Below are 115,343 nucleotides of genomic sequence, written 5' to 3'. Positions count from 1 at the left end.
ACGTTGGCGAAAAAATCACTGTTACCGCAGATGCACCATTGCTTGTTGAAGATAAAGATGATTATGGCGAACCCGTTGTCTTGGTATATGACCAGATAATCATTGAACCGGGAGGTCAAATTATTTACCGCACTAATGGTAAGATCGAAGCTAATACTGTTGTAGGGAACGGCAATGATGATAAAAAGCAGAGCATTATCAGTAAAGGCTCTGATGGAGACGATGGTTTTGAGGGTGAACAGGGAAGTAATGGGGTTAATGGCAGCAATGGTAATATTGGTTCAGAGAATAAACATGGTTGCTCTGTTAAATCCACACCAGGTACTGATGCAACTGGCGGTTCTTCGGGAGCGCAAGGGATGGATGGCAAAAGAGCTGGCAGTGCAAATGACGTAATTATTAATGTTGACATTTTTACTGGAGTAGTCAATGCGGCATCGATAGGTGGTAAGGGTGGAAAGGGTGGATATGGCGGTAATGGAGGGAACGGTGGGAATGGTGGAAATGGAGGATCTGCAACAAACAAATGTAGTGCTGGATATGGAGGAAGGGGAGGAGATGGCGGTAATGGAGGGGATGGAGGTAATGGGGGTAACGGTGGGGACAGTGGTAACATATATATTAATTTCACTCAGGGTCAGCCAGTAATTAATGCTCTGTCATATAGAGGTGATGGCGGTAATGGAGGGGTAGGTGGTAAGGGAGGAATAGGCGGAGCAGGTGGGGTAGGTGGCGTTGGTAATAGAGGATTAAATAGTAATGGTCATCCCGGAGTATCTGGTGAAGCTGGTATTGATGGAAAATCCGGCAATGCAGGGACTTCTGGCAAGGTATATGTTAACGGTAATGTAGGGAATCATAGTGATAATCATACTTTAGACTGGCTTGAAGACTATAAATAAGGGGAATGGGTTCATATTTTCCGTATCGTTTGTGGCAAGGTTTACTTGCGACAACGAAGATGTGTTCATAAATAACTCTTTTTTTATCGTTATAGATCATACGGTAAATTTCGTGATGGAGTTGTACATCTAATAATTGTTTTCCACTGGTCAGTTATTTGTATTTCATAATGCATTTTCCTTTGGGTGGAAAGATGCTGAAGTATAGCAACTGACCGAAACAGAAAGATACCAGATTTCCAGTTTAAAAGAAGCCGGTTTTTCACAGTTTTTCATTGCTGAATCATTTAAGCGAAGCCCGTCGACCATCAGCAGAGAATTGAAGAGAAATCAAGAAGTCCAGATATACTGCCCTGAACAGGCTCATTTGAAGGTATTGGCTCGTCGTCATTTTGCAAAGAAAGCCGTGAAAATAACGCCGGAAGTAAATTGGTCAAAGATTATGAAGAAATGCTTAATGCTAAGCGTTTTCCGATGAAAGTTGCGTTATATAGTGGCGAAAACATCACTGTTACTGAAAGTAATCCATTGATTATTAAAGATAAATAACACTCTGGTGAACTGGTTGTCTTGGTGTACAACCAGATAACCATTGAACCGGAAGGCAAAATTATTTGCTACACCAACGGTAGGATTGAAGCGAATATCATTCAAGGGGTTGGAAACGGTCCACAGCACTTTATCAGTAAAGGGCTTGATGGAGAAATTGGTGCTCCTGGTGCAACTGGAAATAGCGGAACTGATGGCGTTGAGGGTTCACCTGGTCGTCAGAATAAACATACCTGTCTAATTTCCCCTACATCAGGTACTGATGGAATTAAAGGTTCTTCGGGAGCGCAGGGATCGGGTGGCGCACCAGGTGGAGAGGGGCCGAGACTAACTGTCGTATGTGATAATGTGGATGGGCAGGTAGAGTTGTGGTCGGCGGGTAGTGATGGTGGCATGGGGGGGATGGTAGTTTTTATGGTAATGTTGCTGATTATAATCATTATCTTACTGTTGGCACACTGTGCCAGCCTGCGATTGGAGGGTGCGGAGGAGATGGAGGGGATGGGGGTAATGGAGGTTGTAGTGGAGATGGGGGTGACATAGATTTTAGCTATTCTACTGGTAAACCACACATTATTAGTTGGTCAGTACCAGGCATGGGAGCACCTGGCGGTAAGGGAGGATATGCAGGGAAAGGCGGTGATGGTGGTATCGGTAATATCAGACAGAGTAAGGGTGGAGACGTAAGTCAAAATGTAGCTTGTTCCGGAAAGGCGGGTAAAAAGGGTAAGAATGGATTGTTAGGTGGGGAAGGAAAGGATGGGCGGATATATGTCAACGGCAAATTGAGAGAGATGAATCCAAATGCATTGCCGCTTTCTGAGAAAGAACTGTCTGGAAACAAGTAGATTAGGGATAGTGAGATCATCGAGGTGAAATATAAGGTTTTTCATCAAAACAACTGTAGTCTGTAATTAACTCAGTGCACCGTATGGTTAATATGTGCACTGAATTTGTAGTGTAAAATTTTCGAGAAAAGTTATTTCAACCAACCTTTCTTCTGTGCGATTTCCAGTTGTGGCAGCAGATATTGCCATAATTCAGGATAGGCATCGGCAATGAATTTATTGCGGCTAATCACTTGCTCAAAACGAATACCGTCTTCTACCCAACTTTGCCCTTTATTATACAGATTCATCAGCATCGGCATTAGTCTATCCAGCGTAAGAGCAAAACGGGCGTCTTGGCTTTCTGCTGCTTCATACTCTTGCCAAAGTGACATAAAATGATTTTTCTGTGGTTCGGGGAGTAAACCAAAAAGACGGTCGGCGGCTTTGATTTCCTGTTCATGAATAGCTTCACGGGCTGCTAAATCGTAAACCATGACATCACCCGCATCAATTTCTACAATATCGTGAATTAATGCCATTTGAATAACCCGCTGGATATCCACCTCTTTTACATAGGGTGCAAAACTCATTGCGGCGATAGCAAAATGCCAACTATGCTCGGCTGAATTTTCCCGACGATGGTTATCCAGTAACTTAGTCCGCCGTTGAACTTTTTTCAGCTTATCTAACTCCATCAAAAAACCGATGACATTCGTAAAAGGGCCAAAATCAACGGTAGGTACTGCTAACGACATATAAACCTCATTAATTATTTTTTTCATCAAGAGAATAAGGCAGAGGCTGAATGGTGAGTGAATGCCCTTCATCGTCACGGACACGGAATACACTATGACTTTCCATATCATTATTCATGACGATTTGTACCCAGACACTATTATCATTCAACTTAACGGCAGCCAAAACGGTACCCGTTCTCCGCCACTTATCCCCTAATTGCCATTCCAAATCATCTCCAGCCATAGGCGTTTTGGCGGCATTGCCAGCCAGCCAGTACATGGCACGTTTATTTGCTCCGCGGTATTTAGCACGGGCTACCATTTCCTGACCGGTATAACACCCTTTTTTAAAGCATATCCCTCCTGCCAATGCCTGAAGGTTAGTTGCTTGGGGAATAAACTGTGCACTATTTGCTGCATCAATGACCGGGAAGCCTGCTTCAATATCCAGAGCTAACCACTGTTCGCTGTTATTAAGTTGAGCTTGAAGTTTTTCTGTTAACTGCTCAGCGGTTGCGGTGTTTGTTACCAAGAGGAAACGTTCAGACGGCAAGGTAAAGTGGAGCAAAGTCGTAGTTTCATGTGCAACGACAGCGTTATCAGCATCCGGCAGAGTTGGGAAGAAGCTGCTTAATGCTTCCCGGCAGTTTTTACCTGCAACACCGAGCAGTACCGCGTTTTCATCCTGAACTAGTGTAATTTTAGAGAATACGGCATATTTTTTCAGTTCTGTAAGCTGATTTTCCAGCACACTGCGACGCTCAATATAAGCAAGGCTTTCACCACGATGGAAGAGGCGCAGATTACTCCACATTTTACCCTTTGCGTCACAATGCGCACTAAGCACATGCTGATTCGTTGCAAGTGCGGAAATATCTGCTGTAACCTGACCTTGTAGATATTTTTCTGCATCCGGTCCAGTTGCTGCTACCAGTCCCCAGTCATCTAGAGATATTAACGTCAGGGGAAGGATTGATGAAGACAATGGAGATTGTGAAGAAAATGGAGTTTTATAAGCCATGACACATCCTGCCAGTCAGATATTTGAGCTAATGATGCATAATGGTAAAAGAGTTGAAGCACAATGCAAGTAGTTATTATTGCTATTAGCTGGCATGATGCATCAGTTTGCCGGGCGACTTATATGGCTAATGGTGTTAAAACAAACAATGAGAATTAAAAGGGGATCTTTTGAACATGGATATTGATAATAAGGCACGTATTCATTGGGCATGCCGGCGTGGAATGCGTGAGCTGGATATTTCAATTATGCCGTTTTTTAAGTATGAATATGACTCGCTCAGCGATGATGATAAACGACTTTTTATTCACTTACTTGAATGTGCTGATCCTGATCTGTTCAACTGGCTAATGAATCATGGGCGTCCAGAAGATGAAGAGTTATTTCGCATGATTAAACTTATTCAGAATAGAAATAAAGATCGTGGTCCTGTGGAAATGTGATCTCAGGGTATCTTGGCATACCCAGCTAATTTCTACCTGTGTTCATGGTGCAATAGCGCTTATCGTACTACTTGCTCCGTGGCCTGCGGATGACGCTATTTTCTGGATTTTCTGGCTCCCTTTAGTACTGTTGATTATTGCCAGTTGGGGGCGTAGCCAGAAAAATATCCGTAAATCACAAGGGCTTTTAGTTCTGCTCAGTGATAATAAGTTGCAATGGAAGAAGCATGAGTGGCTAATTATCCGACGACCATGGCTGTGTCGTTATGGCGTATTAATTACGGCTCAATCTTTTTATAACCAGAAAAAAATCCGCTTATGGGTCGCATCCGATGGTATGTCACAGGATGAATGGAGGCATATTAATCAACTATTGTTGCAATATCCTGATATCTGATTGAGCTGAAATTTTCCTGACTTAAAGCAGAGGCTCCATTTCTTGCAGGATTTGCATACACCATTGCGATAAACGATCATCAGTTTGTTCATACTGGTTTACGTCATCTAATGCCAGCCCGACAAATTGTGAGCCATTATCCGTTAATGGTTTCGGGCTGGTAAATTCATAACCTTCGGTCGGCCAGAAGCCAATGAAATGTACACCTGAAGGGCGTAAATGGTGATATAGCATACCGAGAGCGTCAAGAAACCAATCGCTATAATCAATTTGATCCCCCATACCATACATGGCGACAATTTTCCCCTGTAAATCGAGGGAAGGAATTTGATCCCAAATAACCAGCCAATCTTCCTGTAATTCACCAAAATCCCATGTTGGGATACCGAGAATCAGCACAGAGTACTCTTCCATTAATTCAGGTGTTGTCTCTTTGATATTGTGGAGATCAACTAAATCTTCACCGAGGATATCGCGGATTTTCTCTGCTACCATCTCGGTGTAGCAGGTGCTGGAGCCGTAAAAAAGACCAATCTTCATCATTAATCATTATGGTTTTTGAATATCTGGATTGGCATTGTAACAGAATAATTGCTTTTTCAGGCATAATAGCCAGCAGAGATGTACAGATTTAAGGAAAGTATTTCGTGTCAAAACAACCAACTCAGTTGACTAATCCACTGATAGAACAATTTCTTGATGCTATCTGGTTAGAACATGATCTTGCGGAAAATACGCTTGCTTCTTACCGGTTGGATTTGCAGGCATTGGATAACTGGTTGATACATCATGGTCATAATTTATTATCTGTCCAAATGATAGATTTGCACTCTTTTCTGGCAGAACGCGTGGATGGAGGATATAAAGCCAGTAGTTCGGCGCGTTTACTCAGTGCCATGCGCCAATTGTTTCTCTATTTTTATCGGGAAAAAATGCGGGAGGATGATCCGACAGCACTGTTGTCTGCACCGAAATTACCAAAGCGATTGCCTAAAGATTTAAGTGAAAAGCAGGTAGAAGATCTACTTAATGCGCCCTGTACAGATCAGCCGGTAGAGTTAAGGGATAAAGCCATGCTTGAAGTGCTTTATGCCTGTGGTTTGCGGGTATCTGAGTTAGTGGGATTGACACTTTCCGATGTCAGTTTGCGTCAAGGCGTGGTGAGAGTGATTGGTAAAGGGAATAAAGAACGGTTAGTGCCTTTAGGGGAAGAAGCAATTTATTGGCTAGAGAATTATCTGGAATATGGGAGAGTTGGGCTGCTAAATGGTGCAACGTTGGATGTCCTTTTTCCTAGCAACCGAGGGCGCCAAATGACCCGACAGACATTCTGGTATCGTATTAAACATTATGCGCTGCTGGCTGGAATCGATACTGAACGGTTATCTCCCCATGTTTTACGTCATGCATTCGCCACGCATTTGCTTAATCATGGCGCTGATTTGCGAGTTGTGCAGATGTTATTGGGGCATAGTGATCTATCTACAACACAAATATATACTCATGTAGCAACAGAACGGCTCAAATTGCTACATCAACAACATCATCCGCGTGGGTGAGCACGGATTTAAAGGAACCGAAAATGAAAAAAAGCGTGTTATGTTTCCCTCTTTTGCTGGCCTGGTTTAATGGAAATGCGTTTGCTGATGATGGTGCTGTCCATAGAACAATGCAGAAACTAGGGATAAAAGCAGAAAACATCCAGCCATCACCTATTGTTGGTTTAAATACGGTAGTGACCGAGCAAGGGATCATTTATCTATCTGATGACGGGAAATATTTATTGCAAGGGCCAATTTATGATGTCAGTGGTAGCTCTCCTGTGAATGTCAGTAATCAATTGTTGATGAAAAAGCTGGAAGCAATGACAGATCAAATGATCATCTACAAAGCGCCAAAAGAGAAGCATGTCGTTACCGTTTTCACGGATATTACCTGTGGTTACTGCCATAAATTGCATGAAAACATGCAAGAGTATAATAAACTGGGTATTACTGTGCGCTATCTGGCGTTTCCCCGTCAGGGTATGCAGCACCAATCTGCTAAAGATATGCAATCTATCTGGTGTAGCGCAACACCGCAGAAATCATTAGATGCTGCGTTTAAAAATGAAGATGTTTCGCCAATTAAGAGCTGTAAAGTGGATATTGCTAACCATTACAAATTGGGTCTCCAGTTTGGCGTCCAAGGAACGCCGGCGATTGTCCTTAAGGATGGCAGTCTGTTAGGTGGATATATGCCGCCAGAGGCTTTGGCAGCGGCACTGGCGCAACGTGGTAAATAAGTTTAGTGAATATTGAAACACAACTTCGCCGCCGTCCGGCGGTGAATGACAGTCACCTTCCACAACAGATTCATCCATTACTGCGTCGCTTATATGCCATTCGTGGTATCCAGCAAGCTAATGAATTGGAGCGTGGTGTTCAAGGGTTATTGAATTATCAGCATCTGAGTGGTGTGGAACAGGCGGTGTCACTCTTGTTGACTGCACTTCATGAACACTGGCGTATCGTTATTGTCGGTGATTTTGATGCTGATGGGGCAACTAGCACGGCATTGGCAATCCGATCATTACGCTCGATGGGATATCGCCATCTGGATTATCTGGTACCAAATCGTTTTGACGATGGTTATGGTTTAAGCTCACAGGTGGTAGAAGAGGTCGTTAAAAAAGGCGCTGACCTGATTATTACCGTGGATAATGGTATCTCTTCCCATGAAGGGGTTGCGGCTGCCCATCAGCACCGTATGAAAGTGATTGTCACGGATCATCACTTGCCGGGTGACGTTTTGCCAGCGGCTGATGCCATTATTAATCCTAATCTTGCCGATTGTTCGTTCCCGTCTAAATCATTGGCCGGAGTGGGTGTCACATTTTATCTGATGTCTGCCTTAAGGGCGGCGCTGAGGAAAGATCAGTGGTTTGAAAAGCAAGGAATTGCGCTGCCGAATCTGGCCGAGATGTTGGATTTGGTTGCGCTAGGAACTGTTGCCGATGTTGTACCTTTAGATACCAATAACCGGATTCTGGTTTATCAGGGCTTGAACCGGATTCGTGCAGGACGTTGTTGTGTGGGGATACGTGCATTATTGGAAATTTCCAGCCGTGATGCTTATAAGCTGACAGCCAGCGATTTGGGTTTTTTTCTGGGGCCAAGACTGAATGCCGCTGGTCGCCTTGATGATATGTCCATTGGCGTCACTTTATTGCTAACTGACGACATAGCAAAGGCGCGTCAGATAGCTTGTGAACTGGACGGTCTTAACCAGACTCGGCGTGAAATAGAGCAGGGAATGCAGCAGGAAGCACTGCAAATCTGTGACAAACTTGAACGTACCAGCACTGAACTGCCTTATGGGCTAGCGCTCTATCATCCAGAATGGCATCAAGGGGTAGTTGGAATTTTGGCTTCCCGGATTAAAGAGCGTTTTCATCGGCCTGTTATCGCTTTTGCACCGGCCGGTGACGGTATTTTGAAAGGTTCTGGTCGTTCAGTGCAGGGATTGCATATGCGTGATGCGCTTGAGCGGCTTGATACTTTGCATCCGGGGTTGATACTTAAATTTGGTGGTCATGCAATGGCGGCCGGTTTGTCACTTGAACAGGATAAATTCGAACAATTTCAGTATCACTTTTCTACGCTAATGGCGGATTGGTTAGATATTTCGCAACTTGAAGGTGTTATCTGGAGTGATGGTGAATTAGCAATTAATGAACTGTCATTGGACATTGCAGAAATGTTGCGTGATGGCGGCCCTTGGGGGCAGGCATTCCCGGAGCCTATTTTTGACGGTAAATTCAAACTACTGCAACAGCGCATTGTTGGAGAGCGTCATTTAAAAGTGATAGTGGAGCCATTAAACGGTGGGCCGATGCTGGATGGTATTGCGTTCAATATCGATCCTACCCGCTGGCCAGATAACAGTGTTCGCGAAGTAGAACTTGCCTATAAACTAGATGTTAATGAATTTCGTGGCAACCGTAATGTACAGCTTTTGATCCAACATCTCTGGCCTTATTAACCGTTTGATTAGCAGGTAGTCAGTCATTGTCACGTACTCTCGTATGAATACGTGACAAATCTGTTGAAGTGCTATAAACCCTGTGCCGAATCCGCTACAATACGCGGTTCGAAAATTATCCATTTATCTCCGACTACACAACGTAAGACACTAAAATATGTTTGAAATTAATCCGGTAAAAAACCACATTCAGGACTTGTCTGAACGGACAACGGTTCTGAGGGGGTATCTTTGACTACGATGTCAAAAAAGAGCGTTTAGAAGAAGTTAATGCTGAATTGGAACAGCCTGATGTTTGGAATGAACCGGAGCGGGCACAGGCTTTGGGTAAAGAGCGTTCCTCATTGGAAGAGATTGTCGAAACTATCGATCAGCTTGAGCAGGGTCTGGAAGATGTACAAGGTTTACTGGAACTGGCAATAGAAGCAGACGATGAAGAGACTTTTAATGAAGCCGTGGTAGAGCTGGAACAGCTCGAAGAAAAGCTAGGTCAGTTAGAATTTCGCCGCATGTTTTCTGGTGAGTACGACAGTGCTGACTGTTATCTTGATTTGCAGGCAGGCTCTGGTGGTACTGAAGCTCAGGATTGGGCAAGTATGCTGATGCGTATGTATTTGCGTTGGGCTGAATCCAAAGGTTTTAAAACGGAAATCATTGAAGAATCAGACGGTGAAGTTGCTGGTCTGAAATCAGCGACGATTAAGATCATGGGCGATTATGCTTATGGTTGGTTGCGTACTGAAACGGGGGTTCACCGGTTGGTACGTAAAAGCCCATTTGATTCTGGTGGTCGTCGCCATACTTCATTCAGTTCTGCTTTCATCTATCCTGAAGTGGATGATGATATTGATATTGAAATTAATCCAGCAGACTTACGTATCGATGTTTACCGCGCATCCGGTGCGGGTGGTCAGCACGTTAACAAAACAGAATCTGCGGTGCGTATTACCCATATTCCAACCAACATTGTGACTCAGTGTCAAAATGATCGTTCTCAGCATAAAAATAAAGACCAGGCGATGAAACAGCTAAAAGCAAAGCTGTATGAACTGGAGATGCAGAAACAGAACGCTAATAAACAGGAAATGGAAGAGAATAAATCTGATATTGGTTGGGGTAGTCAAATTCGCTCTTATGTTCTGGATGATTCACGCATCAAAGACTTGCGCACCGGCGTTGAAACTCGCAATACACAAGCGGTGCTGGATGGTGATCTGGACAAATTCATTGAAGCAAGCCTTAAAGCTGGCTTATGAGGAACTAAAATGTCACAACAACAACAGGGCGCAGAACAGGCTCCCGATTTAAATAATGAACTGCAAACTCGCCGCGAAAAACTCGTAGCTTTACGGGAGAATGGAACTGCATTCCCGAATGATTTCCATCGTGAAAATATTTCAGAAGATCTACACGCGAAATACGACGACAAAACTCAGGAAGAGTTGGAAGCACTGAATATTGAAGTGACGGTTGGCGGTCGTATGATGACGCGCCGCATCATGGGTAAGGCTTCTTTCGTCACACTACAGGATATGGGCGGTCGTATTCAGTTATATGTTGCCCGTGACGATCTGCCGGAAGGTATTTATAACGAACAGTTTAAAAAATGGGATCTGGGAGACATTCTGGGCGCGCGTGGCAAACTGTTTAAAACCAAAACCGGTGAACTTTCCATTCACTGTACTGAATTGCGTCTGCTGACAAAAGCGCTGCGTCCATTGCCGGATAAATTCCACGGCTTGGCTGATCAGGAGACTCGCTATCGCCAGCGTTATCTGGATCTAATCGCGAATGAAGAATCGCGCAAAACTTTCCAAATTCGTTCTCAAGTCTTATTGGCCCTGCGTAGCTTTATGGTCAGTAAAGGCTTTATGGAAGTGGAAACACCAATGATGCAGGTTATTCCTGGTGGTGCCTCGGCACGTCCATTTATTACTCACCACAATGCGCTGGATATTGATATGTATCTGCGTATTGCGCCGGAACTTTACCTGAAACGTCTGGTTGTTGGTGGTTTTGAGCGTGTGTTTGAAATTAACCGCAACTTCCGTAACGAAGGTGTATCTCCGCGCCATAACCCTGAGTTCACCATGATGGAACTCTACATGGCGTATGCGGATTACAAAGATCTGATCGTTCTGATAGAAGAGCTGTTCCGTACCCTGACGCAGAATATTTTGGGGAATACCTTGGTTAAATATGGCGAACAGGAATTTGATTTCGGTAAACCATTTGCCCAAATGACCATGAAAGAGGCCATTTGTAAATATCGTCCTGAAACCAACATAGCTGATTTGGATGATATGGATAAAGCGGTGGCTATCGCTGAATCTCTTGGTATTGAAGTGGAAAAAGGTTGGGGCCTTGGCCGTGTTCAGTGTGAAATCTTTGAAGAAACGGCGGAAAGCCACCTGATTCAACCCACATTTATCACTGAATATCCGGCAGAAGTTTCTCCGCTAGCGCGTCGTAATGATGCAAATCCGTTTATCACTGACCGTTTTGAATTCTTTATTGGTGGACGTGAGATTGGTAATGGCTTCTCGGAATTGAATGATGCCGAAGATCAGGCTGAACGTTTTGCTGAACAGGTTCGCCAGAAAGACGAAGGTGATGACGAAGCCATGTTCTACGATGAAGATTATATAACGGCTTTGGAACATGGTATGCCACCAACCGCAGGTTTGGGTATTGGTATTGACCGTATGATTATGTTGCTGACAAATAGCCATACCATCCGTGATGTCATTTTGTTCCCGGCAATGCGCCCGCAGAAATAACAGTTTGAATTAAATTTCAAATTCCAACTCCCCTGTGACATAGCTGCCAGGGGAGTTTTTATTTTCAACTGCCTTAAATATAGACAACTTAAACAGATAATGGCTTGCTGATACCAACGAAGTCGCTATAATAATTTATGTTATTCCTAAGCGAGCGTAGTTCAATGGTAGAACGAGAGCTTCCCAAGCTCTATACGAGGGTTCGATTGAGCACACTTTCTGTTTGTACATATTATGTGTATGCATGCGTGGAATAATTAAGTTATTAATTTCATTAACACATTATTTTTAATGTAATATATTATTTTGAGATATTTTGCAAGATAACAGTGTAATCAAGAGAAAATAATTACAATTAGGTAGAAATTGTACCAGTAACCATACGGGCCATTTTAATATCCTTGTGTGAAATGTAAATGTAAAATCATTTCATATCGAGAATATTGCATATTTTAAAATATGTAATAATTCGATATAAAGCCAATTTTTAAATAATTCTATATATATAGAAAATGAAATTTATTTATATTTATTAAGGGTGTTTTATGTCAGAAGAAAAAAATTTAACATGGATTTTTTGAATGGATTAGGTAAAAACATCTGTCCAGTGTGTGGTGAAAAAGAATGCAAATATCCAAAAGATAAAAGGTGGGAAAAAGTACTTAATAGATTGATGGAGAACTACGCTAAAGGCAATATGACACGGGTAAAAATGGAATATTTAAATTTGCTTTCTCTTAGAAAATCGAATTTTAGTAAAACCAGTATTGGTGCAACTCAAGCATTTAATGATAATGCAAAAAAAGACAACAGTATGAGTTCATTTGGTTTGTTATCGCATTTTTTCGGGAAATCAGGCCGAGAAATTTCACTCTCTGAGATAGGTGTGCATGATCAAATTCGAGGATTGATGCAGAAACCGGGTGCATTTGGCAGATCAGAGGGTAGCATTCAATCTCGTTTTATTTCACAAATTCAAAACGGTGAACGAATTGATTTTAAAAATGGTTATGATTTTGGTACGGAAAAAAAAGTTCCAGTTTACGACCCACTTTGGGGTATTGGAGGCGCAACTGTCAGTGGAAAATTGACAGATGTTAGTGCTGAAAAAATGGGTGATGGATATAATGTATATGGTGTAATACATTATAAACTGTATGATAAATTCACTGACCCATACGATACATTTAACTGGGGGAAGGAGGATAATAATTGGTTTGGAGAGCCATTTGATATTACTGGGGAATGGAAAGAAAATGTAAATTTTCATGTCGAAAGACAAATTTTTGAAAATAAAGTTATGCAACTTCTTAAAAAATAAATAATCTCGTTAAGGCCGTGCATTTAATGCGCGACTTTATGTCAAATACCAAATTAAAAAATACTGATGAATAGTTGGCGGAATAATAATGCTTAGTATTAAAACAACAGTCATTAATAACGATGCTAATAGAGTTTTTTTTATCTTTCTCTCTAAGATAAAAAAATAGTTAACCAATATAGCTAGTAAGAAAAAAATCACAACCATCATAAAAAGCATAGCGGTGAGTAGCATAACATATCCTTTGTCGAAAGAATTTCTGTAATCATATAGCCAATTAATTGAAAATCATAGTGTTATTTCTTCCATTAATGTCGTCAGCAGTTGTTAATTCATAGGGATGGCCAATGGTTTTGTATCACTGGTTATCACGCATTTTCCGTTTTCATCCCAGACGGCAATTCCCCAGTCAGGGACGGGCTGAGGATAAACTAGCGTGAATATATAGATATTACATAAAACTAGAGCCTCGGGTGCGGACGTCCAAGCGGACCCTCCACAATGGTTTTGATCCCCAGTTCTGCAACCGTTCAGGTAAATGGGCGTACTAAATTTTTGATTTTTAGATGATGGCTAAAATTTGAGCTATCATCTAAAAATGTGGGATATCACACCTTGGTTTTATACAGACGGGTGAGGATATAGGGATTTTCACCATACCTTTTGCTTTTGTACATGCTGGATTTTCCCTTATGTAACGTAATGACTGACGATGAATTTCTTCGGCAGTCCATCATAGAAAACCCCTATAGTTGCTGTCCGGCCTCATCCGCTGGAGGTTCCCAAAACTATCAATGTATTGACCGGATTGTTCTAAGTTCCTCGCTCTCCAGTTTTACTTCTTCCTAAAAAATGCTGAGTAGTTCGCATTGAAAGTATATCTTTTGGTATGATGTAAATAAGATCAAAAGAATTTACGAATAATAACCGATATAAATTAATAACTAACTCATCGCCTAATATGAAAAGAATCCCGTTATTAAATCAACCACGAATCAGTTAGGAGTGATATATTATGAATGCGGATACATCACCGTAGAAAGCATTCTATGGTAAATGAATAATTAATAGAGACTATTTACTATGAAAGAAAAGCATTGGTCAAAAATCCAATTTTTACATGAAGCTGTAACTAATCAAAGTATTGTCATCAAAGGAACTCATAGCTATTATAGCGATTGCTGGAGCGGCGGTTTTGAAGAATCTGTCGTTCGCTATTTGTACGGTGATAAGATCAGTCTTCAATGGGAGTCTAAGTGGCCAATTGATAAATTGTATATTGGCGATTATGTTTGCATAGGTGCTGAAACTATCATTCTTATGGGTGGAAACAATACACACAGAGCAGATTGGTTCTGTTTATATCCATTCATGGAATATATCGAAGACGCCTATGTAGGCAAAGGTGACACGCATATTCATGATGGCGTGTGGCTTGGTATGCGTTCAATGATTATGCCAGGTGTCACTATTGGAGAAGGCGCTATCGTTGCTGCTAATAGCGTCGTCACTAAAGATGTTGAGCCATATAGTGTTGTAGCTGGAACACCTGCGAAATTAATTAAATATCGCTTTGAGCCGCACATTATCAATGAGCTACTTGCATTAAAAATATATGATTGGTCAGAAGAGAAATTTAATGCTTTAAAACCCTATCTCTGCTCTTCGGATATTAAGGCATTAAAATCTGCTGTAAGATTATATTAAGAAAAATAGTTAATTAATTCCGTAAAATAATTAATTAGGCTTGATTTGACTAATTAAATGTGATTTTTAAAATGTTCTATTATTGAATTATTTAACTGAAATGCATTAATTATTAGCTGAAATACCGTTTCGGCATTCAAGCTGCAAACGGTATTTTTCTGAAAGGAGTCTATCTTTAACTAGTTAAATAAAAAACATTGTATAATGGTATAAAAGAGAGATGAGACAGAGTTTATTGTTATTTATTTAATATTCCTTCAATATAAAAGAAAATATGCTACTATCCTCTTATGAAAAGAAAAAATACACCGACGCCACATGATGCTATTTTTAAAAAGTTTTTAAGTCATATTGATACCGCCAGAGATTTTCTAGAGATACACTTACCTGCCACATTACGGGCAGTTTGTGATCTTGATACACTGCGGTTGGAATCAGGGTCGTTTATTGAGGGCAATCTGCGGGCACATTATTCCGACATCTTGTATTCACTAAAAACTACGCAGGGAGAGAGTTATGTGTATTGTGTGATTGAACACCAGAGTTCCCCGGATAAGATGATGGCATTCCGGCTGATGCGTTACAGTATTTCAGCAATGCAATGGCATCTGGAGCAGGGACATGAAAAATTGCCGTTGGTTATTCCGGTGTTGTTTTATCACGGAAAAATACGGCCGTATCCGTGGAGTACCAACTGGTTCGACTGCTTCGATGCTTCGGCTCTGGCGGAAGAGATCTATTCCAGCGCGTTTCCGCTGGTGGATGTGACGGTAATCCCGGATGATGAAATCCTGACGCACAAACGGGTTGCACTACTGGAAATAGTACAAAAACATATCCGGCAACGTGATATGGCGGAGTTACGGCAAAAGCTGTCCATGTTGTTTGCGTATGATTACTATACAGGTGAGCAGCTAAGAAGCATGCTAAACTACATATTACTGGTGGGAGATACCGCCGATCCAGAAGGTTTTATCCGGCAACTGGCAGAACAGTTCCCGAAGTATGAGGAGTTACTGATGACAATAGCGCAGAAATTGAAACATAAAGGGCATCAAGAAGGGCTTCAAGAAGGATTGCTGAAGGGTAAAAAACAGGCAATTCTGGAAGTCGCTTGTAGAATGATGAACAATGGTATCGATCATGAAACAATAATGAAAAACACTGGGCTGAGCCAGAACGAACTTGAACAAATACATCACTGATTCGTGCTGAGAGCCGTAATCGGTATTTAAAGATTCGTGTTAGAAGAGGGCTTATCCGGCAAATAGCTGAACCGTCCCCTAGAAATATAAGGAGGTACTGATGACAATAGCGCAAAAACTGAAACAGAAAGCGTTCCAAGAAGGATTTCAGGAAACATACCAAGAAGCATACCAGGAAGGATTGCAGAAAGGTGAAAAACGGGCGAGTCTGAAAATCGCGCGCGCATTGATGGATAATGGTATCGATCATGAAACAATAATGAAAAACACTGGGCTGAGCCAGAACGAACTTGAACAAATACATCACTGATTCGTGCTGAGAGCTGTAATCGGTATTTAAAGATTCGTGTTAGAAGAGGGGCTGATCCGGCAAATAGCTGAACCGTCCCCTAGAAATATGAGGAGATACTGATGACATATGAAGAACTACTGATAACAATAGAACAAAAACTGGAACAGAAAGAGTTCCAACAAGAATTTCGAGATGGATTACATATAGGGAGGAAACTGGCGATTGTGACAATCGCGCATGCAATGATAGACATTGGTATTAACCTTGAAACAATAATTAAAATCGTCGTGCTGAGCCAGAATAAGCTTGAACAAATAGCCGATTGACTTATGCCGATACCTTAATCGGCATGAAAGTTCGTGTAAATAAGTGGGCAAGACTTTACATATAAGCGGTATATTATTTGGATAAGTTTGAAATCATACTTTTTCTGTCTGGTATTGAGCTTTTTAATTGAAATAGTATTTTAATAATTAAAGAATATTCCTCAAATAGAATATTCGAAACATCGTAATCCGATAAGTTTTCTTTTGGAAGCGGCAACCGGATTGGTTGCCTATACCTTTTAATCTAAAAAACAAATCTGGATTTATGCACCTATGAATTAGCCGTTCTCAGAATAGAAAATATTTCCGTTATTGGTAAATAATCGAATGCTGAAATAGGTTGAATTGAGCCATAATACGAAAATATATATCAGTAGATATCTGATATTCTCTTGGCGCTTTTAATTAAGATTTCTTTGTAATCAGGCGTCTGTTTTTCCACATTGGAAAATATAGCTTGAAGCGTGGCATGGGTTATTTCTTTGCCGGCGAATTCTGGCATGCCGCTATTGAACGGCGGTTTTGGGCTATATTGCATCGCCAGTTGGACTGCTTGTGCATATTCTTCACCTTTGATTTCAACAAGCAATGTCAAACCGAAATCAATACCTGCGGTGACTCCACCTCCAGTAACCCGATTTCTATCGATAACGACTCTTTTATTAACCGGTATTGCACCGAATTCGTTGAGATCGTCTATCATCGACCAATGAGTCGCTGCTTTATACCCTTTCAGCAAGCCTGCGGCCCCTAACAGGATCGATCCTGTACACACGCTGGTGACCCAAGATGCTTTACTTCCCACTTTATGTATCCAATCAAGCATGTCTAATTTGGCAAGCAAAGCATAAGGATTTCCTGTACCCGGAACACACAAAATATCCACTTTATCTAATTGCTCAAATGTAGTGCTCGGTGAAAATGATATATGTGCCAGCTCAGTACGCACCGGAAGTAAATCGCGCCAGACATATTCAATATTTAACCATCCTCCTACTTCAAGAACTGTCGCGGGACCAATCATATCAAGTGGCGTCATGCCTGGGAAAATGACAAAAGCGAGAGTGGGTTTTTCTCCAGACGATGCTTTCATTAACGAAGATAATGCCGCAGGATGTTCCTTAGATGTGTTTTTCATGGAGAAGTTTTCCTTATCGAGATTGAAAAGAGAACTGAAATTCATATGCCGCTATTTTTAGCGAGCGCTGAATATTTGTATTCCCGGTAGCAAATTGATGGAACAACTGTAACCGTAAACTAATTGGCGTATATGCCAATATTGCGACGATTTACGCCAAATGCCATAATTGCCTTATGGACATTAAGACTCTCTATTTTCTGATCTTCCCCAACGTAAATCTGCTGGACCTTTCAGGGCCATTGCAGGTCTTTACCACAGCTAATGAGCTAGCAGAGAAGTCTGGTCACAAACGGCCTTATGCCATAAAAGTCGTGGCTTGTGATCCCGGACAGGTAATGACGCAGGCTGGAATAACTGTGCAAGCAGAACCTTTACCTAAGTTAGATTCTCCCGCCGATACTCTGATTGTTGCAGGGGGCATTGGCGTTGAGTCAGCGGCGAATCATCCGCCATTGCGTAATTGGTTAAAGGGACATGCATCGCTGGCTAGGCGTATTGTGTCTGTATGTAGCGGGGCATTCATTCTGGCTGCTTGCGGATTGCTTGATGGCCGCAGAGTCGTTACGCACTGGAATAGCTGTGCTGAACTGGCCCGGCGTTACAGTAAGTTGCGGGTAGAATGTGATCCTATCTTTATTCAGGATGGCCCGGTGTGGACTTCTGCTGGTGTCACCGCAGGAATCGATTTGGCTCTATCATTGCTGGAGGAAGATTTCGGTCATAAACTGGCACTGGATGTTGCGCGGGATCTCGTTATGTTTCTCAAACGTCCTGGTGGACAGGAACAGTTTAGTGCTTCACTGGCATTACAAAGCAGTACGAGTAAATTTGCAGATCTGCACGCTTGGATGATTAACAATTTGGCGGGAGACCTTTCAGTGGCAGCTTTGGCTGCTCGTACCAATATGAGTGAGCGTAGCTTCGTGCGCCACTATGGCCAACATGCAGGGATTACGCCAGCCAAAGCGGTGGAGCGATTCCGCCTAGAAGCGGCGCGTCATCTTTTGGTTGAATCTACGCTATCGCTCAAGTGCATAGCCTCCCGTTGCGGTTTCGGCTGTGAAGATACTTTACGCCGCAGTTTCTTCCGGGCGTTCAGTAGCACTCCACAGGACTACCGTAAGCATTTCAAGGCAACATTTTAGCTATTTATTCCCTGCCATCTCTTTCTTCAATCGTCGCCACAACGTAGTACGGCTAATCCCCAGATATTCCGCGGTTGCATGGTGATTGCCAGAAAATCGTTTCAAGGTTTCATGAGCTGAAAGTGGTGCAACAAGTGAAGATTGTTGAGTTAAAGAGAGGAAAGACTTCATACTTTGTTCTGCCAGCTTGAGTGTAGATTGGCGCTCCGGTGAAAGCGCCAATATCAATTCTGGTGTTAAGGTATGCTCAGGATGGGCACTAAGGTATAACGTGAGTCGCTCCATAAGATTACGTAGTTCCCGGACATTACCGGGCCAATGATAGGCTTGCAATGCCTCCTGACAAGCAGCAAGCTCTTGCACTCTTGATTGTGATACCGGCAAATTTAATGCAGCAAATGCTCGTCGCAGATATTCCAGCGCCAATATACCAATATCATGACCTCTTTCCCTGAGGGCCGGAATGTTGATGCGCAATACACTTAGGCGATAGAACAGGTCTGTTCGAAAACGCCCTTCTTGAACCCAAGTATCCAAATCGCAATGTGTGGCGCAGATGATCCGAGCATCAACGGCAATAGGGTGGTGTCCTCCTACTCTGACAACGGATTTTTCTTCCAGTACCCGCAATAGCCGTGTTTGAAGAGGCAGTGGCATTTCACCAATTTCATCCAAAAATAGCGTGCCTCGATGCGCAACCTCAAAAAGACCTGCACGACCTCCCCGCCGAGATCCGGTGAAAGCGCCTTCCTCATAACCAAACAATTCAGCTTCCAGTAAGGATTTAGCAATGGCGCCACAGTTAACGGCGACAAACGGCCGTTGATGTTTACCTGTAATCTGACCATACCGCAGGGCATATTCATGGTGAATGGCTTGTGCCACCAGCTCCTTCCCTGTACCACTTTCCCCCTGTATTAGCACTGTGGCAGGCGAGCGGGCGTATAGCATAATAGTGTTGCGCACATGTTCCATTACCGCTGAATCTCCCCGGATATCATTGAGAGTATGGCGGGTACGTAAACTATTCTCGGTTGGATAGGCAGAAATTGAAGCTTGGCTGAGCTTGGTCATTCTGGCAATATCCAGTGCATCATGGAATGCCTGGCGAATAGAATCAGCAGAGTAGACAAAAACACCCACCAATTCAGCTTCATAGGCGAGGTCGGTAATTAGCCCGGCACCGACAATCACTTTAATGCCAATGGCTTTTAGTGCATTGACTTGGGCTCGTGCATCTTCTTCCGTTACGTAACTGCGTTGTTCAATACGCAAGTTGAACCGTTGCTGAAATTCTTCTAGCGCAGGTAATGTATTCTGATAGGTGATAACACCAATACGGGAGCTGATTTGTCGTGCACGGGCTAGTGCCTGCATAAAATCGAAACCACTGGCCTTAGCAATGATGACTGGTACTGGCAAACGGCTTTTAAGATAGGCGCCATTAGAGCCGGCACAGAGCACGGCATCACAACATTCAGTTGTTAACCGTTGACGAATATGTTGAACCGCATTTTCAAACCCAAGTTGGATAGGCGTGATATTGGCCTGATGATCGAATTCTGGTGTGATATCACGGAAGAGATCAAAAAGACGGGAAACAGATACTGTCCAAATGACCGGTTTATCACGGTTATCACGTTCTGTTGATGGTGTTTCTGCCATGCTATTCCTCTATCTGTACTCTGTTTTCATTTTTCTTAGCTGAATTTTATTCGCTTTTCCCACCACAATAATTCAATGTTTCGTAATTGTTTCGTTTATGTTTCATGAAACGTAATTGATTCATTATGAAACAGGTGGGTTTTTCTATCAATAGTGCTTTCCGACAAGCTAATAAATATTTTTAGTGCTATTTTTCAATTAAAAAACAATATAATAATTTTTTATTGTGTTTGTTTTTTAAAACCATCAGCTATTTCTAATTTTATTGGTACGAATATTGCTAGATAACAAATGTGTTTCATTATAATAACAATGAGGTCATGTATGACGTTTTCCTCGACCGGTTTGGCATTTCGTCAGGCGATAGAGGCTGAATCTCCACTACAGGTTATTGGCGCCATTAATGCGAATCATGCGTTACTGGCAAAACGGGCTGGCTATAAAGCTATCTATCTTTCTGGTGGCGGTGTATCGGCGGGTTCGTTGGGTATGCCTGATCTGGGAATTTCAACTCTGGATGATGTGTTAATAGATATTCGTCGTATTACGGACGTATGCGATTTGCCATTGTTGGTGGATGCTGATATCGGTTTTGGTTCTTCTGCCTTTAATGTGGCTCGCACAGTGCGTTCCATGATTAAAGCGGGGGCTGCGGGATTGCACATTGAGGATCAGGTCGGTGCGAAACGCTGCGGTCATCGTCCGAATAAAGAGATTGTATCCAAAGAGGAAATGGTTGATCGCATCAAGGCCGCTGTCGATGCCCGTACTGATAAAAATTTCGTCATTATGGCTCGCACTGATGCTTTGGCTGTTGAAGGATTAGCAGCGGCGCTTGATCGGGCAAAAGCCTATATCGAAGCCGGAGCAGACATGCTGTTTCCAGAGGCGATCACTGAATTACATATGTATCAAACATTTGCGTCAACAACCGGGGTTCCAATATTAGCCAATATCACTGAATTTGGTGCGACTCCACTTTTCACGACTGAAGAGTTGAAAAGTGTGGATGTCTCTATTGCGCTTTATCCACTTTCTGCTTTCCGTGCAATGAATAAGGCAGCCGAGCAGGTTTACACAACACTCCGTCGTGAAGGGACACAGAAGAGTGTGATCAGCATGATGCAGACTCGCAACGAGTTATATGAAAGCATCAACTACTACGATTTTGAACAAAAATTAGATCTGCTTTTCTCCAAGAAAAAATCTCAATGACGGACAGCTCCACCTGATATTCGTCGTTTTATATGGCATAAAAACAGTAGAGGTGATACCCATGAGCGAACAGAACACGATGACTGAGTTAACCACTTTCAAGCCTAAAAAATCGGTAGCCCTTTCTGGCATCAGTGCGGGTAACACGGCACTTTGTACAGTTGGGAAAACCGGTAATGATCTGCACTACCGTGGTTACGATATTCTTGATCTTGCAACCCAGTGTGAATTTGAAGAAGTTGCGTACCTACTGATCCATGAAAAATTGCCTTCCCGTGCTGAACTAGCTGCCTATAAAACGAAATTAACCGCACTGCGAGGTCTGCCGGGTAGCGTAAAGGCTGCACTGGAAACATTACCCGCAGCCGCCCATCCGATGGATGTTATGCGTACCGGCGTCTCCGTTCTGGGTTGTACATTGCCTGAGAAAGATGATCACAACCTCGCGGGGGCGCGTGATATTGCTGACAGATTACTGGCCTCTCTTAGCTCCATGTTGCTCTATTGGTATCACTATAGCCACAATGGACGCCGCATTGAGGTAGAAACTGATGATGAGTCGATAGGCGGACATTTTCTGCACCTCCTGCATGGTAAAAAGCCCTGTGAATCGTGGGAAAAAGCTATGCATACCTCCCTAATCCTGTATGCCGAACATGAATTTAATGCTTCGACATTTACCAGTCGTGTTATTGCAGGAACTGGCACAGATATCTACTCCGCCATCGTTGGAGCGATTGGTGCGTTGAGAGGACCAAAACATGGTGGAGCAAACGAAGTCTCTTTTGAAATTCAACAGCGCTATGAGAATCCTGATGAGGCTGAGAGTGATATTCTGGCGCGTTTGGCGAGAAAAGAGGTCATTATCGGCTTTGGTCATCCGGTTTACACTATTTCCGATCCCCGTAACAAAGTAATTAAAGATGTGGCTCTACAACTTTCTAAAGAGGCAGGAACCACCAAAATGTTTGATATCGCGGATCGATTAGAAGCGGTGATGTGGGCCACCAAAAACATGTTCCCGAATCTTGATTGGTTCTCAGCGGTTTCCTATCACATGATGGGAGTGCCAACGGCGATGTTTACACCACTGTTTGTGATTGCCCGTACAGCGGGATGGGCTGCTCATATCATTGAACAGCGTATTGATAACAAAATTATTCGTCCTTCAGCCAACTATACCGGGCCAGAAAATCGAGTATTTACGCCAATAGGTAAACGTGGGTAACGCTATTTTTGATGCAGAGATTCCTGCATGGGTGTTTTTTTAACAAGGAATTATTATGTCTACCTCTGTTGCAAGCAATCATCCTGAATATGATCAGGTCATTGTGGATATTGTGGATTATGTTATGGAATACGCCATCACATCATCCGTTGCCTATGAAACGGCTTATTACTGCTTTCTGGATACGCTGGGTTGTGGGTTAGAGGCACTGGAATACCTGGCCTGTAAGAAATTACTAGGGCCGATTGTGCCGGGGACAGTGGTGCCCAATGGCGTGCGGGTACCGGGAACCCAGTTTCAACTCGATCCCGTACAGGCGGCATTTAACATTGGTACGATGATCCGCTGGTTAGATTTCAATGACACATGGCTTGCTGCTGAATGGGGGCATCCATCCGATAACCTCGGTGGCATCTTGGCAGTGGCTGACTGGCTATCAAGAAATGCCGTGGCTGGTGGGAAAAAGCCGCTCACGATCAAAGATGTTTTGACGGGTATGGTTAAAGCACATGAAATACAGGGATGTCTTGCACTGGAGAATGCATTCAATAAAGTCGGTTTAGATCACGTCGTGCTGGTAAAAGTGGCTTCGACCGCTGTTGTTGCTGAAATGTTGGGGTTGAATCGAGAAGAGATCCTGAGTGCGGTATCATTGGCTTGGGTTGATGGTCAATCGCTGCGAACTTACCGCCATGCTCCCAATACCGGCTCACGTAAATCTTGGGCTGCCGGTGATGCAACATCCCGCGCGGTTCGCTTGGCCCTGATGGCGCAAAAGGGTGAAATGGGATATCCCTCGGTATTAACCGCAAAGACGTGGGGATTCTATGATGTCTTGTTCAATGGTCAGCCTTTCAAATTCCAGCGTGCCTATGGCTCTTATGTGATGGAAAACGTGCTGTTCAAAATCGCTTTCCCGGCAGAATTTCATGCGCAAACTGCGGTGGAAGCGGCAGTGAGCCTGCATCAACAACTGAAAGACGCCGGTAAGACTATCAATGACATTACAAAAATCACTATTCGTACCCATGAAGCTTGTATACGGATTATCGATAAGCAAGGCCCGTTAAACAATCCCGCGGACAGAGACCACTGTATTCAGTACATGATTGCGATTCCTTTGATCTTTGGTCGTCTTACTGCGGCGGATTATGAAGATAGCGTTGCGGCAGATCCTCGCATTGATGCACTGCGGGAAAAAGTAGTGTGTGTTGAAAATCTTGATTTTACCCATGATTATCATGATCCGGAAAAACGCTCTATTGCTAACGCATTAACTGTTACGTTTACAGATGGCAGCCAGCTCGATGAAGTTAAAGTTGAATTCCCCATCGGCCATGCTCGTCGCCGTAAGGAAGGCATTCCATTATTGCTGAAAAAATTTAGAACCAACCTGGCACGTCAGTTCCCTGAAACGCAACAGAGGAGAATCCTGTCTGTTTCCCTTGACCGTTCGTTGCTAGAAAACATGCCGGTAAACGAATACCTCGACTTATACGTTATCTGAATTTCCAATACTATCGGCGGCCGCTCTCCCAAAGTGCCGCTCTATCATCTACGGCAGCACATAGGAGAGATTATGTCATTCAACGCTTTTTATCAGCAGTCCATTGATGATCCCAACGCTTTCTGGGCTGAGCAGGCGCAACGTATTTTCTGGCAACATCCTTTTGAGCAAGTGCTGGACTATAGCAATCCTCCTTTTGCTGGTTGGTTTTGCGGGGGAAAAACCAACCTATGCTACAACGCGTTGGATCGCTGGCTGGAAAGCCAGCCTGATGCTAAGGCGCTCATCACTATCTCAACAGAAACTCATAGTGAGAAAGTATTTACTTTCAGGGAATTACATCAGGAAGTGAATCGAGCGGCTGCCATGATGCTCTCTCTGGGCGTTAAAAAAGGCGACAGAGTTTTGGTTTATATGCCGATGATTGCTGAAGCGTTGTTTGTTTTGCTCGCTTGTGCCCGTATTGGTGCCGTTCACTCTGTTGTCTTTGGTGGTTTTGCTTCTCAGAGCCTTGCCACACGGTTGGATAATGCTGAACCGGTGTTGGTGGTATCTGCTGATGGGGGATCGCGTGGTGGCAAAGTCATTCCTTACAAGCCATTGTTGGATGAAGCTATCGAACTGGCGAACCACAAACCCCGTCATGTGTTGATGGTTAACCGCGGGCTGGCGGAAATGGTTTGGGTACCGGGGAGAGATATCGATTTCGCGACATTGCGGCAGGAGTACTTTGATGCTGACATTCCCGTAACCTAGCTTGAATCAAATGAAACCTCCTGTGTGCTCTATACTTCCGGTACGACGGGCACGCCAAAGGGCGTGCAGCGTGATGTTGGCGGTTATGCTGTCGCACTGGCAACATCTATGGATATCATTTTTGGTGGTAAAGCGGGTGAGGTATTTTTTAGCACCTCAGATATTGGTTGGATCGTCGGGCATTCTTATATTGTTTATGCTCCTTTAATTGCAGGAATGGCGACGATTATGTATGAGGGGCTGCCGATACGGCCAGATGCGGGCATTTGGTGGAAAATAGTGGAGAAATATCAAGTAACACGGATGTTTTCTGCACCTACAGCTATACGTGTACTGAAAAAATATCCAATTGAATGTATTGGTAAATACGATATTTCATCACTTAAGACATTGTATTTGGCGGGAGAACCGCTAGATGAGCATACTGCCCGCTGGATTTCTGAGGCTATCAACGTCCCTGTTATTGATAATTACTGGCAGACTGAAACAGGTTGGCCGATTATGGCTATCGCTCGTGCCTTGGATGACAGGCCGAGTCGATTTGGCAGTCCAGGCTTTCCGATGTATGGCTTTCATGTCAAGCTCATTAATGAACTGACTGGCAAAGCGTGTGGTGATAATGAAAAAGGTATGCTCGTTATTGAAGGACCTTTACCTCCGGGTTGTATTCAAACTATCTATGGTGATGATACACGTTTTATCAATACCTATTGGCGATACTTTGAGCATGCTGTTTATTCCACATTCGATTGGGGTATCCGTGATAGCGACGGCTATTATTTTATTTTGGGGCGTTCGGATGATGTGATTAATGTTGCTGGGCACCGTCTGGGAACGCGGGAGATAGAAGAGTGTATTGCCAGCCATGAAGATGTTGCCGAAGTAGCTGTGATTGGCATTAAGGATGCTATCAAAGGGCAAGTCGCGGTAGCCTTTGCTGTTCTCAAAGATGGAAAGGAGATCCAGAATGCCGAGCATTTTGCTATTTTGGAAAAGGTTTTGATGGATTTGGTAAATAAACAAATTGGTAGCGTAGGCCGCCCGGCACGAGTCTATTTTGTCTCTCAGCTTCCCAAAACACGTTCAGGAAAAATGTTGCGTCGAACCATGCAGGCAATCTGTGAAGGGCGTGAACCCGGTGATCTTGCCCTAATTGAAAATCCTACTGCACTGGATGTCATTCGAGAAGCTGTTTCAGTAAATAGCTTGTCATGATATTGCGGCACTTTTATTTTTCCTTGTTGATTTTCTAAAGAGGAAAGTGGCATTTGAATATCTGATGATTTCGTTTGTTGAGCACAACTATAACTCTTGTAATTAACTCCGAGGGTTTCTTTCTAATATATTCGTTTTTTTTTGATTAGTGTTTGGCTTTTATTAGTGTTTTGTTTGTGTTAATGTTCAGCCTATGTTAATGTTCCCTTTGTACTTTAAATATAAAAAATTATTTCAAGATGTGTTTTACTTTTGCCTTCGCATAAGTTGGCTGGCTATTATTTTCCAACATATATCGAAGTAGAGAATTAAGTAGCACGAAGCTAATTGGCTATAATTTGAATGGGGTTATAACCGCGGTAGATTTAAAAATGGCATTATGGAATAAAAAAGATATTAGAAATATGCGGAGTTCTATGTTTGCAAAACCATTATGTGAATACAAGTCTATCCATACCTATTATAAAAGGCAACAATTATAGATAGCAGAGATGGCTATTTTTTAGAAAAATAGATTAGGGAATAAAATAGTGATATGATGAAATGCGCTTCAAACCTGTATTTATCGGTAGAGGATTTAGGGCTGTATGTATGGTCGAAAAATAGGAAAATACCCGATTACTTTGATAGGTTTTAAGCTAAAGATTATAATGAGAAAGTTACAACAGAAATAACTTTTTTAGTTATTATTTTATGATTGTCTCAATATAAACAGATTACTCCGACTTAAATCAATTTGGCTTTTATCTGAATTACTGTGGAGTTATTATGGAAATAGAAGAAATATTTAATAATTATGAGTCTAAAGCTCGTTCATATTGCCGTAGATTTCCCGTAGTATTTAGAAGTGGTATAGGTTCTACCTTAATCGATATAGATGGTAACAGTTACATTGATTTTTTATGTGGCGCTGGCGCACTGAACTATGGACATAATAATACAATCATAAAACAACAAATTTTTAAGTATATTCAAGATGATGGTATTATTATGGGGCTTGATTTGTACTCAGAAGCAAAAATGGAGTTTATATCGACATTTGTTGATAAAATTTTGCAACCAAGACAGCTTGAATATCGTTTACAATTTACCAGCCCTACGGGTACGAGCGTCATTGAATCTGCGGTAAAATTAGCAAGAAAGTATACAAAAAGAGAAAATATTGTTTGTTTTACCAACGCCTTTCACGGTATGACAGGGGTGTCGCTCAGTTTAACAGGTAGTCAACATCATCGCCAACCTGGGTTATATTCTCAGATTACGCGCTTACCATTTGATGGTTATATCGATGGAGAATTTAATTATATAGGATATTTTAGAAAGCTACTTACCGATTCTAGTTCAGGGGTTGATCTTCCCGCAGCGGTAATTCTTGAGACTGTACAAGGAGAAGGCGGATTAAATGTTGCTTCTGTTGAATGGTTGAGAGCGTTGAGAGAATTGACCGAAGAGTTCAACATTCTACTAATCGTTGATGACATTCAATCTGGCTGTGGTCGTACCGGAACATTCTTTAGTTTTGAGCGCGCAAATATTAAACCTGATCTCGTTTGTCTTTCTAAATCTATTGGCGGTATTGGGCTGCCTATGTCTTTACTGCTTATTTCTCCCGATATCGATGTGTGGAAACCGGCAGAAGACAACGGCACATTTCGAGGTAATAACTTAGCATTTGTTGCTTCAAAAGCGATGTTAAATGAATATTGGGGCGACAGTTCTTTTCAGAAAATAATTCAGTATAAGGCTGAATTAATTCGAACGCACTTGAACGCTTTAGCTAAAGAGTATCATGAACTTGTACTGCGAGTTAAAGGGATTGGATTCATGCAAGGTATAGAAATGATTGATTCCTCATTAACACAGTATTTGGTGAAGCATTGTTTTGAAAATGGTTTGATTGTGGAGTTGTGCGGCCCCAATGATGAAGTGTTGAAATTGATGCCTGCTTTGACTATTGATGAAGAGACACTTGTAAAAGGATTGAAGATTATAGAACAGGCTCTCGCCAGTTTAAAAGCGAGGAACAGTGATAACGTCGAAAGTAAAGTTCAAAGGTTACCGGTTAGCAGCAATTATTAGCTAGGAGTGTAGAATTATGAGCCGTGTAGTAGAACTTACTAAGTTTAATCAGCTTGAATTTCATCAGACACTTGCTCGGGGATACGTAATTGTTTACCGAGGATTATTGCAAGACTGGCTTGCGATAAGACAATGGGATGCTAAATACTTTCAAGATAAATGTCCTCAAATTGACGTTGTGATCAAATTTTTTGATGCAAATGGCGTGCGTTCTGAGCAAACCAAAATGTATCGTTATTTAGAAATTCTGAATGCATATAAAAAAGGGGAGATGGGTAACGATATTCCCTATTGTCATGACATTCCTATCTTTTTACAAGCTCAGCAGTTACTTGATGATGTTGGTGATTTTCCTCTAACTATTTTGCCAGAGCTTTATCGCAATGAATGGTGGAAATTTGTTCAATTTTTTATGTCTCCAGCTGGCGCTATAACGCCACTGCATTTTGATACATTAAGAACGAACAATCTATTTTTTCAGATAAAGGGAAGTAAAAGATTCTCTTTTATTCCTTGGGAAAAAAGAGATGCCTGTTCTCGTCGAGGGTGGCGCTGGTTTGAGTATAATCCTGAAATTCAGCATGTGGGTGAGATAAACAAATCCACGATTGAGGTGCATCAAGGCGATATATTAATCATGCCAGCGGGTATGCTTCATCATGTAAGAACGTTGACTGATAGTATTTCTTTTAATATCGATTTTCATACTCGATCTTCGGCCCTTGTCAGTTTTAAGAGCATTAAAGAAAAAATGCCGAGTGAAAATTTGTATTACAATTGGCTAAGTTTATGTGGACTTTTGGGATTAATGAAGCGCGAAAATTTTTTCGAGAAGTACCGTCCGTATCTTAATTATATTTCTTAGAAAGCGAGTAGGTTAATTATGAAAGTATCTTTGATTGATGTCGATAAAGACAACTATGAGGATGTAATGTCTCTTGAAGTTGAACCTGGACAGGAAGTTTTCGTCGCACCAAATTCAGAGTCAATTGTCGAATCACATTTTAATGAATATTGCAGAGCAAGAGTGATCTGCTACGACGAGGAGGTGGTGGGTTTTGCAATGTATGAACGCTGCGTTAATGAAGGCAAACCCAACGAATATAATCTGTATCGAATGATGATTGATAAGTCTTACCAAAACCAAGGTATTGGCGGAGCGGCGATGCAGTTATTACTGGATGAAATGAAACAGCAGCCTGATTGTCACAGGATTACTGTCTGTTATGACGAAACTAGCGAACGCCATAAATCATTTTATCAACGTTTTGGTTTTGTGGAAGTGGGCTATTATGATGAATATGAGGAAATGCTGGCTGAAATTATTGTTAGGAGATGACTTTAATGAGCTTGTAAATAATAAAAACTAAAAATAACATCTTTCAAAGGGATTATAGTATGTTTCTAGATAAAGTTGAACAGCTTGTTATTCCACTAAATCAACAGCAAAAGGAAATTTATCTTGATCATATAAATAGAGAGGATACCTCAGCGTTCAATATAGGCGGTTATGTTGAGATTAAACAATCTATTAATATAAAGAATCTCGAATGCGCCATAAAACACACTATCCAAGAACACGCTGTACTTCGATGCTCAATAGTTGATAAGTACTCAATGCCGCATCATGTTGATTCGGATACGCTAAAAGGTACAGTTGAGTTTGCTCATATTGTTCAAGACCATCACTTTGAGTTGTCTCATTTAGATCTTTCGGGTGAAGAAGAGGCGGAATATAAAGCTTTGGCTATTGTTGAACGGATATTCTCTGAGCCATTTAGATTAGCACAGGATGTGCTTTATCGAGTCGGCTTAATTCAGTTGGCTGCAAATCGTTTCTGGCTATACTTTATTTCTCACCACATCATCATTGATGGTGTCGGTTATGCTAACTGGTTTCGAAGTATTTTCGACGCCTACCAGCAATTGGAACTGGGAAATACGCCTAAAGAAAACACGGGAGTACGGTTTCTCGATCTTGCGGCACAACCGTTACCTGAGAATTATAGTCAGCAACTCGCCAAAGCAGCTAAATACTGGAAAGAGTTGCTCCACCACTTGCCGGATGTGCCTTTCCAATGTAGGAAAGAAGGCTTTGGAACTGCTGATTCAAGAAAAAACAGCAGGCTTGTACACTTTATCAAACCTGATAGATATCAGTCATTTTTAACGAAGGCGAGTCAGTGCAATTTACCCATATCGCCACTTTTTATTACAGCTATTGCTTCTCTGGTAAACCGTATCAACCAAAGTGATGGGGTCCTTATCGGGACGCCTTTACATAATCGTACTACATCAGCTCAACGCAATATGGTTGGTTCGTTTATATCGATGCTACCGGTAATGTGCGTGCAAAATGAGCAGATGTCGGTGGCTGAATCAGTGGTAATGACAGCACGTACTATAAAAAGTGGCTATCGTTATCGCTCTTATCCTTCGAGTGCCTTATATAAGGATTTGTCTTTACGTGCTCAAGGTCGTGAACGTCTTTTTGATATTGTTTTTAACTATCAACAAATTGATTTTGATTTCAGTGCTAGTGGCTTGGATACGGAGACTCATTACCTTAGCCATGGACGTGAAGATATTCCTCTCACCGTTATATTATGTGATTACGGTGACAAGCAAAGCACTCAGCTTCAACTAGATTATCGTCATGATTATTTCTCGTCACATCAGGCTGAACATTTATTGCAAAGCATTATGACTTTGGTTGAACAAATGGTTGCACAGCCTGAAGCGTTATTAACTTCACTTGATCTGGTGAGTAAAGACGTTGAACAGGCGTTATGGCATCTTAGTCAATCGGCTGTGCCAGGAGAAAAACCTGTCTGTCCGACCATCACATTAGTGCATGAGCAAATTGAGCAATATGCAAAACGGCATCCTGATGCCATTGCTATCGTGGATGGCGAACGACAAATGTCTTACGCCGCATTGAACGATAAAGCCAATCAGTTAGCTAACTATTTAATTGAGCAGGGGGTTCGGCCTGATAGCCGTGTTGCTATTTGCTTGCCGCGTTCGAGCGAGATGGTCGTGGCGATGTTGGCGACGCTGAAAGCCGGAGCTGCTTATGTCCCTATGGACCCTGATTATCCCGATGGTCGTTTGCAGTTTATGCTGACCGATGCTGAACCTGTTGTTTGCATAACAGTGTCTTCCATTGCGTATCGATTCGCAGCATGCGAGATCACAACACTATTGCTGGATGATGCTCAGCTTAACGAACATTTGGCTTTGCGTTCTGTGGCAGACATATCTGCAAGCAATATTGGTTTACAGTTGGAACATCTGGCTTATGTGATTTATACCTCCGGCACAACGGGGCAGCCCAAAGGGGTGATGGTTGAACATAAACAGTTGAGTCATTTTGTTGCACACATTACAGAGTTTTATAGACTGACTGAACATGATAAGTTTTTGCAGTTTTCTTCGGTCAGCTTCGATATTTCCGTGGAAGAATGTTTCGGCTCCTTATGCAACGGCGGCACTCTGGTGTTACGAGCTGATGATATTCACTACGATTTTGATGCATTTTGGGCATTTTGCCGACACCATGAAATTTCGGTGACCAGTTTACCTACCGCTTTTTGGCATCAACTGGTGAATTACAGTCGTCAACCTATTGATTCTTCACTACGTTTAGTGATCTTAGGCGGCGAAATGGTTAAATCCGTTAGTGCTCGCGAATGGTTCGAGCGTGGTCCCGCTATCGAACTTATCAACACATACGGCCCGACCGAAACAACCGTAACCGCGTCTGCTTACTGCATGACATCCTTGGCTGATGTCACGGCGATGATCCCCATTGGTAAAGCTAATTATGGCACCCAGCTTTATATATTAGATACGAACTTAAAAAGTGTCCCCTTAGGGTTTCAGGGGGAATTATATATTGGTGGAACAGGTGTAACACGTGGCTATCTTAACCGTGAACAAGATAGCGTGAAGTATTTTGTGGTTAATCCTTTTGGTTCGGGGCGACTTTACCGCACGGGAGATATCGTACGTCAGTTACCCGATGGTAATTTAGAATTTATTGGGCGCAATGATAACCAAGTAAAAATAAACGGTTTTCGTATTGAGCCGGAAGAAATCAGCAATCAATTAATGGATTATCCCGGCATTCATGAAGCGGTTGTCTATCCTCGACAGCTTGGCTCTGATGATCGACTGCAATTAATTGCTTACGTTGTTGCTGAAGGAACCATCAATATTAATGCCATTCGTCTGGCGATGAAGAACAAATTGGCTGATTACATGTTGCCTGTTGCCGTTGTGCAGTTAGAAAAATTACCCCTGACACAAAACGGCAAATTAGACTTTAAGCAATTGCCGCTACCACAAAAACAAGATTATAGTCAGCAGGAATTTGTTGCCCCTGAAGGCGAAGCTGAGCGGGTATTAGCACAACTGTGGCAGTCGTTATTAGCTTTAAATAAAGTCAGTCGCCATGACAACTTTTTTGCCTTGGGCGGTCACTCTTTATTAATTATGTCAATGCGAGCAGAGTTGGTTCAACGTGGTTATGAATTGCCTATGCGCGCGATTTACCGAACTAACACGCTGGCGGAACTGGCATTACATTTATCTTGTGTCCGTAAGGATGAGGAAACGTTAACCCACCAAGAGGTGGCGGTTAACAAGCTTGCAGAGCATGTTGAACATATCACGTCTGATATGTTGGATATGGTGATTTTGAATGAAAAAGAGATCGCGGTTATTTGCCAACAAGTTGAGGGCGGCGCCAGTAACATACAAGATATTTACCCATTATCACCGTTGCAGGAAGGTATTTTCTTTCACCATCGAATGAATGAACAGCATGATACTTATATCATTCCCATTCTGATAAAGTTTACTCATGAGCAAAAGCTGACAGCATTTCTACATACGCTTGATAAGATAGTGGCACGTCATGATATTTTCCGCACCTCTATTCATTGGCATGATTTAACCACGCCAGTTCAGGTTGTTCATCGAACCGCTGCTGTTCCTTTACAATGGCAAGCTGTTGCTCCAAGTTTCTCAGCATTGGAAACGTTGGCGGAATTATCTGCTATTGAACACCACCATATGAAGCTGGATCGTGCGCCTATGATGCAAGCGATTGCGGCCAAAGATACGAAGACCGATGCGTGTTTTCTACTATTAAAGCAACATCATTTATTAAGTGATCATATTTCTGTCTTATTGCAAATTGCAGAAATGCACGCTTTGCTTGAAGATCCAAATGTATTATTGCCTACCCCGGTTCAATATCGTGAGTTTGTTGCTTATTCGTTAAGCGCTAATCAATCCAATAGCGGTGTTGATTACTTTAAAGCTAAACTGTCTGATGTTACTGAAACCACCGCGCCTTTCGGGTTATTAGATGTTTATAACGACGGATTGAAAATAGAGACTGCCAGAGAATGGGTCGGTCCGCGTTTAGCGCAACAGATTATTGGCCTGTCTATTCAACACTGCATCAGCGCTGCGAATATTTTTTATTTGGCTTGGGCGTTGGTGGTTGCCAAATGCAGCGGTAAATCCGATATTGTTTTTGGCTCCATGATGTCAGGACGACAGCAAGCTATTCATGGTAGTGATCGTATTCTGGGCATGTTGATCAATTTGTTGCCTATACGCATCAATTTGGCGGATTTGTCGGTAAGCGAAGCATTAAGGCAGATTCATGATGAGCTAATTGAATTAGCCGACTATGAGCATTTTCCGCTTTCCGAGGCATTACGTTACAGTGCTTTGCCTGGCGGTACGCCCTTGTTTACCAGTTTGTTGAATTTCAGTCATAAAAGTGAATTAGCTGTTGCCAACCAAAGCCATCATTTTGAAATGATAGGCACTAAAGAGTACACCAACTATCCGTTAGAAATGGGCGTTGAGCAACTCGATAATGATTTCATAATGCAAGTTCATGTTGAATCACAAGTCGGGGCGGATAATGTTCTGACTTATATGAGAACAGCATTGGAGGCTATTATTCATGCGTTTGGTCAAGCTCCGCAAACACCATTACTGACATTATCTATAACGCCTATCAGCGAACAACAGCGGATTATTAACGAATTCAATAGCCCTGTAGTTGCTTATGATAAAACAGTGGCGATTCATCAACGCTTTGAACATCAGGTAGCAAAAACACCTGCGGCCATTGCTGCTGTATGTGATACACATCGCATCACTTATGCTGAACTTAATCAGCGCGCTAATCAACTGGCTCACTACTTGATAGAACAAGGAGTGGTACGCAATCATATTGTTGCTATCTATGCCGAACGTTCCATTGAGTTTGTCATTGCCATACTTGGCATTATGAAAGCTGGCGCTGCTTACGTTCCTTTGGACCCGACTAATCCACCTGAGCGTTTGTCGTATATGTTGGCTGACTCTGGGGTTAATGTGGTTTTAACTCAAAGCCATTTAAATGGGTTAACTTTCAATAATCAGAAACGTTTTCGGTTGGATGTGGACTGGCCTTCATTGGGTCATTACCCAAATACTAACCCGGAGGTTGAGTGTTATCCTGATGATCTGGCTTATATGATTTATACTTCCGGTTCTACTGGTAAACCTAAAGGTGCGTTGGTGCACCATGCCGGGGCTTTGAATCATATTGATGCCGAATTTGATGTTCTTGGTTTTATGGGGCGTCATAACCAACTATTATCACGTAACTTTCTACAAAGTGCAGCTTCTTCTTCCGATGTATCTGTGTGGCAATTTCTGGCGCCTTTGTTAAGTGGCGGCAAAACAATCATCCTGCCTGATGCGATGGATTTGCCTGAATATGTTCGTGTGTTGCAAGACGAACAAATTCATCTGATTCAAACCGCGCCGTCCGTGTTGAAAATATTATTAGAACACTTGCTTAGTCAGGGTGAGGCAGCAACGCCATTGCCGGATCTGAAATGGTTAATGATTATTGCTGAACCTTGTCCTGTGCCTTTGGTTAATCGCTGGTTGCAATATTACCCTGAGATTCCGGTGATGAATGGTTACGGGCCTAGCGAAGCATCGGACGATATTACCTATTTTATTATTGACAAACCACTAGAAGAGCGGGTTAAAAATATTCCTATAGGCAAGCCGTTGCCAAACCTGACCATGTATGTTCTGGATCAACATATGCAAATTCTGCCGACTAATGTTATTGGCGAATTATGTGTGTCCGGTGTTGGTGTGGGCAAAGGTTATTGGAATAAACCTGAAAAAACGGCAGAAAGTTTTAAAGATAATCCCTTCCACACCATGAACGGGCATGGGACCCGGCTTTATCGCACCGGCGATTTAGGTTATTGGGACGCTAAAGGCAATCTGGAACTCGTTGGGCGGATTGATAATCAGGTAAAAGTTCGTGGTTTTCGTGTTGAACTGGGGGAAATTGAGTCGGCTTTGGTGAAGTTACCCCAAGTGGCGGAAGCAGTGGTACTCGTTCATAAAGACAGAGCGGGTGAGAATTGCTTGGTCGCTTATCTAGTATTAACTGCAAATGTTGCTCAGATCGAGCAGATTATTAACAACATTAAGCAGGGATTAAGTCATCACTTACCGGATTATATGATCCCCGGCTACTACGAAATTCTGGATAAGATGCCATTGAATGCGGCGGATAAAATTAATCGTCATGCATTGCCGAAGCCTTGTTTAGTCAATCATCACGTTGAGTGGGTTGAACCTGCCAACAAGATCGAGCGAGCATTAGCCGGTATTTGGCAATCAGTACTCAATGTTAACCGGGTTGGTCGAAACGACAACTTTTTCTACCTCGGCGGCCACTCTTTATTGGTTATTCGGGTCATTTCAAAAATACGTGCAGAACTTGGACGGGAAATTGCCGTTAAAGCTATTTTTGATCATCCAACGCTTGCCGAGCTTGCGGTTATGCTTGAACAGCGGGCGGTGACGACAGTGGATTCGATTTCCAAACAGCCACGAACCGGTGAGTTACTGCCTCTGTCATTTGCGCAAGAACGCTTGTGGATTCTTAGCCAAATTGATCAAAGTAGTGCGGAATACAATATGCCGATTGCATTTGCTGTTGAGGGCGAATTTGATGTTGGCGTAGCTGAACTCGCACTTAATCAAATCATCGAGCGTCATGAAATATTACGTACGGTCTACATTAAGAAAGATGGCAAACCGTTCCAGAAAATTTTATTTGGGAGAAACCTGACGCTTAATTATATTGATTTAACCTGTATGCCTAAGGAGCAACAAAGTCAGCATGTAGCTGAATTAATGGAAAAAGACGCTAAACAAATTTTTGATCTAAGCCGCGATTTAATGATTCGAGCTACCTTTATTCAACGTCAAGTCAATAATGGCGTATTGCTATTTAATGCTCATCATATTGCGTCTGACGGCTGGTCTGAAGATATTCTTACCCATGAGTTTATTGCTTATTATGATGCTTTACGCAATGGGAATAATGTCGAAATAAAGGAACTTGATATTCAATATGCTGATTTTGCAGTTTGGCAACGTGACAGGTTGCAAAGTGAGTATTTAGCGTCGCAGATCAGCTATTGGAAGCGGCAGTTGGATGAGATATCACCAGTACACGGTTTACCGCTGGATAGACCGAGGCCTAAGGTAAGACAACATCAAGGTGCCGTGGTGACAGGCTCATTGCCGGAGGAGACGACGCAGGCACTTGTCAGTTTGGCCAAACAACATCAACTGACTCCGTTCATGCTGTTCCATGCTGCATTGGCATTATTACTATCTCGTCACAGCAACAGCCATGACATTGTGATAGGTACGCCGGTGGCGAACCGTTTGCAGGCAGAGCTGGAAACGCTTATTGGCTTCTTTGTCAACACCTTGATATTACGAGTGGATACTAGGCACGCGATGCTTAGTGATTACCTTTCTCATGTCAAACAGGTACATCTGGATGCTCAGGCCAATCAAGACGTGCCGTTTGAACAACTGGTTGAACAGTTACAAGTAACAAGGAGTACAGCATATACGCCATTGTTCCAAATCATGTTGACGACCGATACAGATTATGGACTGACTAGTGACGTTGGCGAGGTTACCTTCAGCCTGCCGGGAATGAAGCTGAATTCAATAGCTCCGAACCATATCCAAACCAAGTTTGATCTCAATATTGACTTGAGTATTAGTGAGCATAGATTGCATTTGCACTGGGTCTATGACACCAGCTTGTTCAGTCATGAACATATTGAGCAGCTCAATGATCACCTGTCACGTTTACTGGTAGGGCTGGCCGAAGCGACGAAGGCCGATGACGATACACGGGTTTCGCTTGCCAGTTTGCCGATGCTGTCAAATGTGGAGATCGAGTACCTGCGGCATACTCTCAATGATACTTATGTAGAATATCCAAAGAACCAATGTATCCATGAGCTGTTTGAACAACAGGCCGAAGAAAACCCCGATAACATTGCGCTGGAGTGCGGTGATCGCCAATTGACTTACAGGCAGCTCAATGAAAAATCCAACCAGTTGGCGCACTATCTGTTGGAACACCACGCTATTGAACCGGATACGCTAGTAGGTTTATGCGTGGCGCGTTCACTGGAGATGGTAATTGGCATTTTGGCGATCCTCAAGGCGGGGGGAGCTTATGTGCCGCTGGACCCAAGATATCCTCAAGAACGTCTGGGTTACATGTTGGAAGATGCACAGCTTGAGGTAGTGCTTATCCAGTCGCACTTGGAGCAGGTACTGCCAGACTTCAACGGTTATCGGGTGATATTAGATAATCTTGGCAGTGCGAGTAGTCAAATCAGCACAGCATACCGCCACTATCCTACTACTAATCTGGATAAGCATTCATTGGCGTTGACTGCCGGTCATCTGGCCTATGTAATTTACACCTCAGGATCAACGGGTAAACCTAAAGGGGTGATGATTGAGCATAGTAATACCATTGCCATGCTCAGTTGGGCTCGTTCGCAATATACCAAGGAGGACATTGCTTGTGTTCTCATGTCAACGTCTCTGAACTTTGATTTATCAATATTTGAACTATTTTTACCTTTAGTTTCAGGTACACGGGCGTGTATTGTTGAGGACATTCTGGTTCTACATCAAGGCATTGACTGCAAGGTGACTCTGATAAATACAGTACCTTCGGCAATGAACTCTCTGGTTGAACAAAATGCGATACCGAGGGGGACTAGGGTTATTAATTTAGCCGGCGAGGCGTTATCTGCAAATTTGGTCAATGCAATATATAAGAAAAATCAAGGTGTAACAGTTTATAACTTATATGGGCCGTCAGAGGATACGACATATTCTACTTGGGCGAAATTGGATTCTCCCGTGCACACCACACCGGCTATTGGCAGGATTATTAGCAATAGTCAGGCTTATATCTTGGATAAAGAGCAGCAACTTGTGCCTTACGGCTCTACGGGGGAGCTTTATGTCGGCGGAGCGGGCTTAGCCCGTGGTTATCTCAATCGTCCTGAACTCACGAAGGAACGCTTCGTTGCCAACCCATTGCATGATCTGACCAATATCAATAGTAGTGAGCGTTTGTATAGAACCGGCGATTTGGTGCGCTACCTGTCAGACGGTAATTTGGAGTTCGTTGGTCGTATTGATGATCAGGTGAAAATCCGTGGTTTCAGAATAGAGTTGGGTGAGATTGAATATCAACTCAATCAGCAGGCCGGAGTGAACTCGTCTCTGGTGCTGGTCAAGACAACTTTGACAGGCGACAAACAACTGGTTGCCTATATCAAACAGGTATCGGATAAGCTGACGAATGAGAGGGAGCGTGCAGAGGAATGGCAGCAGGCTCAAGCTCAGTTTATTCAGGGTATCAAACCTGCATTAGCCAAATCCTTGCCAGACTACATGATACCGTCAGTCATGGTGGTGGTTGAAGAATGGCCGTTGACGCCTAATGGCAAGATTGACCGTAAGAGGCTGCCTGAACCCAATACAGAGCATGATAAAAGCGATAATTTTATTGAACCGGTTGGTGAAACGGAAATCTCTTTGGCGGCAATTTGGCAAAGGGTACTGAATGTCAAACAAATATCGCGTAACGATAACTTTTTTGAACTAGGTGGTCACTCATTATTGGCAATCAAATTAGTCACGGAAATCAATGCTGCATTTGTCATTGAACTTGGTGCTATGCAGGTTTTCCAGACACCTCTCTTGCATGAGCTTGCAGAATTAATCTGCAACCAGCAATTACAAGGACAAATCCAAAATGAGCTTGAAACGGCAGGTGAAGAGGGGTGGTTATGATGGACATGTTTAAATTAGTTAAAGACGCTTATGAGCAGGGTGTATTGCTATTCAGTAAAGAGGGTAAGTTAGGGTTTAAGCTAAAGGGGGCTGATTTCCCCGATGAACTAAAAGCCAGGATTAAAGCACACAAAGTTGAGCTGATTGATTTTCTCGATAAAGGCAGAATGGATATCCCTGGCAATGAAATGGTGATTGAACCGGCTTTTCGAACCCAAGAGTTGCCTCTAAGTTCTTCACAGCAACGGATCTGGTTTATCGAGCAGTTTGGCGGTGGGAGTACCGCCTACAACATGGTGTCAGCCTATACGGTAAGCGGTGAATTTGAATTGGCGGCGGCGAATCTGGCCTTGCAAACCATCATAGATCGACACGAAGTGCTGCGTACTGTTTACCACAGCGATGAAAATGGAACCTGGCAGGTTATCAAGCCGGAGTGGTCATTCGAGATAGCCCAATCAGATATCCATGATATAGGCGAAGCCGGGCAAGAGGCGTGGGTTGAGCAGGCCATTCAGGATGAAATGACCTACCGATTTGATTTGGCTCAGGATGTGATGGTGCGTTGTCGCTATATCAGCACTTCGATGAAGCAGGGCGTGCTGTTATTTAACATGCATCATATTGCTTCCGATGGTTGGTCGATGGGGATATTGGTTAAAGAGTTTGTGAGCTTGTATCAGGCTTATCGCCAAGGTCGGGCTAACCCGTTACCGGCGCTGGAGATTCAGTATGCCGATTATGCGGTCTGGCAGCGCAGCCCGGAGAGAGAAGCTCAGTTAGCGGCAGGGTTAGCATATTGGCAGCAACAGTTGTCGGATTTACCCCCAGTACACGGGATGCCTCTGGATTACGCGCGACCAACCAATCAAACCAGTCATGGCGGCAGTTATGAATTTAGCCTGAACAACGCGGTTAGCCGAGGGTTGCAGCAACTGGCGCTGGCGCAGGGTTGCACGCTTTTTATGGTATTGCATGCGGCGTTTACGGTACTGCTCGGTCGTCACAGCGGGCAACGGGATATTGTGGTGGGAACCCCGGTAGCTAACCGTTTGCAGATATCATTAACGCCGTTGATAGGCTGCTTTATGAATACGCTGGTGTTGCGCAGCGAGTGTGATCTCGAACAATCATTCATCGATTACCTAGGCTCGGTCCGGGAGATAAACCTGACTGCCCAGCGGCATCAAAATGTCCCATTTGAATTATTAGTGGAGAGATTGCAGCCGGAACGCAGCACCAGTTATTCACCGTTATTCCAAATCATGTTTTCTATGAATACGAATGACCGTGTGGAATTGCAACTGGAAGGGGTAAGTTTGCAGCCGCGGCCGGAACAGACCCGCAATGTGATGTATGAATTGACGTTAGAGGCCCAGCAAACAGAGGAAGGTCTGACTTTTAGTTTCGAGTACAACATGAATTTGTTTGCAGAGGAGACAATAAAGCGGCTGGCGGCGCGTTTTACGACTTTGCTGATGGGCATAGTGGCCTCTCCGACCGAAAAGCTTGGCGATTTGGCGCTGTTGCCGTCGGAAGAGCAGGATTATCTGCTGCACAATTTGAACCAGACCGCAGTAGAGTATGACCGTAGCCAATGCATTCATGAGCGGATAGAAGCATTTGCTGAACGAACGCCGGATGCCATTGCGCTGATCTTTGGCGACCAACAGTTGACTTATGCTCAACTCAATGTCCGCGCTAATCAGTTAGCGCATCAATTAAGAGCTCAGGGCGTTTCAACGGGTGGACGAGTTGCTGTGTTGTTGCACAGAGGCATCGACATGGTTACCGCATTATTGGCAGTGATGAAAGCAGGCGCTGCGTATGTTCCGGTTGATCCCAGCTTTCCTGCCGACAGAGTGCGGTATATGCTCCGCGATGCGGCGCCACAATGTATTATAAGCAACCGCGAATGTGCATCACGATTAGTCGGTTTTGCGGAACTCACCTGCTTACTGGATCACCTTGATCTTAGCCAATCACCCACCACAAATATTCCTAAACAGTCGACCGGTTTAGCAGCATCTGCTCTGGCCTACGTGATTTACACCTCGGGTTCTACGGGCAAGCCCAAAGGTGTGATGGTCAGCCACTCTGCGGTTAATAACTTCTTGATCTCAATGCAAGATAACTTGCAGTGTGTGGCACAGGACAATATTTTAGCCATCACGACTATTTCTTTTGATATTGCCGTGTTAGAGCTCTATCTGCCTTGGTTGTCTGGTGCCGCTTGTGTAGTGGCGGCGCAGCAGGATGTGACTGATCCTGCCAGGCTGATTGCGCTACTCGAACAACATAACATTTCGCTGTTACAAGCCACGCCAACGACTTGGAATATGTTGCTTGAATCAGGCTGGCAGGGGCGCTCGTCGTTAAAAATGATCAGTGGTGGCGAGGCTTTGCCATTAGCGACAGTAACGGCATTGTTGAGCAAAGGCAACGCGCTCTGGAATATGTACGGGCCGACGGAAACCACGGTTTGGTCAACCATTGCGAAACTGGACGCACAACGGCTTGAACAGCAACTTGTTACTATCGGATTACCGTTAAACAACACCACAATTTATTTACTTGATGAACAGTTAAAACCGGTGCCTTTTGGGGCGGAGGGAGAGCTATACATTGGCGGTGATGGGCTTGCTGAAGGTTATTTCAAACGTGAAGATCTGACTGCTGAGAGATTCATTAACTTGACATTTTCTGACGGTTTAACCGCCAGGGTTTATAAAACGGGTGATCTTGCCCGTTACACGACAGAAGGTTCACTTGTGTATTTGGGCAGAAATGATTACCAAGTGAAATTACGGGGCCACCGAATTGAACTTGGCGAAATTGAACAGGTTATCAACCTGTTTCCACAAATAACTCGTTCTGTTGTGGTTGCGCTAAACGATCAGCAAACACAACAGTATCTCGCGGGTTATGTGGTCGCCGAGCAACAAATTGATATTGATGCGCTACGTCAACATCTTGAACAGAAATTGCCGGCCTATATGTTGCCTAGGGCAATTATTCAGCTCGAAACATTGCCGCTTACGTTAAATAACAAGATTGATCGCAAAGCGCTTCCTGCACCGCAAGACAGTGATATCGCTATTAAAGCCAGTACGCCACCTATCGGCGAGACAGAAGAAGCACTGGCAGCTATTTGGTGCGAAATGCTCGGTATTGAGCAAATAGGCCGGGATGACAACTTTTTTATGGCTGGAGGCCACTCATTAATTGCGACTAAGGTGATCACAAAGATTAATGAGCAGTGTCAATGCCATTTACAGGTAAGAGATATCTTTGAGGCTGCAACGGTGGCTTTACTGGCAGAAAGAGTGCCTTATGCAGCGTCGGATAAGCGTTATCAGACGATTCCTATTATTGAACGCAAGACAAATTTATTACCGCAATCTTATGCTCAACAACGGATCTGGTTTATTGAGCAGTTTGGCGGTGATAGCACCGCCTACAACATGGTGTCAACCTATACGGTAAGCGGTCAATTTGAACTGGCGGCCGCGAATCAGGCTCTGCAAACCATCATAGATCGGCACGAAGTGCTGCGTACTGTTTACCACAGCGATGAAAATGGAACCTGGCAGATTATCAAGCCGGAGTGGTCGTTTGGGATAGCTCAATCGGATATCAGTGATATAGGCAAAGCTGAGCAAGAAGCGCGGATTGAACAGGCCATTCAGCATGAAATGACCTACCGATTTGATTTGGCACAGGATGTGATGGTGCGTTGTCACTACATCAGCACCTCGATGGAGCAAGGTGTGCTGTTATTTAACATGCATCATATCGCTTCTGATGGCTGGTCAATGGGGGTATTGGTTAAGGAATTTACGAGTTTGTACCGGGATTATCGTCAAGGCCGAACTAACCCGTTACCGGCGCTGGAGATTCAGTATGCCGATTATGCGGTCTGGCAACACAGTGCAGAAGGAGCATCTCAGTTAGCGGCAGGGTTAGAATATTGGCAGCAACAGTTATCGGATTTACCCCCGGTACACGGGGTGCCTCTGGATTACGTGCGACCAGCCAACCAAACCAGTCATGGCCGCAGTTATGAATTTAGTCTGGACAATGAGGTTAGCAAAGGGTTGCAGCAACTGGCGCTGACACAAGGGTGCACTCTTTTTATGGTGTTGCATGCGGCGTTTACGGTACTGCTCGGTCGTCACAGCGGGCAACGAGATATTGTGGTGGGAACCCCGATAGCTAACCGTTTGCAGACATCATTAACGCCGTTGATAGGCTGTTTTATAAATACGCTGGTATTGCGCAGCGAGTGTGAGCTGGAGCGATCGTTTATCGATTACCTGAGATCGGTCCGGGAGGTAAACCTGTCTGCCCAGCGGCATCAAAATGTCCCGTTTGAGTTATTAGTGGAACGGTTGCAGCCGGAACGTAGCACCAGTTATTCACCGTTGTTCCAAATCATGTTTTCTATGAATACGAATGACAGTGTGGCGCTGCAATTGGAAGAGGTCAGTTTGTGTCCGAGGCCGGAGCAGACCCGCAATGCAATGTATGAATTGACACTGGATGCTAGCCAAACAGAGGAAGGTCTGACTTTTAATTTCGAGTACAACACGGATTTGTTTGCAGAGGAGACAATAAAGCGGCTGGTGGTACGTTTTACGACCTTGTTGATGAGCATAGTGGCTTCTCCATCCGAAAAGCTTGGCAATTTGGATCTGTTGCCACCGGAAGAACAGGATTACCTGCTGCATCGTTTGAACCAGACAGCAGTGGAGTATGACCGTAGCCAATGTATCCATGAGCGGATAGAAGTGTTTGCAGAGCAAACGCCGGATGCCATTGCGCTGGTCTTTGGTGACCAACAGTTGACTTATGCACAGCTTAATGCCAGAGCTAATCAGTTGGCACATTATTTGGTTGTTCAGGGTGCCAAACCGGATTCAATGATTGCGATATGTATTGAACGAAGTATTGACATGATTGTATCGGTACTGGCCATCTTGAAATCGGGTAGTGCCTATTTGCCTCTTGATCCTGCGTATCCGCAAGAAAGGCTTGCTTATATTATTGATGATGCACAGCCTTTGATGGTAATAACCAATAGCCATAACAGCAAGTTATTGCCTGAAAATAGTCCATTTAGCATTGATGTGACGACAACCTCGTTTGCCGGGCTCTCAACCGATAATATTCCCGCCACTGAATTAGGTTTGTGTTCTACCCACTTGGCCTATGTTCTCTATACCTCAGGTTCTACGGGCATGCCGAAAGGTGTGATGATTGAACATCAGGCATTGATGAATCTGGTGGTGGGGCTTGCGGATGCCTATCTTTATTCAAAGCAGGATCGGGTACTGCAATTTGCCGCCCTCAGTTTTGATATGTCTATCGAAGAGATATTTGGCGCCCTTGGTAATGGCAGTACTTTAGTCTTACGTGGCGAAGATTGGTTGATGGATGTCGCCACTTTCTGGCAAAGATGCCGGGAATACCAGATCAGCGCGGTGAATTTGCCAACCACGTTCTGGCACGAAGTAGTCAGTGAAGAGACGGTATTGGTCCCTGAGCATATTCGCCAAATCAGTGTCGGAGGCGAGCAGATTAAGCCGGATAAAGTGGTTGCATGGTATCAGCGGCCAGGGCATTTACCCCGTTTAGTCAATGCCTATGGGCCAACTGAATACACGGTCAATACTTGCATTGCCTACGATTTTCAGGGAGACACCCTCAGTATTGGGCGCCCAATTCAAAATACGGCGATCTTCTTGTTGGACAAAAACCAACAGCTTGTGCCTTTTGGTGCTGTTGGTGAAATTTGTGTCGCGGGTGATGGTGTTGCGCGGGGCTATATCAACAAAGAGCAATTAACCCGTGAACGATTTATTGATAATCCTTTTGTAAGCCGCTATCCAAAGCTCTATCGAACTGGCGACTTGGGACGTTACTCATTGGCAGGGGATATTCAATATTACGGGCGTGATGACCATCAGGTTAAGATCCGTGGATTCCGTATTGAGTTAGGGGAGATAGAAACAAGGTTGCGTAGCCTGCCTACCATTCGCGATGCGGTTGTCATTGCTCGAGAGGATGAATCGGCTCACAAGTATCTGGCAGCATATATTACCCTTGATGGACAGAAGAAAATTGCTGAGATCCGGCACCTATTAAGTCAGCAACTACCGAGCTATATGGTCCCCGCCGCTTTTGTGGTGCTAGAGGAGATACCGCTTACCGCCAACCGTAAAGTGGATCGTAAAGCACTGCCTAAACCAGATTTTGTTGCTCAGGGGGAAATTGAATATATCGCGCCGGCCACTGAACAGGAGACACTGCTAGCTGAAATTTGGCGAACACTGTTTGGATTGGCGCAAATCAGTGCTGTTGCCAACTTCTTTGAGTTGGGTGGACACTCGTTGTTGAGCATGAAGATGCTATCCCATCTTAAAAAGCAGGGTTATCGATTGGATATTCGGGCCTTATTTGAATACCCGAAATTGCGGGATATGGCAAAACAACTTTACGATCCACTACAGGCAACCGAGCAGCAATCACCGCTGTTGACAGCCCATGAAGCACTGGAAAGTAGAGTTTCCCTGTCGGAAACTGAGCGGGCCTTGATCGTATCTCAGTCGCCGGGAGGTGAGCAAAATATTGTTGGCATTTATCCTTTGGCGCCATTACAGGAAGGGATCTTGTTCCATCACATGATGTGTGAGCAATCTGACCTTTATGTGACGCCGATGCTGTATTCATTTCCGTCAAACACCGCGATGGAAAGCTTTATTGGAGCATTGGATAAAATAGTACAGCGACATGATGCGCTGCGAACCGGAATTTTTTGGAAAGGCATTGATGAACCGGTGCAGGTTATCTACAAAGAGGCACCATTGCCGGTGGTTGACATCGATTTGAGGGATGATGTTGATATCCAGCAGCTGTTAGCGCAGTTTATGGAACCATCACAACAATGGATGGATGTTACCCAGGCACCGTTGGTCAGAGTAACCCGGTTTATCGACCGCCAGCAAAAGCAGCGCTATGTTATGGTGCAGGAGCATCACCTGATAAGTGATCATGTGTCATTGGAGATTATTCAAGAAGAGTTGCTGGCTATCTTGGCAGGTGATGAAAAATCACTGCCGGCAGCGTTGAGTTATCGGGAGTTTGTTCTAAATGCTATCAGCCAAACCGACACGAAAGCGGCGCAGCAGTTTTTTACCGAGCAGTTGGCTGGGGTTGATGAAATCACGGCGCCCTTTGGGATCACAAGTGGAATGGTTGACAATAACTTATTCACTGAAATCCAAGTTGGCTTGCCTGCGGATTTATCCGCACAGATTCGTCGGTCTTCTTCTGCATGGCGGATAAGCCCTGCGCTTATTTTTCACATGGCATGGGCATTGGTTCTGGCAAAAACCAGCGGCACTAAAGATGTCATATTCGGTACTGTATTATCTGGTCGCTTGCAGGGGGTTGATCATGTTGAGCGAGTCGTTGGTTTATTCGTCAATACCTTGCCACTGCGTGTTGATTTGAGTCAGTTGAGCGTTGATCAGTTAATGCAGGAAATGCAACAGAAACTGGCTAGCTTGCTACAATTCGAGCAAGTACCGACTGCGATTGCTGAACAGTGTAGCAAATTGGCCGGTTCTAGCCGTTTATTCGACAGTATCTTGAATTACCGTCACTCCGAAGTGAGTGGCGAGACAAGTGAGCTTAACCAGCTTTGGCAAAAAACCGGCATTGAGTTAGTTAATGTAAAAGAACGTACCAATTACCCGATTACCCTATCCATTGACGATTTTGGTGATGATTTTTCTGTTGCAGCCCAAATTGACAGTCGATTTGATGCTGAACGCTTGGTGGCGTATCTCATCAATGCTAGCAGGCAACTTGTTGCTGCTTTACAAAGTCAGGAACAGGTTGCCGCACTGTCACTCGACATCCTTGATGCTGAGGAACGAGCGTTCCTGCTGCATTCGTTAAATCAAACGGTATTACCGTATGACAACTCACAAACTCTGATTGATAGATTCGAAACCCAAGTTGAGGCGACTCCCGATGAGATTGCGTTGAATTTTAATGGCGAGACCATGACGTACCGTGAGTTAAATCAGCGAACCAATCAACTCGCGCAGTCTCTCCTGAACCGTGGGGCGAAAGTGAATACTCCCGTCGTGATGTTCATTGAACGCTCCTTCGAGATGGTCATCACTGTTATCGCCATCTTAAAAACGGGCGCCGGTTATGTGCCACTGGATACCTCATTACCGACAGAACGCTTAAACATCATTCTTAGTGATCTGTCTGATGAGATCTTAGTAACGACGTGCGCCTTGAATGATAGGATTGCGGTAAAACGCCAGAAAATGGTGTTATTGGATGACCCTTGCACAGCAGAGATACTGGACAAACAGCCAATCAGTAATTTGGCTATCGAATCCTCTCTGGATGACCTCGGTTACGTGCTCTATACCTCAGGTTCAACGGGTAAGCCTAAGGCGATTGAAATGTCACAGCGGGCGCTGAGCAATTTATTACAAGGTATTAGCCAGCTTGAACCCGCGCTTGCGGGGCCGAACCGTTGGTTACAATTCTCATCAATCGGTTTTGATCTCAGTTTTGAAGACATATTCATGCCGCTGTTGTCCGGGGGTTCAGTACAGCTTATTGATAAATCGACTCAGTTGGATATCCGGCTGCTCGCGAAGCAAATCCAGCAAGCGCAACTTCAAGTTCTGAACTTACCTTATGTGGTATTGCAGAATTTGGCTGAATATAGCGGTGTCAATGGGCTACAGTTCCTCGAATTAAGGGTGATTGTTTCGAGCGCTGAAAGGCTCAAAATCACGGCGGCCATCAGACAATTTTTCACGACACATCGTCACTGTACGTTAGTGAACCACTATGGCCCGGCAGAGACTCATGTCGTAACGTCTAAGACATTACAGGGAGAACCTGCTTCATGGCCTGATTTGCCGACGATTGGCCGATCATTGCCTAACGTGGCCGGTTATATTTTGGATGAGTATTTGCAGCCTGTCCCGATGGGCGCCATCGGCGAACTGTATTTGGCTGGGGACTGTTTATCAAGAGGCTATTATCAGCAGCCCCAGCTTACCGCAGAGCGTTATCTTGATTGCGATTGGGTTCTTGGGAAACGAGTGTATCGAACCGGGGACTTAGCCAGCTTTCATCAAAACGGTGAAATCAACTACTTTGGCCGCAACGACCATCTGGTCAAGATCCGTGGGTTCAGAATTGAACTCGGTGATATCGAAGCCCAATTGAGTAAGTTCGATGGAATAACCGGAACCGTAGTCATTGCTATTGATACAGAAGCCGGTGATAAGCAGCTTATCGCTTATTTTATCGCGGCTAACCCATTGGATTTATCCGAAATTAAAACCTATTTATCGGCTAGCTTACCTGATTACATGTTGCCATCTGCGTATGTGCAGATGGCGGCTTTTCCGCTGAATACCAATGGCAAAGTGGATCGCAGCCGCCTTCCACAACCTGGAGCAGAAAACTTTGTAAAAGCCAGATACATCGCGCCAGTGACTGAACTGGAACAAAGCGTTGCGAAAATTTGGCAGGGGTTGTTGCAGCAAGACAGGGTAAGCATGGCCGACAGCTTTTTTGATTTAGGTGGTCATTCCTTATTAGCTATGAAGCTAATTTCTCGAATTGAACAGGCATTTTCCGTTGGCGTACCGATTGCGATCGTGTTTGAGAGATCAAGATTAGAACAGTTATGTGATTGGCTTGAAAAAGAAATGGTTATTCAACGCAACAAGTCAATTGGAGCTGTAGTGGAAGAATATGAGGTAACCGAGTGGTGATTATGAACCTAAAAGGCTTTATTGATAGATTGTCCGAGCAGGAAGTTCGTCTTTTTGTTGAAAATGGGACGCTAAAATCTCAGTCTGCTCCGGGTGCCATCACACCTGAACAGGGAAAATTTATTAAACAAAACAAACAAGCAATTATTGATTTTCTCTCTCATGCAGAAGTAGGGGGGCAACAGAAGTTTTCGTTATTACAACGTCGGCACCTTACCAAGGCACCGTTATCCTTTGCACAGCGCCGTTTTTGGCTGGTTGAACAGGTTTCTACTGTTGAACGTCAGTATAAGATTTCAACCGCGTTCAATTTATATGGTCAATTTTCCTTGGAAGCCGCAAGCCAGGCGATAGATGCCATTCTTAAGCGACATGAAATTTTACGAACTGTTTATCAGGAATCGCAGGGCATGCTCGAACAAGTCGTGTTGGGCGACTATGTTTTCCAGATAGACAAAGACACCCTTGCCGATGATGTTGACCAACAGCAACACATAGAGGATTGGCTGGAGGGGCAGAAACAGAGATTATTTGATTTAAGTAGGGATTTGCCGCTAAGAGTGGCTTATCTGGCATCTGATCTAAAATCAGATACATCTGATAAACCGTTGGCCGGCGTATTGTTTTTTGATTTGCACCATATTGCTGCTGATGGTTGGTCTTTGGCGATATTAGTTGATGAATTTACCCTTCTTTATCAGCAAGTTGTTCATGGTAAACCTGCTTTGTTGACTGAGCTTGAACTGCAATACTCGGACTATGCCTACTGGCAGAATCAAGCTGAAACTCAGCAAATGTTTGACGAGCAGTTGCAATATTGGCAACAACAGCTAGCCAACTTGCCATTGGTTCATGAATTGCCGTTGGATTATGCTCGCCCTCAAAAATTGGATATGCGTAGCGCAATGCACACGCAAAAGATACCCATGGAGACGGTGAGTAAACTTAAGCGATTAGCTGTGGATTCAAATGCCACGTTATTCATGCTGTTGCATACCGCTTTTGCGGTGATGCTGGCTCGCTACAGTGATAACCCGGATGTGGTTATTGGGACACCTATTACAAGTCGACCGGTACAGAAGCTGGAGTCGCTAATTGGCTGTTTCCTCAATACGCTCGTATTGCGTTTGGATTGTACATCGACGCTGACATTCAATGAGTTGTTGAAGAGTGCAAGGCAGGTGCACCTTGATGCACAGAGCAATCAAGCCATTCCATTCGAATTATTGGTTGAGAAGTTGTTAGCTGAACAAAGCACTGCGTTTACTCCCTTATTCCAAGTGCTTTTCTCAATGCAAAATTATGAATCTCAACAGCTAGAACTTGCTGATGTTGAATTTGAAGAGGTTATGGAGCAAAGGGGACAAACGCAGTTTGATTTGACCTTAACCGCAGCAGAAGATAAGGATGAACTGTCGCTGATTTTTGAGTTTAATCAAGGGCTCTTTAATCCAGACACAATCGCCCGTTTTGCCGAAAATATGCAGTTGTTGTTAGCGCACATTGCGCTCAATGGTGATAGGCCAATTAATCAATTGGCGATCGTCAGTGAGCAGGAACAAGCTGTGTTGGACAAATCTCATCAATCAGCTTGGCAACTGCCTGAGGAGCAACCTTTTGTGCATCGGCTTATTCAACAGCGGGCGGCTGAGTATCCTGAGCGAGTGGCAATTTGCTATCAGGATCAAAGCCTCAGTTTTGCTGAACTTGATGCAAGGGCTAATCAGATCGCCCAATTATTATTGACTAAAGGCGCCGACAACAACCCGTTGGTTGCGATTTTGATGGCACCTGGCATTGACTTTGTTGTCAGCATGCTAGCGATATTGAAAGCAGGGTGTGCTTATTTGCCATTGGACCCCACTTATTCTGTGGCGCGGTTAAATTTTATCTTGGCTGACAGCAATGTTGGTTTGGTTATCGTCGATAACAAGAGTATCGATAAGGTCGATTTACCAACGGGTCGCGTTTGCACTATCTTGCTTGATGATACTGAAATTGCCGCCCAGTCCCGTACTGAACCGTTGTTGACTTCAAGTGTGACAGCGGAGTCCCTCGCCTATGTCATTTATACCTCGGGTTCGACGGGTAATCCTAAAGGGGTGATGATCCAGCATGGGGCGTTGAGCGCATCCACTGTTGGGCGGTTTAATTCATACTCGATAGTGCCGGAGAAATTTTTACTGGTTTCATCATTTGCTTTCGATTCATCGGTTCCGGCTATATATTGGGGGCTTGGCAGCGGCGCAACGTTGCATTTAATGGCCCCTCAGGATGCGAAAGATGCATCGCATGTGGCGAAGATTATAGACAGTCAACAAATTAGCCACGCTCTTTTTATTCCCAGTTTCTACGATGCCATTCTTGATTACCTTGCAGGACATTCACTACGTAAGGTGATTTGCGCCGGTGAAAATTTGTCGGACAACGTAAAGACAAAACATTTCCAATATCAGCCTCAGGCAACGCTTGTCAACGAATATGGGCCAACGGAAACCACGGTATGGTCTTCGTTGAAACTCTTTGAAAAGGCGACTGAGCCAGTCACAATTGGTCGTCCCGCTCCCCATGTGTCACTTTATGTGTTGGCAAAAGATCGCTCCCAATGTCCGGTTGGTGTAGTTGGAGAACTGCATGTTGGTGGTGTCGGACTAGCAAAAGGGTATTTGAACCGTCCAGAACTGACGGCTGAACGTTTTATTGATCATGTGGACTCTAAAGGTAACCGCGAACGGCTATATCGCACCGGTGATTTAGTGAAAGTGTTGCCATCAGGCGAAATTGCTTACATTGGCCGAAATGATTTTCAAGTGAAATTGCGCGGTTTTCGTCTCGAATTGGGTGAAATTGAGAACTGTATCCGCGCTAATTTTGATGTAGCGGATGCTGTGGTTTGTGTGAGACAGGATGACAAGCTGCGGCAATCCTTGGTGGCTTATTTGGTGGCTCCGTCGATGCTCGACATACGCGCACAGCGCGATAAAGTCGAGCGCATCTTGCCGGAGTTTATGTGGCCTAGCTTCTATGTGTTATTGCCGGAAATGCCATTGACTGAGAATGGCAAAGTTGATCGTAAAGCCCTGCCTGCGCCAAGCATGGAAAATATCGCTAAGGAGCCTTTTACATCACCAGAAACGGCAACTGAAAAGCAGTTAGCTAGATTGTTCCATCGGGAGCTTGGGTTGACACCAATCAATATTGGGACCCGGTTTGTACAGCTCGGTATTCACTCACTGCAATTTGTCAAACTCGGCAGTGCCATCAGCGAAGAATTGAAGATCGAACTGTCCGTGAAGGATTTTTACGTCTATGACACGCTGTTTGCTTTAGCACAGTATGTTGAGCAGCAGCTTGCCGAACAGCAGAAACAGAGTGGGGAAGAAAGGGAGGTCGTTGAACTGTGAATATCGCCGCATTTTTAGCTGACTTAAAACAGCAAGACATTATGGTATACCTTGAATCTGATTCGCTTAAGTTAAACGCGCCTAAAGGCGCGGTATCGCAAGATATGCTGACTGAGTTGAGAGCGCATAAGGTAGAAATTATTGCGTATCTGCAAGGGCAACAATTAAATCCATTACCGATCAAGAGTGTCGACAGAGGGCTGACTCGATTACCTCTTTCTTTTGCACAACAACGCTTGTGGTTCATCGACCAGCTCTTTGGCAGCAGCGAACATTACAATATGGCGACGGTGTTGGAAGTGAGTGGCGCGTTCGATTTAACGATTGCTGAAAAAGTCATGCAACGAATTGTCGAACGCCATGAAGTGTTGCGCTCAGTTTACCGAGAAGAACAGGGCGAAGTATGGCAAGAGATTCAGTCAGATGTTAAGGCAAAAATCAATGTTCGGCATTTGACATGTGAACCTGCCGAGATGAAAGCGATACTTTATCAGTATGTTTCTGCTCAGTTTGACTTACAGAAAGATCTAATGGTCCGGATCGACTTTTTTACCACTGATATTCAACGGCAATTCCTTATCATCAATTTGCACCATATTGCGGGAGACGGATTATCTTTCTCTCTATTGATGGAAGAATTTGTCGCTCATTATCAAGCGATTAAGCAAAATCTGCCGGAATCCTTGTCGGTATTGCCCGTACAATATGCAGATTATGCTTATACTCAGCAGTCATGGATTGCTGATGGGGTGTTTGATGCGCAACTTGATTATTGGCAACAAAAATTAGCGGATATACCGCAAGTTCACCAATTTCCATTAGATTTTCAGCGGCCGGTAAAACAGACCAACTATGGTGTTAAGGTGCGATTCCGATTGGATCGGCAATCTTCGGCAATGTTGCGTAAGCATGCAGGCAATGCCGGTGCGACCCTGTTTATGTTATTGCACGCTGCATTCTCAGTATTTATTGCTCGCTATAGCCAGCAAACGGATATTGTCATTGGTACGCCGGCCACCAACCGTAAACAAAAAGAGTTGCAGCCACTGATTGGGTTGTTTGTCAATACGCTGGTGCTGAGAACCGAATATCAGGGCAAAGTTGATTTCATGCAGTTTATGCAGCATGTAAAGCAAGTCAACATTGAAGCACAAATGAATCAGGATTTGCCGTTTGATGTTCTCGTGGAGAAATTGGCGGTGAGTCGGAACATCGCTTATTCACCTATATTCCAGTTCATGTTCACAATGGATACGACTGAGGCCAGTGAATCGCGACTGGATGACGTAGTGTTTACGCCGGTATCTTCGGGTGAATCATTCTCTAAATTTGATTTGGAACTCGATGCGATTGATGACAGTGACACGATTCTGTTTGAAGTGGTATACAACAGTAGCCTATTCCATGAACACACGATTGCAAGGTTACTCAAATCATTTGAAGTCTTGTTGATTGATATCGCCGAAAATCCTTATAAAACATTAGACTCTTTAGCGTTGTTAGATGAAGACGAGAAGCGCCGTTTAGGTCAACAATTGGCGATACCGTCTTCTATCGCAACAACGACAGAATCTGTGCAATGCCGGTTTGAACGTCAGGCAGCACAAAAATCTGATGCTACTGCTTTGGTATGGCAGGTTGCAGGAGAAAAGCAAACCCTGACATATCGCGAGTTAAACCAGCGGGCTAACCGATTGGCGCATCACCTAATCGAAAAGGGGGTTGGGCCGGGCAATATTGTCGCGTTATGTTTACCGCGTTCTCCTGAGATGATTGTCAGTATATTGGCTGTACTGAAAGCAGGTGCCGCTTACACCCCCATTGACGTTGACAACCCTCAATCCCGAATTAATCACATTATTGCGGATTGCCGGCCGGCGGTCGTGTTGACCAACAACACATATGCAGACAAGTTTGCTGAACTGAATGTCATTGTTGAGCGGTTAACCGCGGAAATGGAACAGTTTTCAGGGGCTGCATCGGATAATCCAGATGTCAACCATAGTTTGAATCAACTTGCCTACGTCATGTATACCTCCGGATCGACGGGCAAACCTAAAGGGGTCATGGTAGAGCATACGCAGTTGAGCCATTTTGTTGCGGCAGCATTGGCAATGTATGCCGTTAAACCTGACGACAATATATTACAGTTCTCCTCATTTGCATTTGATATTTCCATTGAAGAGTGTTTTGTCACCCTAAGTGCAGGGGCCACTCTGGTATTGAGGAACGATGATTGGCTCGACAGCGCTGACCTATTTTGGCAACAGTGTAGTCAGCACAACATCACTGTAATGAGCTTACCCACCGCCTTTTGGCATCAGGTGAGTAGTGGCGACGCTTTGGTGACTGACACACTACGGTTGGTTATCGTTGGCGGTGAAGCAATTAATGCTGAAATTGTCAGACATTGGTTCGCATCAGCAAACCGTCCTCCGGTGATGAATACCTATGGGCCGACCGAAACAACAGTCTTGGCGAGTTACTACTTGATTGAATCTGCGTTGCAGATTGAGCAATCGGTTCCCATTGGCAAGGTATGTGGTCATGTTAAAGCCTATATTGTTGATGAGCGTTTGAATTTGGTGCCACAAGGCGTCATTGGTGAATTAGTTGTTGGCGGTAAAGGCGTTTCCCGCGGTTACTTAAACAGACCTGAGGAGCAGCAGAAAAGTTTTATTCAGGTTGCTTTTTTCGACGGTGAGGTTGAGCGGCTTTACCGAACCGGCGATCTAGTGAGGTTTAATGTTCATGGTGAGATTGAATATATTGGGCGCAAGGATAGTCAGATAAAAATTCGAGGTTTCCGTATTGAGCCAGGTGAGATTGAGAATCAACTTATTACGATTGATGGGGTAAGGCAGGCAGTTGTTACGGTTGATGAGCTTAACGGCAATAAACAACTGGTTGCATATTACGTTGCTGATGCGCCGTTGGAGCCAGTGGCGTTGAAGGAACAAATCAGCCAAACCTTGCCGGAATATATGGTCCCTAATGCCTTTATTTCGCTAACCAGCATTCCAATGACGGTAAACGGTAAAGTTGACTACAAAGCGTTACTGAGTGTAGAGACACAAGAGTCATTACCAGAAAACTACTGTTTCCCGCAGGGGGAACTGGAAGAACAACTGGCTGGTATGTGGCAGCAGTTGTTAGGCCATCCTAAAGTGAGTCGTACCGATAACTTTTTCAAGCTAGGGGGACATTCCCTGTTGGCGATTAAGTTGGTATCGGAAATCCAGAAAACCTTAGCCGTACAGATCTCTGTTCGTGCAGTCTTCGAAAGCCAAACCTTGGCTGAATTTGCACAATTGATCGCAGAACAACAGACAGTCACTAGCGGCAATGCAGCGCTAGCGCCAATTACGCCTGTAGTTGAAATGGCACGAGTTGAAATGGCACGAGTTGAAATGGCACGAGTTGAAATGGCGAGAGTTGAAATGGCGCGGCTTCCATTGTCGTTTGCTCAACAACGGCTTTGGTTTATTGATCAGTTAGATGGGCAAACGCCTCAATATAATATGCCGCTGGCATTAACCGTCAAAGGGGATTTCAATCTCGCTATCGCTGAACGTGCGATAAACATGATTGTCCAACGCCATCAGGTGCTGCGAACTGTCTATCGGCATGATACCGCCGGTGCATGGCAGGAAGTGTTGGATAAGGTAACCGTGAAGATCGACCGGATTGACTATCAAAGCCTTAGAGAAAAAAGTTGTCAGCAGCAGGTGCAAGAATTTATTCAGCAGCACGCGGAGCAGGCATTTGATTTAGCTAACGATGTCATGCTGCGAGCGGCCTATCTGAAGATAGCCGAAGATCAATGTGTTATGGTCTTCAACATGCACCATATTGCATCAGATGGTTGGTCAATCAAAGTGCTTGCTGATGAATTTGTCGACATATACAGCCAACTGCTTGAGGGCAGTCAGCAACCGGCTTTGCCATCGCTACCCATTCAATATAAAGATTATGCTGTCTGGCAACGGCAACAACTACAGGGTGAAACGTTACAAACGGAGCTTAACTACTGGCTAACTCAGCTTCATGAATTGCCTCCGGTACATGACTTACCGCTGGATTACCCGCGTCCATTACAACTTGGCAGCCGTGGTGGGCTATTTGAATTTAGTGCTGATAAGTCTCTTTTGATTGGGCTTAAATCGCTTGCCGGTCAACATAATACGAGCTTGTTTGTGGTATTGCATGCTGCATTTACCCTGTTACTTGCCCGTCATGGACAAAGCAAGGATATTGTCATCGGGACGCCGGTTGCGAATCGTTTGCAGGCGGAAGTTGAGCCGCTTATCGGCTTTTTCGTCAATATGCTAGTGCTGCGCACCCAATACCAAGCCGATCTCACTTTTGCTGAATATTTGTCACATATTCGCCAGGTTAATATTGATGCTCAAGCGTATCAGTTACTGCCGTTTGAATTGTTGGTTGAAAAAATGCAGCCGGAGCGGAGTACAAGTTATTCGCCGCTATTCCAAATTGTATTCTCGATGGATACCAATGAATCCAAGGTATTGCAATTGAGCGACGTCGAATTTGAGTACCTTGATAGCGAACATGTCACGGCTCAGTTCGATTTGACCTTAGATGCCAGTGAAAGTGAGGACACTCTTGATTTTAGTTTTGAATACAACTGTGAGCTATTCGAACGGTCGACAATAACCCGATTCAGCCAACGGTTCCTGACTTTATTGTCTGCATTAGTGAGTGAGCAATATCAAACGGCTCCTTTGACTAAACTGCCGGTGTTAACTGAGCAGGAAAGACAATATCTGTTGGTCGATATTAATGACAATTGGCAGCCTTATCCGGCTGATAAGTGCATTCATCAATTGTTTGAAGAACAAATGGAACGGAGTCCAGAACAAATAGCGGTTATTGACGGCGAGCTTCATCTCACTTACCGGCAAGTGAATGCTCAAGCGAATCAGGTCGCTCACTTTTTGTTGGGCAAAGGTTATACCTCGGATTCCTTTATTGCGGTTTGTATGGAGCGAACTGCGGCCTCGGTGATTACCGTACTTGGCATCTTGAAGGCGGGTTTAGCCTATGTGCCATTTGATGCTGATCAGCCATTGCAGCGGATTGAATACATTCTTCAAGATAGCGGTGCGCCATTAGTTGTGATTGATGATATTCAGCGTTTGCCTACTGAGGTGGCTTCGGCGTACAACGTCTGGAGATTGGATGAAATATTAAACCAGTCACGGATTGAGACCAATATTGCGGCGACGCAGAGTCATTCAACCGCGACCAATTTGGCTTACATGACTTACACCTCAGGAACAACGGGTCATCCCAAGGGCGTGATGGTTGAGCACACGGCGATGATTGCGCGTTTGTATGGTTGGGATGCGGTATTTGGTTTATTCCAGAAGCCGCCAACCGTATTACAAATGGCGGGTTTGGCTGTGGATATTTTTCTGGGAGACATCGTTAAAAGTCTGACCACCGGTGGTCGCTTGGTGATTTGCCGCAAGTCAGATTTAATTACCACAGAGGCTTTGTATCAGCTTATCGAACAACAACAAGTGACGTTTGGTGACTTTGTGCCGGTCATTCTGAGAAATTTACTCGATTATGCTGAACAAAACAGGGTCCGATTGAATTCACTGCGCCATATATTAGTGGGTTCCGAAGCTTGGTATGGTCGTGATTTGAACCGTTTGCAAAAACTGATGCATACCGATGCCCGTTGTTTCAATATTTATGGACAAACAGAATCAGTGATTGATGCCAGTTACGGTGATGTGACCCATCTCTCTTTGCCTGATGATGCCTATGTTCCCATTGGTACGCCGTTTGCCAACACCCACATTTATATCCTTGATGCTTATGGCGAACCTGTGCCTGTGGGAGTGGTGGGTGAAATTGCGGTAGGCGGCCCTGGTTTGGCAAGAGGTTACAACCGCAATAGCGAATTAACGCAACAAAAATTTGTTAAAGACAACCTTTCTGGTCGTTGTGGTTACATTTATCACACAGGTGATCAAGCTAGATTAAAATCTGATGGAACGTTGGCGTTTTTAGGGCGTAATGATGATCAAATAAAACTGCGTGGATTTCGTATTGAACTGGCTGAAATTGATGCCAAGCTTCGTGCATTGCCTGATGTGCAGAATGCTATTGCCGTGGTGCGGGAAATTGAGCAGGGTAATAAACAAATTATTGCTTATCTGCAAACGCCACAACCGTTATTGATTGAACAGATCAGAGAACAGCTACGGCATCAATTACCTCATTACATGATCCCCAGTGCATTTGTGTGTCTGGATGCTTTCCCGGTGAGTATTACCGGAAAAGTGGATAAAGAAAAACTACCTGCACCAGAAGCCAGTGCTTTTACCAGTACTGAATATGTTGCGCCACAAAATGACGTTGAAAGAACATTAGCGTCTATTTTTGCAGTTGTTTTGAAGCAGGAGAAAGTGAGCCGTTACGATAATTTCTTTGCTTTGGGTGGTGACTCAATATTAATTGTGCGTGTTGTTGCAATGGCTAAACAGGCGGGGTTGGCACTCAATGTAAAAGATATTTTGGCCTATCAAAGTATTCATGAAATAACGCAGCAGTTACCTGATTTAAACAACAAAAATGTCTCTTCTAAAGATGCTTATCACGCTTTTTCATTACTCACAGATGACGAACGGGCGGCATTAAAGGAGCCATCCGCATTGGATGATGCATATTCATTGTCGAGTTTGCAAATGGGGTCTATTTATCATCAGCTAAAAGATGAAAGTTACCACATTGTAGAACATTACTCGATTAATGCTGTATGGAGTGAACAAGCGTTTCGTCAGGCATTTAATGCCATAGTACAGCGCCATGAGTTATTGCGTGCGACATACAACTTCGAATTAGGAAGAGCATTGCAATATATTCATAAAACGATTGCTTTGCCGGTTACGCTTAATGATTGTCGCCACCTTTCCGTGCAGGAATTTGAGCATCAATTAGATCACTGTTTGAAACAGGAAAATAGCAACTTTTTCGTTGAAAATGAATTAATGTGGCGAGTTAATGTATTTATTGATGCTAATAATACATTTGCTCTGGTTTTGTCCCATCAACACGCCATTCTTGATGGTTGGAGTGTTGCCAACCTAAAAGTTGAGTTTATGGAGAACTATTTATCGGTGTTGTCTGGCGGTTCTATTCCACCAAGAGCTGACTTACCGCATTACGGTGAATACATTGCTGAAGAACTGGCTGCTATTGATGATCCTGAACACAAAGCCTATTGGCAGAACATAGCCAACGCTGCGGTATTGCCTGACTGGACAGGAAAAGGGTCAACACAACATTATTCTACTCGTCTTGAGCTATCTTATTTACATGACGATTTGCAACAACTTGCGACGCGTTTAAAAGTGCCGTTGCGCACATTGCTGTTGGCGGTACATGTTTATGTATTGGCGAAAGTCAATGGCACTGATTCCATAACCAGTTCGGTGGTAAGCCACGGGAGACTTGAAGTAGAAGGCGCTGAATCTTGTCTTGGATTATTCTTAAATACGCCGCCGGTTAATGCCGATATTCATCAACAAACCTGGGCGTCGTTGATTCAGCAATTAACCGAATATAGCGCTGCAAGCTGGCCTTATCGGCATTATCCGGTTGCTATGATGCAAGAGGAATTCAAGTGTGATTACTCTGGCGCTTTGTTTAACTATGTCGATTTTCATGTGTCTGATGAGTTACAGACAACGCAAGATGTTGAGCCTGAGCAGGCTTATGATCATGAATATGAACGAGTTGACTATGGTTATGATTTTGTTTGCCATCATAGTTCAGCTAATAGTTTTCTGGTTCTGCAATTAGCGTTGACACAATCGGTGTTTGGAGCACATCAGGCAGGTCAAATATTAGCCTATTATGAAACGGCAATAAAATCGATATTAGTTTCACAACATCATCGCTTGGGGCATGCGGATTATCTGGCATCAGGTCAAATCCAACACTTGCAACAATTAGCCCATAATCCGTCATCTATTGCTAATGATTGCCCATCTCTGACGCAATTATTTGCCCGAGTTGTGCATCAGATACCTGATGAAGTGGCCTTGTCAGGGCCTTGGGGAAGCATGAATTATGCTCAGTTGGCGTTAGCGGCTGACAAGCTGGCGGCATTCCTTGCTGCGCGGGGTATCGGGGTAAATGATACGGTGGGTATTTATTTATCAAGTAGTCCTGAGGTGGTGATTAGTGTCTTGGCTATTTTGAAGGCGAACGCAACGTTTGTGCCATTGGCAACCGATTATCCAACAGAACGCATTGCCCATATTATTAATGATGCTGATATTCAGCTTATTGTTTCACAACGTTCTGAAAGCCACACTTTGCCTGTTGATAAACAGCGTATTGTTATGGTTGATGAGATTGAATCGGTTGATACTGCGGTTGTGACACAAGACGTGGCATTATCAGCGCAAGAGCGTGTTGCTTACATCATGTATACCTCGGGTTCAACGGGTACGCCTAAGGGCATTAAGATCAGTCATCACAATTTACTGAGCTATTATGAGGCGGTTCAACGCTGTTATCCGACAAATTCTGCCTGTGTATTGCAAATTGCCAACATTGGTTTTGATATTTTTATCGAAGAATTAATGTTATCGGTATTTTCCGGTGGTCGTCTGGTTCTGGATAGCCATAAAACAGCGTATAGCGTTAAACAGTTATGTCAGATCATTGATGCACAAAAAGTCACACTGATTTCAGTACCCACAGCCTTATGGCATGAGTGGACGTATCAGTTAACTGTCGACGATGTTGAACAACTGGTTGAGCATTTGAAGATATGCATCGTGGGTGGTGAAGCAATGCGAATGGAGTTATTGGCGCTATGGCAACAAAAAACAGACGGAAGGATCCGTTTATTCAACACGTATGGGCCGACAGAAACAACCATTGTGGCAACCGCCATCGATGTTACACAACTCGATACCTCAACAAACTCAGTGGTGCCGATAGGACGTCCTTTGGCGCATTGTCAGACCTATGTTTTGGATTCTCAGGGTGGATTGGCGCCGCCAGATGTTATAGGTGAACTCTACATTGCGGGTGATGCTTTAAGCTTAGGTTATGTGAATAACCCAGAGCAAAATGCGGCACAGTTTATTGAAATGGCTATTTTGCCGGAACAAACAGTACGCTTATATAAAACCGGTGATCGTGTTTATTGGAATAACGAGGGTGAACTGGTTTATGTCGGTCGTCTTGATAATCAGGTCAAGATCAGAGGTTTTCGTATCGAAACCCGCGAAATAGAGTCAGCACTGTCAGCGATTGATGACGTGGCGACAAGTATTGTGCGAGTGACTGTCGATGCAACCGGCGAAAAACAGCTATGTGCTTGGCTAGTGATGCCAGAGGGTGCCGAAACGGATGTTGTCATCCCCTTGATAAGAGAACAACTGAAAACACGATTACCAGAATATATGGTGCCAACCCTATATGCCGTGATAGCCGCTATACCAACCACGGCTAATGGTAAAGTGAATTTTGCTGCCTTACCTGAGCCAAAACCTTGTATTAAGAGTGGGTTAGAGCGTGTTGCAGAAACTGAAATTGAAAAACAATTGGTACAACTGTGTGCCGATGCACTGAAATTACCGTTAAGCATGGTGAAGTTAACCGCGTCTTTTATCGAGTTGGGAGGGAATTCCTTAACCTTGTTGAGATTTTTGCATCAGATACAACAGACTTTCGCTGTAGCGGTAAGCGTTGCCGATATCATGACGGCCGGTGATCTAGCCATGCTGGCACTGATAATTGAGCGTAAGCAGTTGCAACAGGTTGAACAAGCCAATCAGGGACATAACGCTGTGGCAGAAGAAGGCTGGTTATGATGATAAAAATAGACGCGGATAAATCAGGTGGAATAATACGAATCGTTGATATTATTCGGCAAACTTCGGCTGCGGGAGTGCAGTTATTTGTTGAGCACGGCAAATTAGGTTTTAAAGTCATGTCAGGTTGTGTTTTTACCCCTGAACTAAAAAACTTAGTGATTGCCAATAAAGCTGAAATTATTGCTTTTTTAGTGCCCAATGACGCCATTAAATTGGTGTCATTGGGCGCTGACCGAACGCCATTATTTTTGGTTCCTGGCGCAGCTGCTCCAGTATCATCTTTTATTGATTTAGCCCGAGAAATAAAAAACGATTTCTGCCTCAAGGTATTTGACGCAACTTCCCTATTCTTGGAAGGGAAAACAGTGACAGTCAAAACATTGGCTGAACGTTATGTGGCATTACTTTTGCAAGCTTATCCACAACAGCATTATCGATTGGTGGGTGATTGTGTGGGGGCATGTATTGCTTTCGAGATCGCTTTATTGTTGGAAAGTAAAGGGAAAATGGTTGACTTGATAGCGATTGATAGTTTTCTGATCGCCTATGAGCAACAGCCTTATACCCGCGAGGAGATCGATGAAGTGACTGCCGAGTTAGCTCAAGGCATTGAAGGTGAAGTCCTGGAAAGCTTTATTGAAGTTTATAAAAGCTACTCAATGATGACTTGCAATTATGTGCCATCAGCCAAGTTAAAGGGCAAGATGACATTCATTTATTGCGAAAGCTCCATACAATTACGGGCAGAAAAAGAGAAAATTATTGCATCCTTACAAGATTATGTCACACAACCGATTATTTGTGGCATGGTAAGTGGTGATCATTATTCAGTATTAAAACCGGGTTCTGTTGAATCTCTGGCTGAGGCTATATTGCGACAACGTTACCGGCCAGAGCCTTCATTCAAAAAATCGAATTTAACCTATCAGGAGTTGCTCGACATTGTGCAATATCGGGCCGATATTTATCGGCCTGTAAATGACATCAATCATTATCACCGAGTGAGGATATCACAGGTCGGATGTTGGTTTATTGAAATAGCGGATGGCCGTGTACATATTGATTTCAACGCTGATGATGCAATGTATGAACAATATGATTTTTATAGTGAGATTGAAATCAGTGCGGATTTATTAATGGCGTGCGTAACCAGCGAGGAACCCGCAATCGCTATCGCTAAGGCGATATTAGATCATAAAATTCAGGTACAACAAGGAGAAGAGCTATATCACTTATTATGGATTATTTTTGGCATCACGAAACCTGATGAAATTTTTAACTGGATTGATCAACAAGATAGCCAAGACCAATATTTAGGTGTTCAAACTGATGGAATTGCTTTTGACGATAAATGTCATATCAATTCTTACGATGGCACTTACTTTATGCCTGCTCATTACAGTGTGATTCATAAGGCATTAATATCTCTGCCGATCGAGTATCATGACTTTCAATTTATCGATTTAGGGTGTGGGAAAGGGCGAACTATTGTATGTGCATCCAATTACAATTTTAGTAAGATTACCGGAGTAGAGATTATTGAATCGCTAGCATTAATTGCACAGCAAAATGTTAATGTTATAAAGAAAAAAAAGAATATTGAAGTAATACAGGGTGATGTAAATGACTATCAGTTCAATGAAAATCATGTGGTTATTTATAACTATGATAGTTTTTCTAATGATCAGCTTAAGAAAATTTTACAGCGATTGAAAACAGATATTTATGACAAAGGCTATAAGGTTTTTATTTTGCAAATTAATGGTGATAATGCGATTTATCAGCACTGTCTTTGGTTAACGCCAAAAAAAATTGCCCAGGGTTTTATGGGGGGGTGGAATATCACTTTATGGCAAAGTGAAGGTTGTTAAAGTCTGGCAATAGTAAAATCTTATTTAGGAGTTAATCTCGATGATCTCTGATTTGGTTAAAGCCAATCGGTTAAAAATTATTCTTAATAGTATTGTTGGTGCTTTTAGTGCTTTCTTTAGTATTTGGCTAATATCCTTAATTACCGATGATGCATTGGAACAGATTAGTGTTGACTTATTATCATGGACAATTAAGTTCTTCAGTGGGCTGGTTTGTTTATTTATTGTAAGTTCTTTTGCTAATTACTTAATGACAAAGTTAAGTGTGAAAATTATTTTTGAGGTTCGTAGTGCCTTAGTAAAACGAATCTTGAATACCCCTTATGCCATTTTGGATAGGATTGGAGGACATAAAGTTCAGGCCAGCTTAACATCTGATGTAAGTGATATTTCTAGGGCTATTTCTACTATGCCACAGTTTATTTATCATGTGATTACTGTGATTGCATGTTTGGGTTTTTTGGCATTCAAATCGATTGGTCTTTTTGTGGTCATCTTGGTTATTCTCCCATTAGGAATTTTGGTTTCGTGTTATTTCATCAGTAAAGCCGAAGCTTATGATGATATATATCGTGATGATTATGATAATCTTCATGAGCAGTTTAAAAGTCTGGTGGATGGGGTTAAAGAGCTGAATAACAATGAAAGACGAAAAAAATCGTTTTTTAATCGAGGTGTTTTACCATCATTAGAAAAGATTAATGATTCTGATCTTAGATCGGAAATTTTCTGGAAACTGAATGAAAATTGGGGTCAAGTACTATTATTCTTGGTTCTTGGGGCTATTTTATTTTCACATATTATGTGGGGAATAGGGGAAAGTAACGATATTCTTACCTTTATCTTTATAATGACATTCTTACTGGGGCCTGTTGATTTTATTTTATCATCCCAGGAAACTATAGTAAAAGCGCTTATATCTCTGCGTAAGATTGATCGCTTGAGGTTTTCTGAAAACTTATCAATGGAGCCAAGGTTAACCAACACAGAAGAATTTAAAGAGTGGTCTCGAATTTCCCTGCGTTCCATTAGCTTTAAGTATGCCGGTGAAGGGAACTGTTTTTCTGTTGGGCCGATTAATCTGGATATTCAGCGCGGCGAAATTATCCTTATTAAAGGCGGTAATGGCAGTGGTAAGTCAACTTTTGCCAAATTGTTGATTGGCTTATTGAATAAATCTGAAGGTGATATTTTCATAGATGATAAGGTGGTTAATAAAGATAACCGAGAGAATTATCTGAATATGTACAGTGTTATTCATTCGGATTTTTATCTATTTGATACGGTAATTAATCGAAAAGGTGAACTTGCCGATGATGAATTAACTCGTCAATATCTGAAAAAATTGGATTTAGCAGCAAAAGTCACGGTTAAAGATGGAAAATTATCCACAACTAAGCTTTCTCATGGTCAACGTAAGCGCTTAGCGCTGGTTATCTCTTATATGGAAGATGCACCTATTTATTTGTTTGACGAATGGGCAGCCGATCAGGACCCTAATTATAGAAGATTTTTCTATCATGAATTACTTCCTGAAATGAAGCGCGATGGAAAAACTATCATTGTTATTAGCCATGATGATAAATATTTTCATATCGCCGACAGAGTTATCACGATGGATAATGGTTTAGTTGATAATATTGAAATCAATGTACACCCCGATAAAGTAGAAAATGCGGCTTTATAGCCCGCTATTGCTAAGATGTAATCATAATATACCCTATGGATTTCAAGATGCATCGCGGCGGCAAGGGAGCGAATCCCCGGGAGCATAGAGAACTATGTGACCGGGGTGAGTGAGTGCAGCCAACAAAGAGGCAACTTGAAAGATGACGGGTATAAAACATAAATATCAGGAGGTTATCATGTTGGAACTATTTGAAGATCAATTGGCTGGAATTAGAGAAAAATATGGGAGTGACTGTTTAAAAAGAGTAGAGGATATGTTTTATCCTTTACTACAACAAAGAGCGCCATTACAAGCAGATGCCAAATATATCATGCCCGGTCTTTCTACCTCGCCGTGGTTGGATACGAATTCGTTTCCGCAATTGCAGCCGTTAGTCACCTCATTGATGAATAATGCGGGTAAAATAAAACAGGAAATTAACGCAGTCATCAGTGGTGAGTCTCAATATATCACCGATTATGAGCACTATTTGGGAACTCAAAAAGATTGGAAAGCATTATATTTATTTAAAAATGGTCAGCCTAATAACGCCGTTGCCAATATTTTGCCCGCTACATGGCATATTTTTAATAATGAATTACGGGATTGGCATTGTCCTCTATTGGAAATTCATTTTTCGGTGTTGCAACCGGGTACGGTGATTAAACCGCATTGTGATTTATGGAATTTCACCCTTAATTTACATTTTGCGGTCGATATTCCTGCTAGCAATTGTGAGATCATCGTTGCGAATGAAGCCAGATGTTGGAAAGAAGGTGAGTGTTTACTTTTTGATTACTCTTATCAGCATGAAGCTTATAACCGTTCAGATAAACATAGAATTTGTTTATTAATGGATATCTGGCATCCCAATTTATCATTTGCAGAACGAGAAGCACTGGTTTTGATCATTACCGGTATTCGTAAACTTTTTGGTTAGTTTATACCCTATGGATTTCAAGATGGATCGCGACGGCAAGGGAGCGAATCCCCGGGAGCATAGATAGTGCAGCCAACAAAGAGGCAACTTGAAAGATAACGGGTATATTTTTCTAGGTATGTGTTGCTGGCTATTGGCAACACAGTTTAAAAGGACAGCCTATTATGAATAGAAAAGGGCAGTGCATCGTGTCTGATATTCAGGAGTTTGATGACTTCATTTTTGAGCTTGACTCAGCAGAACAGACATATTTAAAGCAGGCATTTTTAAAGTCTTCTCTAAAATATGACATTGATAATTTCGAATATTTTTATTGGAAATGTTTTTATCAATCATTTAATTTGCCTGTGCGTTTACAGAAAAAACTATTTGATTTTCGAGCGTTAGAAAATGAAAATTATTTATTGATAAAGGGATTGCCTGTCCCTGATGATCTTGGCTTAACGCCTTTATCTTATGAACAAACAAATAGTTCTGAGGTAGCGGGTGTTCGTACTTTGATATCAACGATATTATCTCGAATTGGGTATATTTATTCGTTTGTCAATAAAAAGAACTTTAATTTTATCGATGATGTTTTTCCAATGGAACAATATAAGAATGTGCAATTAGGCACAAATAAAGAGTTTTTGGAATGGCATGTTGAAGATGGTTTCCATGATGCAAAAGCAGACTGGGTTGCTTTATATTGTTTGCGTGGCGACAAAAATGCCGAAACCTACTTATTTCAAACAAAGAATATTCATTTGGATGCTGAAACCATTGCTGAATTGCAAGAACCAAACTTTGAGATCGATGTCGATCCGACCTTTATGTCGAATATTGGTGGCCGCCGTCGTGTTGCCATATTAAGTCAACATAAAGAGCCAGAAATGATATTTGATCCAGCTTATATGCGTTGTTTAACACCAAAGGCAGAAGCCGCGTTGGAAAAGTTGAATCAGTGTATTAATGAAAATAGAGAGGCTTTTATATTATCTCCTGGAGAAATGTTGCTATTTGATAACCGTAAAGTCGCTCATGCGCGTAGCGAATATGAACCTCGATACGATGGTTATGATCGTTGGTTACTCAGAGCATTAATATTGGAATCAAAATTCAAAGCCAGAGATTGCTTTTATACAGGCACTTTAAGGGCAAAATAAAAATGACATCATTTAAAACAGTATTATTTAAAAAAATATCATTTAAAACAATCACATTACTGTCAACTATTTTGTTGACAATAAGTTGTGGCGGATTTAAAAGTTATTCAGAAAAGACGACGACAGCATTTGAAGCGAAAATTGTTCGTACTCATTATGGTGTCCCACATATTTATGCGCAAGACTTGGGAAGCCTGAGTTTTGGCAATGCCTATGCTCAGGCACAAGATAATATATGCATCATGGCGGATCATTATGTACGCATTCGGGGAGAACGTGCGCGTTTCTTTGGTGCTGATAGAGATAAGCAGGGGGATTCACTGAATTTAATTGAGGACTTCGGTTATAAAGCTTTAGCTTTGGTGGAACAGGCGCGTGAGAAATGGCCGCAATTAAGTACTGATTCACAGGTAATTATTGATGGGTTTGTTGCAGGTTATAATACCTACCTGTCCCATGTAAAGGAAGGGCGTTATACCTTACCAAAAGCTTGTCGAGATCAAGAGTGGGTAGTGCCTATTCAACGTGAGGATGTGCTGGCATATGTGTTTTCTATTGCGGTATTTCCTGGTTCTGCTCAATTTCTTGCTGATTATTATGCTGCTGATCCCAATAAAGATGATCAAAAACAGTTGGCTTCACAGACATCAAGGAATAATGGTTATTCCATTGGTTCGAATGGTTGGGCATTAGGCCGTGACAAAGTTGAAGAGGTCAATAGCATGTTATTGGCGAACCCCCATTTTCCTTATGAAGGCAACATGCGTTTTTGGCAAGTGCATCATGTCATGAATGGAAAGATTGATGTCATGGGAGCGTCTTTAATTGGTTTCCCGGGTATTGTTAATATTGGATTTAATCACAATATTGCCTGGACTCACACTTATTCATCGGCTGAACATGTCATTGTTTATAAAATGCAAACTGCTGCTAATAATCCGCTCAATTATGTGATTGATGGTGTTATTAAACCGGTAATGTCGAAACCAATTCATATTGACGTCAAAACCGATAGCGGTATTGAAACTGTCACGAAAGATCATTTTTATACTGATATTGGGCCTATTATTGAAAATGAAGACTTTGCCTGGTCCGAGTCTGAATTTTATGTCGTGAAAGATGTCAATCTTTACAATCTTGATATGATTGATCATTGGTTGGCGTTGAATCGAGCGGATAGTCTTGCCGATGCAAAACAATCTTATAAAGATTTTAATGGCTTGGCTTTTAATAACACGCTGTTAACTGGTAAAGAAGGTGTTGGTATTTTTATTGGTGATAAAGCTGTACCGGCATTACCTCTTGAAGCTATTCAATTATTGAATGACAACGAAACCCTAGCGGCGGCACGTGAGAAGTATGGCGTGACTATTTTACCGGGTAACTCATCATCAATGATTTTTACCGAAGCCTTGGGTTATGATCAGACCCCACAGCTTGTGGAAACATCCTATGTACAAAATTCCAATGGTTCTCACTGGGCAACGAACCTGGAACATTTGCTCGAAGGTTTTTCTCCACTTCTTGGTAACGAGCGGAAGCCACTATCATTCAGAACTCGTATGGGGTTGCAACTAATAGAGGATGCGGCGGGTGATAATAAGCGATTTTCTCTCATGGAGTTAGAACGGGCGTTATTCTCTGAGCGTTCATATTTAGCCGAACTGATATTAAAAGATGTGATTTACCTATGTGATAAAACACCTAGCCGATTAATTAAACTGGAGAATGGCATGAAGGTGGATATTACGCAGGCATGTCAATTGCTATCACAATGGAACGGTGAATTTAATGCGGATAGTCGGGGCGCGATTATATTCCGTGAATTAGCGTTTTTAATTGATCAGCAAGAACATTTTGCCGTACCGTTTGATATAGCCCACCCGGCAACAACGCCACGCCAATTAAAACAAAGTGAAGAGCTTGTTACCTTGTTAGCACGGGCGGTTGCTAATGTGAAGAATGTGGGGCTGGCTTTAGATATTCCGGTAAGTAAATTTCAATTTATTGAAAGTACCGCACCTGACGGTAAACCGGCAGGTAATCGCATGAGTTGGCCGGGGTTATTTCAAGAAGAAGGCGGCTTTAATATGATCGCGACATGGGATGGGGATGAAACCCTATTTCCTAAACATCATTATACTGTGGGTAATGATGTGGTGAGTGGTGAAGTATTGGAATCGGAGCTAACTGATCAGGGATATCATATTCGTTATGGGTCTAGTTGGATAATGTTGGTGGCATTTGATCAACAAGGGCCTAATGCGCGCGGGTTACTCACTTATTCGCAATCTTCTGATATTGATTCGCCTCATTTTGCAGATCAGAGCAGATATTATTCTCATTATAAACAGCTATTGCCGTTGCCTTATTGGTTAGAAGAAGTTCATCAATCAACTATTTCGGAATTGATTATCCAACATTAAGTTAAGATTGCTTGGCACCGGTTCACAAGAAATTTTTTGATGTTTTTAACATATACTCTATGGATTTCAAGATGCATTGCGACGGCAAGGGAGCGAATCCCCGGGAGCATAGATAACTATGTGACCGGGGTGAGTGAGTGCAGCCAACAAAGAGGCAACTTGAAAGATAACGGGTATAAGCATTATAGCTGGCTGGCTGCTTCAGCCAGTTATAGAAAATACTATTTATTCTTTGGAACGATATAAATATGATGGATTTTTCTAATTCTAGTTATCAGAAATGCGTAGAGTTCACCATGCCATCCATAGAGGATGTATCTGCTTGTATGATGAATAGAGTCCCTTTTATTATTCGAGGAGGCGCTGAACAGTGGGTAGCAAGAACAAAGTGGACATGGGACTATTTTCAGCAAAAATTTGGTCATCACCTGATAAAAGTATTTCGATCATCAAATAATAAAGATAATAAATATATGTCTCTTGGTGACTATATTGATTATATAAAAGATGTGGAAGAACCCGATCCTTATTATGCTTCTGCGTGGCCATTTTCGCTCTATTTTAAAGAATTGGTGAGTGATTATGAGGTCCCTGACTACTTTTCTTGCTTAATTCGTCAACGTGTTTCAGACGATATTTTGCATAATGAAGCAGCATTATTATTACTTCGCTGGATTTATATGGGGCCTAAAAACAGCGGCTCTCGTATGCATTTGGATATTGCTTCTACTCATGCCTGGAATGCGGTGATTAGTGGTCGAAAAGAGTGGGTATTTTATGGGCCGGAAGAGGCAATGAAAATAGGTTATGGCAAAGTTGATGCTTTTAACCCTGATCTGGTCTTATATCCCGATTTCATTCAGGCTCAAGGAATTCATTGTATACAGAATCCTGGTGATATTGTTTTCACGCCTTGTACACACTATCATCAAGTTAAAAATTTGGTGGCAGGAATTTCGATCACTGAAAACTTTATTAATGACACTAATCTAGAACTTGTTAAGAACGCCATAACTAACGACGATGATATATCACCTGAACAGGCGAATTTTATTCGAATGTTGATTCCTGAATTAGGTTAATTGTTGGAAATAAAGGGGCAGTTGATGGTAGTAATAAGATGAAAAATGCCTTTGGGCCAACATGAATGGCGTTTTTAATGCCGATTATTATAGTCAGGCGACTTGGCCTCGTCGGCTGACTATATTGGGTTGAAGCAGGCTATTCTACTTTGCAAAAGTGGGTAGCTTTATGTTGAATTAAAAAAACGATGGTCGAAACACTCTAAGTATGTAGCTACGACCATGATGTAATATGGAAAACTCTGCATATCAAGGAGTTGCTGTGCTTGACTCAGCTAGTGAAATGGCTATTTCACTAGGTAGAGTGGGTATTTTGTTGGATAGGAATCGTATTCAGATGACGGTACCATCTTAATGGATGATTTATTATCTCTGATTATCTTTATTCCATTTACTGGCCATTTAGCGGAATTAAGAAGAAACGCGGCTGGTTGTCCAGTTGTACCAATAACGGGTGCACCGACTTTTAATGACGCGCCATATGGAATGGCATGGAAAATCTCGGGTGTAACTTCAACGAAGTTCTTAGTTAAGAACTGAATTGACCGAATTGACTCAGCTTGAAAACGCGTTCCAGATACAACAAATGTTAAAGGTAAACCGGCTGCTTTAATTCCATAACCTTCGTAGATGTTCGCGATCTGACTGGGAAGCAGACTTTCACAGTTTATTTCAGCACTGACGTCGATACCAATATGTGCCAAGTTTGTAGGCGACATGCGAGGAAAATTACGCGCAGTCGCATTGATAACATCCATTGGTAGTATACGGCACTGTCCGGTACTTGAGACAACTGAGTGCTTATCAGGTCTTGATACAATACCGGGACCTTCTACAGTAGAGGTACTTAATTGGACGTCGTTGTAGATTTTCGTAGAGAAATCTGGAGGATAAAAGCTTAAAGATAGCCTGGAGCCATCATTGTGGGCCACGATCCATGCATTGAGTGCATCAGAAAACTGCATATCGACGCTTACCCAATAGTTTTGACGGTATCCGGTGTGATTCTCTTCCGTTTTTGTGACGAATCCATTCGGAGTAAGTTCTTCCACTTCACTTTGAAAGGTTGGATCGGGAGATCTTAAGACATATTGTCCACCGCCGCCGTAAATTTTATCTAGGGAATTTTCCCCGGTCGTATCGGTGTACATAAGGTAAAACATGCCATTGAGATAGGACACGGATGGTTGCCCTGCTCCATAAGGATTTCCATCTAGCTTCTTGTTGGCGGGTAAGATTATCGGATTACCGTTATTTGCACGTGTCCAGTTAATTCCGTCAGTACTTGTTGCGAGGCCAATTTTTGTTATACCTTCAGCATCAACGCGAACGCTGTCCCACCCACCATAATACATATAATATGTACCGTTAACCCGTATGACAGAGGGATCGCAAGTGTGGACTTTATCGAATGCGTTTGCTTCCTTGTTAGGGGAAAAAACAATCTGGTAGGGGTCCCTGCTTCCACGTGCGTGGAAAGGGCCGTCAAGAGATGCAGATTCGGCATAGAAAATATGGTCACCGGGATGAGTGCGATCGGAGCCACACCACCACATCCGATATACCCCGTCCAACATCACGGAAGGTGCATAGTTGTATACTCCCCCTTTAACCACAGGACCGATAGAAGTCCGAATATCTGATGTTGTTAAAGGTATCTCTGTTTGTGCTAATGATGGGGGGGCCAATAATAATCCGCAGAGAAGAGCTAAGTTTAGGGTTACTAATAAGACATGTCGATAAATCACACGCAAATGGCGAAACAGCAATCCACAGTAATGCAAAGTGTAAACTAAAGCATCATTTAATGTGGACCTGCGGTTACTTGTCAGAGCCGACATTTTAAATACATAGTTATTGATGTTTAATTGCTTGATGATATTCCAAATTTTTGGGGTTTTTTTGGTACACAAAGTCACAATTGTCTCCAGAGTTGTAAATTTAAGTAATGGAACGAGAAAAGTTCTTAGCAAAACCTCTCTCAAATATGCCCTTAAAAAAAGATATAATGGTTAGATAACCAGCATTCTTTGAGTTAAATTCAGTCGGCGATTGATAATTTAACCTGCTATGTGACCGTGTCTTGCGAGTATGTTGCATAAATTAGTGCTGGTTTGTTCAAACAGCTCTTGTGCTGGCCTTCTGGTGTGCCTTTATGGGTATCTCTTTACCAATGTCTCTATAACAAACCACTATTTATCAGCGCTGATGTAGTACAATAATCTACTATCATAAGTCATTATTAAAGATAAATTTTTTGTATTTTTACCCTGTCAGTGTCAAACTATCAGAGTTAAATAAATCAGTATAAAAAATCTAACAGTCATTATTTGTTTTGTGGTGAATATCTATTCATAACAGAAAATGTTACATAATTCACAAAAAAATAGCAATTAGTTTATTTTTAAGACTATTCTTAATGAATCAATCAAAAAATTCTGGTTAGGAGCAGGGCTCTCTTATTTCGCGTTATCGTGTGTTGTATTTCAGCTATAGAAAACGTGATGTTCACAACCGCAAAAAGTTGCATGACTCAAGGCTTTTCTAATGAGTGTTTTTTGTGGAGGGTAGAAAAATGCGGCTGTAATACGAAGGTCTATGGGTTATAGGGTAAGAGTCAGTGTGGAAACGGTATTGCTAAGAATACAGTTATTATGACAGGCTTGATTTTCGGTATTTTTGGTCTAATGAATGAAAATAATCCCGCAGATTTTAAAAAAACAACAAATTCTGTCGTCAAAGCGACATTCCTGCATAAAGTGTTTTAACATTTGGTCGTTAAATACGTACAATCTCGTTCCTGAATGTGTTCTCTACAAGAATAGGCTTAGTTTGTCACTGATCCAATTTTACACATCGCGGAGCCGCCTGCCAGCTTGGCTCGGTATATTCGCGATACTGATGTTGTTCATTGCGCCAGTGATCTCCCGGTCACTGGAACATGTGCGCATTGGTGAGGCTCATTCATCGAAAGTGGTCGATTGCCATAGGGTGATGTCATCTGACGGTGATATGCCTTGGAATATGTCTCATTCTGACGTTTCTTCCGTATCATATGTTACTAACCATCATGATGGCATGCAGATGGGTATGCATGGTGGTGGTATGTCGATGTTGGAGGATATTGCCTGTGGATACTGCGTTTTTCTGATCCATATACCTATGCTGGATTTGGCGAATACACCGCTATTTTGGTCAACTTCGCTGACTTCACGGCCACCACCGATTCAAACCGTAGCTTCCTTTCTGCCGCATTTCATCTTTTCTGATTCGTTGCCTCGTGCTCCGCCTGAACAGATCTTATCTCATTAATTTAAACATAATGAAATGTCTTGTCCTGCTCATTATTGAGTCAGGAAAAGTCTGTTCATACCAAAAACGATTTGGTTGGATTCTATAACGTATTCCGCTGTTGATAGAAATATCTCTTCGGAAGGTGGATTCACATTAAGGAAAGATGATGTTCGAAAAAAATTCTCCTCATAAAAAAAATAGGCTATCCCATTGTATCCGTTCGGCGATGCCACTTTTTCTGCTAGCGACTTTTAATGGTTATGCGGCTGAAATCGCATCAGATGCACACGACCATGTAAAGGGTTCAAAAACCAATGATGGGGATGTAATTACCGTAACCGCGCCTTTGTACTCTCCTTTGTCAATTGTCACCTCGCCAAAAACCCCCCGTCAGCCGGTTCCGGCAAGTGACGGCTCTGATTATTTAAAAACCATACCCGGATTTTCTCAAATCCGTAATGGCGGCACCAATGGTGATCCAGTATTTCGGGGCATGTTTGGTTCGAGGATTAAGCTCTTGACTGATGGCGCAGAAATGCTAGGAGCTTGTCCCGGCAGAATGGATGCCCCTTCATCCTATATTTCGCCAGAAAGTTATGATTTGCTGACAGTCATTAAAGGGCCTCAAACGGTGTTGTGGGGAGCTGGTGCTTCCGCAGGGACCGTAAGATTTGAACGTGAACATCCTCGATTTGATCAGCCGGGAGTCAAATTCAATGCCAGTGGATTGATGGGTTCAAATGACCGTTGGGATGGCAATGTAGATGCCAGTATTGGCAATGAATTGGGATATTTACGTTTAATGGCAAATAAATCCCGTTCAAATGACTACAAAGATGGTGGTGGGTATCGCGTTCCTTCACGTTGGGATAAATGGAATAGTGATCTGGCGTTAGGGTGGACTCCGGATAAAGATACATTGCTTGAGTTGACCGCGGGAAAAGGGGACGGAGAAGCTCGTTATGCTGGACGTAGCATGGATGGTTCGCAATTCAAACGCGAAAGTCTCGGTGTGCGTTTTGAGAAATCTAACCTCGGTGAAGTGCTTGATAAGGTTGAAGCCCAAGTTTATTACAACTATACCAACCATATTATGGACAATATAACTTTGCGTTCTCCGAATAGCGCCATGTCAATGGGTATGCCTTCTTCGAGTTGTAAACATATGTGTGGTATGCACATGAATATGAATCACGGTATGTCTATGCAACTGGATCGTCGCGTTGTGGGAGGGCGAGTCATGGGTACCTGGCTATGGCAAGACTTCAAATTGGAAAGTGGCGCAGATACGCAAACCAATATCCATCGTAATAAAGCAGGTAATGTATGGCAAAAGGATGCTCAATTCTATAACTATGGCCTATTTGGTGAGCTAACTTGGTATGCTACAGAACAGAGCGAATTGATAACCGGTGCCCGTCTTGATCGCAGCCGAGCAAAGAAATTTGCTGGTAATAGTGAAAAAGAGCGTAATGATACCTTGCCGAGTGGTTTTGTGCGCTTAGAGCATACTCTGGCTGATGTGCCAATGATGTTTTATGCCGGTATTGGTTACACCGAGCGTTTCCCCGACTATTGGGAACTGTTCTCGCCGACATATGGTCCGGTGGGGAGTGCCAGTGCTTTTGATGGGGTAAAAAGTGAGAAAACCACTCAACTTGATATTGGCGCTCAATATACTGGAGAACGTTTTAATGGTTGGGTATCCGCTTATATAGGGCGTGTAAATGATTTCATTTTATTTAGATATAGCCCGACAAACGCCCGCATTAGTCAGGCTGATAATATCAATGCCAATATCATGGGCGGAGAAATGGGCTTTGGTTATCAATTGACAGATCATTGGAAAACGGATGCCAGCCTTGCCTATGCCTGGGGAGAAAACCGGACGGATAACCAGCCAATGCCTCAGATCCCACCTTTGGAAGCACGCTTCGGATTGACCTATGAACGTGGTGATTGGAGTAGTACCGGTTTGTGGCGGTTGGTGAGCAGCCAGCATCGGATTGCTGTGGGGCAGGGGAATGTTGTCGGCAAAGATTTTCAAGATAGTTCAGGTTTCGGCGTACTTTCGGCCAACGTTGCCTATAAGGTTAACAAAAATGTCAAAGTGAGCGCTGGCATCGACAATATTTTGGATAAAGAATACAGCGAACACCTTAACCTTGCCGGTAATAGCACCTTTGGTTATTCAGCGAATACCTCAGTGAATGAACCCGGCCGGACAATGTGGGCGAAAGTAGATGTAAAATTCTAATGAGAAAATGGCGTCCAATTATTGGGCGCCAATATTTGTTTTCCCTTTTCCTGATCGATGACTATTTCTTATTACCGATATACGGATAAACTTTTACATAATCAACATCGAATGTTGCGGTTGTTTTATTTATCGGGCCATAACCTTGTGCTGGATAACTGCGAGGTACTTCGGAGCTTAAAATAATATATTGGTTGGCGATTGAAATTGGAACTTGATCTAATCCCGACAGATTTTGAGCAATATCATCGATATAAAATGTATAACCACTTGGTGTCCATGCCACAGCAAATTTGTGGAATTGGCCATCAACAAGTTTATTTGTAGACAATCTCTTTGACCACTCCTTATGAGCGCTACCATAACCATTCCAGTGAATAGCATGGTCATATTGATCCTGTTTCGCTTCGGCTAAATGTTCAAATACATCAATTTCGACACCTGATTTTTCTGGGTTTGTTAAATCGTGACCCATTGTCGGTGACTGGATCCAGAACGCCACTTGATTACCCTCTGCACGATTGAATCTGATAGCGGCTTCCCAATAGCCATATGCTTGTAGGAAACTTTTTTGTGTTGAAATCATGCCGCAATAATTCTGTAGCTTGCCAGAAGAACTATCGGAATAAGTTTTTATGGTTAAATGACCGTTCCGTACAATAACCGCTGATTGAGTATTAATACAATTTTTTCTGATACCCAGGCCACGGTAATCCCATTTTTGGGTATTAAGTGTTATGCCATCGAAATTATCTTCGAATGAGGGCGTGGAGCTAAATTCATTGGGGATTTTTGCCGAAGCATACCCGCAGATCAATGAACTTAATAACAACGTGTGGGTTAGCTTAATTTTCATCTATTTTCCTTGTATGTTTGACGTGAATAATAGCCATTTAGGCGTTATGACGCGTTTTCCTAGGATGAGTAACTTAATCGAATATTGGCAACAGGGTTACCGACTTAATTTATTACTCCTATGCTTTTTGTTTTTAGTTATTTTGGACGTAATTAATATTGATTGGTGAAAATGAAAATCGACAATATTGATTGGGGAGAAAGAATTGAAATAGATACAGTGAAGAAAGTTATTATGGTGAGTAAATAGAACCCCGCTCGCCAGAACGGGGTATATACCCGTTATCTTTCAAGTTGCCTCTTTGTTGGCTGCACTCACTCACCCCGGTCACATAGTTCGCTATGCTCCCGGGGATTCGCTCCCTTGCCGTCGCGATGCATCTTGAAATCCATAGGGTATATAGGGTAACTCTGAATTATTTAGATGCATCCAGCGCTTGGGCAAGATCGGCAATAATATCATCGATATGTTCAATGCCGATTGACAAGCGGATCATATCTTGTGATACGCCAGCTTTAATTAACTCTTCATCATTTAATTGGCTATGCGTTGTTGACGCTGGATGACAGGCGAGTGATTTAGCGTCGCCAATGTTAACCAGTCGTACAATCAATTTTAGTGCGTCAATAAATCGTGCGCCGGATTGCTGCCCGCCTTTAATACCGAAGGAGAGAATAGCTGATGGTTTCCCATTCATATAGTGCTGAGCCAGTTCATGTTCTTGGTGGTTTGACAGCCCGGCATATTTCACCCAACTAACTTGAGGATGATCTTGCAGATAATGAGCGACTTTCAGCGCATTTTCAGTATGACGCTCCATTCTTAATGCCAGAGTTTCTAATCCTTGCAGGATAAGGAAAGCATTAAAAGGCGACAGTGCAGCTCCCATATTACGTAGCGGTACGACACGGCAATGTCCGATAAAGGCAGCCTTGCCGAATTGCTCGGTATAAACGACGTTATGGTAGGAGGGGTCCGGGGTCGTCAATATGGCAAACCGTTGCTTATGTTTTTTCCAAGGGAAATTGCCGGAATCTACAATGATGCCGCCAATAGAATTACCATGTCCTCCCATATACTTGGTTAAAGAGTGAATAACAATGTCAGCGCCATGCTCAATGGGGCGGCAAAGCACAGGGGTGGCGACAGTATTGTCAACAATTAAAGGGACGCCATGACGATGAGCCACTTCGGCAAATTTTTTCAGATCAACAATATTACCTGCCGGGTTACCAATAGATTCACAGAATACTGCTTTGGTACGATCATCAATTAGTGACTCCAATGCTGCGATATCGTCGTGTTCAGCAAATCGTGTTTCAATACCGAATCGCGGCAACGTGTGAGCCAGCAGGTTATAAGTGCCGCCATATAATTTAGCAACAGATATAATGTTATCTCCAGCGCTGGCAATGGATTGAATCGCACAGGTGACAGCCGCCATGCCAGATGCAACCGCTAAAGCAGCGACTCCTCCTTCAAGTAGAGCAACCCGTTTTTCCAATACATCATTGGTAGGGTTCATAATGCGAGAATAGATGTTGCCCTCAACCTTTAAATCAAATAGGTCGGCGCCGTGTTGAGTATCGTCAAACGCATAGGATGTCGTTTGATAGATAGGAACGGCAACAGCTTTGGTTGTTGGATCTGGGGAATATCCGCCGTGGATAGCAAGAGTTTCTGGTTTCATTTTCGATCTCTTCTTTTACGGTAAGATGACATATGTCTTTGATGGATGGTGTAAGCAGTTTTTGTTAAAACCATATACCCGTCATCTTTCAAGTTGTCTCTTTTGTTGGCTGCACTCACTCACCCCGGTCACATAGTTATCTATGCTCCCGGGGATTCGCTCCCTTGCCATCGCGATGTATCTTGAAATCCATAGGATATATTTCCGCTAATTCTTTATTAATTAAAGAAATAATTTGAAAAAGTGACTAATTATTTGCTTTAGCTATGTTAGTATTTTTATTTTTTTAATAATGTGGATGTTATCACAAAATAGTTCAATAATTTCATCCAAGTAACATTAACTATTAATATAGAAAATGGGAACAAAATACTTAAATAAATATTCAATCTTTTAGAAAGATCACAAAAATTTCTATGAAATAGTTAGTTTTCGTTAGATTGCTTTAATTTATTTCTTCACTGTTGCCTGAACGAAAATAGAAGGTATACTCATCGTTCTGATTTTTTCAAACTTTTTTAAATGATTTTGGTCGTAATTTATTGTTAGTATGATCAATATTGGCACTAACCAATAAATTAATGGGATTCTTATGGCTAAGTTTTCAAACCGGCGGGAGTTAAAACAACTTTTATTTTTCTCTTTCCCTATCATCGTTAGTCAGATAGCACGTACGGCAATGAGTTTTGTCGATATTGTGATGTCTGGTCACTATGCTACGGCTGATTTAGCAGCAGTAACATTAGGCAGTAGTATTTGGTTTCCTATATTTGTATTAGGATATGGGATGATTATCATGCTCGCAGCAGATGTAGCTAAGCAGAAAGCGCAACATGATGACGAAGGGATTAAAGCAAGTCTTAAAAATTACTTGTTTCTAGCGGTGATACTTTCGATACCAATAATTATTTTATTAATATTAGTTAGCTGGCTACTTTCACTCATAGGCATAGATGAGCATATTTTAGAAATTACCCAGGGCTATGTTCTTGCGATGGCATGTGGTGTTCCTAGTGTTATGATATTTAATGTTTTTCGTTCATTTCTACAAGGATTGGAAGATACGAAAACCGCCATGTATTTATCTGCTGGTGCTTTATTATTGAATATACCATTAAATTACATATTTATTTATGGAAAACTGGGTTTACCAGCAATGGGGGGCATTGGCGCGGGTATTACAACTGCGGTTATTAATAACCTAAGTGCTGTATGTCTGATTGCCTATTTTTTGCTAAAGAATAAATATCGTCGCTATAGGCCAGATTTCAGTTTACCAAAATATAATGATTTAATTAGGACGTTTTATATTAGCATGCCAAGTGGATTGGCTCTTTTTGTTGAAATGGTATTTCTGGATGTAATTGCTATTACTGCCGCTCCTTTAGGTGCTCAAGTCATTGCTGCACATAATATTATGCTTAATATTACCTCTATCATCTATACCGTAACTGGGGGGATTGCAGCCGCCGTGACAGTGAGAGTCGGTTCCTATATTGGGAAGAGAGATAGAACATCATTAACAGGTACTATAAGGATCTCAATTGCTTTAATTTTATCTATTTCCGCAGTTATTGGCGTTTTAATCTACTATTTCGCAGGTTCATTTATTTCACTCTATACTAACGATAATGGAGTCATAATAATTGCGCTTAATATAATCTTTCTGTTATGCCTGTTCCAATTCTTTGACTCTTGCCAGGCGGCTTTATCCGGTATTTTACGGGGTTTTCATGATACCCGATCAGTATTTTACGCGCCGTTATTCGGGTATTGGCTAGTGGGTTTGCCATTGGGGTTTGTTTTAGCTTTGACAAACTGGGTAACCGAGAGTATGGGAATTATAGGATTTTGGTATGGGTTGGTTTTGGGGCTTTTTGTGAACGCTATTTTGCTGTTTATCATATTAAAGGTTAGACAGAAAGGAATGATTTCTCGGTTAATTTCTTAATTTAACCACATAGTTGATGCAGCAAGGATATAAAGAACCTGAATAATACCTATATTAGCCTAATAGCTATCATATCTACATTTAATTCTCTGTCTAAAGATAGGGAATTTTATTGATTTATTTAACGCTTTCATCTATCGCTAGAAGATCATCAATATTGCCATTTAACGGTTTATTTCATAAAATTTTTTATTGTGAATAAAAATTTACTTCCTAAAATCATGGTTATTCATCTGATATCAATATGAAATTATATTTAAGTTGTAATTTAAATCATGTTAGTAATATGTTTATTTTACTTGGTTTAGTAAAAAGTATATTAATAATGTTTTTCTGAATAAATATATTTATATTCGATGTAATGGTTTTTTCTATTTAAATCATTTAGGTGAAATATATCTTTTTGATTTTTAGTTATCATTGTTAAATATTTCTTGATTAATGTGAAATAGTTAATTTTATATTAAATGGTTTCTATAAAAATAATAATCATTGCATTAATTTCTTTTTGAAATAATTTCTCGTTCATATATCGGTATGTATTGATATTTTTACACTCATTATTGGGTGATTCATCTAAGATTATATCCATTTTTATATTAAGGTTATGGTGAATATTTATTTAATAATTAAATAGTTAGCTGAATTAATTGCCATTCTATACAAATAGATACGATTGTTTTATGATAATGATTATCATTTCATTTTTTATTAAAAGTACGTTAATATGTGCGCCAGTCTTCGGACGGTACTAAAACTATGTAATAAGCAATACTCTAACATTTAATTAGTTAACATAAGGAATATGCTATGAACAAAGTTAAAGTGTTAATTGCAGTATTAGGTACATGTGGATTAGTAACACAAGCTATGGCTGATCCAGGTTTTGGGCAAACACAACAGTTTGATAGTCAGAAACAAAGTATCCAGGTAGGTGTGACTGATGCACGTGGTGGAGGTCATCCGACTCCGGGTGGAGAACCGGGAATAGGAGTTCAGTCTATTTGGGGGGGGAAAATTACTAGCTTTTCAAATCTTGCAAGTTATGCCGCAGCGGATGCAAATGGAATTCACAAAATTTCTATGCCGGGATCAGGTAGCCATAGTGGGATGGGGGTGTTCAATTTCAGTAAAGTGGCTAATGCTGATGTTTATTTTGGTGAATGGTCACAAAAAGGCACGGTAGATGATACTACTCATACCGCCTATTATTCTGGTAAAGATGTGACAACTAATTTACCTACCGGTGGCGTAGCAACTTATACGGTTAAAGGAATTAACCAATATAGTGGTAGCAATGCCCTGCATGGGACATTTACTGCTGATTTCGGTCAGAAAAGGCTTACTGGTTCAATAGCAAATAGTGCATTGACCGTTGGTATTAATTCTAGGATTAGAACAGATGGTTCATTTGCGGGTAGGGCGACTGCTGGAAATGTTGTAGGGACAAACAGCGGTCACTTCTTTGGCGATAATGCAGCTAGTTTAGCTGGGGTGGCTAAATTTGATGCGGATCACAGTAAAGATACTGCCTTTGGTGGAACTAAAAATCCATAATATGAATTTGTATTAGCTGAATAAGGCAAAGTTCATATGGGCTTTGTCTTATTTTGTTTATTTATCGGCTCGACTATGAAGCAGTGATATTCCGATGTTAAATATACCCATTATCCGTTTTTCCATATTGATCAATTGCTTGTTTATTTATCCCTCTTTGGTTCTGGCAGATGAAGATACCGGTAGAAGATTGTGGCATAACGTACAACGGAATTTACAGGATCAAGAAAAAGCGCTGGTCACGGATGAAACTGTAAATAAAAAAACGGATCATTTATCGATAGTACTTAATGGTCAGACTTTTAGTATTGAGAATAATGTGAATGATATTGGTCAGGCGCTCTATTTAGCCATTAATCATCAACAAGTGAAGGATGTCGAGCGCTTTTTGTTGATATACCAGAAGTTACCTGGACATGATATCCAATTGGTCCGTTTTGCTCGGGCAAATCTGGCGCGCTCTCAGGGTGACTTGGCAGCAGCAGAACAGCATTATCAGGCCATCTTGCAGCAACAGCCTGATTTTACCCGTGCTAAATTAGAGTTAGCTAGAGTCTATTATGAGAATCAAAAAAATAGAGAAGCTAGTTTACTATTTAATGAAATTTCAGCGGCTAGTCGCGATAATGAAAATAAATTACCACCGGCAGTCATTAAGAATATAACTAATTATCAGGAGGCGATTAATTTTCGCAATGCTTGGCGTGGGTCTTTTTCCGTGGGATATATCTTTAACGATAACACGAATATGTCGCCGGATAAGCCTCCTGTTTGCACACTTTATCGTGAAAATGGTGAGTGCGCAGTTGAACGTAATTTGCCTATGGCAAAGAAAGCAAATGGTATAAGTTATGATGCTACGTTGCGTAAGATATATCCGCTGAGTGGTCACCACGGTGTCTTTTTACGCTCGATGACTTATGGAGAAAGTTACCGTTATCATAGTGAGGAGAATGAAAATACCACTTCTGCTTATTTGGGCTATAGCTATAAAGCGCAAAAGGATGATTTCCTAATAGGGCCAGTTGTTGAGTTTAATTATGTTGGTAACCATTCTCGTTATCGTACTACGGGAATAAAATCCGAATGGATGCATATTCTATCTAAAAATCTGGTATTGAATTTGGAAGGAGAATATAAGCAGTTTCGTTATCATAAACTTTATAATCATAATGACGGTAATATGACCTCTGTTTATGCCACCTTATCTTATTATTTAACTGATCAAACCATTACCTTTGCAGGGGGGGATTGGGTTAATAAAACCAGTGTTGAGAGAGTAGATGATTATCAGCAAAAAGGTGTGCGAGCAGGCATTTCCACTCAATTGTATCCGGGAATTAATGCAGTGGTATTTACTGCATTGCGCCAGCGGCAATTTGGTGATTACAGCGTACCTCTAAATGCACGTCGTAAAGATAATGAACAATTCTATGCGGCAATTGTGAGTATGCCTAAATTTGAAGTTTTCGGTTTAACCCCAGTAATTACTTATCGATTTAGAAAAAATAGTAGTAATGTTGATTGGCTCTATTCCTATAATAAGAATGAAGTGTTAGTCAAGTTTGAAAAGTATTTTTGATACTGGTTGAAGTAACAAGTTATTTCAATCCACACTATGGCAGATAATGATTATGTATAAATTAAATAATAAATATAGCAAAATAACATTCATGCTGGTGTTGGCCTACAGTATGATGCCTTATCGTGCTGATGCAGAAACACTAGTAACCCCGGCTCAATCATCTAAACAGTCCGCTGAAAATAAGGCTGACCTCGGTAAAATTAACGTTTCAGCGACCAGTGAAAAAGATGAGGCAGGTTATGATGCGGTTTATGATAAAGATATTACCAATATTTACTTGGGTAAGGATTTGGTAGAACGCTATAAGGGCGCTTCACCGGCGGATGTTTTAAAAAGTGCAGTTGGCGTATTTAGTGGTGATTCGAGAAACAGTGGCGCATTAGATCCTAATATTCGAGGTATTCAGGGGCAGGGGCGGGTTCCTGTTACTATTGACGGTACTGAACAGGCAATTACCACCTGGCGTGGTTATAACGGTGCGAATAATCGTAACTATATTGATCCTAATTTGATCAGCAGCATTGAAATAGAAAAAGGTCCATCATTGACACGTGGAGTAAAAGGTTCGATCGGTGGGGCGGTAATGATCAAAACTCTGGGTATTGATGATGTGGTACCGATAGATGAGCAATTCGGTATTAACTTGAAATTGGAAACCAGCAGCAATGCAGTTAAGGAACGTGTACCTCATCTACAATTGGGACAAGATTATCGAGATGTTCCCGATTTTAATCAAGGATTTAATTATGTTGATCCTGCGTTAGAAATTACGCCAAAAACTTCAAAAGATAATAAATTATTGGGCCTAAAAGATAATGCGATACGTCTGGCGATAGGTACCCGGCAGGAATATTTTGATTTAATGGCAGCTTATAGTTATCGCAGTAAAGGAAACTATTTTGCCGGCAAGGGTGGTGCTCATCGCTATGATGAGCCCATTAATAAAAAGGATATAGAGATCCTTGATGGTGGGACCCGGTCATATGATCCTTATCTGCCTTTTGTGGCACGTATATATCGCCCTGGAAATGAGGTGCCGAATACTTCCAGTGAAATGAAGTCTTGGTTGTTTAAAAATACCTGGTATCTGGCTAATCAACAGACGATTGGGTTTGGTATCCGCGATACTAAAACGATTTACGGGGAGATTATGCCTTCGCGGCTTGGTTGGGTTCGGGCTGAAAATAATGTTGTACCACAGTGGCCGCTGGCGAATGTACATCAGCAGGCATTTAATCTGGATTATAAATGGAAACCTGACGGGAACAAATGGGTTGATTTTGATATGAAATTTTGGATTACCCGTACTATCAGCGATACCAATACTGCCGGGGGATATCCACGTGAACCGCGAGAGCGGGATGAAGCTTGGGATGTGGGGGGGCGGCAGGAAAGAAATCCGAATAAAGATGGTCGTCTGGTAGATACTGCTTCTACTAATACCCATAATAACCGTTGGGGAATTGATCTCTCTAATGCTTTCGAATTGACCTCAAATTTAGATTTAACCTTGTCAGCTAGTCTGCAACAGGAACGTTTAGGTTCTCATGATGATTATGAAGGGAAGAATTTTTCTAGTTTTCGATCACCACCAAGAAAAGGACGCCGTCAGGAGAATAATGTTGCCTTTAATTTTGACTGGCGTCCTACCCCGTGGCTGGCATTAAGTGCCGGCGCTAGGCGAATCAGTTATTGGTCTAAGGATGATTTTTTAAATGAACGTTTGGCGGCTCGTGATATTGGTTATAGTAAGGATAAAAAGTTGGTTGGCCAAGGGTTGCGATATCTGAGAACACTTACCGACCGGGAAGCTGAACTATATAAAAAGTTTGATGAATGTTTTGAGTGTCTGACTGATGATGAATTTAACGAATACACTGATAAAAAATTTACAAGTTCAAAAACACGAGATTCAATTCTTCGCCCTATGGTACCGGTAGACGTGCTTTGGAAATATCATGACGATGGTAAGTTATATAAACAAAATAATCCCTATTTTAATGGGAAACTTGATATGAACGAACGCGTTATTGATCCTGTGACGAATAAAGAAGTGTATAAATATGAATACAGTACCGTTCAGCAGAATAGCCGTTATATTGATGACTCTGGAGAAATATTGAGTACTGGTGATAGTGGTGTTTATAAAGCAAAAAGTGAGCAGGAGCGTTGGTCTAAACAACCTAAACGTAAAGATCATGCTTGGGCGCCGGTATTTTCCGCAACGGCTTATATCTCTGATAATGCACGTATCTATACCCGTTATGCCGAAGCAGTACGTATGCCGAGTATCTTTGAAGATACCGTTGGCTTTTCCTCCGGTTTGACTGATAAACCAGCACGCGCTTTTAAACCTGAACGTAGTAAAACAGTGGAAGTGGGTTATGTGCATGATTTAAGTCAGTTATTGGGTGCGGAGCGTAATGCGGATATTAGATTCGCTTATTACAATACTGTCATTGAGCATGTTTTTGATCGTGACAGTAACTTTGTATTTACTCAACTAGATAAACAGAAATTATCCGGTTTAGAACTACAGGGACGTTATGATAACGGTAGTTTCTTTACCCATTTTGGCCTATCTTATAATCTTAAGAATAAAGTTTGTGATAAAACTGCATCGCTTATGTTAGATCCAAGAAACCAGTTTGGTGTTCCTGAATGTATTGATGGCGGTTTTCCCGGTGGTTTTTTAAGGACAACTATTCCACCTCGTTATTCTCTTAATCTGAATATTGGTGGCCGGTTATTGGATGAAAATTTAGAGATCGGTAGCCGAGTATTATACCATAGCAGTGTGGAGAATAAGGATGAAAAATGGTTAATGAAAAAAATGCCCGGTGTTTATAAAGGGATAAGTAATAATCCGATGCGCTGGAATTCGGTAATGACTGTAGATGCTTATATTAATTATCAGGTTACGCCAGATGTAGTCGTTGAATTATCTGGCACCAACTTAACCGATCGCTATTATCTGGACCCGTTAACGCGTTCCATGATGCCAGCGCCTGGTCGGACGTTTAAGCTTAGTGTCACCAGTCGGTTCTGACTCTTTAAAGGAGATTTGCCGGTTGCGGTTAAGCGCGCTGGCAATCTCCACAGATAATGAACGGAAAGATGGCTTGAAGTTATGATGAAAAATCGTATTTATATTGGCTTGTGTGCTTCCTTACTGTTACATGCGGGTATTGTTGGATTTATGGCGCGGCATTTACTGCGTGATGACAGTGCGAATAATCAATCAGTGAATTCGCCAATAATTAGTATGTCAATAGAAATGGTTGCTTCGGCAGCACCGGCCGGACAGGAACAACCTGTAGAACCGGAACCTATTCCTCCCCCGTTACCGCCAGAGATAGTGGTAGCGGAATCACCACATGAGGCAAAAATAGTACTTAATAAGCCAGCGGATAAGCCACGCAAACAGGAACGTCCGAGGCCACCGCCAGAAAAGCATGTGGATGCTAAACCGAAGGACAAATCTCAGCCACAGAAAAAACCGGTAGAAGAGCCTCAACAAAAACAGGCAGAGCAAACGGAAGGTAACTCTCAGTTAGCGGGGAGAGATGCTGTGGATTCACAAGCAGGCGCCCGTCAGGCGACGACCAGTCAACCGATGACGGGCGTGGGAGCTGATGAGTTACAAAGCTATCAGGCTGCCTTGCGTCGTGAAATTGAAAAACATAAACGCTATCCGCGTCGGGCTAAGAAAATGAAGCAACAGGGGATAGTTCAGGTCAGGTTTAGCTTGCTGGATAGTGGCGATTTGACGAATCACCAATTAGTACAGAGTTCAGGCGCTGATGAATTGGATCGGGCAGCCCTTGCGGCGATTCAACAAGCTCGATCGGTAGGATTGAAACCGGCTGGTTTGCCAAAAGAGCTTACCTTAGCAATAGAATTTAATTTGAAATAAATATATACCCTATAGATTTCAAGATGCAGCCAACAAAGAGGCAACTTGAAAGATAACGGGTATAGGTTTGGGCAGCGAAGAGACTGTCGCTGCCTTGATAATAGTGGCGTCATGTGGGGATAGTGTGAGTTAGATAGCTTTGGCGTTCGGCCGTTCAATTCGCATATGTAATAACGGAAACGGATTACCTTGACCGTCAATTTCTGAGCGGTTGAAAACGCTAAATCCTTGGTGCTGATAGAAACCTACTCCTTGAACATTTTGTTCATTAACATCAAGTTCATTGATACCTAATTCGCTAATAGCAAAATTCAGCAATGTTTTGCCGATGCCTTTGCCACGGGAATCTGGAGTGATAAACAACATTTCAACTCGATGCTGATCAACGCTAATAAAACCCTCAATTTCGTGTTTATCATTTATCGCTTTATAAACCGTCAGCATCGGTAAATAGATATGCAGAATCAATGGGCGTAGTTGATTAATATATTCGTCAGATAAAAAGTCATGTGTTGCTCGTACCGAGGCTTCCCAGATTTCGATCAGTTTATTGAAATCGGCCTTCATTGCTTGCTGAATTTTCATATTCATTCTTCTTAATCTTTTATTTTTCTGAACTGAGATGAATTGATGCTATCACGTTTGTAGTGATGGATCGCTTCAGATATTACTTAAAGCTATCCATTATTCCTATCAGAATCTTATTCTGTCTGTTTTGTGATCTATTTCATGAAGCAGAGGAGAGAATTGAATCAATTTGGTCTAATATTACTTTTTATAGATAGTTGAATTTTAACCAAATTGATTAATTGAACAATCAAGCAACACTAAACTTTAAAACCTAAAAAAACAGTGCGGGATTCTCTCTGTTGCTAACTATAATGAGGTATTGGTTAATCAAAAAGGGGACTGCGTCATATCTCATTAACGTAGTTTCTATTCGGATTGATCATTTTAGTTGAACGGCTAGTTCAATGATAAATATAAAATAACTTCTTGAGGATCATATTAATGAAAAGGGCATTTATATTTACACCAGGCGTGTTAGCACTTTCGATAAGTGCAATTTCTAATGCACACACTTATGACCAGCTATATGTTTTTGGTGATAGTTTGAGTGACAGCGGAAATGGAGGTCGATATACGATCAATGGTACAACCAGTAAGTTGTATAATGATCTTATTGCTCAACACTTAGGGACTAAATTGACCAATTCTAATAGTGGGGGGAATAATTACGCAGTAGGTGGAGCGACTGCTGTTTCTGATTTAAATAAAGATCACAACACTCAAAATCAGGTAGATAATTATCTGGCAAGCCACGGTGGTCGTGCTGATCCTAATGGCATGTATGTTCACTGGATTGGTGGTAATGATATTCAGGCGGCATTGGGAGATTTGGGTAAAGCGCAAGGAATAATTGATAAGAGTGCAAAAGCCGCTGCATTCCAGGTACATACGCTTCTCAATACGGGGGCTGGGTTGGTGATCGTACCTACGGTTCCTGATGTTGGTGTCACTCCGAAGCTTATGGAGACCATTATCTCTAGAGGGCTAGAATCTAAAGTTACCTCAGGCAAACTTAAGGAGGCGATGGATAAAGTTCATGCGGCAGTCAACAAGTATCCAACAATCGATGAAGGCACCCGTCTTCAAGTTATCCAAGGTGTTTTCAAAAATATCGGACTTGAAGCTTCAGGGGGGGATGCTAAAAAAGCGGAGGAGATAACTCAACAATTGTTTGGTACTTATGAAAAAGTAAGCCGTAGTGCGTCAGAGCTGGTTGATAGCTACAACCAATTAGAAGATATCGAACTTAGCCAGAAGGGCGGCAATATTGTTCGAGTTGATGTTAATGCACTTTTACATGAGGTCATTGATAATCCTTTACGTTATGGTTTTTCCAATACAGTAGGTTATGCTTGTGCTCGGACTGTTAATGCCAGTGCTTGTTATTCCGATGTTCCCGGTTTTGATGCCAATCAACTCTTTTTATTTGCTGACGATTTTCATCCAACTCCAAACGCACAGCGTATGATTGGTGAGTACACTATTTCAATCCTTAATGCTCCACATCAGGCTATGTCACTGACGAATACCAACAATGTGCCGGTGAAGGGGGCGCTTGCTTCTCTTGACGGCCGTTTGCAACAGTTACGTAGCGTGGGTAATGACCAAGGTAAAATAGGCGTATTCGGTGGTTATAGTGGTAATCACAACAGCACACTGACTCTGGGTAGTGACTATCAGCTCACGGATAATATTCTGTTGGGGGGAATGATCTCTCGTTATCAGGATAAGCGCTCAGTTAATCATTTTTACGCTGATGGTCGTGGTTATGTCTTCACCACTTATGGCTTATGGCGTTACTACGATAAAGGTTGGATTAGCGGCGATCTTCACTATTTGGACATGAAATATGAAGACATTACGCGTGGTATTGTGCTCAATGAGTGGCTGCGCAAGGAGCATGCTTCGACTACCGGTCATCAGTGGGGCGGACGCATTACTGCGGGTTGGGATATTCCGCTGACATCTACAGTCATGACCAGCCCGATTATCCAATACGCTTGGGATAAGAGTTATGTTAAAGGTTATCGTGAATCAGGTAAGAGCAGCACGGCTATGCATTTCGGCGATCAACGTTACGACTCTCAGGTCGGAACATTAGGCTGGCGTCTGGACACCAATTTTAGTCGTTTTAATCCCTATGCTGAAGTTCGGTTTAACCACCAGTTCGGTGATAGTCGTTATCAGATTAGTAGTGCCATTAACTCAACTGAGACATCTTTCGTTAGTGAAAGTCAAAAGCAGGACACCAACTGGCGTGAATACGTTATCGGCATGAATGCTGCTATTACAAAAGATTGGGGCGCTTTTGTGTCAATATCACGTAATGATGGTGATGTTCAGAATCACACTTATGCTTTCAGTTTAGGTGTTAATGCCAGTTTCTAATTTCTGGTTAAAAGATACAAGTTGATAAAACAATAGCTGCCTGCTTATCGCAATAGTGTGGTTGTTGTCGCAGTAATGCCCGATCACCTTGTCGGGCATTTTTCATGACTAATTGATATGACTACTTTATAGCTTAGGTTGTTTGTAAATATCAGGTCGGACAATTTGCCAAACAAAGTTTTCTTCGTTTACCGGGGAATAACCCATTTTTTCATACAGCCACGGCGCCATAGAAGTGACTAACATAATATGACGAAGCTGTGCTATTTGGGGATGTTCCAGGCAACATGTCATTAGCCAACGTCCTAATCCTAATCCTCGATAGTCGTCTAAAATAAAAACATCACTAAGATAACCAAAGGTTGTGAAGTCAGTCACGATACGAGCAAATCCTATCTGCTGAGTATCTTTATATAGACCAAAGTTCAAGCTATTTTCGATCGACAACTTAACTGTCTCCTTGTCGATCCCTTCTGCCCAAATGGAGTTCGTCAGAAACTGTTGTATGATCGTAATATCTAATTTATTTTTATCTGTAGTGACAACATATCCATCCTTTTCCCAACGATGCAATTTTTCCATTCTGGCTTCCTCTGAAATAAAATGATAATAATTGATTATGATATCTCTGCACTTGAATGCGTTGTTGAGACTTTTATCATAGAAAGAATATAGCGATTTGAATGAATAACACCATAGGGCCGTATGTCGTCTCTTCAAGTTTTCGACTATATAGACTGGCCCTACTGCACAGAGCAGACATCCTTTTCTTCAGATTTGTTTGACATTAGATAGATTTAATTTTGTCTTCCGGTATATACCATCGGAGAGAATTCTTAATGGGAGACGGAGTTACCATAACTAATCCTTTGTTAGCCAGTTTCAATAACAGATAACGTGCTTTGTAGATGGTGAAATCGCATTGTTCCGCTACATCACGCGTACTAGGCCATGATTCTGGTGGGGGAGCCGCTTGCATTTTACGAATAGTACATAATTCGGATATGACATTGAGTATTTGATCCGTCTGGGAAGGTTGAGTCGAATCTTTCCGGTTTTCCATATTAACTCCAGGCTTTATTGAACCCAGTTGGATATCTTGAGCAATTAGGATAATCCAACGGTTAATTTCAACACATGAGGGCAATCTGAATGTCCTATTCAGTCATAAAGAATTGCCGGGTATATCCTGTTTTGTCAAGGTTGGTTTTTATACGATGCAGAACGATTATATCGAAAAATTGAAATTTTAGATCTTTTAATTTGAAAAACAAATTGCATAAAGTATTTTATTCTTATATAGATATAATTTGCGACACTATAGATCGCAAATGATCGTATTGAAATGTTATCTAAGTATTTTGTTGTGAAATTATTTGGATTTGTATTTTTTGTTTTTATTAATTGAATTATTCTGTAATACTTTAAAGGTCGATAGGGTCATTGTTCATATATAAATATTTTTTATGGTTTATTCCTTACATCAAATTTTTTCTAATCTTGATAAGATTAAAATAGGATCACCAATAAAATTATTTATTTAAAATATGTTGTTTTTTTATGCTGATATTAATCGTTATTAGATTAATCGTAATAATTCGAAATGAAACTGAATAAAATTATAATAGCGGCCATGTTAATATTGGGTGTTGTGACTGTTGCAAATAAAGCTGATCGAAGCTATATCACAGTGACCTTTAATGGCGCTATTATTGCTATACCTTATTCTACCGATCAGGATCTTCTTGGTAAAACTATCAATCAGGGGAAAATTTCCAACGTAGTATTGAAAAAAGTGAGAGCTTCAATCCATAAAAGTCTTGAGAACCATTTGGTAAATTGCAGATTACAACCAGTAGTTCACCAGTTATTATCCAAGGCAACATTGAAAATATTGCTGGCTTTACCTTGGGTGACTAATAAGACTGATAAATCTTTGAAGTTGTGCCAGCGAAAGAAGCTTCATATATTCAGATTAATGATAAATTTTACTTTTTAATAACTATTTCTTGATTGTGAGACAAGTGAGGTCTGATTATTTTCAATAAAATTTTGGTGTTTAAGTTATCCCCACTATATAATTTTTCATTCATTATATCTCTCAATATTGAATTACTTTCATATCAATCTTATCTCTTTTCTATATTAATATAAAATTAGTAAATAATATAAATAAAAAATATTTTTAATATTAATCTTTTTGTATAATGATATAGTTTAAATGAGTAATTTATGATGGTTTATCCAATCTATAATTAATATTATAAGGTTGTAATTGAGTCATTTATTCATAAAAGTAATTGATTTATTGGATATTAATTGTGCTTTTCTTGTACAGTAATATTGGTATTTTTAATAAATTAATTTTTTTATATAAATAAGTAATATGTTTGTTAGGTAAATATCAGTAGATATTAATTGAAAAATATTCTTATAACACATCATCTGTAAATAAAATTAAACATTAATAACGTGACTTTATTGTTGATTTATGTTAACAATTATAAATATAAAGCATCTATTTTAATGTTAATTTTTCCTTGTTAATTATTATCGAAGAATGAATATATACCCAATGGATTTCAAGATGCACCGCGACGGCAAGGGAATGAATCCCCGGGAGCATAGGTAACTATGTGACCGGGGTGAGTGAGTGCAGCCAACAAAGAGGCAACTTGAAAGATAACGGGTATAGGTTTTTAACCGTTTAATAACGTTGTAAATACCTGCTTTCCTTTAGCATTGATTGTTATCTGCTCTGTTAAAATAGTGATTTTGGTTTTGTATTTTCTAATGAAAAAAGCATGAAAAATAACAAAAATGTGAACAAACATGGCAAAACATCGTTTTTCGGACAACATTTTTTTGAGCTGTATATGGATCATGTGGAGCATTGCTCTGGGATTCTATCTGGCTGGTAATTTTTTTGGCTGTACAGTGACAGCGATTCTCTCTTTTTTGGCTCTAATATTTTGCTTTATTCACATGAGGTCGAGATTAAAAACTATGTTTGGAAAAAAAGCAGAGGCAGCGGCTGTTGAGCCGGTATCTCAATTTGTTGATGATAAAAAGAACGCCGGTGCAGAAGCTCGTCGTTGTACTATTGTTGCCAAAAGTTCGGTATTTAAGGGTGATATTGATGTAGAAGGTGATATACAAATCTGGGGCAAAGTGATTGGCAATATCCGGGTGAAAGAGGGCGCGATCCGCATTATGCATGCTGGACGGGTTGAAGGTGAACTTAGCGCGCCAGAAATCATTATTGATGGTGACGTTGTGGGGACTTGCTGTGCAGCAACGTTGGATATTCTTGAACATGGTGAGCTGCGCGGAATCAGTCGTTGCGGCAGTATGTCTATCAAGCGCGGAGGCCTGTTTTTTGGGCAATCGGAACAGGTTGAAAACAAGACAGCATCTGAACGTGTTGTGCCAATAAAAGATACCAATAATGATAAATCTAAAGATAAGGCCACGGTAAAAACCAGTGCTTGATAAACCAGGCCCGTGTGATATCTGATTCAGATCCTTCCGGCACGGGCCACTTCCCTGTTAGTTTTTAACGAGTTGTTCTATTTTCTCTTTAGTTTTGTTTATTGTAGTAATCTTATACCCTATGGATTTCAAGATGCATCGCGACGGCGAGGGAGTGAATCCCCGGGAGCATAGCAAACTATGTGACCGGGGTGAGCGAGTGCAGCCAACAAAGAGGCAACTTGAAAGATAACGGGTATATCTATTTAATTGTTTTAATGACTCTGATTAAAGTATGTGGTATGCCGTATAGGTAGGTGTTCTGTTTGTTAACTAATATTGGGAGGAGGAGAATATGGCTGTAGTGTTGGAAACAGACAGATTAATCATGCGGGCATGGAGAGAGGAAGACAGATTACCATTTTGCTATTTGAATAGTAACGTAGAAGTCATGGAATATTTTCCTACCACCTTGACGGCGGAACAGAGTAATACCATGGTGGATAGAATTATCCAGAGATTTGAGCAACAGGGAGGTTGGGGATTATGGGCTGTGGAGCTGAAAGAAACCGGGGATTTTATTGGTTTTGTCGGTTTGAATATTCCTATAGCGGAATTACCGTTTTCACCTTGTGTTGAAATTGCATGGCGTCTTAATAAGCCATTTTGGGGTAGAGGTTATGCCAATGAAGCAGCACGTAAGGCATTGAATTTTGCTTTCACCCAATTGAAACTTGAGGAAATAGTTGCATTTACGACAATTTCCAATTTGCGATCTCAAAAAGTTATGGAGCGGCTTGGCATGGTAAAAGATGAAAATACTTTTTTGCATCCTTCATTACCGGATGGGCACCCGCTTCATGAACATGTGCTTTACCGGATTCGTCAATAATAGCGTTATTCTCTTTTCTGGTTTTCGTTACTTTGATGTTTTATACTATTGCTGCATAGATATGTATCTTGGAAATTCAAATGAAATATGAGTTAGCTGTTATGGCGGCCTTGACTAAATTAGATCATCCTAATACCCGTTCAATTGTAGAAGCGACAGGGATATCTGAACGTAAGGTGCAACAGGTTTTGCAAATATTGCAACAAGACTTAGAGGTAAAGATTAACCGTATTAGAAATGGGAAGGTTAGTTATTTTGAAGTTATTTCTTGGGGGATATTTGAAAGCGGCCAGGTGATTAACTGTAAATTGAGCGATTTGGATCTGGCTAAGTTTAAATATTCCCGTCAGCAAGAGAAAAATATTAGAAACCAAAAGAATAGAAGAGCAATAATGACAACTTATAATGAAAAAAAACATTATTTTGACCGTGTAAAATTAAAAAACTATAGAGATAGCATGCGCCTTGAAGGGATGAATATTGTTATGAATAGTTTGCCTGAAACACCGAAAGAGCAAAAAAATCTTAAAGATAAACTCATTAGGAAATATAGTTTACAATGAGGTGGTTATGATAGATAAATATGGAGCAGGGCAAGATCCCTACACATATCCGGGTATAGACACATTGATTAATAAATTAGGTATTCGTGATCCCATTGTGCTTGAACAGGCAGAAAGGGAACTCACTGAACTTGCTATATTGAATATTTCATTCCAGGAACCTCCTTACGATTTGGTCTTTTGGTGTCAACTTCATAAACAGATATTTTCTGACTTATATGATTGGGCTGGTCAGCTAAGGATAATTGATATATCTAAAGGGGATACCCGCTTCTGTCATGCTAAATGTATTGAGATGGAAGGGAATAGGATATTTGATATATTAGAGAATGAAGATTATCTTGTAGGATTAAACTATCATGAGCTTGTTAGGAAACTTGCTGAATATTATGCAGAATTAAATGTGATTCATCCTTTTAGAGAAGGAAATGGGCGAACACAGCGACTATTGTTTGAATATATTGTTATAAACTGTGGATATAAAATCTCTTTTGAATCTATAGATGCTAAACAGTGGATTGAGGCTAATATTTCTGCTTATCAATGTAACTATCAGCCATTAATAAGGATTTTTGAAAATTGTGTCTCTTAAATTATATAATTTTGAGATGATATAATGAATTATTTACTAGTATTTTTTATCTAAGATTTTTGGTGACTTCAACTATTACTTACAGACAGAAAAATAGTTTTAATTATGGGGTTATATTAATAATAAGACGATTAGGTATTTAATATATTTTCCTGCTGAGATAACCTTCCGTGGAGTATTTATTTTTCTATGATTAATAGAGTTTCATTTTATGAGCTTGCCGATTAAGCATTCCACTTAATTTGGATTGAATGTATTTAAAGTGATTGACGGTTTAAAAAATATAAAATAAATAAAACCGTACAATGAAAGCGACAAGAACAAAACTATCCTTGTCACTTTATTTATTAAATATATTATTATCAATTGATTTAAAGACAAATTGTCCCAAGGAAAAGGCTAATAATAATTACTGGCGCACATGTCTTAGCGCATTTACCCAGAGATCTCTCAGAGTAATAACATAAATTTGCCGACGCGAAGTTAGGCGAGAAAGCGGTAATGCTCAATACTAAAAAACAAATTGATAGCTTTTTCATGGTTGGTACCTCATCAGGGGATTATGTAGAGTAAAATAATTTATCCTAGCTACTAATTATTGTTCAATAATAGGTAATAAGTTCTCTTTTCGTATAATTTTTTGTTGTATTGTTGAAAATTTGTTGAAGTAACGCTGATGGATTTGTGATAAAGAGTAGAGAAATAATTTTTATCAATTAATAATAATGAATAATTCAGTGTTGATTGTTTTTATATTTTATCTTTTAATATATTTCCTTATATTATTTTTGAAAATGATAATATACTCTTTTTAGATTTATTTTATTAAAAATATAATAAAAATTTTTCATTTACACTATTGCATTCAATATTAACTATAATATAACTTGCAATAAATTACAGAATCTTGTGAGTGATATTATATTTCCAGGATTATATAATAGGTATATTAGAATATTCAATTATGTTTAGGTGGTGGAAGATTTAGCATAGAGCGTCACACAGAAGAAATAGCAGAAAATGGAGAGGTAGTTCTCCGATATTATTTATAAATGGTCTTGTATATTTTTGGTCTTAAGAATTATTTGTTAATATTAATTACCCAATAATTGTTAATCACTATTAGTGATAGAAATAATTCATCATACTTTATTTAAGAACTGCTATAGTTAAAGTGCATTATAAATGTGTAATTTATGTAATTAAATTTCTATTGTATTAAATTATTTTGTGAAGCTCGCAGTTAATTTTGTCGAAATAAGATATCTGCTAATTTATGTTTTACAATAAGTAAAAACTAAGTTCATTATGAATGAACTCAATAATTTCCCCATAAAATATATGGGCGCAAAACATCTAATGAGCTATTTTTATACCCTATGGATTTCAAGATGGATCGCGACGGCAAGGGAGTGAATCCCGGGGAGCATAGCAAACTATGTGACCGGGGTGAGCGAGTGCAGCCAACAAAGAGGCAATTTGAAAAATAACGGGTATATAACTGCTAGTTCTCAACCACATTCAGTATGTTCATAATGCCCTGACTCACAAAATTTTCATCAGAATTTGTTTCACCACCAAGAAGCATAATAACCTCTCTATAAAGAAAATCTATTTCCTCAATTCCTGTTTCTATATGATTAGGGTTCATTGCCAGTGAGAAATGCTCAGCAAAACTTTCATCAATATCTTTGAGCTGGCTAATCATTTTGAGAAAACCTTGTAGTCCCCAATGACGATGAAGTCGGATATAAGAATCTGCAATATTGAGCAAAAACTTAGAACATGCAAATTCGAAAAATCCGATGTCATCTTTCACTTGATGTACCTTCCGGTATAGGTTTTCAATTAGCAATGCACTTTTCCTCCTATTTTCTATAGAAAATGTTTCTACAATAGGCGACTCGACTATAGGTGTGGCTGCCATATCTGTAATCCATGTTGCACCTCCAGTACAACAGAGTATTGCAGCTAAAGCCGGTGGTTTTTGTTGATGCCGAAGCGATATGCGAAGCTGCATCACGTCCTTCAATGCGTTTTGTTCAGCCCAGAACTGAAGCTCAACAAGCAATGCGTGCTCCACTGGTTTTGCGAAGATTGATAATTGATGACATGACCGGCCTATCGGCCTGATGAGAAACCTAATGGTTAAGATGGCTTATGAAAGCCGAGTGGTTTTTTAGGAACATTAGGCGCGGAACTCATCGAGGCGCGGGCATCCTTGCCTATAGTGACGCAGGATAGATTTAAGCAAGCCAAAAATTGTGGTTAAGGAATTAGCTGAACTGACCGCCGCGCATACGCACCACAACACAGGTATGCCGGAGAACGCCAGCGCGATAAGGAACACGGCCTATAAATCGGATGGGCTGAAACAGAAATACTTGCCAGTGATTGGCTAGATTAATTGATCTCTCTTCGGTAGAGGTTATTTTTACCCTTTCTAGGTGGTAAACAAAAGCGTTGACGAAGTAAGCATAAATGTTTACTGTGTTGGTATGTTCAACAGAATGGAGGAGTGGTGAAGCAAAGCGAGTTTAGACGGTGGCTGGAAGCTCAAGGAGTCGAAGTTTCAAACGGGACAAACCATCTGAAACTGAGATATCGGGGGAAACGAAGCATTATGCCGAGACACCCTAGCCAAGAGATCAAAGAGCCACTGAGGAAAGCAATCATTAAGCAATTAGGATTGTGATAAAAACCAGCCTCGCAAGGGGCTGGTTCTCGCACAACAGGTTCACCATTAAAAATATGCGATATTTAGTCACACTAGAGCCAGTAGAAGAGGGCGGTTATTTCGTCTCGTTCCCGGATATCCCCGAAGCTTTAACCCAAGGCGATACACGGGAAGAGGCGCTAGAGATGGCACTTGATGCGCTAATAACCGCCTTTGAATTTTACTTCGAAGATAGTGAAAAAATCCCGCTTCCTAGCCCTGTAGGGCGGGATGATGATTATGTCGATGTGCCTTTAAGCGTGGCCTCTAAGGTGCTTATGCTCAATGCGTTTCTTGATTCCAAGTTAACGCAAATTGAGTTAGCTAGCCGTATGGGGGTGAAAAAGCAGGAAGTGACCCGTATCTTTGATTTACGGCACTCAACCAAAATTGATACGGTGGGTAAGGTCGCATTGGCTATCGGACATCAGTTAACGTTGTCCATTGAATGAAAATCACCATTAATTAACAGGCTGCGTTAATACGTGGCCTTCTTTCATATCCTCATAAAACGCAACCAGATGCACACAGCACGGTTATTAATCAAACTAATACGTACCTAGGTTAATAATGCGATATCAATTAGCGCTACGGGTTTGTGTTCTGATGGTCTGAAACACAATTATCTCGCCCGCAACATGCGGGCTTTTTTACACCTTCATAGAGCTATGAATACAATTCTGATATTAAAGAATGGGCAATGAGTGTAATAAAAAACTGATAATTCAGAGTGTTATATTAGTTTAGTGGTTTAAAAGTTGTCGTTACTTTTTCGGATATAGAAATAAATTATGTGATATCAGAATTGTTTGGTAAATCATTTCGAATGGTTCGTTTGATAGGCTGCTCATTTTCATCAAAATACCGACTGGGCCATATCTCAGCAGGGGTTACACCAATTTCCTGAGCGATCAACAATTCCCCTTTAGGCTAGGGCCGCGTTAAAGCATTTGCTAATGTTGAAGAATTTAAACCGTGCTCTCTGGACAATGATGCCAGCGTCTTATTCTTCTTGCGTATCGCGGCGATAATATCGGCGGTGTGCCAATCTTTTTTCATATTCCTGCTTACCTCTTTGGTGGTGGCGGTTCAAACAGGGTTCGCAGTACCGGAGAGTAACCATTCCGGCGAGGCATAGCCTCCCCTGCCTGAACCGCCATAGAAGCGATAGCAGGCACACTGGTAAGGAAATAATCTCTTACCAGTGGGTTACTCATTCAAGGCTGCGACCCCCTGACCATTGGATTTTGCCGATGGCGACACTACTCTAACCGATTGTATTATCTGACTCAAGAATCAAATAAATACCTTAGTGACGGTTTGTCTCACTTCGCTTATGACGAAATAAACGAACTTATGATGAAAACGGCACTACACCGCACCCGCCTGCACACTTTGGATCAAAAGAAGACAATGGAGAAAATTACAATGCAATGATATTAAAGGAAAAATTATGTTTTACGTGAAAAATAAGATCATGAAAGAGAGCCGTGCTTTATCATAGAAATCAGATAGGGCGCGGCTTTAGAGGATATACAGAACTGAAATTATTTTCTCCTTTTGCATTATGACAAGGAGAAAGTGAAAGCATTAAAGTGTGTTTAATTCATTAATAAGCGCAGGGTTACGTTCAAGCATCTTAAGTAATTTCAGTGATGAATCAGCAGGAATACAGTGGTGCAGGTAGTGTCCATTGATGCCCATAAAAATAAAATGGGTGGACGTAAAGTGGACATAGGCAAAGAAAAAGGGGCTACACTTTCGTGTAACCCCTTGATTTATTTGGTGGAGCTGGCGGGAGTTGAACCCGCGTTAATTGTTTTACATCTTATTGTTATAAATAACATTTTTATGAAATATCTTTGCCGCGTATTCTTTGCAGCTCCTTTCATGTCCTACTACTGGCCTGTTTAGGTTTGTATGTGCTGTTATCATATTCCTTCAGATATGAGCCGTAATGTCTGAAAAGCATCTCTGGACCTTTATGCCCCATTTGAGCGGCAAGCCAGAAAAGATTAACCCCTTGGCTGATGTGCTTTGTTGCAAATGTGTGCCTTGTTTGATAAGGGTTGCGATACCGAATTCCCGCCTTTTTTAGTGTGGGTACCCAGGCTTTTTTACGAATGGCATCTGCACCTGCCCAAGCTTCACCTTTTTTGGGGTCCTCAAAGACCACTCCACCTTTCATAAAAGTGAATGTCTTCTGATTTAATAGGGCTGATATAGCGTTAGTGTCTAGTTCAACTTTTCTGGTACCGGCTTTTGTCTTCGTTCCTTTTATTATTCCTACTACTCGTGCCGATTGGACATGTACGGTTTTGCCAATGAAGTCGATATCTTGCCATCGAAGCGCGCATAACTCGGAGCTTCTAAGCCCTGTATGTATCGCAAAAAGGAATAAATTTTCCCATTGTTTTTGTTTATTGCTTGCTGCTGACAGTAATGCAGTAACCTCGTTAGGAGATAGAGGGTCAACAATATATTCGTTATCGTTTTCTATTCGTTCAGTTTGATACCGTGATGCTGTTACTAAATTCACAGGATTCATACTAATCAGGCAATCAGTAACTGCTTCATCTATGGCGCTGCGTAAAAATGACAGATTATTCCTGATTGTTTTCAGAGCAGTTGATCGTTTTTGAATCCAAGTTTTTAATATTGCTGGTGTTAGGTTTTTTACTTGCCTTTCGAATGATTTTTTACGGTCAGTAAGTCGCTTAGACTCATCAGCAAGAGTCTTGGCTTGGCCTTCGATATTGCGAACATGGATCATGATAGCATCAAGTTTATCACCGATAGTACATTCGATACTTTCAAGTGTATCGGCGATATCTTCTGGCGAGAATTCGCCAGTTTCTACCAACTGTTGTAATTTTTCATAATCTGCTGCTAATGCAATTGCGGTTGTAGTCATTAGTTTGCTTTCTCTAATTGAGTTAAACATTCTTTCTCTATTTCATTCAAGCGACGCAGACGACCGGATAAGTACTTTTCGTAATCCTTGTCTCCTTTGGCCTTGGCGTTGCCTAAATGAATGCCTAATTCACGGATAAGGGTAGATGCTATGCCGCGAATTTCATTTTTGCTGACAGCGGTACGCATAGTTTCTGTATTACGGGTGAACTTATCGTCTAGTTCCTTGCGTAATCTGACTAGATCCTCGGCCTTATCACTGGCGGCCTTGATTTCAAATTCAATGTTGTTGTCGGCCAGATATTCAGGGTTATCATGCATACCCATAAATACATCAGCAGAAAATCCAAGCATCGATAACGCTTTCTTTATGGCATCGGTGAGTGATTTCTTGATGGCTTCTCCATCTGTTTTAATTCCATATTTGGTTCTGTACATGTATGGTGTTGCACCATAACTTTCAATTTCAGCGCAAATGTCACATTCGACCAGATACCAAAAGAGAATTTTGATAGAGTGATTTTGTTCACATATTAATGTGCCGTCAGAATCACGTAAGAATCGGCTCCCAATTTGTTTATTTTTATCGTCATAGATAGGTTCTGACATGGGGGCGCCATTGATCAGTTTTTCTTCTGTGACATTACAGCCCCATCCATAACCGAATGGTCCGAATAGTTCTGTTGCCCGCATAAACATATAGTTACTGTTTATGCTTGTACCGTTGAACCCCATTCCCTCTAATGGTTTTGTAAAGTGGGGATCGGTGCGTTGGACTGCTTTCCAGATACGGAGATTCGTTTGCTGCTCATCGCCTTGTGCCTTGATAGTTTCTTCCAGCAAATTGGCACGATGTTGGAAGTTATCATCATTGGTGTTCAGGGTAGCAGCAGGAGGCAATGAGGTGACTTCATCATCCGCCGTAGTGTCTTGTGCAGTCTTTTCTACCGCTTTGTCCTCTTTGGTTTGCTTGGTTTTTCTGGTCTTAAGAGACGTGATTTCGCTTTTTTTCTCTTTAACCTGTAGTGCCGCCTGTGGGGGTTCAACCTCATCTGGAGCGACATCTGTTATTGAGGCTTCTGATGTTGACATCGGATAATCGGAAACTTTGGGTTGCTCTTCTGGTAATTCAATGGATATGTCGGTATTACCTAAAGCACAGTTTAAAAATTCCTTCATAGCGATGACATCGGCCAGAAATTCAGGACGGCGTTTACCTTCACGCACGATGCTGAAAAGCGTTTCTCTTGGAATGGACAGAGCGTCGGTTCTGATGCGAAATGCGGTGGACCATTGCCTCCATGTTTCATTGTTGTCTGCTATCAGTTGCTTAGCTTCTTTTATACTATGTGACATAATCGCCCAGCAATGAAAGTCACCGTCTAGTAATGCCAGTGCAATTTCCAGATCTAACGTGGCGTAAGTGTGGTTAAAATCACGTGTAGTAATAGATGAGTTTTTCGTTGGTTCGAGTGTTCTAGCCTGCCATGTGGTGCCGTTGAACTCGTATTCAGTAGCAAATTTTTCGTCAAATTTACCAATTGGTGGGCGAGGGGAGCCTTGTATATCTTTACAAATAATCGGTTTTGATGTGTTGAAGTTGCTCATATCGTCCGCGTACTCTTCCCCAAGGTAAACAATGGCCATAGCTTTAGCCATTTTTTCGGAATTGGTTTTGAGTGCGATTGCAAGTGGTACGGCCCCATTTTTTTGAGCTTTTTTTGTCGGCTCAAAGACACAGATATATGTGAACATTGGTCTTACCTCTTTAATGAATTGCTTTTTTTTGCCAGTCTTATTGCTGCCTTAATCCCGGTTTTTGGCATTTTGACTTTTGGATATAATCCCTTGACAGCATTTGAATAAACCATTCCCGTCGTTGGGTAATATTCAACCCGCCTTTTGCCACCGATAATAGATATATGCATAGTTTCGTTTGTTGTATCGCTATTAACGCAGGATGCTTACGATGTTCTTGCAACGTTACCAGAAGAGGCGTTTAGTTCAGATTTTTTGCGTCGTGTCTACGTTGAAATCAAAAAACAAGCGTTCAGTAGCTCCCTGATTGATCCAATATTCATCGCTGAGGCTATGAGTGGAGATGGTAATACATTAGCTAATGTCCTGGAGTTGAGTAAGAGCCCTGTTTGGAATGCAAACCTGAAAGGCTATGCCAATAAAGTTAGTGAATATTGGTATGTTCGGCGGGTTACAGCAGTGATCAACGCCGGTCAACAGGCGTTACTGGAAACTAAAAATCATACTCAAGCACAACATGTCATAGCGGGCTTTATGTCCACTATGGGGGAGTTAATGCGAGATACTGGCAACCTAGTTCCCGTGCACATCAAGACATTGGTTGAAGGGTACATTGACACACTGGAGAGGCGTAACTTAGGTGAAGATAGTCGCGGCATGATTATGACAGGTATTGAGCCATTTGACTCGTTGACGGGAGGATTTAACCCAACTGATTTAATTCTCATCGGCGGTCGTCCCGGCATGGGCAAAACAGAACTGGCACTTTGCATGATTGAGGGTATGACGAGGCATGGAGGGGCAGTATTGCTGTTTTCAATGGAAATGGCAGCACAACAAATTACAGAGCGTATGGTTGCTGGTTCTGCCCAACTGTCAGTTTCCAAATTGAGAAGTGGTGAATTTTATGATGAAGATTGGGTTCGTATATCTAACGCAATAAGCGAGTTAATAGATCGTGATATTCATATTCTTGATGCTAGTGAATTAAGCGTTGAGCAAATATGTGCTATCAGTGAAACTCATAAACGCAGGTATCCGAATCTGAAAGGAATTTTTGTTGATTATCTGGGATTGATAGAAAAGCCCAAAGCCGAACGTAATGATCTTGCTATCGCTCAAATATCTAGGGTCCTCAAAGGACTGGCTAAACGACTGCATACACCAGTTACCGCATTGAGTCAGTTATCAAGAGAAGTTGATAAGCGGCCAATGCATCAACGTCGTCCTGTTGCGGCTGATTTAAGAGATTCAGGTAGCTTAGAGCAAGATGCAGACAGGATTATTTTTACTTACCGGGATGTTGTTTATAGCCCACGAAGTCCAGCCAGAAATTATGCTGAGATTATTTTGGATAAAAATCGTCACGGTGAAACCGGAACGATATTCCAGGAATTTAAAAACGGGCATTACTTACCAACTGATCAAATTGTTGCTGCTGAAATATGTCGTACACAGCAACAGACTAAACAAAAAGAGCGCCGATATGCGGACAAAGCATTTTAACTAAAGACCAAAAGAGGCAGACCAATATGACCATAAACAGTAAACTGATTTTATTAGATAATTGGGGTATTTATTAATTATCCCATTTTGGTGTAGTGCCGAAAACATCGCTATCTTACAAAGTTAGACTTGAAAGCTAGTCGATTCAATGTAAACGCCAGCAGGATGCTGGCTTTACCAAAATAGAATTGCTGGTGGATAACTAAGAGCTGGAGATGCTGAAGCTCAATTGTACTCTTCGAAGATCGGATAGGGAATCTTACAAAGTTAATGAATACCTCACTATGTTGATTAGGATGGATGATCATTCATGAAAAAAGTAGGTAGTTCAGTTGCATAAACAGCAAAGTGAAAAGTGTGTGGGAAAGCCTTTTTGTAGCTGAATATTGTTTTTCTAGTGAAGTGGCCTGCTGGAACACACTGGGATGGTATAAGAGTTGAAGTTGTATTTGTAACGTACAAATTACATATTAAGTATATTGCTTGCGTTCAAAACGAAAAAAAAATACCATAAAATCTGCTTAACGCAATCAGGGTATCTAAATGAGCATTAACGACACACAAAGTGATATTACCGATTTGATAATAAACGCTTTCAGGCGTGATTTTTGGCTTAACGTACAAGATGAATTATATGCTAAGTATGCCGCAGCACAGGAAGTAACTATAGGCGATATATTAAAACTTGGTGAGCAGGAGCAACGTAGATTTAGGCCTCAGGCTAGGCACTATGGCCTTAACTCAGCTTTGAGGGAAGCTGCAAGTCGTTCAGGTTATCTTTGTTACGATGCTGATACATCCCCGAAAGGGGAGCATTATATTATTATTGATTCAGAAGGTGTTAAAATTAGCCGTATTGGGTTAAATCACGATGAGCGCCACATAAGGGGCGCGAAACATCGTTCATTGATAGCCCAATTGAATGAAAAATTTGAAGGCTATACTCCAGATCTTTTTAGAGAAGAAGATAGTAAACATCATAATGACATTGATACGTTAGGTGTGTTGTTAATAAATATTAATCCACCATATCATGAATCTCAGGCCAGCATGATGGATTTAAGGATTGTGGTTCCTTTTACCAATATGAAAGGTTTTCACTATAATAAATCTGTAACGGAGCTTTTAGCGCTCTATACTGGAGAGAAAAAGATAGTCATTCCTGATATGGTTTTACCTAAGCTCAAGAAGCGCCTGAAGGATCAGGAAAAATAGAATAGGTGAGACATTATGAGAGTGGGAATTTCTGGTTTCCAATCTGAAAGGTTGACACAGATAAGAGAAGCGAGGGGATTATCGAAAATTAACCTTGGTAGATTAGTGGATCGTTCTCCATCAACTATTACCAAATGGGAAAACGGTAATCATTCCCCCGATGCAGAAGTATTGCATAGCTTAAGTCAGATTCTTAATTGCCCGGTAAGTTGGTTCACAAAGCCTATTGTTAAGTACGAAAAAAGACCAGTATTCTTCCGAACACTTTCAACTACGGCAAAAGACTTATGTATCGCCTCAGAGCGGTACATGGGATGGTTTCAAGAGTTATCATGTAAGATGCAAGAATATCTTGATTATCCAGAAGTTAACATTCCTCATCTTAACGTAAAGGATTACAGAGCGATAGATGATCAGTTGATTGAAAGAATGGCTTTTGAGTGTAGGAAAGCTTGGGGATTAGGTATTGCACCGATAGATGATCTATTACTTGTAATGGAGAATGCGGGGATAGTCTGTTCCAGATTTGAACAAGGTAGTTCTGTAATGGATGGCTATTCTCAATGGAATGATTTAGATAATAGACCGTATGTGGTTTTAGCTAGTGACAAAGATAACTATTATCGTAGTCGATTTGATGCTGCTCATGAATTAGGTCATATAGTCTTACATCGATATATAAATAAATTTGATACTATTAATTTTAATCCAATAGAAGAGCAAGCACATAAGTTTGCGTCGAGTTTCATGTTGCCGGAAGAGTCATTTTCTGTAGAGCTTCCTCCATATCCTACATTACAGAATTTCATATCTTTAAAAAATCGCTGGGGGATGTCGGCACAATCTATGATCCTTAGGGCGAGAAATTTAGAGTTAATATCTTCTCTGGAATATCAGAGATTATATAAAAATATTTCTGCTAGAGGTTGGCGAAAAGGAGAGCCGCTTGATGATCTTAGAAAACCAGAGTCGGTTCGTTTGTTACCTAGGTGCTTGAACCTATTATTGGATTCTGGAACTTTTAGTAAAAAAACGCTTCTTGAGGAATTTGGTTTCCCAAAAGGAGATTTAGAGGATTTATGTTCAGTTCCTAAGGGATTTTTTTCAGAATCACAGGTACTTGATTTTCAATCCAGAATACAATTGAAGAATAGTATTAAGATATCTACGACACAACAAGATACAAACGTCGTTAACTTATTTAATAAAAAGTAAAATTGGGAATTAATACTAACACCTGTTATTCTATTCGTATCGGCCTGAACATCCGATAACCTAAACAAAAGCTGCTGTGTCATAACTTTGAGGATAAGTGATGACGCAGCATAGTTTTATCAAAATCTCGAATGACACCCTGAGACCGGCGACTCCCGCAGCCAGGGAATACCTGCACTTCAAAGTGAAGTGTGGCGATGTGCTTTATGCGGATTTTAAGAAAGCACGTAACCCGCGTTTCCATCGTAAATATTTTGCCCTTCTGAATCTTGGCTATGAATACTGGCAACCTACTGGAGGCACTATTTCCCCGAAAGAGAAAGCGCTTGTGCGTGGCTACGTACAATTTCTTGCACACTTCGCGGGCAGTGAAGATGTCTTACAATCCGCTGCGGATGAATATCTTGCTGGCATATCCAAAAACCGAGCCCAGAACATTACTGCCACCAAATCCTTTGATACCTTTCGGCGCTGGGCAACAGTGGAGTCAGGGCACTATGACACTTACGAGATGCCTAACGGAAGTCTATATCGTGAACCTCGTTCAATCAGCTTTGCCAAAATGGAAGAGCTGGAATTTCAGGAACTTTATAAAGCCATATTAAACGTGCTTTGGAACTTTATATTGTATCGCAATTTCCCGACTAGAGAAGCTGCTGAGAATGTCGCCTCTCAGCTGTTCGATTTTATTTAATGCAGAGCGAGACTAATGACCAAAAGTGAAAAAGGAAGTTGAAGAGGTACGGCTATGTCGGGTGTGATGTTTCCAACGGATGGGCTACAGTTGAGCCAATCACAAGAAATCTGGTTGCAGGATTGGTTATCTAAGTTTGGCGCGTGGGTTTACTCTGGCAGGTTTGATAAACGTCAGAGCAGTATGATTGCTGAGTTTATGGCGACAGTAGAGCCGAGAGGTTATCCAGAACGTCCGATATGTAATGATGATGATGGTATGTTAATCGCTAGGGTAGTAGACCATATTTACCATATTGATCGGGTTGCATTTGGGATGTTGCTTAGTCGATATGTTTATTGTGTATCTGATAGAGCAATTGCTAGGCATTATCATGCAACGGTTCAGCCAAGAATTATGATCCGCAGAAATGGTATGTTGCGTAAGCGAAAGCCATCAATGTCAACTTGTCGGCGTGAGGTTGAGGAAATATTAAGAACAACGGAATATTTGATTTATCAACCATTGCAAGATGCCTTTATAAGACGGGAACAGGAAAGAAAATCAAAACTTTTGTCACGAACGTGTTGACATCTTTGAACTTATGAGCCACTATTCTAGTATACGTTGCGATAGTAGCATTCGTGACTGATAGCCTCGCCCAGTGCGGGGTTTTTTATTGCCTGAAATCCAGATAAAACTTGCTGTTGTCATCGGTCAGAGTTACATGTGTGTCTATGCACATTAACTGACCAAAGGTTTAAATTATCATGCTAAAACATGAAGATATGACAACAATAGCCTCATGTGTTTTAGAAACCGTACCGATGTATGACTGGGTTTCTATTCCTGATGTTTCAACTCTGACGGGGCTATCAACGCCGCGTTGCCAATTACTTTTAACTCAATTTTGTCTGGCTGGATTGATGGAAAGCCGGGACAACGACACCTTTTTCAAGCGTTGCCCCTGATGGGGTAACTTCTTAAGCGGTGAAATGGACGGCTGGTGAAGTTGACGACGCCAGCCATTCGCCTGTTCTGTGCTGACCTGAGAGTAAGCCAGTATCGATTTATGGAAAATATTGTGAATTTAAGTGGTATCACATTAATTAATGACGACTCTCTACGATTTATCAAAACGTTACCAGACAGCTGCATAGACTTAATTGCCACTGATCCGCCCTATTTTCGGGTGAAAGAGTGTGGTTGGGACAGACAATGGGAGGATGTAACGGCTTATCTTGCGTGGCTGGATGAAGTACTGACTGAATTCTGGCGTGTGCTGAAACCCAACGGCAGTTTGTATATGTTTTGTGGTTCGCGTCTGGCATCTGATACGGAAATCCTTGTTCGTGAACAGTTCAATGTGCTTAACCACATTATCTGGGCAAAACCTTCTGGTCCGTGGCGCAGACAGAATAAAGAAAGTTTAAGGGCTTATTTCCCTGCTACTGAACGGATCATATTTGCTGAACATTATCAGGGGCCTTATCAACCCAAAGGTGATGGGTATTTCCATCAGTGCCGCGAACTCAAGCAATATGTCTTTAAACCGCTTGTGGACTACTTTCGCAACGCACGGAAGGCGTTAGGTGTCACAGCAAAAGAAATTCATAAGGCAACGGGAAAGCAGATGGCCAGCCACTGGTTCAGCGATAGTCAATGGCAATTACCCAATGAAGTAGACTACCAAAAACTGCAGGTACTGTTTGCCCGAATAGCCAAAGAAAAACACCAGAACGGAGAATTAAACAGGCCGTATCATGAGCTAGTAGAATCTCATCTTACTTTATCACGCCAGTATGAAGAATTGAGTCGGGAATATGGGCTGCTGCGTCGCCCGTTTTCTGTAACTGTTGATGTTCCCTATACCGATGTATGGATGTTTCCCGCTGTTCAGTATTACCCTGGCAAACACCCTTGTGAAAAGCCAGCCGATTTGATGGCACATATTATCCAGTCTAGCAGCCGGGAAGGAGATCTAGTGGCAGATTTCTTTATGGGATCGGGCGCAACACTAAAAGCAGCACTAAAGCTGAATCGTCGTGTCTTGGGTGTAGAATTAGAAGAAGAATACTTTAATCAAACTAAGCAGGAAATTGGGGCGATGATATGAATAACTACCTCGCTGCGGTGAGGGGTTATTTGAGTTTCTCTCATTAGTTGTTATGGCGAAATAATGAATTGTTGGATAGTATTTGGCGGATTTCATCGTCAGAAAGTGGTAGTAATCTCGGTGAACAGAGATTAACGTTTTGACTTGAAGTAATGCTCTTAGCGAGATCTATATAAGCTCTGAATTCAACTTGACTGTGTCCACCTTCATTCATTTCCATCGGCTGAATAATCACATGATGGTTTGATAAAAAAAAGTTATACCAAGTATTTTTCCTCACTTTTTTTATTAGTTTTTTAAGCAAAAACATTGCAGGTATCATTTGCCCTAGCAATAAACGAGATGTAGTAAAGGGAGTGTCGGGGGTACCAGAGACTTCTTTACCAGTACTGACGTTGCGAACAACAATTTTATTAATATATAGTCGTATGTAAATTAAGCTCATAAAAATGTGTATGTCAGGTAATGCAAATTTGTTATAAGTAGACGTTCTTCTCTTAATACAGTGAAGTCTGATTCTCACTGAGTCTTTTAAATCAATACCGGGCAAATCAGCCCAAACAATTAAATTAACTAAATGATCACCCCATCAATAGGATGGAATTATGCGTATGGACAAATACACCAGCCCCATTGCATATACTTGGGGCGCTTTTACAGCAATGCTTGGCGCTCTGTCGCTGAACGACTGGGCCATCATTATTGGCATTATCTGCACTGTTGGTACCTTTGGGGTCAACTGGTACTACAAGCATCGGGAGTTTAGCCGCAATGACAAAGACCAGTAAGTTAAGTGCTGCGGTTATCGGTCTGGCTCTCTCTGGTGCAGGTGCTATGGCGATACTGTCTCAGTTTTTGGACGAGAAAGAGGGTAACCGGTTATCAACGTATCAGGATGCGGGTGGAGTCTGGACAATCTGCCGAGGTGTGACTCGGATTGATGGAGCTCCCGTTCGTCAAGGGATGAGGTTAATACCGAATCAGTGCCGTGACCTTAATGCACAAGAAGCAAAGCAGTCCATCGCATGGGTAAAACGCAATGTGTGGGTGCCATTAACTGAACCTCAGATAGCAGGTATTGCCAGCTTTTGCCCGTATAACATTGGCCCATCGAAATGCTTCTCTTCCACGTTCTATCGAAAGCTGAATGCCGGAGATAAGAAAGGCGCTTGTGCTGAGATAAAGCGTTGGGTATTTGACGATGGTCGAGATTGCCGACAAACCAAAGGGCAGGCAAACGGCTGTTATGGTCAGGTTGAGCGACGCGCCCAGGAATCGGAATTAACTTGCTGGGGGTTGGGTGAATAGACATTCGTTGGCCGGAAGATTGTTTCTGTTTGGTTTCGTTCTTGCTCTGATAGGTAAAGATGGATGGGGTTGGTTTCTGGGGCGTTGTTGCTATGAAATTTAGCTTTCATTACTACACGATACTAGCGTTGATCCTTATTTCATTGACAGCGTATTATTATCACTCTGAGTTACAGAGAGAGCAACGTGTTACAAAGCAGCAGCAAGAAGACATTCAGCAACTCACAGACATTATCGACTATCAGAACTCTCACATCACGATGTTGAACGAGTTGGATGTGAAACATACGAAGGAACTTGCTAATGCTAAATCTGAAAATGATGCTCTGCGTGATGATGTTGCTGCCGGTCGTCGTCGGTTGCGCATCGCGGCCACCTGTCCCGTGTGTGAGGCCACTACCTCCGGCGGCGTGGGCACTACAACCACAGTCGAACTCACTGGAGAAACTGGATCAACTGTTCTTGATATCCGAGAAGGCATCATCAATGACCGAGCAAAATTAAGATATTTGCAGGATTACATAAAAACTGAATGTTACAAGGTGACAAAATGAAAACAGAAGTTGATCTGATTTACTTCGAGAAAGACAGGGAAACGCAAACACGACTCAGTAAATACTATGTATAGCACAACAATTCAGAGACGATCCTTGATCAAACGCTTATCATCAGCAAAGACGAATTCGGTAAATACATTGCAAAAATGGCGTTTACTAATGTCCCTAAACTGAAATCAGAGAAAGAGACAGCAATTAAAACTGGCGGACTGGATGAAACGTATGAGTGAAGTGATAAAAGAACACTGGCAGGATAAGATACCGCATCCAGAGGCAGCTCCTTCTAATTGAGGAATAGAACACATTGCCACCTCAGAGCAAATGATACTGGGGTGGCTGGAGTATGTTAGGGGGCAGTGCATTAACTGAGTATTGGAATTTTTTCTTAAAATCGGCTTTACGTCAGAGGACGAAGAAAAAAATAGTGCTATATATTTAGTTAGCGTTTAAAGTTCCTGGCCTCAAAAACGGTTACATTAACACCTTGGAAAGAAAGACAAGATAATGAAAGACATAGACGTGCGGCGTGCTGTTCATTCTAAGATACTGAAGGAGCATCACAAAGATCCAGATACATTGATTATTGACGAGTTTACAATGAGTCTCGGAGCAAGCCGTGCTGATATTACGGTGATTAATGGACTTATGCATGGTTATGAAATCAAAAGTAAAAGTGATAACTTGCTCCGTTTACCATTACAGATTCAATATTATTCATCGGTTATGGATAAGGTAACTCTTGTTGTTTCTGAAACTCACTCTAAGCCAGCAATGGAGATTATTCCTGATTGGTGGGGAGTTAAGATAGTAACGCAAGGTACAAGAAATGGTATACATTTACATACTGAGCGCCACAATCGCCTTAATCCGTCTATAGATAAAGTATCCCTTTCTATGTTGCTATGGAAAGAGGAAATGCTGGAAATTTTCTCTGATTTAGGTAAAGACCGTGGTCTAAAAAGCAAACCACGGCGTGTGTTATGGAATAAATTAGCAGAAACTGTAGATACAGATGAGCTTCGTGATTTGGTCAGGAAAAAGCTTAAAGCCCGTACAAATTGGAGAGCTGAGAGACTACCTTAGTAATATGGTGGTTTTGTCCAATTCTCCTCCAAACTTCTGGACTGCCAAATTTGTGATTTCCCTCAGGATCTTGAAGGTATTGCGTGTATTCTCTCGCGTAATTATCAATATCTTTATCACCCGTAGAGAATGAATTTCCTGAGTATTCAGGGTGGGTCACAATTGCTTTACTATGAGCGCCATACTGTTCATAGCCATATCGATTCGCAACTTGCCCTCTAAATACTAAAAAATCACTATCGGCAGTATATCGAACACTGGCGGTAACACTGGGGAATCGAGTTGCAAGGCGAGAATAATCAGGGTGCTGTATACCATAGTCACTATAAATGACGTTTCTTAATAACTGTCCGCTAGAGTGAAGAGCTTGCCACAATGTCCATTCCAAGCGAGTTTGAGAGTAAGTTCCTAATGATATGCCGCTCAAATCAATAGGGAAAGATCCTGATGCTAATGATATAGAACGGAATCTCTGGAGGTTGCTAAAGTTATTAATCAAGCCCAACGCAAGTATTTTGCTATGCCCTGAGCTGACATCACTTTCTGATAGCATATCTCGTAGATCGATAATTACATCAATATGCTCAGGGGTAATTTGTAATTCATGGATATAATCAACCTGAGATTTGCTTAAGAAGGGAACTAAGTGCCTGAGGCACGATCAAAGTTTTTGTCAAAGAAAACAAAATCGTGGAGCTCCTCAGGCATGTCTAATTTAGAAGAACTTTACTGCTGCGTCGATG

General features: G+C 41.8%; 74 protein-coding genes, 2 tRNA genes and 6 pseudogenes (1 of these 82 running past the window's edge). 63 read left to right on the top strand and 19 right to left on the bottom strand.

Annotated elements, in window-relative coordinates; translation table 11 throughout:
- The 4 genes and pseudogenes from AACQ83_RS05240 to AACQ83_RS05225 form a co-directional block, all read left to right on the top strand.
- A protein-coding gene (locus AACQ83_RS05240; RefSeq protein WP_112876725.1) for a hypothetical protein crosses the window boundary here: on the top strand, positions 1–902 show its 3' portion. The gene continues 412 nt to the left of window position 1, outside the view; only the last 902 of its 1,314 coding nucleotides appear in the window; its start codon lies beyond the left edge, outside the window; the stop codon is at positions 900–902.
- A 211-nt stretch (positions 903–1,113) separates the two neighbouring features.
- Positions 1,114–1,341, top strand: a pseudogene (locus tag AACQ83_RS05235) (helix-turn-helix domain-containing protein); the annotation flags it as partial.
- Between the two features lie 134 nt (positions 1,342–1,475).
- Positions 1,476–1,994 (top strand): hypothetical protein, encoded by a 519-nt coding sequence (locus AACQ83_RS05230; protein WP_112876724.1) that lies wholly within the window; start codon positions 1,476–1,478, stop codon positions 1,992–1,994.
- A 53-nt stretch (positions 1,995–2,047) separates the two neighbouring features.
- Complete coding sequence (locus AACQ83_RS05225; RefSeq protein ID WP_112876723.1) at positions 2,048–2,299, top strand: hypothetical protein; 252 nt, start codon at positions 2,048–2,050, stop codon at positions 2,297–2,299.
- 131 nt (positions 2,300–2,430) lie between these two features.
- On the opposite strand, the gene AACQ83_RS05220 is transcribed toward AACQ83_RS05225, so the two are convergent.
- Together AACQ83_RS05220 and ygfZ are read right to left on the bottom strand one after the other, a co-directional pair.
- Entirely contained in the window at positions 2,431–3,036 is a 606-nt protein-coding gene (locus AACQ83_RS05220; RefSeq protein WP_112876722.1) for an HD domain-containing protein, read from the bottom strand.
- A 10-nt stretch (positions 3,037–3,046) separates the two neighbouring features.
- On the bottom strand, positions 3,047–4,039 hold the full coding sequence (ygfZ, locus tag AACQ83_RS05215; protein ID WP_112876721.1) for a tRNA-modifying protein YgfZ: 993 nt from the start codon (positions 4,037–4,039) through the stop codon (positions 3,047–3,049).
- A 176-nt stretch (positions 4,040–4,215) separates the two neighbouring features.
- Here ygfZ and sdhE point away from each other — a divergent pair, with 176 nt between their 5' ends.
- Together sdhE and AACQ83_RS05205 are read left to right on the top strand one after the other, a co-directional pair.
- Positions 4,216–4,482, top strand: a complete 267-nt coding sequence (gene sdhE / locus AACQ83_RS05210) for an FAD assembly factor SdhE (RefSeq protein WP_112876720.1) — start codon at positions 4,216–4,218, stop codon at positions 4,480–4,482.
- Positions 4,463–4,879 carry a protein YgfX gene (locus AACQ83_RS05205; protein ID WP_112876719.1) on the top strand — a complete coding sequence of 139 codons (417 nt, stop codon included), beginning with the start codon at positions 4,463–4,465 and terminating at the stop codon, positions 4,877–4,879. The genes sdhE and AACQ83_RS05205 overlap by 20 nt, the downstream gene beginning before the upstream one ends.
- 21 nt (positions 4,880–4,900) lie before the next feature.
- On the opposite strand, the gene fldB is transcribed toward AACQ83_RS05205, so the two are convergent.
- A complete protein-coding gene (fldB, locus tag AACQ83_RS05200; protein ID WP_112876718.1) occupies positions 4,901–5,419 on the bottom strand; it encodes a flavodoxin FldB in 519 nt (172 codons plus the stop codon).
- A gap of 107 nt (positions 5,420–5,526) precedes the next feature.
- Between fldB and xerD the strand changes: the two genes are divergently transcribed.
- The 12 genes and pseudogenes from xerD to AACQ83_RS24540 form a co-directional block, all read left to right on the top strand.
- The gene (xerD, locus tag AACQ83_RS05195) at positions 5,527–6,438 is read left to right on the top strand and encodes a site-specific tyrosine recombinase XerD (RefSeq protein ID WP_240000698.1); all 912 of its coding nucleotides are present in this window, start codon (positions 5,527–5,529) and stop codon (positions 6,436–6,438) included.
- Positions 6,439–6,461: 23 nt separating this feature from the next.
- Positions 6,462–7,163, top strand: coding sequence for a bifunctional protein-disulfide isomerase/oxidoreductase DsbC (gene dsbC, locus AACQ83_RS05190; RefSeq protein WP_112876717.1), 702 nt, complete (start codon positions 6,462–6,464; stop codon positions 7,161–7,163).
- Positions 7,164–7,168: 5 nt separating this feature from the next.
- Positions 7,169–8,902, top strand: a complete 1,734-nt coding sequence (recJ, locus tag AACQ83_RS05185; protein WP_112876716.1) for a single-stranded-DNA-specific exonuclease RecJ — start codon at positions 7,169–7,171, stop codon at positions 8,900–8,902.
- 157 nt (positions 8,903–9,059) lie between these two features.
- A protein-coding gene (gene prfB, locus AACQ83_RS05180; RefSeq protein WP_112876715.1) for a peptide chain release factor 2 occupies positions 9,060–10,158 on the top strand; the annotation gives its coding sequence in 2 pieces (ribosomal slippage) (positions 9,060–9,134 and positions 9,136–10,158; 1,098 coding nt in all).
- Between the two features lie 9 nt (positions 10,159–10,167).
- Positions 10,168–11,682, top strand: coding sequence for a lysine--tRNA ligase (gene lysS / locus AACQ83_RS05175; RefSeq protein ID WP_112876714.1), 1,515 nt, complete (start codon positions 10,168–10,170; stop codon positions 11,680–11,682).
- Between the two features lie 150 nt (positions 11,683–11,832).
- A tRNA-Gly gene (locus tag AACQ83_RS05170) sits at positions 11,833–11,910 on the top strand.
- A gap of 340 nt (positions 11,911–12,250) precedes the next feature.
- Entirely contained in the window at positions 12,251–13,003 is a 753-nt protein-coding gene (locus tag AACQ83_RS05165; protein ID WP_112876713.1) for a hypothetical protein, read from the top strand.
- Positions 13,004–14,086: 1,083 nt separating this feature from the next.
- Entirely contained in the window at positions 14,087–14,710 is a 624-nt protein-coding gene (locus AACQ83_RS05160; protein WP_112876711.1) for a CatB-related O-acetyltransferase, read from the top strand.
- Positions 14,711–15,000: 290 nt separating this feature from the next.
- Positions 15,001–15,915 (top strand): Rpn family recombination-promoting nuclease/putative transposase, encoded by a 915-nt coding sequence (locus AACQ83_RS05155; RefSeq protein ID WP_112876710.1) that lies wholly within the window; start codon positions 15,001–15,003, stop codon positions 15,913–15,915.
- A 47-nt stretch (positions 15,916–15,962) separates the two neighbouring features.
- Positions 15,963–16,225 (top strand): annotated as a pseudogene (locus tag AACQ83_RS05150) (ISNCY family transposase); the annotation flags it as partial.
- A gap of 101 nt (positions 16,226–16,326) precedes the next feature.
- Positions 16,327–16,533, top strand: a complete 207-nt coding sequence (locus tag AACQ83_RS05145) for a hypothetical protein (RefSeq protein WP_049582303.1) — start codon at positions 16,327–16,329, stop codon at positions 16,531–16,533.
- Positions 16,534–16,680: 147 nt separating this feature from the next.
- Positions 16,681–16,776: pseudogene (locus AACQ83_RS24540) on the top strand (IS982 family transposase); the annotation flags it as partial.
- A gap of 127 nt (positions 16,777–16,903) precedes the next feature.
- On the opposite strand, the gene AACQ83_RS05140 reads toward AACQ83_RS24540, so the two are convergent.
- Complete coding sequence (locus tag AACQ83_RS05140; protein ID WP_112876709.1) at positions 16,904–17,671, bottom strand: DJ-1/PfpI family protein; 768 nt, start codon at positions 17,669–17,671, stop codon at positions 16,904–16,906.
- A 176-nt stretch (positions 17,672–17,847) separates the two neighbouring features.
- Here AACQ83_RS05140 and AACQ83_RS05135 point away from each other — a divergent pair, with 176 nt between their 5' ends.
- Positions 17,848–18,819 carry a GlxA family transcriptional regulator gene (locus tag AACQ83_RS05135; RefSeq protein WP_112876708.1) on the top strand — a complete coding sequence of 324 codons (972 nt, stop codon included), beginning with the start codon at positions 17,848–17,850 and terminating at the stop codon, positions 18,817–18,819.
- Here AACQ83_RS05135 and prpR read toward each other — a convergent pair whose 3' ends face one another.
- On the bottom strand, positions 18,820–20,484 hold the full coding sequence (prpR, locus tag AACQ83_RS05130) for a propionate catabolism operon regulatory protein PrpR (RefSeq protein WP_112876707.1): 1,665 nt from the start codon (positions 20,482–20,484) through the stop codon (positions 18,820–18,822).
- A gap of 324 nt (positions 20,485–20,808) precedes the next feature.
- On the opposite strand from prpR, the gene prpB reads away from it, so the two are divergent.
- The 17 genes and pseudogenes from prpB to AACQ83_RS05045 all read left to right on the top strand — a co-directional run bounded on the left by prpB (position 20,809) and on the right by AACQ83_RS05045 (position 71,958).
- Positions 20,809–21,699, top strand: coding sequence for a methylisocitrate lyase (gene prpB, locus AACQ83_RS05125; RefSeq protein WP_112876706.1), 891 nt, complete (start codon positions 20,809–20,811; stop codon positions 21,697–21,699).
- Between the two features lie 61 nt (positions 21,700–21,760).
- Positions 21,761–22,927 (top strand): bifunctional 2-methylcitrate synthase/citrate synthase, encoded by a 1,167-nt coding sequence (prpC, locus tag AACQ83_RS05120; protein ID WP_112876705.1) that lies wholly within the window; start codon positions 21,761–21,763, stop codon positions 22,925–22,927.
- Positions 22,928–22,982: 55 nt separating this feature from the next.
- Complete coding sequence (locus AACQ83_RS05115) at positions 22,983–24,434, top strand: bifunctional 2-methylcitrate dehydratase/aconitate hydratase (protein WP_112876704.1); 1,452 nt, start codon at positions 22,983–22,985, stop codon at positions 24,432–24,434.
- Between the two features lie 72 nt (positions 24,435–24,506).
- A pseudogene (locus tag AACQ83_RS05110) lies at positions 24,507–26,405 on the top strand (propionate--CoA ligase).
- 768 nt (positions 26,406–27,173) lie between these two features.
- The gene (gene ectB, locus AACQ83_RS05105) at positions 27,174–28,484 is read left to right on the top strand and encodes a diaminobutyrate--2-oxoglutarate transaminase (protein WP_192880989.1); all 1,311 of its coding nucleotides are present in this window, start codon (positions 27,174–27,176) and stop codon (positions 28,482–28,484) included.
- A gap of 16 nt (positions 28,485–28,500) precedes the next feature.
- Positions 28,501–29,349, top strand: coding sequence for a cupin-like domain-containing protein (locus AACQ83_RS05100; RefSeq protein ID WP_112876703.1), 849 nt, complete (start codon positions 28,501–28,503; stop codon positions 29,347–29,349).
- 18 nt (positions 29,350–29,367) lie between these two features.
- The gene (locus AACQ83_RS05095; RefSeq protein WP_112876702.1) at positions 29,368–29,823 is read left to right on the top strand and encodes a GNAT family N-acetyltransferase; all 456 of its coding nucleotides are present in this window, start codon (positions 29,368–29,370) and stop codon (positions 29,821–29,823) included.
- A gap of 59 nt (positions 29,824–29,882) precedes the next feature.
- Positions 29,883–39,725, top strand: coding sequence for a non-ribosomal peptide synthetase (locus AACQ83_RS05090; RefSeq protein WP_112876701.1), 9,843 nt, complete (start codon positions 29,883–29,885; stop codon positions 39,723–39,725).
- Positions 39,722–49,549 (top strand): non-ribosomal peptide synthetase, encoded by a 9,828-nt coding sequence (locus AACQ83_RS05085; RefSeq protein ID WP_240000697.1) that lies wholly within the window; start codon positions 39,722–39,724, stop codon positions 49,547–49,549. Before AACQ83_RS05090 ends, AACQ83_RS05085 begins: the two co-directional genes overlap by 4 nt.
- Before the next feature lie 2 nt (positions 49,550–49,551).
- On the top strand, positions 49,552–52,953 hold the full coding sequence (locus AACQ83_RS05080; RefSeq protein ID WP_240000701.1) for a non-ribosomal peptide synthetase: 3,402 nt from the start codon (positions 49,552–49,554) through the stop codon (positions 52,951–52,953).
- A complete protein-coding gene (locus AACQ83_RS05075; protein WP_112876699.1) occupies positions 52,950–62,822 on the top strand; it encodes a non-ribosomal peptide synthetase in 9,873 nt (3,290 codons plus the stop codon). The genes AACQ83_RS05080 and AACQ83_RS05075 overlap by 4 nt, the downstream gene beginning before the upstream one ends.
- The gene (locus AACQ83_RS05070) at positions 62,819–64,696 is read left to right on the top strand and encodes a thioesterase domain-containing protein (protein ID WP_112876698.1); all 1,878 of its coding nucleotides are present in this window, start codon (positions 62,819–62,821) and stop codon (positions 64,694–64,696) included. Before AACQ83_RS05075 ends, AACQ83_RS05070 begins: the two co-directional genes overlap by 4 nt.
- A 40-nt stretch (positions 64,697–64,736) precedes the next feature.
- Positions 64,737–66,383, top strand: coding sequence for a cyclic peptide export ABC transporter (locus AACQ83_RS05065; RefSeq protein ID WP_112876697.1), 1,647 nt, complete (start codon positions 64,737–64,739; stop codon positions 66,381–66,383).
- A gap of 178 nt (positions 66,384–66,561) precedes the next feature.
- Positions 66,562–67,305, top strand: a complete 744-nt coding sequence (locus AACQ83_RS05060; protein WP_112876696.1) for an aspartyl/asparaginyl beta-hydroxylase domain-containing protein — start codon at positions 66,562–66,564, stop codon at positions 67,303–67,305.
- Between the two features lie 164 nt (positions 67,306–67,469).
- Positions 67,470–68,450, top strand: coding sequence for a TauD/TfdA family dioxygenase (locus AACQ83_RS05055; protein WP_192880988.1), 981 nt, complete (start codon positions 67,470–67,472; stop codon positions 68,448–68,450).
- A gap of 2 nt (positions 68,451–68,452) precedes the next feature.
- The gene (locus AACQ83_RS05050; RefSeq protein ID WP_112876695.1) at positions 68,453–70,876 is read left to right on the top strand and encodes an acylase; all 2,424 of its coding nucleotides are present in this window, start codon (positions 68,453–68,455) and stop codon (positions 70,874–70,876) included.
- Positions 70,877–71,172: 296 nt separating this feature from the next.
- A complete protein-coding gene (locus AACQ83_RS05045) occupies positions 71,173–71,958 on the top strand; it encodes a cupin-like domain-containing protein (protein ID WP_112876773.1) in 786 nt (261 codons plus the stop codon).
- 287 nt (positions 71,959–72,245) lie between these two features.
- On the opposite strand, the gene AACQ83_RS05040 is transcribed toward AACQ83_RS05045, so the two are convergent.
- On the bottom strand, positions 72,246–73,877 hold the full coding sequence (locus tag AACQ83_RS05040) for a family 43 glycosylhydrolase (protein WP_112876694.1): 1,632 nt from the start codon (positions 73,875–73,877) through the stop codon (positions 72,246–72,248).
- Between the two features lie 913 nt (positions 73,878–74,790).
- Here AACQ83_RS05040 and AACQ83_RS05035 point away from each other — a divergent pair.
- The gene (locus tag AACQ83_RS05035; RefSeq protein WP_112876693.1) at positions 74,791–75,270 is read left to right on the top strand and encodes a DUF2946 domain-containing protein; all 480 of its coding nucleotides are present in this window, start codon (positions 74,791–74,793) and stop codon (positions 75,268–75,270) included.
- A gap of 145 nt (positions 75,271–75,415) precedes the next feature.
- Entirely contained in the window at positions 75,416–77,509 is a 2,094-nt protein-coding gene (locus tag AACQ83_RS05030; RefSeq protein WP_370446044.1) for a TonB-dependent copper receptor, read from the top strand.
- A gap of 61 nt (positions 77,510–77,570) precedes the next feature.
- Here the strand turns inward: AACQ83_RS05030 and AACQ83_RS05025 are convergent, their stop codons facing one another.
- Positions 77,571–78,365 (bottom strand): glycoside hydrolase family 16 protein, encoded by a 795-nt coding sequence (locus tag AACQ83_RS05025; protein WP_112876691.1) that lies wholly within the window; start codon positions 78,363–78,365, stop codon positions 77,571–77,573.
- Positions 78,366–78,780: 415 nt separating this feature from the next.
- On the bottom strand, positions 78,781–80,055 hold the full coding sequence (locus tag AACQ83_RS05020) for a bifunctional O-acetylhomoserine aminocarboxypropyltransferase/cysteine synthase (protein ID WP_112876690.1): 1,275 nt from the start codon (positions 80,053–80,055) through the stop codon (positions 78,781–78,783).
- Positions 80,056–80,647: 592 nt separating this feature from the next.
- Between AACQ83_RS05020 and AACQ83_RS05015 the strand changes: the two genes are divergently transcribed.
- The 5 genes from AACQ83_RS05015 to AACQ83_RS04995 all read left to right on the top strand — a co-directional run bounded on the left by AACQ83_RS05015 (position 80,648) and on the right by AACQ83_RS04995 (position 89,064).
- Positions 80,648–82,006 carry an MATE family efflux transporter gene (locus tag AACQ83_RS05015; protein ID WP_112876689.1) on the top strand — a complete coding sequence of 453 codons (1,359 nt, stop codon included), beginning with the start codon at positions 80,648–80,650 and terminating at the stop codon, positions 82,004–82,006.
- 810 nt (positions 82,007–82,816) lie between these two features.
- Positions 82,817–83,563: a Slam-dependent surface lipoprotein gene (locus tag AACQ83_RS05010; RefSeq protein WP_112876688.1), complete on the top strand. Its 747-nt coding sequence runs from the start codon at positions 82,817–82,819 to the stop codon at positions 83,561–83,563.
- Positions 83,564–83,657: 94 nt separating this feature from the next.
- The gene (locus AACQ83_RS05005) at positions 83,658–85,145 is read left to right on the top strand and encodes a surface lipoprotein assembly modifier (protein WP_112876687.1); all 1,488 of its coding nucleotides are present in this window, start codon (positions 83,658–83,660) and stop codon (positions 85,143–85,145) included.
- 52 nt (positions 85,146–85,197) lie between these two features.
- The gene (locus AACQ83_RS05000; RefSeq protein ID WP_192880987.1) at positions 85,198–88,197 is read left to right on the top strand and encodes a TonB-dependent receptor domain-containing protein; all 3,000 of its coding nucleotides are present in this window, start codon (positions 85,198–85,200) and stop codon (positions 88,195–88,197) included.
- 84 nt (positions 88,198–88,281) lie between these two features.
- Positions 88,282–89,064 (top strand): energy transducer TonB, encoded by a 783-nt coding sequence (locus AACQ83_RS04995; RefSeq protein WP_240000695.1) that lies wholly within the window; start codon positions 88,282–88,284, stop codon positions 89,062–89,064.
- 129 nt (positions 89,065–89,193) lie between these two features.
- Here the strand turns inward: AACQ83_RS04995 and AACQ83_RS04990 are convergent, their stop codons facing one another.
- Positions 89,194–89,649, bottom strand: a complete 456-nt coding sequence (locus tag AACQ83_RS04990) for an acetyltransferase (RefSeq protein ID WP_112876771.1) — start codon at positions 89,647–89,649, stop codon at positions 89,194–89,196.
- Between the two features lie 426 nt (positions 89,650–90,075).
- On the opposite strand from AACQ83_RS04990, the gene AACQ83_RS04985 reads away from it, so the two are divergent.
- On the top strand, positions 90,076–92,022 hold the full coding sequence (locus AACQ83_RS04985; protein WP_112876685.1) for an autotransporter outer membrane beta-barrel domain-containing protein: 1,947 nt from the start codon (positions 90,076–90,078) through the stop codon (positions 92,020–92,022).
- A 126-nt stretch (positions 92,023–92,148) separates the two neighbouring features.
- Here AACQ83_RS04985 and AACQ83_RS04980 read toward each other — a convergent pair whose 3' ends face one another.
- Positions 92,149–92,604: a GNAT family N-acetyltransferase gene (locus AACQ83_RS04980; RefSeq protein WP_112876684.1), complete on the bottom strand. Its 456-nt coding sequence runs from the start codon at positions 92,602–92,604 to the stop codon at positions 92,149–92,151.
- A gap of 205 nt (positions 92,605–92,809) precedes the next feature.
- Positions 92,810–93,085, bottom strand: a complete 276-nt coding sequence (locus AACQ83_RS04975; protein WP_112876683.1) for a FaeA/PapI family transcriptional regulator — start codon at positions 93,083–93,085, stop codon at positions 92,810–92,812.
- A 540-nt stretch (positions 93,086–93,625) separates the two neighbouring features.
- On the opposite strand from AACQ83_RS04975, the gene AACQ83_RS04970 reads away from it, so the two are divergent.
- The 5 genes from AACQ83_RS04970 (at position 93,626) to AACQ83_RS04950 (ending at position 97,540) form a co-directional block, all read left to right on the top strand.
- Positions 93,626–94,021, top strand: coding sequence for a hypothetical protein (locus AACQ83_RS04970; protein ID WP_112876682.1), 396 nt, complete (start codon positions 93,626–93,628; stop codon positions 94,019–94,021).
- 1,007 nt (positions 94,022–95,028) lie between these two features.
- On the top strand, positions 95,029–95,514 hold the full coding sequence (locus AACQ83_RS04965; protein WP_229015797.1) for a bactofilin family protein: 486 nt from the start codon (positions 95,029–95,031) through the stop codon (positions 95,512–95,514).
- 334 nt (positions 95,515–95,848) lie between these two features.
- Positions 95,849–96,385 carry a GNAT family N-acetyltransferase gene (locus tag AACQ83_RS04960; protein ID WP_112876680.1) on the top strand — a complete coding sequence of 179 codons (537 nt, stop codon included), beginning with the start codon at positions 95,849–95,851 and terminating at the stop codon, positions 96,383–96,385.
- Positions 96,386–96,465: 80 nt separating this feature from the next.
- Complete coding sequence (locus tag AACQ83_RS04955) at positions 96,466–96,948, top strand: YhfG family protein (RefSeq protein WP_112876679.1); 483 nt, start codon at positions 96,466–96,468, stop codon at positions 96,946–96,948.
- 7 nt (positions 96,949–96,955) lie between these two features.
- On the top strand, positions 96,956–97,540 hold the full coding sequence (locus tag AACQ83_RS04950; protein ID WP_112876678.1) for a putative adenosine monophosphate-protein transferase Fic: 585 nt from the start codon (positions 96,956–96,958) through the stop codon (positions 97,538–97,540).
- Positions 97,541–99,044: 1,504 nt separating this feature from the next.
- On the opposite strand, the gene AACQ83_RS04945 is transcribed toward AACQ83_RS04950, so the two are convergent.
- Entirely contained in the window at positions 99,045–99,467 is a 423-nt protein-coding gene (locus AACQ83_RS04945; RefSeq protein WP_240000694.1) for a hypothetical protein, read from the bottom strand.
- 59 nt (positions 99,468–99,526) lie between these two features.
- Here AACQ83_RS04945 and AACQ83_RS04940 point away from each other — a divergent pair.
- The 3 genes and pseudogenes from AACQ83_RS04940 to AACQ83_RS04930 form a co-directional block, all read left to right on the top strand.
- Positions 99,527–99,619: pseudogene (locus AACQ83_RS04940) on the top strand (hypothetical protein); the annotation flags it as partial.
- A 442-nt stretch (positions 99,620–100,061) separates the two neighbouring features.
- Positions 100,062–100,235, top strand: coding sequence for a type II toxin-antitoxin system HicA family toxin (locus tag AACQ83_RS04935; protein WP_112876676.1), 174 nt, complete (start codon positions 100,062–100,064; stop codon positions 100,233–100,235).
- Between the two features lie 56 nt (positions 100,236–100,291).
- Positions 100,292–100,708, top strand: a complete 417-nt coding sequence (locus AACQ83_RS04930; protein ID WP_112876675.1) for a type II toxin-antitoxin system HicB family antitoxin — start codon at positions 100,292–100,294, stop codon at positions 100,706–100,708.
- Positions 100,709–101,045: 337 nt separating this feature from the next.
- Here the strand turns inward: AACQ83_RS04930 and AACQ83_RS04925 are convergent.
- From AACQ83_RS04925 to AACQ83_RS04905, 5 genes and pseudogenes are all read right to left on the bottom strand, one after another.
- A pseudogene (locus tag AACQ83_RS04925) lies at positions 101,046–101,315 on the bottom strand (helix-turn-helix domain-containing protein).
- A gap of 8 nt (positions 101,316–101,323) precedes the next feature.
- Positions 101,324–101,473, bottom strand: coding sequence for a hypothetical protein (locus tag AACQ83_RS04920; RefSeq protein WP_158537752.1), 150 nt, complete (start codon positions 101,471–101,473; stop codon positions 101,324–101,326).
- Between the two features lie 566 nt (positions 101,474–102,039).
- Positions 102,040–102,142 (bottom strand) — tRNA-OTHER (locus tag AACQ83_RS04915).
- Positions 102,143–102,144: 2 nt separating this feature from the next.
- Positions 102,145–103,200: a siphovirus Gp157 family protein gene (locus AACQ83_RS04910; protein WP_192880986.1), complete on the bottom strand. Its 1,056-nt coding sequence runs from the start codon at positions 103,198–103,200 to the stop codon at positions 102,145–102,147.
- Complete coding sequence (locus tag AACQ83_RS04905; protein WP_370446043.1) at positions 103,170–104,816, bottom strand: hypothetical protein; 1,647 nt, start codon at positions 104,814–104,816, stop codon at positions 103,170–103,172. The genes AACQ83_RS04910 and AACQ83_RS04905 overlap by 31 nt, the downstream gene beginning before the upstream one ends.
- 255 nt (positions 104,817–105,071) lie before the next feature.
- Between AACQ83_RS04905 and AACQ83_RS04900 the strand changes: the two genes are divergently transcribed.
- The 7 genes from AACQ83_RS04900 to AACQ83_RS04870 all read left to right on the top strand — a co-directional run bounded on the left by AACQ83_RS04900 (position 105,072) and on the right by AACQ83_RS04870 (position 111,652).
- Positions 105,072–106,433 (top strand): replicative DNA helicase, encoded by a 1,362-nt coding sequence (locus AACQ83_RS04900; RefSeq protein ID WP_112876672.1) that lies wholly within the window; start codon positions 105,072–105,074, stop codon positions 106,431–106,433.
- A 543-nt stretch (positions 106,434–106,976) separates the two neighbouring features.
- Entirely contained in the window at positions 106,977–107,648 is a 672-nt protein-coding gene (locus AACQ83_RS04895) for a hypothetical protein (protein WP_112876671.1), read from the top strand.
- 15 nt (positions 107,649–107,663) lie between these two features.
- Entirely contained in the window at positions 107,664–108,863 is a 1,200-nt protein-coding gene (locus AACQ83_RS04890) for a helix-turn-helix domain-containing protein (protein WP_112876670.1), read from the top strand.
- 100 nt (positions 108,864–108,963) lie between these two features.
- Positions 108,964–109,557 carry a DUF1367 family protein gene (locus AACQ83_RS04885; protein WP_112876669.1) on the top strand — a complete coding sequence of 198 codons (594 nt, stop codon included), beginning with the start codon at positions 108,964–108,966 and terminating at the stop codon, positions 109,555–109,557.
- 54 nt (positions 109,558–109,611) lie between these two features.
- A complete protein-coding gene (locus AACQ83_RS04880) occupies positions 109,612–110,127 on the top strand; it encodes an antiterminator Q family protein (protein ID WP_225816643.1) in 516 nt (171 codons plus the stop codon).
- Between the two features lie 179 nt (positions 110,128–110,306).
- A complete protein-coding gene (locus AACQ83_RS04875) occupies positions 110,307–110,507 on the top strand; it encodes a hypothetical protein (protein WP_074524840.1) in 201 nt (66 codons plus the stop codon).
- A 101-nt stretch (positions 110,508–110,608) separates the two neighbouring features.
- Positions 110,609–111,652: a DNA-methyltransferase gene (locus AACQ83_RS04870; RefSeq protein WP_192880991.1), complete on the top strand. Its 1,044-nt coding sequence runs from the start codon at positions 110,609–110,611 to the stop codon at positions 111,650–111,652.
- A 43-nt stretch (positions 111,653–111,695) separates the two neighbouring features.
- Here the strand turns inward: AACQ83_RS04870 and AACQ83_RS04865 are convergent, their stop codons facing one another.
- Positions 111,696–112,097, bottom strand: coding sequence for a YjaA family stress response protein (locus AACQ83_RS04865; RefSeq protein ID WP_112876768.1), 402 nt, complete (start codon positions 112,095–112,097; stop codon positions 111,696–111,698).
- 160 nt (positions 112,098–112,257) lie between these two features.
- Here AACQ83_RS04865 and AACQ83_RS04860 point away from each other — a divergent pair, with 160 nt between their 5' ends.
- The 4 genes from AACQ83_RS04860 to AACQ83_RS04845 all read left to right on the top strand — a co-directional run bounded on the left by AACQ83_RS04860 (position 112,258) and on the right by AACQ83_RS04845 (position 114,600).
- Entirely contained in the window at positions 112,258–112,440 is a 183-nt protein-coding gene (locus AACQ83_RS04860) for a phage holin family protein (RefSeq protein WP_049582239.1), read from the top strand.
- Positions 112,424–112,960 (top strand): lysozyme, encoded by a 537-nt coding sequence (locus AACQ83_RS04855; protein ID WP_049582238.1) that lies wholly within the window; start codon positions 112,424–112,426, stop codon positions 112,958–112,960. Before AACQ83_RS04860 ends, AACQ83_RS04855 begins: the two co-directional genes overlap by 17 nt.
- Positions 112,961–113,052: 92 nt before the next feature.
- On the top strand, positions 113,053–113,514 hold the full coding sequence (locus tag AACQ83_RS04850) for a lysis protein (protein WP_112876767.1): 462 nt from the start codon (positions 113,053–113,055) through the stop codon (positions 113,512–113,514).
- Between the two features lie 507 nt (positions 113,515–114,021).
- Complete coding sequence (locus tag AACQ83_RS04845) at positions 114,022–114,600, top strand: sce7726 family protein (RefSeq protein ID WP_049582237.1); 579 nt, start codon at positions 114,022–114,024, stop codon at positions 114,598–114,600.
- On the opposite strand, the gene AACQ83_RS04840 is transcribed toward AACQ83_RS04845, so the two are convergent.
- Complete coding sequence (locus tag AACQ83_RS04840) at positions 114,560–115,153, bottom strand: beta family protein (RefSeq protein ID WP_240000693.1); 594 nt, start codon at positions 115,151–115,153, stop codon at positions 114,560–114,562. The genes AACQ83_RS04845 and AACQ83_RS04840 overlap by 41 nt on opposite strands.
- Positions 115,154–115,343 lie beyond the last annotated feature (190 nt).

Origin of the sequence: Photorhabdus sp. S10-54, assembly GCF_963878145.1 — a bacterium.
In the GTDB taxonomy this organism is placed as follows: Bacteria; Pseudomonadota; Gammaproteobacteria; order Enterobacterales; family Enterobacteriaceae; genus Photorhabdus; species Photorhabdus kayaii.
This window is presented reverse-complemented; position numbering and strand designations above follow the sequence as displayed.

Excerpts from the sequence above, each read along its gene's own strand:
- AACQ83_RS04850 (WP_112876767.1), top strand. The coding sequence starts at position 113,053 with ATGAAATTTAGCTTTCATTACTACACGATACTAGCGTTGATCCTTATT.
- AACQ83_RS05045 (WP_112876773.1), top strand. The coding sequence starts at position 71,173 with ATGCCATCCATAGAGGATGTATCTGCTTGTATGATGAATAGAGTCCCT.
- AACQ83_RS05145 (WP_049582303.1), top strand. The coding sequence starts at position 16,327 with ATGACATATGAAGAACTACTGATAACAATAGAACAAAAACTGGAACAG.
- AACQ83_RS05050 (WP_112876695.1), top strand. The coding sequence starts at position 68,453 with ATGACATCATTTAAAACAGTATTATTTAAAAAAATATCATTTAAAACA.
- AACQ83_RS04910 (WP_192880986.1), bottom strand. The coding sequence starts at position 103,200 with ATGTTTAACTCAATTAGAGAAAGCAAACTAATGACTACAACCGCAATT.
- lysS (WP_112876714.1), top strand. The coding sequence starts at position 10,168 with ATGTCACAACAACAACAGGGCGCAGAACAGGCTCCCGATTTAAATAAT.
- AACQ83_RS04855 (WP_049582238.1), top strand. The coding sequence starts at position 112,424 with ATGACAAAGACCAGTAAGTTAAGTGCTGCGGTTATCGGTCTGGCTCTC.
- AACQ83_RS04950 (WP_112876678.1), top strand. The coding sequence starts at position 96,956 with ATGATAGATAAATATGGAGCAGGGCAAGATCCCTACACATATCCGGGT.
- AACQ83_RS05095 (WP_112876702.1), top strand. The coding sequence starts at position 29,368 with ATGAAAGTATCTTTGATTGATGTCGATAAAGACAACTATGAGGATGTA.
- AACQ83_RS04985 (WP_112876685.1), top strand. The coding sequence starts at position 90,076 with ATGAAAAGGGCATTTATATTTACACCAGGCGTGTTAGCACTTTCGATA.
- AACQ83_RS05015 (WP_112876689.1), top strand. The coding sequence starts at position 80,648 with ATGGCTAAGTTTTCAAACCGGCGGGAGTTAAAACAACTTTTATTTTTC.
- AACQ83_RS05165 (WP_112876713.1), top strand. The coding sequence starts at position 12,251 with ATGGATTTTTTGAATGGATTAGGTAAAAACATCTGTCCAGTGTGTGGT.
- AACQ83_RS05135 (WP_112876708.1), top strand. The coding sequence starts at position 17,848 with ATGGACATTAAGACTCTCTATTTTCTGATCTTCCCCAACGTAAATCTG.
- AACQ83_RS04980 (WP_112876684.1), bottom strand. The coding sequence starts at position 92,604 with ATGGAAAAATTGCATCGTTGGGAAAAGGATGGATATGTTGTCACTACA.
- AACQ83_RS04890 (WP_112876670.1), top strand. The coding sequence starts at position 107,664 with ATGAGAGTGGGAATTTCTGGTTTCCAATCTGAAAGGTTGACACAGATA.
- AACQ83_RS04860 (WP_049582239.1), top strand. The coding sequence starts at position 112,258 with ATGCGTATGGACAAATACACCAGCCCCATTGCATATACTTGGGGCGCT.
- AACQ83_RS04995 (WP_240000695.1), top strand. The coding sequence starts at position 88,282 with ATGAAAAATCGTATTTATATTGGCTTGTGTGCTTCCTTACTGTTACAT.
- AACQ83_RS05220 (WP_112876722.1), bottom strand. The coding sequence starts at position 3,036 with ATGTCGTTAGCAGTACCTACCGTTGATTTTGGCCCTTTTACGAATGTC.
- ygfZ (WP_112876721.1), bottom strand. The coding sequence starts at position 4,039 with ATGGCTTATAAAACTCCATTTTCTTCACAATCTCCATTGTCTTCATCA.
- prpC (WP_112876705.1), top strand. The coding sequence starts at position 21,761 with ATGAGCGAACAGAACACGATGACTGAGTTAACCACTTTCAAGCCTAAA.
- fldB (WP_112876718.1), bottom strand. The coding sequence starts at position 5,419 with ATGAAGATTGGTCTTTTTTACGGCTCCAGCACCTGCTACACCGAGATG.
- prpR (WP_112876707.1), bottom strand. The coding sequence starts at position 20,484 with ATGGCAGAAACACCATCAACAGAACGTGATAACCGTGATAAACCGGTC.
- AACQ83_RS05085 (WP_240000697.1), top strand. The coding sequence starts at position 39,722 with ATGATGGACATGTTTAAATTAGTTAAAGACGCTTATGAGCAGGGTGTA.
- AACQ83_RS05115 (WP_112876704.1), top strand. The coding sequence starts at position 22,983 with ATGTCTACCTCTGTTGCAAGCAATCATCCTGAATATGATCAGGTCATT.
- AACQ83_RS05000 (WP_192880987.1), top strand. The coding sequence starts at position 85,198 with ATGTATAAATTAAATAATAAATATAGCAAAATAACATTCATGCTGGTG.
- AACQ83_RS05010 (WP_112876688.1), top strand. The coding sequence starts at position 82,817 with ATGAACAAAGTTAAAGTGTTAATTGCAGTATTAGGTACATGTGGATTA.
- AACQ83_RS05030 (WP_370446044.1), top strand. The coding sequence starts at position 75,416 with ATGATGTTCGAAAAAAATTCTCCTCATAAAAAAAATAGGCTATCCCAT.
- AACQ83_RS04990 (WP_112876771.1), bottom strand. The coding sequence starts at position 89,649 with ATGAAAATTCAGCAAGCAATGAAGGCCGATTTCAATAAACTGATCGAA.
- AACQ83_RS05005 (WP_112876687.1), top strand. The coding sequence starts at position 83,658 with ATGTTAAATATACCCATTATCCGTTTTTCCATATTGATCAATTGCTTG.
- AACQ83_RS05025 (WP_112876691.1), bottom strand. The coding sequence starts at position 78,365 with ATGAAAATTAAGCTAACCCACACGTTGTTATTAAGTTCATTGATCTGC.
- AACQ83_RS05070 (WP_112876698.1), top strand. The coding sequence starts at position 62,819 with ATGATGATAAAAATAGACGCGGATAAATCAGGTGGAATAATACGAATC.
- AACQ83_RS05155 (WP_112876710.1), top strand. The coding sequence starts at position 15,001 with ATGAAAAGAAAAAATACACCGACGCCACATGATGCTATTTTTAAAAAG.
- AACQ83_RS05160 (WP_112876711.1), top strand. The coding sequence starts at position 14,087 with ATGAAAGAAAAGCATTGGTCAAAAATCCAATTTTTACATGAAGCTGTA.
- AACQ83_RS04970 (WP_112876682.1), top strand. The coding sequence starts at position 93,626 with ATGAAACTGAATAAAATTATAATAGCGGCCATGTTAATATTGGGTGTT.
- AACQ83_RS05090 (WP_112876701.1), top strand. The coding sequence starts at position 29,883 with ATGTTTCTAGATAAAGTTGAACAGCTTGTTATTCCACTAAATCAACAG.
- AACQ83_RS04895 (WP_112876671.1), top strand. The coding sequence starts at position 106,977 with ATGAGCATTAACGACACACAAAGTGATATTACCGATTTGATAATAAAC.
- AACQ83_RS04965 (WP_229015797.1), top strand. The coding sequence starts at position 95,029 with ATGTTTGGAAAAAAAGCAGAGGCAGCGGCTGTTGAGCCGGTATCTCAA.
- AACQ83_RS04930 (WP_112876675.1), top strand. The coding sequence starts at position 100,292 with ATGCGATATTTAGTCACACTAGAGCCAGTAGAAGAGGGCGGTTATTTC.
- AACQ83_RS05020 (WP_112876690.1), bottom strand. The coding sequence starts at position 80,055 with ATGAAACCAGAAACTCTTGCTATCCACGGCGGATATTCCCCAGATCCA.
- AACQ83_RS05140 (WP_112876709.1), bottom strand. The coding sequence starts at position 17,671 with ATGAAAAACACATCTAAGGAACATCCTGCGGCATTATCTTCGTTAATG.
- AACQ83_RS04920 (WP_158537752.1), bottom strand. The coding sequence starts at position 101,473 with ATGAGTAACCCACTGGTAAGAGATTATTTCCTTACCAGTGTGCCTGCT.
- AACQ83_RS04960 (WP_112876680.1), top strand. The coding sequence starts at position 95,849 with ATGGCTGTAGTGTTGGAAACAGACAGATTAATCATGCGGGCATGGAGA.
- AACQ83_RS04945 (WP_240000694.1), bottom strand. The coding sequence starts at position 99,467 with ATGGCAGCCACACCTATAGTCGAGTCGCCTATTGTAGAAACATTTTCT.
- AACQ83_RS05225 (WP_112876723.1), top strand. The coding sequence starts at position 2,048 with ATGGGAGCACCTGGCGGTAAGGGAGGATATGCAGGGAAAGGCGGTGAT.
- AACQ83_RS05055 (WP_192880988.1), top strand. The coding sequence starts at position 67,470 with ATGAATAGAAAAGGGCAGTGCATCGTGTCTGATATTCAGGAGTTTGAT.
- AACQ83_RS04870 (WP_192880991.1), top strand. The coding sequence starts at position 110,609 with ATGGAAAATATTGTGAATTTAAGTGGTATCACATTAATTAATGACGAC.
- AACQ83_RS04905 (WP_370446043.1), bottom strand. The coding sequence starts at position 104,816 with ATGGCCATTGTTTACCTTGGGGAAGAGTACGCGGACGATATGAGCAAC.
- AACQ83_RS05065 (WP_112876697.1), top strand. The coding sequence starts at position 64,737 with ATGATCTCTGATTTGGTTAAAGCCAATCGGTTAAAAATTATTCTTAAT.
- AACQ83_RS05100 (WP_112876703.1), top strand. The coding sequence starts at position 28,501 with ATGAGCCGTGTAGTAGAACTTACTAAGTTTAATCAGCTTGAATTTCAT.
- ectB (WP_192880989.1), top strand. The coding sequence starts at position 27,174 with ATGGAAATAGAAGAAATATTTAATAATTATGAGTCTAAAGCTCGTTCA.
- AACQ83_RS04975 (WP_112876683.1), bottom strand. The coding sequence starts at position 93,085 with ATGGAAAACCGGAAAGATTCGACTCAACCTTCCCAGACGGATCAAATA.
- AACQ83_RS04865 (WP_112876768.1), bottom strand. The coding sequence starts at position 112,097 with ATGAGCTTAATTTACATACGACTATATATTAATAAAATTGTTGTTCGC.
- dsbC (WP_112876717.1), top strand. The coding sequence starts at position 6,462 with ATGAAAAAAAGCGTGTTATGTTTCCCTCTTTTGCTGGCCTGGTTTAAT.
- AACQ83_RS04875 (WP_074524840.1), top strand. The coding sequence starts at position 110,307 with ATGCTAAAACATGAAGATATGACAACAATAGCCTCATGTGTTTTAGAA.
- AACQ83_RS04885 (WP_112876669.1), top strand. The coding sequence starts at position 108,964 with ATGACGCAGCATAGTTTTATCAAAATCTCGAATGACACCCTGAGACCG.
- AACQ83_RS04845 (WP_049582237.1), top strand. The coding sequence starts at position 114,022 with ATGAAAGACATAGACGTGCGGCGTGCTGTTCATTCTAAGATACTGAAG.
- prpB (WP_112876706.1), top strand. The coding sequence starts at position 20,809 with ATGACGTTTTCCTCGACCGGTTTGGCATTTCGTCAGGCGATAGAGGCT.
- sdhE (WP_112876720.1), top strand. The coding sequence starts at position 4,216 with ATGGATATTGATAATAAGGCACGTATTCATTGGGCATGCCGGCGTGGA.
- AACQ83_RS04880 (WP_225816643.1), top strand. The coding sequence starts at position 109,612 with ATGTCGGGTGTGATGTTTCCAACGGATGGGCTACAGTTGAGCCAATCA.
- AACQ83_RS04840 (WP_240000693.1), bottom strand. The coding sequence starts at position 115,153 with ATGCTATCAGAAAGTGATGTCAGCTCAGGGCATAGCAAAATACTTGCG.
- AACQ83_RS04955 (WP_112876679.1), top strand. The coding sequence starts at position 96,466 with ATGAAATATGAGTTAGCTGTTATGGCGGCCTTGACTAAATTAGATCAT.
- AACQ83_RS05080 (WP_240000701.1), top strand. The coding sequence starts at position 49,552 with ATGAACCTAAAAGGCTTTATTGATAGATTGTCCGAGCAGGAAGTTCGT.
- AACQ83_RS05060 (WP_112876696.1), top strand. The coding sequence starts at position 66,562 with ATGTTGGAACTATTTGAAGATCAATTGGCTGGAATTAGAGAAAAATAT.